This window comes from Enterobacter sp. IF2SW-B1 (assembly GCF_001743375.1).
GTDB classification, from domain to species: Bacteria; Pseudomonadota; Gammaproteobacteria; order Enterobacterales; family Enterobacteriaceae; genus Enterobacter; species Enterobacter bugandensis.
On sequence record NZ_MJAA01000004.1, the window covers coordinates 1 to 115343 of the forward strand.

General features: G+C 56.7%; 106 protein-coding genes, 2 pseudogenes and 1 riboswitch (1 of these 109 running past the window's edge). Of the genes and pseudogenes, 40 read left to right on the forward strand and 68 right to left on the reverse strand.

Annotated features, from left to right (window positions below; all coding sequences use genetic code 11):
• From A6013_RS09985 to A6013_RS10095, 23 genes are all read right to left on the reverse strand, one after another.
• Positions 1 to 767 (reverse strand): type VI secretion system Vgr family protein (locus A6013_RS09985; protein WP_139128223.1); only part of this gene is annotated, 767 nt, incomplete at its 3' end.
• A 64-nt stretch (positions 768 to 831) separates the two neighbouring features.
• The gene (locus A6013_RS09990; protein WP_223824753.1) at positions 832 to 1242 is read right to left on the reverse strand and encodes a hypothetical protein; all 411 of its coding nucleotides are present in this window, start codon (positions 1240 to 1242) and stop codon (positions 832 to 834) included.
• Between the two features lie 279 nt (positions 1243 to 1521).
• Positions 1522 to 2943 carry a serine/threonine-protein kinase gene (locus tag A6013_RS09995; protein ID WP_069732998.1) on the reverse strand — a complete coding sequence of 474 codons (1422 nt, stop codon included), beginning with the start codon at positions 2941 to 2943 and terminating at the stop codon, positions 1522 to 1524.
• Between the two features lie 24 nt (positions 2944 to 2967).
• Positions 2968 to 5583 carry a type VI secretion system ATPase TssH gene (gene tssH, locus A6013_RS10000; protein ID WP_069732999.1) on the reverse strand — a complete coding sequence of 872 codons (2616 nt, stop codon included), beginning with the start codon at positions 5581 to 5583 and terminating at the stop codon, positions 2968 to 2970.
• A 35-nt stretch (positions 5584 to 5618) separates the two neighbouring features.
• The gene (gene tssG, locus A6013_RS10005; RefSeq protein ID WP_069733000.1) at positions 5619 to 6662 is read right to left on the reverse strand and encodes a type VI secretion system baseplate subunit TssG; all 1044 of its coding nucleotides are present in this window, start codon (positions 6660 to 6662) and stop codon (positions 5619 to 5621) included.
• Positions 6659 to 8530, reverse strand: a complete 1872-nt coding sequence (tssF, locus tag A6013_RS10010) for a type VI secretion system baseplate subunit TssF (protein WP_045260272.1) — start codon at positions 8528 to 8530, stop codon at positions 6659 to 6661. The genes tssG and tssF overlap by 4 nt, the downstream gene beginning before the upstream one ends.
• Before the next feature lie 2 nt (positions 8531 to 8532).
• Entirely contained in the window at positions 8533 to 9096 is a 564-nt protein-coding gene (gene tssE, locus A6013_RS10015; protein ID WP_028013485.1) for a type VI secretion system baseplate subunit TssE, read from the reverse strand.
• A complete protein-coding gene (locus A6013_RS10020) occupies positions 9089 to 9901 on the reverse strand; it encodes a type VI secretion system accessory protein TagJ (protein WP_069733001.1) in 813 nt (270 codons plus the stop codon). Before A6013_RS10020 ends, tssE begins: the two co-directional genes overlap by 8 nt.
• A 9-nt stretch (positions 9902 to 9910) precedes the next feature.
• Positions 9911 to 10909, reverse strand: a complete 999-nt coding sequence (locus tag A6013_RS10025) for a hypothetical protein (RefSeq protein ID WP_063437358.1) — start codon at positions 10907 to 10909, stop codon at positions 9911 to 9913.
• Positions 10910 to 10925: 16 nt separating this feature from the next.
• On the reverse strand, positions 10926 to 11723 hold the full coding sequence (locus tag A6013_RS10030; protein WP_023336024.1) for a PP2C family serine/threonine-protein phosphatase: 798 nt from the start codon (positions 11721 to 11723) through the stop codon (positions 10926 to 10928).
• Positions 11720 to 13480, reverse strand: a complete 1761-nt coding sequence (tagH, locus tag A6013_RS10035; RefSeq protein ID WP_069733002.1) for a type VI secretion system-associated FHA domain protein TagH — start codon at positions 13478 to 13480, stop codon at positions 11720 to 11722. Before tagH ends, A6013_RS10030 begins: the two co-directional genes overlap by 4 nt.
• Positions 13481 to 13566: 86 nt before the next feature.
• A complete protein-coding gene (locus tag A6013_RS10040; RefSeq protein ID WP_048960690.1) occupies positions 13567 to 13920 on the reverse strand; it encodes a T6SS amidase immunity protein Tai4 family protein in 354 nt (117 codons plus the stop codon).
• Positions 13917 to 14408, reverse strand: a complete 492-nt coding sequence (locus A6013_RS10045; RefSeq protein ID WP_069733003.1) for a type VI secretion system amidase effector protein Tae4 — start codon at positions 14406 to 14408, stop codon at positions 13917 to 13919. The genes A6013_RS10040 and A6013_RS10045 overlap by 4 nt, the downstream gene beginning before the upstream one ends.
• Positions 14409 to 14466: 58 nt before the next feature.
• On the reverse strand, positions 14467 to 14949 hold the full coding sequence (locus tag A6013_RS10050; RefSeq protein WP_008502640.1) for a type VI secretion system tube protein Hcp: 483 nt from the start codon (positions 14947 to 14949) through the stop codon (positions 14467 to 14469).
• Positions 14950 to 15174: 225 nt separating this feature from the next.
• Positions 15175 to 16674, reverse strand: a complete 1500-nt coding sequence (gene tssC / locus A6013_RS10055) for a type VI secretion system contractile sheath large subunit (RefSeq protein WP_006810956.1) — start codon at positions 16672 to 16674, stop codon at positions 15175 to 15177.
• 3 nt (positions 16675 to 16677) lie between these two features.
• Positions 16678 to 17202: a type VI secretion system contractile sheath small subunit gene (gene tssB, locus A6013_RS10060; RefSeq protein WP_008502644.1), complete on the reverse strand. Its 525-nt coding sequence runs from the start codon at positions 17200 to 17202 to the stop codon at positions 16678 to 16680.
• Between the two features lie 75 nt (positions 17203 to 17277).
• Positions 17278 to 18294: a type VI secretion system protein TssA gene (gene tssA / locus A6013_RS10065; protein WP_048956570.1), complete on the reverse strand. Its 1017-nt coding sequence runs from the start codon at positions 18292 to 18294 to the stop codon at positions 17278 to 17280.
• 11 nt (positions 18295 to 18305) lie between these two features.
• Positions 18306 to 19022 (reverse strand): type VI secretion system-associated protein TagF, encoded by a 717-nt coding sequence (tagF, locus tag A6013_RS10070; protein ID WP_028013492.1) that lies wholly within the window; start codon positions 19020 to 19022, stop codon positions 18306 to 18308.
• Positions 19023 to 19038: 16 nt separating this feature from the next.
• Positions 19039 to 22659 carry a type VI secretion system membrane subunit TssM gene (tssM, locus tag A6013_RS10075; protein WP_045260278.1) on the reverse strand — a complete coding sequence of 1207 codons (3621 nt, stop codon included), beginning with the start codon at positions 22657 to 22659 and terminating at the stop codon, positions 19039 to 19041.
• A gap of 2 nt (positions 22660 to 22661) precedes the next feature.
• Positions 22662 to 23900: a DotU family type VI secretion system protein gene (locus tag A6013_RS10080; protein ID WP_069733004.1), complete on the reverse strand. Its 1239-nt coding sequence runs from the start codon at positions 23898 to 23900 to the stop codon at positions 22662 to 22664.
• 17 nt (positions 23901 to 23917) lie between these two features.
• Positions 23918 to 25261, reverse strand: a complete 1344-nt coding sequence (tssK, locus tag A6013_RS10085; RefSeq protein WP_041909533.1) for a type VI secretion system baseplate subunit TssK — start codon at positions 25259 to 25261, stop codon at positions 23918 to 23920.
• A 28-nt stretch (positions 25262 to 25289) separates the two neighbouring features.
• Positions 25290 to 25793, reverse strand: coding sequence for a type VI secretion system lipoprotein TssJ (tssJ, locus tag A6013_RS10090; protein ID WP_028013495.1), 504 nt, complete (start codon positions 25791 to 25793; stop codon positions 25290 to 25292).
• Between the two features lie 23 nt (positions 25794 to 25816).
• On the reverse strand, positions 25817 to 26311 hold the full coding sequence (locus tag A6013_RS10095) for a hypothetical protein (protein WP_028013496.1): 495 nt from the start codon (positions 26309 to 26311) through the stop codon (positions 25817 to 25819).
• Positions 26312 to 27289: 978 nt separating this feature from the next.
• Here A6013_RS10095 and A6013_RS10100 point away from each other — a divergent pair.
• Together A6013_RS10100 and A6013_RS10105 are read left to right on the forward strand one after the other, a co-directional pair.
• The gene (locus tag A6013_RS10100; protein WP_069733005.1) at positions 27290 to 29578 is read left to right on the forward strand and encodes an FdhF/YdeP family oxidoreductase; all 2289 of its coding nucleotides are present in this window, start codon (positions 27290 to 27292) and stop codon (positions 29576 to 29578) included.
• A gap of 23 nt (positions 29579 to 29601) precedes the next feature.
• Positions 29602 to 30498, forward strand: a complete 897-nt coding sequence (locus tag A6013_RS10105) for a LysR family transcriptional regulator (protein ID WP_063437361.1) — start codon at positions 29602 to 29604, stop codon at positions 30496 to 30498.
• Here the strand turns inward: A6013_RS10105 and A6013_RS10110 are convergent.
• Entirely contained in the window at positions 30477 to 31235 is a 759-nt protein-coding gene (locus tag A6013_RS10110) for a phosphate/phosphite/phosphonate ABC transporter substrate-binding protein (RefSeq protein WP_069733006.1), read from the reverse strand. The two genes, A6013_RS10105 and A6013_RS10110, sit on opposite strands and share 22 nt — an antisense overlap.
• Complete coding sequence (locus A6013_RS10115) at positions 31228 to 32199, reverse strand: fatty acid desaturase (RefSeq protein WP_069733007.1); 972 nt, start codon at positions 32197 to 32199, stop codon at positions 31228 to 31230. The genes A6013_RS10110 and A6013_RS10115 overlap by 8 nt, the downstream gene beginning before the upstream one ends.
• A 148-nt stretch (positions 32200 to 32347) precedes the next feature.
• Here A6013_RS10115 and A6013_RS10120 point away from each other — a divergent pair, with 148 nt between their 5' ends.
• On the forward strand, positions 32348 to 33328 hold the full coding sequence (locus A6013_RS10120; RefSeq protein WP_028013500.1) for a GlxA family transcriptional regulator: 981 nt from the start codon (positions 32348 to 32350) through the stop codon (positions 33326 to 33328).
• 78 nt (positions 33329 to 33406) lie between these two features.
• On the forward strand, positions 33407 to 34417 hold the full coding sequence (gene gap / locus A6013_RS10125; protein ID WP_049138809.1) for a type I glyceraldehyde-3-phosphate dehydrogenase: 1011 nt from the start codon (positions 33407 to 33409) through the stop codon (positions 34415 to 34417).
• A 40-nt stretch (positions 34418 to 34457) separates the two neighbouring features.
• Here gap and A6013_RS10130 read toward each other — a convergent pair whose 3' ends face one another.
• Positions 34458 to 35645, reverse strand: coding sequence for an MFS transporter (locus A6013_RS10130; RefSeq protein WP_048958993.1), 1188 nt, complete (start codon positions 35643 to 35645; stop codon positions 34458 to 34460).
• A 115-nt stretch (positions 35646 to 35760) separates the two neighbouring features.
• Here A6013_RS10130 and A6013_RS10135 point away from each other — a divergent pair, with 115 nt between their 5' ends.
• A complete protein-coding gene (locus A6013_RS10135) occupies positions 35761 to 36717 on the forward strand; it encodes an AraC family transcriptional regulator (protein ID WP_069733008.1) in 957 nt (318 codons plus the stop codon).
• 14 nt (positions 36718 to 36731) lie between these two features.
• On the opposite strand, the pseudogene A6013_RS10140 reads toward A6013_RS10135, so the two are convergent.
• Positions 36732 to 37409: pseudogene (locus A6013_RS10140) on the reverse strand (carbohydrate porin).
• 281 nt (positions 37410 to 37690) lie between these two features.
• On the opposite strand from A6013_RS10140, the gene A6013_RS10145 reads away from it, so the two are divergent.
• Entirely contained in the window at positions 37691 to 39376 is a 1686-nt protein-coding gene (locus tag A6013_RS10145) for an alpha,alpha-trehalase (protein WP_069733009.1), read from the forward strand.
• A gap of 60 nt (positions 39377 to 39436) precedes the next feature.
• Here the strand turns inward: A6013_RS10145 and A6013_RS10150 are convergent, their stop codons facing one another.
• Entirely contained in the window at positions 39437 to 41539 is a 2103-nt protein-coding gene (locus A6013_RS10150; protein ID WP_069733010.1) for a TonB-dependent siderophore receptor, read from the reverse strand.
• A 112-nt stretch (positions 41540 to 41651) separates the two neighbouring features.
• Positions 41652 to 41906, reverse strand: a complete 255-nt coding sequence (locus A6013_RS10155) for a GlsB/YeaQ/YmgE family stress response membrane protein (RefSeq protein ID WP_028013508.1) — start codon at positions 41904 to 41906, stop codon at positions 41652 to 41654.
• Positions 41907 to 42113: 207 nt separating this feature from the next.
• Here A6013_RS10155 and A6013_RS10160 point away from each other — a divergent pair, with 207 nt between their 5' ends.
• Complete coding sequence (locus A6013_RS10160; RefSeq protein ID WP_069733011.1) at positions 42114 to 42845, forward strand: flagellar brake protein; 732 nt, start codon at positions 42114 to 42116, stop codon at positions 42843 to 42845.
• Positions 42846 to 42881: 36 nt separating this feature from the next.
• Here the strand turns inward: A6013_RS10160 and emtA are convergent, their stop codons facing one another.
• Positions 42882 to 43493, reverse strand: a complete 612-nt coding sequence (gene emtA, locus A6013_RS10165; RefSeq protein ID WP_028013510.1) for a membrane-bound lytic murein transglycosylase EmtA — start codon at positions 43491 to 43493, stop codon at positions 42882 to 42884.
• A gap of 106 nt (positions 43494 to 43599) precedes the next feature.
• Between emtA and ldcA the strand changes: the two genes are divergently transcribed.
• Together ldcA and A6013_RS10175 are read left to right on the forward strand one after the other, a co-directional pair.
• Complete coding sequence (gene ldcA, locus A6013_RS10170) at positions 43600 to 44514, forward strand: muramoyltetrapeptide carboxypeptidase (protein ID WP_028013511.1); 915 nt, start codon at positions 43600 to 43602, stop codon at positions 44512 to 44514.
• An 88-nt stretch (positions 44515 to 44602) separates the two neighbouring features.
• Positions 44603 to 46336, forward strand: coding sequence for a potassium/proton antiporter (locus tag A6013_RS10175; protein ID WP_041909504.1), 1734 nt, complete (start codon positions 44603 to 44605; stop codon positions 46334 to 46336).
• A 46-nt stretch (positions 46337 to 46382) separates the two neighbouring features.
• On the opposite strand, the gene dadX is transcribed toward A6013_RS10175, so the two are convergent.
• Together dadX and A6013_RS10185 are read right to left on the reverse strand one after the other, a co-directional pair.
• On the reverse strand, positions 46383 to 47453 hold the full coding sequence (gene dadX, locus A6013_RS10180) for a catabolic alanine racemase DadX (RefSeq protein WP_028013513.1): 1071 nt from the start codon (positions 47451 to 47453) through the stop codon (positions 46383 to 46385).
• A gap of 9 nt (positions 47454 to 47462) precedes the next feature.
• A complete protein-coding gene (locus tag A6013_RS10185; protein ID WP_069733012.1) occupies positions 47463 to 48761 on the reverse strand; it encodes a D-amino acid dehydrogenase in 1299 nt (432 codons plus the stop codon).
• Between the two features lie 321 nt (positions 48762 to 49082).
• Here A6013_RS10185 and A6013_RS10195 point away from each other — a divergent pair, with 321 nt between their 5' ends.
• Positions 49083 to 50615, forward strand: a complete 1533-nt coding sequence (locus tag A6013_RS10195) for a SpoVR family protein (protein ID WP_023293929.1) — start codon at positions 49083 to 49085, stop codon at positions 50613 to 50615.
• A gap of 45 nt (positions 50616 to 50660) precedes the next feature.
• On the opposite strand, the gene fadR is transcribed toward A6013_RS10195, so the two are convergent.
• A complete protein-coding gene (gene fadR, locus A6013_RS10200) occupies positions 50661 to 51380 on the reverse strand; it encodes a fatty acid metabolism transcriptional regulator FadR (RefSeq protein ID WP_028013515.1) in 720 nt (239 codons plus the stop codon).
• A 201-nt stretch (positions 51381 to 51581) separates the two neighbouring features.
• On the opposite strand from fadR, the gene nhaB reads away from it, so the two are divergent.
• The gene (gene nhaB / locus A6013_RS10205) at positions 51582 to 53120 is read left to right on the forward strand and encodes a sodium/proton antiporter NhaB (RefSeq protein ID WP_028013516.1); all 1539 of its coding nucleotides are present in this window, start codon (positions 51582 to 51584) and stop codon (positions 53118 to 53120) included.
• A gap of 46 nt (positions 53121 to 53166) precedes the next feature.
• A complete protein-coding gene (dsbB, locus tag A6013_RS10210; RefSeq protein WP_028013517.1) occupies positions 53167 to 53697 on the forward strand; it encodes a disulfide bond formation protein DsbB in 531 nt (176 codons plus the stop codon).
• A gap of 33 nt (positions 53698 to 53730) precedes the next feature.
• Here the strand turns inward: dsbB and A6013_RS10215 are convergent, their stop codons facing one another.
• The 3 genes from A6013_RS10215 to A6013_RS10225 all read right to left on the reverse strand — a co-directional run bounded on the left by A6013_RS10215 (position 53731) and on the right by A6013_RS10225 (position 55247).
• The gene (locus A6013_RS10215) at positions 53731 to 54171 is read right to left on the reverse strand and encodes a YcgN family cysteine cluster protein (protein WP_028013518.1); all 441 of its coding nucleotides are present in this window, start codon (positions 54169 to 54171) and stop codon (positions 53731 to 53733) included.
• A 93-nt stretch (positions 54172 to 54264) separates the two neighbouring features.
• The gene (locus A6013_RS10220; protein ID WP_069733013.1) at positions 54265 to 54924 is read right to left on the reverse strand and encodes a fumarylacetoacetate hydrolase family protein; all 660 of its coding nucleotides are present in this window, start codon (positions 54922 to 54924) and stop codon (positions 54265 to 54267) included.
• 47 nt (positions 54925 to 54971) lie between these two features.
• A complete protein-coding gene (locus A6013_RS10225) occupies positions 54972 to 55247 on the reverse strand; it encodes a YcgL domain-containing protein (protein ID WP_041909499.1) in 276 nt (91 codons plus the stop codon).
• Positions 55248 to 55370: 123 nt separating this feature from the next.
• Here A6013_RS10225 and minC point away from each other — a divergent pair, with 123 nt between their 5' ends.
• The 3 genes from minC to minE are packed head-to-tail and all read left to right on the forward strand — an operon-like array spanning position 55371 to position 57187.
• Entirely contained in the window at positions 55371 to 56078 is a 708-nt protein-coding gene (gene minC, locus A6013_RS10230) for a septum site-determining protein MinC (RefSeq protein WP_028013521.1), read from the forward strand.
• Positions 56079 to 56101: 23 nt separating this feature from the next.
• A complete protein-coding gene (gene minD / locus A6013_RS10235) occupies positions 56102 to 56914 on the forward strand; it encodes a septum site-determining protein MinD (RefSeq protein WP_028013522.1) in 813 nt (270 codons plus the stop codon).
• Between the two features lie 3 nt (positions 56915 to 56917).
• Positions 56918 to 57187, forward strand: coding sequence for a cell division topological specificity factor MinE (gene minE, locus A6013_RS10240; RefSeq protein WP_010432714.1), 270 nt, complete (start codon positions 56918 to 56920; stop codon positions 57185 to 57187).
• Positions 57188 to 57261: 74 nt separating this feature from the next.
• Here minE and rnd read toward each other — a convergent pair whose 3' ends face one another.
• From rnd to A6013_RS10265, 5 genes are all read right to left on the reverse strand, one after another.
• A complete protein-coding gene (gene rnd / locus A6013_RS10245) occupies positions 57262 to 58389 on the reverse strand; it encodes a ribonuclease D (RefSeq protein ID WP_028013523.1) in 1128 nt (375 codons plus the stop codon).
• A gap of 71 nt (positions 58390 to 58460) precedes the next feature.
• On the reverse strand, positions 58461 to 60146 hold the full coding sequence (gene fadD / locus A6013_RS10250) for a long-chain-fatty-acid--CoA ligase FadD (RefSeq protein ID WP_072252102.1): 1686 nt from the start codon (positions 60144 to 60146) through the stop codon (positions 58461 to 58463).
• Positions 60147 to 60349: 203 nt separating this feature from the next.
• Positions 60350 to 60931: a Slp family lipoprotein gene (locus tag A6013_RS10255; protein WP_041909497.1), complete on the reverse strand. Its 582-nt coding sequence runs from the start codon at positions 60929 to 60931 to the stop codon at positions 60350 to 60352.
• A 37-nt stretch (positions 60932 to 60968) separates the two neighbouring features.
• Entirely contained in the window at positions 60969 to 61664 is a 696-nt protein-coding gene (tsaB, locus tag A6013_RS10260) for a tRNA (adenosine(37)-N6)-threonylcarbamoyltransferase complex dimerization subunit type 1 TsaB (protein WP_028013526.1), read from the reverse strand.
• 66 nt (positions 61665 to 61730) lie between these two features.
• Positions 61731 to 63641, reverse strand: a complete 1911-nt coding sequence (locus tag A6013_RS10265) for an ATP-dependent DNA helicase (protein ID WP_045630788.1) — start codon at positions 63639 to 63641, stop codon at positions 61731 to 61733.
• Positions 63642 to 63774: 133 nt separating this feature from the next.
• Between A6013_RS10265 and A6013_RS10270 the strand changes: the two genes are divergently transcribed.
• Positions 63775 to 64119 (forward strand): RidA family protein, encoded by a 345-nt coding sequence (locus A6013_RS10270; protein ID WP_069733014.1) that lies wholly within the window; start codon positions 63775 to 63777, stop codon positions 64117 to 64119.
• 6 nt (positions 64120 to 64125) lie between these two features.
• Here the strand turns inward: A6013_RS10270 and A6013_RS10275 are convergent, their stop codons facing one another.
• Entirely contained in the window at positions 64126 to 64308 is a 183-nt protein-coding gene (locus A6013_RS10275) for a YoaH family protein (protein ID WP_008500497.1), read from the reverse strand.
• A 61-nt stretch (positions 64309 to 64369) separates the two neighbouring features.
• Between A6013_RS10275 and pabB the strand changes: the two genes are divergently transcribed.
• From pabB to sdaA, 3 genes are all read left to right on the forward strand, one after another.
• Positions 64370 to 65698 carry an aminodeoxychorismate synthase component 1 gene (pabB, locus tag A6013_RS10280; protein ID WP_069733015.1) on the forward strand — a complete coding sequence of 443 codons (1329 nt, stop codon included), beginning with the start codon at positions 64370 to 64372 and terminating at the stop codon, positions 65696 to 65698.
• Between the two features lie 2 nt (positions 65699 to 65700).
• Positions 65701 to 66279, forward strand: coding sequence for a CoA pyrophosphatase (locus A6013_RS10285; RefSeq protein WP_028013530.1), 579 nt, complete (start codon positions 65701 to 65703; stop codon positions 66277 to 66279).
• Positions 66280 to 66463: 184 nt separating this feature from the next.
• Positions 66464 to 67828 carry an L-serine ammonia-lyase gene (gene sdaA / locus A6013_RS10290; RefSeq protein ID WP_028013531.1) on the forward strand — a complete coding sequence of 455 codons (1365 nt, stop codon included), beginning with the start codon at positions 66464 to 66466 and terminating at the stop codon, positions 67826 to 67828.
• 241 nt (positions 67829 to 68069) lie between these two features.
• Here the strand turns inward: sdaA and yoaE are convergent, their stop codons facing one another.
• Both yoaE and A6013_RS27880 read right to left on the reverse strand, forming a co-directional pair.
• Complete coding sequence (gene yoaE / locus A6013_RS10295; RefSeq protein ID WP_028013532.1) at positions 68070 to 69629, reverse strand: CNNM family cation transport protein YoaE; 1560 nt, start codon at positions 69627 to 69629, stop codon at positions 68070 to 68072.
• Positions 69617 to 69826: a hypothetical protein gene (locus A6013_RS27880; RefSeq protein ID WP_370738829.1), complete on the reverse strand. Its 210-nt coding sequence runs from the start codon at positions 69824 to 69826 to the stop codon at positions 69617 to 69619. Before A6013_RS27880 ends, yoaE begins: the two co-directional genes overlap by 13 nt.
• A 265-nt stretch (positions 69827 to 70091) precedes the next feature.
• On the opposite strand from A6013_RS27880, the gene manX reads away from it, so the two are divergent.
• The 5 genes from manX to mntP all read left to right on the forward strand — a co-directional run bounded on the left by manX (position 70092) and on the right by mntP (position 74251).
• Entirely contained in the window at positions 70092 to 71060 is a 969-nt protein-coding gene (gene manX / locus A6013_RS10300; protein WP_028013533.1) for a PTS mannose transporter subunit IIAB, read from the forward strand.
• A gap of 47 nt (positions 71061 to 71107) precedes the next feature.
• A complete protein-coding gene (gene manY / locus A6013_RS10305; protein WP_003859914.1) occupies positions 71108 to 71908 on the forward strand; it encodes a PTS mannose transporter subunit IIC in 801 nt (266 codons plus the stop codon).
• Between the two features lie 12 nt (positions 71909 to 71920).
• Positions 71921 to 72772, forward strand: a complete 852-nt coding sequence (locus A6013_RS10310; RefSeq protein WP_006810994.1) for a PTS mannose transporter subunit IID — start codon at positions 71921 to 71923, stop codon at positions 72770 to 72772.
• Positions 72773 to 72826: 54 nt separating this feature from the next.
• Positions 72827 to 73285 carry a DUF986 family protein gene (locus A6013_RS10315; RefSeq protein ID WP_047367801.1) on the forward strand — a complete coding sequence of 153 codons (459 nt, stop codon included), beginning with the start codon at positions 72827 to 72829 and terminating at the stop codon, positions 73283 to 73285.
• Positions 73286 to 73483: 198 nt separating this feature from the next.
• Positions 73484 to 73674: riboswitch (yybP-ykoY riboswitch) on the forward strand.
• Between the two features lie 10 nt (positions 73675 to 73684).
• Positions 73685 to 74251: a manganese efflux pump MntP gene (mntP, locus tag A6013_RS10320; RefSeq protein WP_041911997.1), complete on the forward strand. Its 567-nt coding sequence runs from the start codon at positions 73685 to 73687 to the stop codon at positions 74249 to 74251.
• On the opposite strand, the gene rlmA is transcribed toward mntP, so the two are convergent.
• The 7 genes and pseudogenes from rlmA to mgrB form a co-directional block, all read right to left on the reverse strand.
• On the reverse strand, positions 74248 to 75063 hold the full coding sequence (gene rlmA, locus A6013_RS10325; RefSeq protein ID WP_069733016.1) for a 23S rRNA (guanine(745)-N(1))-methyltransferase: 816 nt from the start codon (positions 75061 to 75063) through the stop codon (positions 74248 to 74250). The genes mntP and rlmA overlap by 4 nt on opposite strands.
• Before the next feature lie 67 nt (positions 75064 to 75130).
• Positions 75131 to 76849, reverse strand: a complete 1719-nt coding sequence (gene ftsI, locus A6013_RS10330) for a peptidoglycan glycosyltransferase FtsI (protein WP_028013537.1) — start codon at positions 76847 to 76849, stop codon at positions 75131 to 75133.
• Positions 76850 to 77067: 218 nt separating this feature from the next.
• Complete coding sequence (gene cspE / locus A6013_RS10335; protein ID WP_001062678.1) at positions 77068 to 77277, reverse strand: transcription antiterminator/RNA stability regulator CspE; 210 nt, start codon at positions 77275 to 77277, stop codon at positions 77068 to 77070.
• A 13-nt stretch (positions 77278 to 77290) separates the two neighbouring features.
• Positions 77291 to 77435: pseudogene (locus tag A6013_RS10340) on the reverse strand (DUF2627 domain-containing protein).
• Positions 77436 to 77959: 524 nt separating this feature from the next.
• A complete protein-coding gene (locus A6013_RS10345) occupies positions 77960 to 78949 on the reverse strand; it encodes an MBL fold metallo-hydrolase (protein ID WP_083264133.1) in 990 nt (329 codons plus the stop codon).
• Positions 78950 to 78975: 26 nt separating this feature from the next.
• Complete coding sequence (locus A6013_RS10350) at positions 78976 to 79266, reverse strand: YebO family protein (RefSeq protein WP_069733018.1); 291 nt, start codon at positions 79264 to 79266, stop codon at positions 78976 to 78978.
• A 74-nt stretch (positions 79267 to 79340) separates the two neighbouring features.
• Positions 79341 to 79484: a PhoP/PhoQ regulator MgrB gene (gene mgrB, locus A6013_RS10355; RefSeq protein WP_006175995.1), complete on the reverse strand. Its 144-nt coding sequence runs from the start codon at positions 79482 to 79484 to the stop codon at positions 79341 to 79343.
• 159 nt (positions 79485 to 79643) lie between these two features.
• Here mgrB and A6013_RS10360 point away from each other — a divergent pair, with 159 nt between their 5' ends.
• Positions 79644 to 79883: a YobH family protein gene (locus A6013_RS10360; protein WP_069733019.1), complete on the forward strand. Its 240-nt coding sequence runs from the start codon at positions 79644 to 79646 to the stop codon at positions 79881 to 79883.
• A 65-nt stretch (positions 79884 to 79948) separates the two neighbouring features.
• Here the strand turns inward: A6013_RS10360 and kdgR are convergent, their stop codons facing one another.
• Positions 79949 to 80740 carry a DNA-binding transcriptional regulator KdgR gene (kdgR, locus tag A6013_RS10365; protein ID WP_045260302.1) on the reverse strand — a complete coding sequence of 264 codons (792 nt, stop codon included), beginning with the start codon at positions 80738 to 80740 and terminating at the stop codon, positions 79949 to 79951.
• A 178-nt stretch (positions 80741 to 80918) separates the two neighbouring features.
• Here kdgR and A6013_RS10370 point away from each other — a divergent pair, with 178 nt between their 5' ends.
• Complete coding sequence (locus tag A6013_RS10370; RefSeq protein WP_069733020.1) at positions 80919 to 82292, forward strand: MFS transporter; 1374 nt, start codon at positions 80919 to 80921, stop codon at positions 82290 to 82292.
• Positions 82293 to 82342: 50 nt separating this feature from the next.
• Here A6013_RS10370 and htpX read toward each other — a convergent pair whose 3' ends face one another.
• The 4 genes from htpX to A6013_RS10390 form a co-directional block, all read right to left on the reverse strand.
• Entirely contained in the window at positions 82343 to 83224 is an 882-nt protein-coding gene (htpX, locus tag A6013_RS10375) for a protease HtpX (RefSeq protein WP_010432647.1), read from the reverse strand.
• Positions 83225 to 83417: 193 nt separating this feature from the next.
• The gene (prc, locus tag A6013_RS10380; RefSeq protein WP_028013542.1) at positions 83418 to 85466 is read right to left on the reverse strand and encodes a carboxy terminal-processing peptidase; all 2049 of its coding nucleotides are present in this window, start codon (positions 85464 to 85466) and stop codon (positions 83418 to 83420) included.
• 19 nt (positions 85467 to 85485) lie between these two features.
• A complete protein-coding gene (gene proQ / locus A6013_RS10385; RefSeq protein WP_028013543.1) occupies positions 85486 to 86172 on the reverse strand; it encodes an RNA chaperone ProQ in 687 nt (228 codons plus the stop codon).
• Between the two features lie 96 nt (positions 86173 to 86268).
• Positions 86269 to 86766, reverse strand: coding sequence for a GAF domain-containing protein (locus A6013_RS10390; RefSeq protein ID WP_008500476.1), 498 nt, complete (start codon positions 86764 to 86766; stop codon positions 86269 to 86271).
• Positions 86767 to 86898: 132 nt separating this feature from the next.
• Between A6013_RS10390 and yebS the strand changes: the two genes are divergently transcribed.
• The 4 genes from yebS (at position 86899) to A6013_RS10410 (ending at position 92649) form a co-directional block, all read left to right on the forward strand.
• The gene (yebS, locus tag A6013_RS10395) at positions 86899 to 88182 is read left to right on the forward strand and encodes a membrane integrity lipid transport subunit YebS (RefSeq protein WP_041909475.1); all 1284 of its coding nucleotides are present in this window, start codon (positions 86899 to 86901) and stop codon (positions 88180 to 88182) included.
• The gene (locus A6013_RS10400) at positions 88151 to 90784 is read left to right on the forward strand and encodes a PqiB family protein (protein ID WP_069733021.1); all 2634 of its coding nucleotides are present in this window, start codon (positions 88151 to 88153) and stop codon (positions 90782 to 90784) included. The genes yebS and A6013_RS10400 overlap by 32 nt, the downstream gene beginning before the upstream one ends.
• 71 nt (positions 90785 to 90855) lie before the next feature.
• Entirely contained in the window at positions 90856 to 92304 is a 1449-nt protein-coding gene (rsmF, locus tag A6013_RS10405; RefSeq protein ID WP_217629447.1) for a 16S rRNA (cytosine(1407)-C(5))-methyltransferase RsmF, read from the forward strand.
• A gap of 105 nt (positions 92305 to 92409) precedes the next feature.
• A complete protein-coding gene (locus tag A6013_RS10410) occupies positions 92410 to 92649 on the forward strand; it encodes a YebV family protein (RefSeq protein ID WP_008500472.1) in 240 nt (79 codons plus the stop codon).
• A 34-nt stretch (positions 92650 to 92683) separates the two neighbouring features.
• Here A6013_RS10410 and pphA read toward each other — a convergent pair whose 3' ends face one another.
• The gene (pphA, locus tag A6013_RS10415; protein ID WP_041909471.1) at positions 92684 to 93328 is read right to left on the reverse strand and encodes a protein-serine/threonine phosphatase; all 645 of its coding nucleotides are present in this window, start codon (positions 93326 to 93328) and stop codon (positions 92684 to 92686) included.
• Positions 93329 to 93496: 168 nt separating this feature from the next.
• Between pphA and A6013_RS10420 the strand changes: the two genes are divergently transcribed.
• Positions 93497 to 94438 (forward strand): VirK/YbjX family protein, encoded by a 942-nt coding sequence (locus A6013_RS10420; RefSeq protein WP_063437378.1) that lies wholly within the window; start codon positions 93497 to 93499, stop codon positions 94436 to 94438.
• 172 nt (positions 94439 to 94610) lie between these two features.
• Positions 94611 to 95486 (forward strand): benzoate transporter, encoded by an 876-nt coding sequence (locus A6013_RS10425; protein ID WP_069733023.1) that lies wholly within the window; start codon positions 94611 to 94613, stop codon positions 95484 to 95486.
• A 441-nt stretch (positions 95487 to 95927) separates the two neighbouring features.
• Here the strand turns inward: A6013_RS10425 and A6013_RS10430 are convergent, their stop codons facing one another.
• Genes A6013_RS10430 through yobA form a run of 3 tightly spaced genes read right to left on the reverse strand, consistent with a single transcriptional unit; the run spans position 95928 to position 97525 of the window.
• Positions 95928 to 96266 (reverse strand): YebY family protein, encoded by a 339-nt coding sequence (locus A6013_RS10430; protein WP_028013604.1) that lies wholly within the window; start codon positions 96264 to 96266, stop codon positions 95928 to 95930.
• Positions 96267 to 96282: 16 nt separating this feature from the next.
• Complete coding sequence (gene copD / locus A6013_RS10435; protein WP_069733024.1) at positions 96283 to 97152, reverse strand: copper homeostasis membrane protein CopD; 870 nt, start codon at positions 97150 to 97152, stop codon at positions 96283 to 96285.
• Between the two features lies 1 nt (position 97153).
• Positions 97154 to 97525 (reverse strand): CopC domain-containing protein YobA, encoded by a 372-nt coding sequence (gene yobA, locus A6013_RS10440; protein ID WP_069733025.1) that lies wholly within the window; start codon positions 97523 to 97525, stop codon positions 97154 to 97156.
• Between the two features lie 136 nt (positions 97526 to 97661).
• Between yobA and A6013_RS10445 the strand changes: the two genes are divergently transcribed.
• From A6013_RS10445 to exoX, 3 genes are all read left to right on the forward strand, one after another.
• The gene (locus tag A6013_RS10445) at positions 97662 to 97892 is read left to right on the forward strand and encodes a DNA polymerase III subunit theta (protein WP_008500465.1); all 231 of its coding nucleotides are present in this window, start codon (positions 97662 to 97664) and stop codon (positions 97890 to 97892) included.
• A gap of 110 nt (positions 97893 to 98002) precedes the next feature.
• Positions 98003 to 98653 (forward strand): nitrilase-related carbon-nitrogen hydrolase, encoded by a 651-nt coding sequence (locus A6013_RS10450; protein WP_049138839.1) that lies wholly within the window; start codon positions 98003 to 98005, stop codon positions 98651 to 98653.
• A gap of 24 nt (positions 98654 to 98677) precedes the next feature.
• Complete coding sequence (gene exoX, locus A6013_RS10455) at positions 98678 to 99340, forward strand: exodeoxyribonuclease X (protein ID WP_025756911.1); 663 nt, start codon at positions 98678 to 98680, stop codon at positions 99338 to 99340.
• Here the strand turns inward: exoX and ptrB are convergent.
• Complete coding sequence (gene ptrB / locus A6013_RS10460) at positions 99337 to 101397, reverse strand: oligopeptidase B (RefSeq protein ID WP_045260313.1); 2061 nt, start codon at positions 101395 to 101397, stop codon at positions 99337 to 99339. The two genes, exoX and ptrB, sit on opposite strands and share 4 nt — an antisense overlap.
• Before the next feature lie 85 nt (positions 101398 to 101482).
• Positions 101483 to 102133: a tellurite resistance TerB family protein gene (locus tag A6013_RS10465; RefSeq protein ID WP_049138841.1), complete on the reverse strand. Its 651-nt coding sequence runs from the start codon at positions 102131 to 102133 to the stop codon at positions 101483 to 101485.
• Positions 102134 to 102303: 170 nt separating this feature from the next.
• Here A6013_RS10465 and purT point away from each other — a divergent pair, with 170 nt between their 5' ends.
• Positions 102304 to 103482: a formate-dependent phosphoribosylglycinamide formyltransferase gene (purT, locus tag A6013_RS10470; RefSeq protein WP_069733026.1), complete on the forward strand. Its 1179-nt coding sequence runs from the start codon at positions 102304 to 102306 to the stop codon at positions 103480 to 103482.
• Between the two features lie 42 nt (positions 103483 to 103524).
• On the opposite strand, the gene kdgA is transcribed toward purT, so the two are convergent.
• The 3 genes from kdgA to zwf form a co-directional block, all read right to left on the reverse strand.
• On the reverse strand, positions 103525 to 104166 hold the full coding sequence (kdgA, locus tag A6013_RS10475) for a bifunctional 4-hydroxy-2-oxoglutarate aldolase/2-dehydro-3-deoxy-phosphogluconate aldolase (protein WP_014884307.1): 642 nt from the start codon (positions 104164 to 104166) through the stop codon (positions 103525 to 103527).
• 39 nt (positions 104167 to 104205) lie between these two features.
• Positions 104206 to 106017 carry a phosphogluconate dehydratase gene (edd, locus tag A6013_RS10480; RefSeq protein WP_069733027.1) on the reverse strand — a complete coding sequence of 604 codons (1812 nt, stop codon included), beginning with the start codon at positions 106015 to 106017 and terminating at the stop codon, positions 104206 to 104208.
• Between the two features lie 234 nt (positions 106018 to 106251).
• A complete protein-coding gene (zwf, locus tag A6013_RS10485) occupies positions 106252 to 107727 on the reverse strand; it encodes a glucose-6-phosphate dehydrogenase (RefSeq protein WP_028013613.1) in 1476 nt (491 codons plus the stop codon).
• 358 nt (positions 107728 to 108085) lie between these two features.
• Here zwf and A6013_RS10495 point away from each other — a divergent pair, with 358 nt between their 5' ends.
• Both A6013_RS10495 and pyk read left to right on the forward strand, forming a co-directional pair.
• Positions 108086 to 108955: a MurR/RpiR family transcriptional regulator gene (locus A6013_RS10495; RefSeq protein ID WP_028013615.1), complete on the forward strand. Its 870-nt coding sequence runs from the start codon at positions 108086 to 108088 to the stop codon at positions 108953 to 108955.
• A 139-nt stretch (positions 108956 to 109094) separates the two neighbouring features.
• Positions 109095 to 110537, forward strand: coding sequence for a pyruvate kinase (pyk, locus tag A6013_RS10500; protein ID WP_028013616.1), 1443 nt, complete (start codon positions 109095 to 109097; stop codon positions 110535 to 110537).
• A 48-nt stretch (positions 110538 to 110585) separates the two neighbouring features.
• Here the strand turns inward: pyk and lpxM are convergent, their stop codons facing one another.
• The 3 genes from lpxM to znuA form a co-directional block, all read right to left on the reverse strand.
• Positions 110586 to 111557, reverse strand: a complete 972-nt coding sequence (gene lpxM, locus A6013_RS10505; RefSeq protein ID WP_028013618.1) for a lauroyl-Kdo(2)-lipid IV(A) myristoyltransferase — start codon at positions 111555 to 111557, stop codon at positions 110586 to 110588.
• Positions 111558 to 111676: 119 nt separating this feature from the next.
• Positions 111677 to 112996 (reverse strand): murein DD-endopeptidase MepM, encoded by a 1320-nt coding sequence (gene mepM / locus A6013_RS10510; protein WP_028013619.1) that lies wholly within the window; start codon positions 112994 to 112996, stop codon positions 111677 to 111679.
• A 15-nt stretch (positions 112997 to 113011) separates the two neighbouring features.
• Positions 113012 to 113956, reverse strand: a complete 945-nt coding sequence (gene znuA / locus A6013_RS10515; protein ID WP_069733103.1) for a zinc ABC transporter substrate-binding protein ZnuA — start codon at positions 113954 to 113956, stop codon at positions 113012 to 113014.
• 77 nt (positions 113957 to 114033) lie between these two features.
• Here znuA and znuC point away from each other — a divergent pair, with 77 nt between their 5' ends.
• Together znuC and znuB are read left to right on the forward strand one after the other, a co-directional pair.
• Positions 114034 to 114789 (forward strand): zinc ABC transporter ATP-binding protein ZnuC, encoded by a 756-nt coding sequence (znuC, locus tag A6013_RS10520; protein WP_028013621.1) that lies wholly within the window; start codon positions 114034 to 114036, stop codon positions 114787 to 114789.
• Positions 114786 to 115343, forward strand: the 5' portion of a protein-coding gene (gene znuB, locus A6013_RS10525; protein ID WP_069733028.1) for a zinc ABC transporter permease subunit ZnuB. Its footprint extends 228 nt past the window's final position; the window shows 558 of its 786 coding nt (coding positions 1-558); its start codon is at positions 114786 to 114788; its stop codon lies beyond the right edge, outside the window. Before znuC ends, znuB begins: the two co-directional genes overlap by 4 nt.

Sequence of the window (115343 nt, forward strand, 5' to 3'; positions counted from 1 at the left end):
TACACGTCGATGCTGCCCGGCTTCGGCGACGCCGGGTTCTGCTGGGCCTGGAACAGCCACGCGTTCGGCTTGCGGAAGTCATAGTCGTCGAGGCTGTAAATCCCCGGCGTCACGCTGTCCTCCAGCGCCCACTGGCTGATGCCCTCTTCATCCGTACTGCCGCCGGACGGCGTCTGGTGGTAAGGAATGACCTCGTAGCCGCTGAACGGCTGATGCTGCGTGGCGGCGTCGGTGAGCACCAGGGTGTGCTTGTCCGCCCCATGGCGGAAGTGATACGCAATCCCCTCCAGCTCCATCAGGCGGCTGATGAAGTCCAGGCTCGACTCCTGATACTGCACGCAGTAGTCCCAGACCCGGTAGCTGCCGGTGAGCTTATCCTCAACGTTAACCTGATGTTCGCCCAGTAAGGTTTTGACAATCTGCGGCACCGTCTGCCCCTGGAAAATACGCAGGTTGCGGTCGCGCTTCATCGGCCACAGGTCCGGCTCCACCGTCAGCTGGTACACCGCATAGCGGGTGCCCGTCAGCTCAACGGCGCTCACCGCCACGCGGGTAATCTTGCCGTTAATATAGCGGGACGTCAGCAGGCTCTGCGTCGGGATGGTCACCGTGACCGGCTGGCCCAGCAGCTTACTGCGGTCAATGCGCGCGTCCGTGCCGAGTACGGTCAGCGTCAGCGCGAACGACTCGGACATCGCCTCGCGGCCCGTCAGTTTCCAGAACAGAAGCCCCTCCACCGGGAGCTGAACGGTAATTCGGTTGAGCATAATCTTTATTCCATTTAGCTTATGCGATGCAAAAAAGCGGGTCGCATCTCTGATAAAGCATCATTCAAGAAAGGGGCTTTTCCCGCTCGTTCATCCAAAAAACAAGAGAGTAGATTTTCAGTGACTCTGATGTGACAAATAACCCTACATTCAACCAGACGTTTGAAATTCCAAACACGCTTACTAAAAGAGGGAAAAATGAGACTGAACATCTGAATGAAATCAAACGAAATAATTCCTGAGCAAGAGCAAATTTGACTGCGCCGTTCTTTCGTTTGAAGAATAACCAGGCCGAAGCAAACAAAGAGAGTAGTAAAAGTAAGTCAAGCACAAAAAAAAGCATGACCAAAATGCTGAAACCATCACCTGCAAAATAATTCAACGAAGCACTAAATGCTTTTGCGTCAGAAAGAAATGGGATTCTGTTGTGGCGTACTGAATTCGCGCAATAAATTAAAATTGCGAGAAGATCCATACTTCCCCAGAAATACCCTGATTTACTCTTTAAATGAGCGACATTTTGTATATACACGTAATTAACACTGACAAAAATGGAATTCCGCATCTTCGCTTCAGCTAACTCTCCGGGGTCGGAGACAAAAGGGCCTGTCGTTTTTCACTGACGGTGGTCAATTAAGACCACCGCTACTAAGCCAACTGAGCTTTCAATCCTAAAGCGATTTTGTACATAAAGAGGAGAGACGCTCTTCGAACACCTTTGGAATAAGTCTCTGGCCTTGAAGATCGTGCATTACTAAGGATTCACCAGCCAGGTGCCCGGCTTGCTGATATCCAGCGTCTGGCTGCGCGTTCTCCCGTTGCCCTGCAGTTCAATCTTCGCCTCTCCGGCTGGCAGCTTGAGCGAGGCATAGCCGTTGGTCGCCGGACGCAGCGCTTTTGGTTCGCCGTTCACTTTCAGCGTTTCACCGTCCTGGATACGGATATAAACCAGCGCGACCGGGCTGGCGTCGGCAGGTGGTGGCGTCTGTTGCGCCGTCGCTGGCTCGCTCACCGTCGCCGTTTCTGGCTTCACCTCTGGCGCGTTCGCGGCAGTTTCTGTCGGACGCGTCTCTGACGGAGCCTGGGCAGCCTGCTCAGGCGCATCATTCCCACCGCTGAACAGCATCGCCCCGGCGACAACGCCCACCAGCACGCCCGCGGCAACCATGCCCGGGATCTTATAGCGACGCCAGTCGAGCACCGAAGCTGGCTTCTCTTCCTCAACCGGAACCAGCATGGTGCCGGTCTTTTTGGCGGTGAGCACGTCGTTGATCCCGGCGACCGGCATCTCAATCAGCGCCGCGAATTCGTCGATAGACTGCGGACGGTCCTCCATGTGCAGCGCCAGCGCGCGGTCGATGGCCTGCAGCAGCGGGATGGAGTAGCCCTGCGGCATGATTTCCACCAGCGGCTTACAGGTGTCCTGGATGGAGCGCACCACGCTGACCGGCGGCGGAGAACCCACAATCAGGGTACGCAGCACCGCGCCGAGGGCGTAAATATCCGTCCACGGCCCCTGCTCGCTCTCGTTGTCGTCGGTGTACTGCTCAATCGGCGCAAAGCCGGGGCGCAGCATGGTTTCCGTTTCGTCGGAAAGGTTACCGATGGTGCGGCGCGCGGAGCCGAAATCGAGCAGCACCGGCAGGCCGTTATCCTGGATCTGAATATTATCCAGAGAGATATCACGGTGCAGATAGCCTTCGTCGTGGATGGTCTTGATCGCGCCGAACAGCATCGGCAGCGTGCGGCGGATCCAGGCCTCGTTGATCAGCTCCGGTTTTTCTTCGCGCAGGCGTGAAAGCGTGGTGCCGCTATAAAACAGCGTCCCCATGTAAGCCGTGTCGTTTTGCACCCAGAAACGCAGGACGTGCAGCAGGTTCGGGTGGTTAAAACGCGCCAGCAGACGCGCTTCCTGAATAAAGCTGTTCAGGCCCGCGGAAAATGCTTTGCCAAAGCGCTCGCTGCGCAGCACCAGGGTCATGTCGTCGCCGCGCACGGCGAGCGAGGAAGGCATAAATTCTTTGATAGCGATAGTGCGTTCGAGCTGGTGATCCCACGCGCGATAGACAATGCCAAAACCGCCGCCGCCGATCACCTCTTTGATTTCAAACTCGTTGAAGCGGTACCCGACCGGGAGCGCGTTTGGGACAGTCCGATTGTTATCATTATCCGTCATCTTTTACAGTTCTCTTGATGATTATTACGCGGCAAACTGACAGTGAAACTCGCCCTGCTCGCAGGTGACATGCAGGCGTCGGAACTGCTCGTCGCTGCGGCTGGCGGTAAGTAAGATCTGGCTCATCTGAGGCAGCAGGGTGTTAGTCAGAATAGCATCCACCATGCGGCCCCCGGACTCCACCTCGGTGCAGCGCTGAACAATCTGTTCCACCACGCTGTCGTCAAACTCAGAAATAATGCTGTGATTCTCTTCCAGACGACGCTGAATGCGCTTGAGCTGCAGGCGCACAATCTGCCCGAGCATCTCGTCGCTGAGCGGGTAGTACGGCACCACCAGCAGGCGGCCCAGCAGCGCCGGCGGGAATACTTCCAGCAGCGGCTGGCGCAGCGCGCCACTTAACGCGTCAGGCTCCGGCATCAGCTCCGGATCGGCGCACATGGCGCTTATCAGCTCGGTACCCACGTTGGACGTCAGAATGATAATGGTGTTACGGAAATCAATGTGGCGCCCCTCGCCGTCCTCCATCCAGCCTTTGTCGAAGACCTGGAAGAAGATCTCATGGACGTCCGGGTGCGCTTTTTCAATTTCGTCCAGCAGCACCACGCTGTAAGGGCGACGGCGCACGGCCTCGGTTAACACGCCGCCTTCACCATACCCTACGTATCCCGGAGGCGCACCTTTTAAGGTGGAAACGGTGTGCGCTTCCTGGAACTCGCTCATGTTGATGGTGATGACGTTCTGCTCGCCGCCGTACAGAGATTCCGCCAGCGCCAGCGCGGTTTCGGTTTTCCCGACGCCGGACGGGCCGCACAGCATAAAGACGCCCACCGGTTTGTTCGGATCGTCGAGCTTCGCCCGCGAGGTTTTCACGCGGCGGGCAATGAGATCCAGCCCGTGACGCTGGCCGATAACGCGCTGGTTCAGCGTATCGGCAAGGTTCAGCACCGCGTCGATCTCGTTTTTCACCATCCGGCCCAGCGGGATCCCGGTCCAGTCAGAGACGACTGCGGCGACCACGTTTTCATCTACCGCCGCAAACAGCAGCGGCTCGTCACCCTGTAAGGCGTTCAGCGCCTGCTGCTGCTCCGCCAGCTGGCTGCGCAGCTCGGCGGTCTCTTCCTCGCCCGCCGCAAACAGCGCGGCGCGCAGGCGGATAATCTCCTGCACCAGGCCGCGCTCTTCTTCCCAGCGCCGGGACAGGGCTTCGCGTTTTGTTTCATACGCGTCGCGCTCTGTGATTAATGCCGTTACGCGGTCGGCCTCACCGGCGCCGACGCGCGCTTCGCGTTCAGCAATTTCAATTTCCACGTCCAGCGCGGCAAGATGGCGCAGGCAGTCTTCCAGCTGCGCAGGGGGCGCGCTCTGGCTGACGGCCACGCGGGCGCAGGCGGTGTCGAGCAGCGCAACGGCTTTGTCCGGCAGCTGACGCGCCGGGATATAGCGATGGGACAGCTTCACCGCCGCGCTGACCGCTTCGTCGAGCAGCAGGACCTGGTGGTGCGTCTCCAGCGGCGCCACGGTGCTGCGCAGCATCAGAATGGCTTTCGCTTCGTCCGGCTCGTGAACCTGTACGGTCTGGAAACGACGGGTCAGCGCCGGGTCTTTCTCAATGTACTTTTTGTATTCCGCCCAGGTTGTGGCACCGATGGTGCGTAGCTGACCGCGCGCCAGGGCCGGCTTCAGCAGGTTCGCCGCATCGCCGGTTCCCTGCTGGCCGCCTGCACCAATCAGAGTGTGGATCTCATCGATAAACAGAATAATCGGCGTGGCGCTGGACTGGACTTCATTAATGAGCGCCTGCAGACGGGCTTCAAACTCACCTTTCATGCCCGCGCCTGCCTGCAGCATGCCGATATCCAGCAGCCACAGCTGAATATTTTGCAGCGGCTCCGGCACGTCGCCGTCGGCGATACGCAGCGCCAGCCCTTCAACGACTGCGGTTTTGCCGACCCCGGCCTCCCCGGTCAGCAGCGGGTTGTTCTGGCGGCGGCGCATCAGGATATCCACCATCTGGCGGATCTCCTCGTCGCGCCCGACAACCGGGTCAATCTTCCCGTCGCGGGCGCGGGCGGTCAGGTCCTGGCCGTACTGGGCCAGCGTACCCTGAGCCGCCGGGACCGCACCCGCCGGTGCATCGACGGCGGCAGCGGCCTGCTGCGTCTCTTTACTGTTGCCACAGATGGCGTCGAACTGCTCGATCAGCACTTCGACGTTAAGGCGGGTGAACTGCGCCGAGATGCTTTTCAGCACGTTGGCCAGATTCCAGGTCTTGAGGATGCCAATCAGCAAATGGCCGCCGCGAATGCGGCTGACGCCAAACTTCAGCGAGCCGAAGACCCAGGCGCGCTCCACGGCGCTGTCGATATGTTCGGAGAGATCGGAAACGGAACTTGCGCCGCGCGGCAGAGCGTCCAGCGCCGCCACGATATCGCGCGTTAGCTGCTGTTCGTCGAGGGCAAAATGGCGGATGACCTGCTGCAGATCGCCATCCTGCTGCTGCATCAGCTGATGCAGCCAGTGCACCAGCTCAACGTAGGGGTTGCCGCGCAGCTTGCAGAAGGCAGTCGCGCTTTCCAGAGAGGTAAATAACAGCGTATCCAGTTTGCCGAAAAGCACGGCACGGCTAATTTCTGACATGTTCGGTTCCGTTGATAACAATGCGTTAGAAAAATTTATCGCTCTGCGCGATACACCAGATCGCCACGCGGGACAGGCTGCGGCTGATGCCCCAGCCAGGTGTTAAAGCCTAATCGCCCATCGCTGCCGAGCGTGGTGCCCTGCACCGCGTCTTCACGCAGGATCACCCGTGTTTCCCATTCAAACTCAATTCCCGCGTACTGGCGCACCCAGTCGCGCAGCTCGGTGACCCACGCTTCGCCCGGCAGAAAGCGGTTGTACTCCTCCGCGCTCAGCGGGCCAATCTCGATACGAAACTTATGCTGCACGTCGCGGACGGCGACGCCGAGAAAAGCGGATTCCCCCATGCGCGGCATGCGGCGTCCTGCTCCCAGCTGCGCCTGCTCGCGGGTGGAGAGCGGCATCCACTGCGGCACGTTGCTCACCAGCTTAACCGGCGCTTTAAAATAGCTGCGCAGGATCTTCTCCAGCCCTTCTGGATCCCGCCCGTGGCGGGTCAGGTGCCCGGCGTGGGCAAAGCGGGCATGGGCGCTCAGGCTGCCCTTGTTCATCTGACCCGGCTGTCCCATGCCGATCAGCGACGCCAGGTAGCCCTCAAAGCGCTTATTGTCGGCGCGATCGAGGGAAACGGCAGGCTGCGCATCCGCCCAGGCGCGGTAAAACAGCAGCGCCAGACGATGATGGAACAGATCGGCAAACGCGCTGAGGCTGGTGTCCTGGTGATGATGAATCCGCTCGCGGGCGTACTCGGTCATATGCACCGGCAGCGGGCCGTTCGGGCCAAACAGGCCAAAGCTGAGGATCGACACCTCATGCAGCCCGCTTTCCTCACGCTGTCGCACCTGGGCCAGCGTCGACGGCGCAAAGCTCATTGAGGGCTGCTGGCCAATGCGCAGCGGCTCAAATTTCGGCAGCGGCGCGCGGCCCAGCGGGTAGCGCTCGCCGCCCTGGGCATCAATGCGCCTTAACAGCTGAAACAGATCGTAGCGCCAGGGCGTCTCGCGGACCCCGTGCCAGAACGTATCCGGCAGCTTCGTCAGGCGATGCACGCGCAGCGGTGCGGTGGCAGCGTCACTCATACCAGCGCCCTTTTACCCATGCGCGGCGCCCAGTAGCCTATCTCGCCGCGCTGCTGACTCTTCAGGGTGAACTCGGTGAAGCTGTTGATGGAGACCAGACGGGCAAAAAGGCGCTCCATCACGCTGCCGAAAAGCCACGGGCTGGCGCCGGAAAAGGCTCGCTCGTCCACCGTCAGGGTGATGCCAATTCCGCGGGCGAAAACGACCGGGCCGGGTTCAGGCACGCGGCGGTGTACCGGCTCCAGCACGCAGTGGCGAACCCCCTCCACCTGACGCGCAACCGGCGTTTCGGCCAGGTTGGCGTACAGACCTAACAGCTGGCGCAGCGCCGCTGCCCCCTCTTCATTTTCGCTGTCCATCAGGCTGAGGTAGTTCATCTGCAGCTGGCTGATGAGCCGCCAGGTGCTGAACCCTTCCGCCAGCGCCGGACGCGGCGGCGTCGGGCCTTTGCGCAGGGTTAACCCCTTCACCGGCATGGAGTCGGCCATAATGAACTGCCCGAGCTCCTGCTGGAGCATCAGCGGCAGGTCGCGGCTGGTACAGAGCACCTCGGCAGAGATGTAGCGCAGGTTTTCCTGCCACGGGGCATGCTGTTCATCCACCAGCGAGACAAAGACCTCCGAGCCGATATAGCCGGTACGGGTGCCGTAACGCAGGGCGTGTTCGGAGAGCACGCGCTGTTCCCGGCGCAGGGAAAAATAGGCCCCGTAGTTGCCCGCGTCGCCGCTCCAGGTACTCCAGAATGGACGAAACGTCTGGTCGTCGCGCTGGCCGTCGGCGCTGCCAAAAATTTTATTTACCGCATAAATTTCGTAGTCCAGCGGACGGATGTTATCGACCACCAGATGGTATTCATGCTGGCCTTCATTCAGCTTCTGCCGGGCCGCCACTTTCGGGAACAGGTTGATGACCGGCGTGCAGTGCAGCGCCAGATGGCTGGCGTCGACCACGCGCTCCAGCTGTTCATCCGACTTATCCAGCAGAATGAAGATATCGAAGGCTTTTTCGTTTTCGCAGCGCTGGATAAGCGTGCTCAGACCGCTCAGGCTGATAAAGCGGAAGCGGGCCGGAAACGCAAAATACTCCTGCAGCAGACGGTAGCCGTCAAAGTTGCGCAGATCGTCCGGGAGGAGCGCCTGGTCCGGCGCAAAGCCCTCCTGACGCAGCGCATCCGTTGCCAGCAGCTGTCGCTGCGGCTGCGGGCTGACCGTCTGGCAGACGATCCCGGCGTGGTGCTCCATCACCAGCTCCAGCAGCTTCAGCGCCTCAATGTCCGGGCCGCTAAGGAAAAACTCCAGCCGGTCAAAATTCAGGTGCCCAAGGTTTTGCGGGCCGTCGCAGGCAATGCGGATCCGCAAGGCGCTGTTGATCCCCCGCTGGCTTAAGCCGAGCTGCGCCAGCGGCAGGTCAGCGGGCACGCCGCCGAGCTCCACTTTGTCGATTTTCAGCGGCAGCAGATTGACCTCGTGCGCGGTGGTATAGCTGCAGGTTACGCCGGTTTTTTTCAGCGCCAGGCTGTCCATCATGGTGCCGCGAGGCACAATAAAGCCGTTGCTCAGATCGCCGCGGCTGCTGTCGGGCTCAATTTCCGCAATCGCCATGGAAGGGGTGGGCGCGAGGTAGTTCGGCGCGATCATCTCCAGCAGACGCTGGGAGAAGCGCGGAAACTCCGCATCCATTTTCATCTGCACGCGGGAGGTCAGAAACGCAAACCCTTCCATCAGGCGTTCGGTGTACGGGTCCGCCACTTCGATGCCGCGCATGCCCAACCGCCCGGCGACCTTCGGATAGCGTTCGGCAAACTCGGCCCCCATTTCGCGCAGGTAGGCCAGCTCACGGTTGTAATATTCGAGCAGTTTACTTTCCATGATTACCCCGCATCTTTCAGTTCAAAATGGCCGTTTTCCAGATCGACATCGGTGCGAAACAGAAACTCCAGCGGGTACGGCACACACCATAAGCGCCCTTTAATCTCGATGGAGAGCACGTTGTGCAGATCCAGCGAGGAGGTATCCGACACGCAGCGGACCTGCAGCCCCTGCGGCAAAATGCGCGGTTCAAAATTGATGATGGCCTCGGTGAGCTTGCGCTGAATGTCGTGCCATTCGATATCCGACATTCTCTTCCCGGCCAGCGGCGCGACGCCGAAGTTAACCACCGAGCGGCTCACGTGCGGTAGCGCGCTTAAATCGCCGGAGGCATCGTGGTTGATGGTGTTAAACAGCCACTGCAGATCCCGCAATACGTTACGACGCAGCGCTGCGTGGGTGATCAGGTTGCTGTTGGCCGGCTCGCGTTTTTTTTCCGGGTCGTTATCGGTGAGGCGATCGAGCAGCGAAGGCTGCATTTTGTCGCGCGCCCCCACCTTCTCCTGCCTGCTGCGGGCTTGCCAGCCGCTGCGCAGCAGATCGCCTTCGCCAGCGGGATTACTCATCGGCTCCATCCGTCGCAAACGACACGAGGCTTAACGACAGCAACGGGCTTTCGCTTTGCTCGCTGAGCCAGGCTTTCTGGCCCATCCCTTCGTACAGGGTGCCGTCCTCGTCGAGCGGCTGCCACTCGGTAGTGCGGCCCAGTTTGATCGCATCCGACGCATCGGCAGCAAACGGGTAACGCGCCGGGATCTGACATACCTGCTCCGTACCGTCGGTCAGGCGCACCAGCGCGTGACGCCAGACCAGATCGGTCACGCTGGCAGGCGCCTGGAAACGAATCTCGGCGATAGCGTTAAACGGCAGCCAGAAATAGCGGCCGTTCACGATGGTTTCGCACACCGGGCCGAGACGGGCATCGCCGTCCATCAGCCAGTCAAACGCCTGAACCTCATCATTTTCGAGGGTGAAGTGACCGGGAGTGGCCTGCGCCTGGTCAAGCGCTTCAAGGCGCAGCGACCGGGCACGCTCGCCCTCCTCGCGGAGCGCCGCGGCCAGGGTGGTCAGCCACGGCCACTGAGTTTCAGGCATAGCCGGACGCGCCTGCCCCGCCATCACCTGTGCGCGCTGCAGCTCGCCCTGAATGGACTGCTCCAGCAGCGTGACGGTGGGTTTCGCCTGCGGCTTCAGCGCCAGCCAGCTTTTCAGCTGGGTCAGCGCGCGCGTCCCGTTGCCGCTGAGGATTAAAAACTGCACGAACGCGGCGCGGAGGTCTGCATCTGCCGGACGGGCTTTGATCTCCGCTTCAAGACGCGCCAGCGCGTCGTTGAGCGTTTCACCCGCCAGGTGTTGATAGAGCGTATTCATAGCCATTCCTTAATTCGCCGCGCGCCAGGCGCCTACTGCCGGATCGCGCAGCTGAGGACGCAGGGTATCAATCAGAACGATATTCAGCGGGGTGCCTGGGGCAACCCAGGCGCTCCAGGTTTTCTTTACCGCCGCAATACGCGCCTGCAGTTTTGCATCGTCGCTGGCGGTCTCGCGGGAAATTTCTACCGCTACCGTGCCGTTGCTCTTCCAGCTGTTCAGGGTGCTGTCGTAAGGCAGGATCATCCAGCTCTGATCGCTGTCTGGCGTGCTGAATACCATGCGCTCTTTATTGACGGAGGTGATCAGCGCGTTTTCCGGATCGGCGCTCTGATTCAGCCCCATCACCGGGAAGCCGTGAATGTACGTCACCGCCATCTCTTTCTGCCCGCCGTTGCGGGACTGAGAGATAACGGTGTGACCGCTCAGCCAGCTGCCGTTACCGCAGCGGGTAGTATCAGAATCCGGAATAAAGAGCGCCGGAGCGGACGCGCCGCCCTCCCAGAAGGTGCGCAGGTGGCAGCCATCCTGCAGGGTAAACTCCTGCCACGGCGTGCGGTCGGCGGCAACGGTGCGGGAAGCCACATTCTGATCGGGTGGCAGTAACGCGCCGCTGGCTGGGGTTGCGGTGACGGTCTCGGCAGGCGCGGCCTGCTGCTGTTTCACCACCAGCGCCCAGTCCTGCGCTTTAGCTGCCGTGCCCTGCGCCAGCGTCGTCCCCTCGGGATCGTTGAGCGTCCAGCTGAGTTTATTCACTTTGCTGCACTGGTGTTCCAGCAGCGAGCCAAGACGCGGCACAAAGTTTTCCAGCACGGAGACGTCTTTCTTGCCGTTCGCCACAATGCGCAGCGCCACCTCAGGCTTACACCAGCTTTGCGGGGTGTTGTCTTTGATGTTGTCGATCCAGATATCCAGCTTCTGCGCAGGAGACTGCACGATGCGGAAATTTTCAGCCTGCGCGGTGGAGGTCGCCGCCAGAAGTGCCAAACCCGATAGCCAAAGTTTCATATCGTTCCTTGTGTGTCTAATCAGTTCCGCAGGGAAGAAATTGTGCTGCATCAGAGAGGGTGTGCAGCAAAGTGGTGTCCTGAGGGTTGCCCATCCATACCGCCAGGGCGGTATAGTTATCCTGCGCATTCCCCTCCTGCTCGCCATTCTTTTGAATGATTTGGTTCATTAAGGTCAGCCACTCCTGCGGCGTATTGACCATGTGCAGCGACTGCTTCATTTGCTCTTCGCTGACGCCGTGCCAGAACCCGTCCGTGCAGAGTAAAAAGGCATCGCCGTCTTCAACCTGCACCACGTCGCTGTAGCTCGCTTCCGGTCCGCCGTTTTCAATTCCCAGCGCCAGATAAAGCAGGTTGCTGTTGAGATCGTCCGTCTGATGCCCGGCATCCTTCATCTGCTGCACCAGACTGTGGTCCGTGGTGACGTGCCACAGCCACCCCCGGCGAAACAGGTAGAGGCGGCTGTCGCCGGCATGCGCCCAGTACGCCAGCCCGTAGTCCCGGTCAATGAACAGGCTGACCAGCGTCGTGCCCATCCGGCGATAGTCCTGAACGGCCTGCTGTTCGCTCAGAATGGTGCGATTCGCCGTCTGCACGTAGTCGCGGATATGCTGTGCGTTGAGGTGCTTGTCGCCATCGAAGCGGGAGATAATGCTGTTACGGGCCAGTTCCGCGGCGACTTCACCACCGGGCAGACCCGCAATGCCGTCGCAGACGACAAAGCAGGCTGAGCGTTCCCCTATGGTTTCTCCCGTCTGATCCTGGTTGCTGGCGCGCGTCCCCTGGCGGGAGAGAGAAGCGGTTGCGATATTCATTTGTCTTCCGATCCGCTCTGTGAGTCTTTGTACTGATTCACCTCCATGTCATACGCATGAAGGAAGGCTTCGCCGAACAGGGTGTGGAAGTCATCCTCAATCTCGCCCGCCGTCTCGCCATAGCTACGAACAAAATAGTCCCACAGGGCGGCTTTGCGGCTGCCCGGCAGCGCCAGACGCGAGGTCATGCCGTTCTGCTTCGCCTGCTCCTCCAGCTGTTCCGGGTTAAAGGACTGCAGCATCGCGGCGATGATGGCGCGGATACCGGAGATCATCCCCAGCTGGTGCGCCTGCAGGTCGATCAGCGCGTCGCGCACCGATTTGGTCGGCGGCATAAAGCCCGGCATCGGGGTGCCGAACATCTGAATTAAGACGGTTTTCCCGGTCGGCAACAGCTTGAACGGGTTGTTGGCATCGTCCAGCACCATGGTCATATCGGCTTTTACGCCGCGTTTCAGGATGGAGCGCGACGAGAGCAGCGCCACGGTGCCCTGCGAGAACATGCCGAGAATCTGCCCCAACTGACGCATATTTTCCCGGTCAAACTGCGGAACAGGCTGCATTTCGCTCAGGCCCATACCTTCAAGCAACGCCTGCAGCAGCTCGCCCTGCAGCACTTCACCCTTCTCGCCATTATTCGGGCTGGCGGTTGGGGATGCCGCGTTATTGACCGGGTCGATGCGCAGGCGCCCCTTCGGTGCCTGAGCGCTGCTGCGCGCAACGGCCTGCGGCGTAGGCATGGTGAAGCCTGCGTAATCCGGCCGCGCCGGCTCTTCTTCACGTGGCGTTTCCTGCGGCTCTGGGGCGAACAGCGGAGAATCGGCAAGCACGTCCTCTTCCTGCTCCGGTTCAGGCGTTGATGCTGGCTTTTCGTCTGCAATATCATCCGGGTGGGTTAACGGTGCTCCGCCCATCAGCCCGAGCGGGTCATCATTGCGCGCGGCTGGCGCGCTGGCCTTTCCACCGAACAGCGCCAGCGGGTCAAGCTCGTCCGCCGCGTCTTCTTTAGGGGCGGGTTGCCCCTCAACCGGCGGCACCAGCGTGGAAGGCGTCACGTCGTCAAAAATGCTCTCTTTTTTGAACAGCGCTTCGTCGCTGAACAGGGTGTCCGGGTCGACGTTCTTGCGCTCAAGCGTTGGATCGCTGTCGTTGAACATCGCCAACGGATCTTCGGCGTTACGCTCCGGCGCGGCGGGCTGGGAGAAGGGATCCTGTGAGGCCGCAGGCTGCGGTTTTGCGCGGTTGCTGGAGATGCTGTCGGAGATGGAGAACTCCTGCATCAGGCTGTCCCAGATTTCGGAAGGCACGGCGGTCGGTTCCGCCTTCCCGCGTGGCGCGGGGTTAGCAGGCTTCGCTTGCGCTGCGGGCGCAGCGGGTGCGGCTGTCGGACGTGACTGCTGCTGCATGCTGGCCGCCATGCGGCTCACCGGCTGCGTGTCGTGGATCAGTTCAGTCACTTCAATACGGTAGTCATCAATACCGAGAATGTCGCCATCCTGCAGTTCAACCTGACGTCCGCGCTCCAGCGGAATATCGTTTAATACCACGCGGGTGACGCTGCCACGGTTGGTGACACGGCATTCGCCCTGAGCGTCAACGTGGACAATGGCCTGCAGACGCGAGATGGTGCGGTCATTGTCCGGCAATACAAGATTGTTATCCGTACCGCGCCCAATGGTGCCGCCCGGGGCGTAAAAATCACAGCTGCTTTGCGGCGGCTGATGACCGGGTTTCGTAGAAATAATCGTGAATCGCATGGCGTATTCCTGCTGGTATGATTAGCGCTCAAACGCTGCCGCTCTCGGGGCGAGAACGGCGGCGTTTGGGGCCGCTTCCACTGCTTCTATTTTGCGGTTTTGAGCGGACGAATCGCGTCGCTGTTGGCGATTAAGCTGCACTTTAAAACCTGATATTGGCCCGGTTCAGTACCGCCTATCTTCTCTTTCAGAGAAGAAACAATGATCTGGTCAGCTTTTTCAAAATTTTCAGCAGGGAGATTGCTTGCTTCCAGCCAGGCGGCCGCGCTGGCCTCTGCATCATCTTTCAGACTTTTACTGTCCGCGATCTTACTGATGCAACGGTTTTGCACCCAATTTTCAAAGATTTGTTGCTGAGAAAAAGCGCTGACGGCAGGCAGATTTTGGGCATAAACAGCAGAGGCATTGATAGCCAATACCAGCAGTAATAAACGTTTCATTTCAGGCTCCAGAAGGTGGCGTTGGTCGGAATAAACGAACCATTACCCGGTGAGCCGAGGAAATGGCAATCATCAGAGCAAATATTTCCATTCCAGAGTGTGACATGACCGGTTGCGTCGCTCCAGCCGTGCCCGGTAAAAATGATAATGCCTTGCTTGCCTGCAAATTGCGCAGGCGTTGGGGAAGAGACCGACATATCTGCATTGCCCAGTACCGTGGGTAGAAATGCAATCATATCTTTAACGCGGAACATATAGCGCTTTTTGTCGTTCCCGGTCACTGTCGCATATTTACTGTTAGAAGGAATCGGAATGCCACAGTAATTTAAAACGTAACTCATACGAATTGGGCAGGCATTTTTAAAAATACCGGCGTCGATATTATGCTGAACTTTTCCACCCAATAATGTGCCAACCTGTTCTACATTTACGTTCACTTCTCTGAATCTGTTCCAGGCGGCACCAAAAGCAGGACGCATATGAGACATCTCGTTTCTCCTTGATAAGAAGCTCAGGGTAAAGTGAGCCCTTTCGGGCCCACTATTATTATGCTTCTTTGTTTTCTTTGATATTCCAGCCAGCGCTGCTTTCAGCACCTTTACCACCCGACGTGGTCTGCTCCCAGTACTGCTGTTTCACTTTCGCAGCCTGGAATGCATAGGTCACACCCACGGTGTCGCCGTTGTCTGCACCGGTGTACTGAACGGAAGTCACCAGCACATCTTCCAGCGTAATGCGGGAGTATTCCACCTGCTGACCGCCCGCTTTACAGACGGACAGCTCAACCTTAGTCAGGTGTTTACCGCTGGCGCAGTGTTTCAGGATAGCGGTGGTGGATTTGTCGATCAGCGCGTTAACGTGCAGGTCGTTAAAGTTAACTTTACCGGCACCGCCGCCACCGCCAACGCTCATATTACCTGGCTGGGAAGCGCCCCAGGAGAAGGAGGTAATATCAGTCCAGCCGGTGTGGTTAGAATCTTTAGATTCGCCCGTAACACCCTCGACCTTCAGAAACATATCAATAGCCATAATATCTACTCTTCGTGGATGAACAATATTGCTTTCGAAAAAGCACTTATATGGCAAACAGGAAAGCATGGGGCTGAATAAAACCGTCCATATTTTACCTCTGCCTCATATCAAATGACCCGTGTCATTTGACAGTCTTACATTCCTCCGAAATAACGGAATGAATGTGAAGTCATTATTACCGTTCCAGCCGTCTTTCTTGCCGGCCCGTGCAAGATGTTGCTCTTACGCGTCTTTCGTCTTCAGCGACGGCAGCTTAGATACCAGACGCAGGGAAACGGTCAGACCTTCCAGCTGGTAGTGCGGGCGCAGGAAGAACTTCGCGGCGTAGTAGCCCGGGTTGTCTTCGATTTCCTGCACCTGCACTTCCGCAGCCGCCAGCGGTTTACGGGACTTGGTTTCCTGGGAGGAGTTAGCCGGGTCACCGTCGACGTAGTTCATCACCCAGTCGTTCAGCCAGCGCTCCATCTCTTCGCGCTCGCGGAAGGAGCCGATTTTGTCGCGCACGATGCACTTCAGGTAGTGGGCAAAGCGGCAGCAGGCGAACAGGTACGGCAGACGAGACGCCAGGCGCGCGTTGGCGGTGGCATCCGGATCGTGATACTCGGCCGGTTTTTGCAGAGACTGCGCGCCGATGAAGGCGGCAAAGTCGGAGTTTTTACGGTGAACCAGCGGCATAAAGCCGTTTTTCGCCAGCTCGGCTTCGCGACGATCGCTGATGGCGATCTCGGTCGGGCACTTCATGTCCACGCCGCCGTCATCGCTCGGGAAGGTGTGGCACGGCAGGTTTTCCACCGCCCCGCCGGACTCCACGCCGCGAATCGAGGTGCACCAGCCGTACTCTTTGAAGGAACGGTTGATGTTGGCGGCCATCGCATAGGCCGCGTTCGCCCACGAGTAGCTGTTGTGGTTTGCACCGTCGGTCTGCTCTTCAAAATCGAAGCTGTCCACCGGGTTGGTGCGAATGCCGTACGGCAGACGCGACAGGAAGCGCGGCATCACCAGCCCCAGATAGCGGGCGTCTTCGGATTCACGCAGTGAACGCCAGGCGGCGTATTCGGTGTTCTGGAAGATCTTGGTCAGATCGCGCGGGTTAGCCAGCTCCTGCCAGGACTCCATCTGCATCACGCCCGGCGCGGTACCGGTAATGAACGGACAGTGCGCCGCAGAGCCAATGCGCGCCATTTCCCCCAGCAACTCAACGTCCTGCGGGCTGTGGTCGAAGTAATAGTCGCCGACGATGCAGCCAAACGGCTCGCCGCCGAACTGACCGTACTCCTGCTCGTAGATTTTTTTGAAGATCGGGCTCTGGTCCCAGCCCACGCCCTTGTAGCGCTTCAGGGTGCGGCCCAGCTCCTGCTTGGAGATACTCATAAAGCGGATCTTCAGCATCTCGTCAGTTTCGGTATTGTTGACCAGGTAGCTCAGGCCGCGCCAGGCGCTCTCCAGCTTCTGAAACTCTTCGTGGTGAATGATCTGGTTCACCTGCTGCGAGAGCTGCTCGTCGATACCGGCAATCAGGTTCTGAATGGTGCGGTAGGTGTCGTTCGAGAAGGTAACGGTATTTTCCAGCGCCTGCTGCGCCAGAGTCTTGACCGCACTCTCCACGGCGGAACGCGCCTGATCGGTTTTCGGGCGGAACTCTTTGTTCAGCAGCGCGCTGAACTCATCCTGGCTGAACGCCTGACCCGCCTGCTGATCGTGTTGTTGAGTCTGGTTGCTCATTGATTATTCCTCGCTACCTTTCGCACTTTCGTCATTTTTCGGCAACTGGCTCAGGGATTTGAGCAGCGTCGGATCCTGAAGGATTTTTGCGATCAGCTCTTCCGCACCGTTTTTGCCGTCCATGTAGGTCAGCAGGTTAGAGAGCTGCGTGCGCGCCTCCAGCAGCTTGTTCAGCGGCTCAACCTTGCGGGCCACCGCGTCCGGCAGGAAGTCGTCCATGCTGTCGAAGGTCAGATCGACGTTGAGCTTACCTTCGCCGGTCAGGGTGTTATCTACCTGGAACGCCACGCGCGGCTTCAGCGCCTTCATGCGTTCATCGAAGTTATCGATGTCGATTTCCAGGAATTTACGCTCGTCGACGGCTGGCAGGTTTTCCACCGGCTTGCCAACCAGATCGGCCATAACGCCCATCACAAACGGCAGCTGAATTTTGCGTTCTGCACCGTAGATCTCTACGTCGTATTCGATCTGCACGCGGGGAGCACGGTTGCGTGCGATGAATTTCTGTCCACTGTTACTCATTGCCATGATGTTCTCCATCAAAGATGCGCGGTGAAGGTGAAACGGCAGACTCCATGCCTGTCGTCATAATGCCAGGACGCGTCATTCGCGGCGTCCAAAGATGTTTTCCAGTTGGTTAACGCCGTCTGGCGCCAGGTCGCGAATAATGTCCATAAAGTTAAGTTCTGACAGCCGCTGCACCCGTTCAATCATCAGCGGCGCGGGGTGGCTCGGTTCGTACTGCGCGAAATACTGCTTCGCTTTTTCCAGCATTAGCTGCGCGTCGGCGCGGCTGGTAACCTGCACGCTGCGCCAGTCGGTGACCGGCTGAACGGGCTGCGCTGCCGCAGGCTGCGGCTCAGCGTGCTGTTCAGCCTGCGCTTCACGGTTCGGCAGCAGCTTGCTGATGTCGGTCACCTGACAGGCGCTGGCGACCAGCCCCACGGTTTTCAGCAGCTGTTCCATTTCCGGTACGCCGCTTTCACCGAGATGCCCGGTGAGCAACTCGCGGATGGCCAGCAGCCGTTCGTTAATCACAATGACCGCTGCGGTCCCCGGCTGGTCGCCGCGCGCCAGTTCGTCAATCAGCCTCGGGCGACCGCCGGGATAGTCCGGACACTCGGTTTTACTGCCGTCCAGCAGCGCCTGGGCGTCACGCAGCGAAATTTCATCGCCGTTTGAACGCAGCAGCGAGGCGTTACGTACCGCGACGGTGAGCTCGGATTTATCGCTCAGCCCTGCCAGAGCGTTAATGCGATAGAACGGGTCGGTTTCGCCATACTCTTCCAACAGCGGATAGAGCGGCTCCCAGTAGCGCGCGATAGCCTCCTGCACCAGCAACAGCCCGTCCGCGTAGCCCGCAAGACCGCGACGGCGGGTCCAGGCGTGGGTTAACGCCAGCATCACGCGAAGATCTTTGGTGCGGCTCAGCAGGCTGGTAGCGAATTTTTCTACCGTGTTCCAGTCCGCAGGCTCTGCAGGGATGATGGTGTCGCCAAACTGCTGTTCCGCTTTGCCCTGACTGGCCTGGTTCATTGCCTGGAAGTCAGCGTCATATTCCAGATTGTCGCCACAGGGCTTGTCGGGACTTATTGGCGCGAGAAATTCTTCGATATTCATGAGATCCCTGCTTATTCAAACATAGGCGGATAGAGACCGTGACGCCCCGGGCGGGCGCCCCCTGCCGGGTCGAACAGCAGGGTAAAAAGCTGGCCGGTGAAGTTGCCGCTGTGAACGTGGGTGTATAGCGGGTAACCGTCGCAGCGGTTGGTCCACCAGTAGCTGGTCTGACGCAGCGGGTCAAAGCACTCTGCCGCCTGCGGCCAGCCCAGCGTGCTTTGGCCGTCCTCGTCGTAACCAATGACGTCGAGGATGTCAGAGCGCTTCTGCGGCTCGACGGGCTGCGGCGCCGGAATGGACATCAGCATCTCATCCAGCTGCGAGGCGGAAAAGCTGTTACGCACCGCGTGCAGCCCCAGACGACCAATTTGCTGATACCAGCTCTCCGCCTGGCTGAGCAGGCTGGTCGACCACTCTGACGGGGCGAAGCTCAGCTGAATGCAGACCGGGTACTGTCGGCCAACGCTGTCGCGGCCGGGCAGCAGGCAGCCCATCTGGATCATCTGGCTGCCCAGCATCGGCGGGACGACGAAATTCCAGACCGGAGCTTTGGTGAACTGGCGCTCGCCGCTGCGCTGCTCTTCCTGCTGCCAGGCCAGCAGGCCAACCTGAAACCAGTGCGACCACTGGCGCTGTAAGGTGTCAGGAAAGCGACGCTGCAGGAAATCTCCGGCGCTGGGTAATTTGCCATACCAGCTGTAGCGGTTCATCGCAGGGGTATTCGTCATACGGCTGTCCTTGCGGTTATGGGCATGAAAAACGGGGAAGCTGGAACGGGTTGCGGATGCTGTTCGGCGCAAACTCCAGCGTGACCTGATGTCCGTCGACGTTGAAGGTGGCCTGACGGCTCAGGCTACCCGCGCCCGGGCTGGTGCTCGCTTTGTCAAAAAAGCGGTTTAGCGCCCAGGAGCCGTTGGTCACAAGCGTCGCGGTGCTGCCGTTAGCCAGACCCAGCTGCATACGGACCTGGTTGGTGCCGCCCGGCCCCGGCCAGTTCATGATCTGCACCGCCTGCGGACCGTGGCTGTAACGCAGCAGCTGGCCGTCGACATCCAGCGTCAGGTTCAGAATGGTGTTATCCATTCGCACGGTGCGAACCGTCACCTTGAAGGACGGCGTGGTTGCGCCGTTAGCAAAGAAGGCGTCGCGAATCGACTGGGCCTGCTGGAACGGTCTCAGCAGCCCTTCGCTGCCCGGCAGGGTTTTACCGTCGATACCCGGCATAAAGCGCCAGTTTGCCTGCGTCGTATCCACTTTGCTGGTCAGGTTGTCGCGAAAGAAGGTATCCATCAGCCCGGTGCCCGGCGCGAACATGCGGGCGAGATCGTCCGGGGTGACCTCAGTGCTGGCGCTGCGCACCAGCGGGTAGCGACCGGCTATTGCCTGACGGCAGAAACCGCCGACTTCAACGTTGATCCGCTTACGCACGTTTTCCAGATCGCGGCGCTGGGTATCGCTGCTGGCCCCCACCGCCATGTTGCTGAACATGGTTTGCAATCCGCCCGGCAGTCGACCGGCGCTGGCCTGCAGACGGCTGATCGCCTCGCCGCCCGGCGCCGGCATACCGCTGTTGGCGGCGTCCTGCACGGCGGTCAGGTAACGATAAAGCTCGTCCACCTGCTTAAGAAAATCATCAAAGACGATGGTCTTGCCACCCTTTTCCAGCGGCTGGGCCAGCTCAATCATCGGCGCGTAGTGGTCCGTCACCAGCTGCTCCGGCGCCTGAGTAATCGCGGCGGCCTGCGTCGGAGCATTGTCATTATTGCTGAACAGCGCTTCCAGCGTGCGGGTGGCGCGGTTGCTCTGCGCCTGCGCTTTATCGGCATCTTCCGGTGCCGGGGTATCCCGGGAGAGCGTCAGCACCTGGCTCAGGTTCTGCACCAGACGGCGCAGGGGCGAGTTTGCGCCAGAGAGCAGGCGCGCAGTGTTGATGCGCTGGGAGAGATCGGCGCTGTTGTTAAGCTGGATGTCGGCGAGAAAGCGATCCCAGTTCGCGATAAAGTCGCGCATGTAGAGCTGGCGTACGGCGTTATCGATCTGCTGTTTATCTTCCTGCGCGGTCGCGGCGCCCAGCACCCAGGCGTCGTCTTCATGCAGGGCGGTCGTTACGCTGTCAATCTGGCTGTTAAAGCTTTTCCAGTAACCGTCCGGCGTATAAAGACCCGGCACCCCTTCGCTCACCGGCTTACCGCTTTTGCGGGAAAACACCAGCTCGCTCTGTGGCCCGCCCAGGTCGGAAAGGGAGACCGGTTTGAGGTTGTCGTCATGTTCCAGCAGGCGCTTCAGGCGACCGTAGACGCGGGTTGAAAGCGGCTGCTGGTTGATCAGCGCTCTTTCACGCGCCACCAGGGATTCGTCCTGCGCGTACGGCGAGGCCTGAATTTTCGGCTCCAGCAGCTGGGTGAGATGCCATTCGAGCTGCTGCAGCTGCGCCTTCGTGACGTTTTGCGGCAGGTTGCGCTGCAGATTGAGCATCACCCAGGAGTGCAGGAATTTGCCGTCGTAGTGCTTCGGCTGATAGAGCATCTGATAGGCTTTCAGCGCCTCATAGCTGTACTCCACGTCGCTGCCGTTATCGTTGCGCAGCCAGGTGGTGATGTGCATAGCAACGGCGGGCAACAGCAGCTGATCCAGCGCCTTCTGGTACAGGGACTGCGAAGCATCGCTGACGTCATCCCCACGGTAAAGCCCCATGCGGCGGGAGACTGGCGGATCGTTGACATCAAACGCGTCGCTTTTCGGCAGGTCCACCAGGCCATTCAGCAACGGCAGCAGATCGAACAGGTCACGCTGCGGCTGGTTCTGCAACGCTTTGCTCTGCTGGTCCAGCAGCGGCACCTTCGCATCCACCTCTTCCAGATAGGCCTTGTTTTTAGCATAGCTGGTGAGCCACAGCCCGCCGAGGATCGCCAGCAGGGCCAGCAGCGCCACGTAGCCGGACCAGATCACCGCCCGGTTGCGCAGTTCCCACCAGCGGTTTTCCCCGGCGATCCCGGCTTCCTGGAAAATAACGTTTTGCAGCAGGTTCTTGATGAAGAAACTCTGGCCCTTCGCGCCCGGGATTGGGGCTTCTTTACTGACCGAATCCCAGTTATCGCGCTCTGCCCCTTCCGGCAGGGAGAGCGCGCGGTTCAGTTCGCCCATTACGCGGTCAAACGGCATGCCTTCCTGCGTCCCGCTGGCGAAGTAGATCCCGCGCGGGGAGAACTCAGTTTCGAAGTTGGAGCGCGCAAAGACCGTGCTCAGGTAGTCCGCCAGCAGCGGACGCAGCGCGGCGAACTCCTGCGGGAAGAGATACGCTTCGGCGCGGGTTTTCGCGTCATGCTCTTTGAGCATGGTTTCCGGCAGCCCGGCATCAAGACGCTGCTGCAGCAGAGAAAATTCCTGCTGGAAGTTGCCCATCAGGTCGTAATCGGCGTGTTTGGTCTGCTCCCACGGCAGCGTGAAGCCCCAGATCTGGTCGCGCTGCGCTTTATCGTAGTCGGCAAACCAGGCGCGGAAGCCTTTGAGAAGGTCGGCCTTGGTCACCATCACGTACACCGGGAAGCGGATACCCAGCTGTTCATGCAGCTCGGACAGACGCTGGCGCAGATTTACCGCCTGCTGGCGGGACGCCTCGGCAGACTGGGTCAGCAGGTCCGAAATGCTGATCGTGACGATGACGCCGTTGATCGGCTGGCGGCGACGGTACTTGCGCAGTAGTCCCATGAACTGCAGCCACTCACCGGCATCCTGCGCCTGCTCGCTCTCCTGGGTGGTATAGCGACCCGCGGTGTCCAGCAGCACGGCCTCGTTGGTGAACCACCAGTCGCAGTTGCGCGTGCCGCCAATACCGCGCAGCGCGGTCTTACCGAAACGGTCGGCCAGCGGGAACTGCAGCCCGGAGTTCACCAGCGCCGTAGTTTTACCGGAGCCCGGCGCGCCAATAATGACGTACCACGGCAGTTGATAGAGATATTGCGTGCTGAAGCGCTGGGTCCACTGAGCGCCCTGGCCCGCTTTGCTGAAGTGCGCTTTTTTAAGCATCTGCGCGGCTTCATCAAAACGGCTGGCGAGGATCTGCTCCTCACTGTTCAGGCGCTGCTGCGGATCCGCCGCCTCCGGGCTGGTGGTGTTCTCGTTGAGCTTGTCCATCAGCTTGCGGTTCAGCCAGGCGTTATAAAGGCGCGGCAGAATATGGCCCTGCGCCCACAGCAGGTAGACCACGGCGATACTGATGATGCGGTTCTGTTCGGATTCGAGCGGTCGGGTGTCCACGATGGACAACAGCGGGCCAATCATCCAGATCACCGCCGCCAGCGCCGTTACGCCGAGGAAGCTCCACAGAATGCGGTTGGTCAGAATGGAAAGAAGTGTAGTCAGCATCCTTAGTTTCCTTGCGGCAATCCGTTCAGCTCGGCCTGGGTGTTTTCAGGCGACACCAGCAGAGTAATTTCCACACGGCGGTTACGGGCGCGGTTTTCCGGCGTCGTGTTCGGCGCCACCGGGTTAATCTCGCCCCGCCCTTCCGCCTTCACGCGGCCAGGCTGAGAGAGGCTTCCCTGCAGCATTTTCTGTACGGAGCGCGCGCGTTCCAGTGAGAGCTCGTAGTTAGAGGCAAAGCGCGCGCTGCGGATCGGCACGTTATCGCTGTAGCCCACCACCAGAATTTTGCCGCTGACGTTGTTCATCGCCTGCGCAATGCGGTTGATGACCGATTCATAGCGGTCGCGCACGACGGTCGAGGCGGAGGCAAACAGCCCATCGCCCTTCAGGATAACGACGCTGCGATCTGCCTGGTCTTTTACCGCCACCAGGCCCGCCTCAATTTCAGGCTTCAGGAAGCCGCGCAGGTTAAGCACCGCGGGCAGCTGACGCGCCGGCTGCTGGATGGTGGTTTCCGGCAGTTGGGACTGATAAATCTTCGCCAGCACCGGGTTGGTGTTGTCGCCAAGGCGCCAGTTAAGCACGATATAAAACAGGCAGGCGATAAACCCGGCCAGCGCCACGCAGGCCCACAGGGGAACCATCGGCCGCCAGAGCTTGCGCAGCACCGGGCGATCTTCCGGATGAGGAGAAAGCGGCGGCGGATAGCTGCCGCGCACGCCGCGGATCATTTGCCACAGCCGCTGCTTGATGGTTTCAAGCTGGGTGCGGCCATTGTCCAGCACCCGATAGCGCCCCTCGAAGCCGAGCAGCAGGCAGTAGTTGATCATCTCCAGCAGCAGGATATGCTCGCGCGGGTTCTGCGACAGGCGCGCCAGCAGCTGGAAGAACTTTTCGCCGCCCCAGGTTTCGTTATGGAACGTCACCAGCAGGCCATTGCTGGACCAGACGCCGCTGCTGCCCCAGGGAGTCAGCGCGGCGGCCTCGTCCAGCGCCGTGCACAGGCAGTAGCGCGCCCCGACGATCACTTCGTAGGGCAGCCCCGCCTGCTGGCAGCGGACTTCAAAACGGCGAATCTCATCGATCAGGCGCTGGCGTAACGCCACCTGATCGTCATGTGATACCGAATGACGGATCTGCGGAATCGCGTTGAGCAGCGGATTGGCGGCCGCCACCAGCTGATTGTTGCTACTGGCTCCGGTAAACGCGGCATCACTGCCGCTATCCTGTCGTTCCTGCATATTAAGCGCTCGCTTTATTATTCTGTCGGGCTACGGATGGCCCAAAACTCCATATCCAGCCCCGGGAACTCCCCTGCAAGGTGCAGGGCGAATGCGCCGGACTTATCCATCTCGTGCCACAGCTCGCTGCCCTTCTCCAGCTCGAAGTAGCTGTAGCCGGCATGCCACGGGATCTGCGGCGGCGCGACCGGCATGGCGCGCAGCATAATGCCCGGCAGCTGCAGCTGAACCAGATCGCGAATTTTCGAGACCGGGGCAATTTTCATCTGCGCCGGGAAGTGGGTTTGCAGGTGTTCGCCCGGCACGTTGGCTTTCACCGCCAGCACGAAGCCGAATTCGCGCACCATGCTGGTTTCAGGAACGGTGGCGATGTTCAGGCCATGCGAGCGCTCGTTAAGCGGCAGCTGAATGGCGTGGTCTTCCATCACCAGCGACAGCCCCTGGCGCAGCATCAGCATCAGCTTGCTGAAGCAGTTCGCCAGATCGTCGTGATCGTAGATCGGCAGCACGCTCTCGGTGGTGCGCTGCGACGTCCAGGTCGTGAGCTCGGTGGCAAACGGCAGCCAGCTGCGCCAGAGCGTTTCCGGGTGCAGCAGCGGCAGCGTTTTTAAATGTGAAACCTCGCCCAGATGACGGTTCACGAGCGAAAGCAGCGTAAATTCAATCAGTTCAGAGGTGTTAAAGCGGCCAGGCTGACGCAGGCGGCCGCCAATCTGCTGGCTGCGCTGCACCAGCAAACCGTGCAGATCGTTGATCATGCTGTAGATCTGCGGGCTGTTATTGGCGTTCAGCATCGGCGGGATGTAGCTGTTATCCAGCCGCACGTGGTTGTCGTTGCGTTTTTCAGTCACAAACGCCACGCCGATGGATGTCCATTCTGCCGTGAGGTCTTTTTCCAGCATCAGCGTCAGGCGCAGGCGGCCAAACTGGACGGTGGCATCCCCCACCGACATGGCGTTATCGTCCTCCACCTCCTGCTCAAACGCGACGAAGCGGGCCAGCGAGGCGGGCTCTTCGCTGAAAATCACCTCTTCCCGCTCGCCACGACGAACCGGCAGCGCGAGCACCACCTTTTCGTTGGTGAGATTGTCAGGAATTTTTAGCGGCGCGGGACCATTGCGTCCGTTGCGGACCTGGAAAAAGGTGCCGTCCGGCAGTAACCCGCTGCAGTAGCTCAGGGCAATACAGCCCTGGCGAAGCATCGCTTCGTCCAGTTCTACGTCGAGAAAGCCCCAGAGATAGGAACGCTGCAGCGCACCCCACTCACGAACATGGTTGAGCAGATAACTTTCAGTCCGCTGAAAATGGTGTGGACGCAGGAACATGCCTTCGGTCCAGACGACCTTTTCTGCTTTGGTCATGATGATGTGTTTCCTGTTGTGAAGCGCGTTACTGGCTGATGACCCGAATGCCGTTTACGTCGAGAAAAACGTTGGCCTGGAGTTCATCCGCGGACCATTTCCAGAACTGGTAGATATGATTTTCGCCTGGCACAGGCAGCGGGAGTGAAACGCGCCATTTTTTACCGTCCAGCTTCTGATATTCCGCCATCACGCCGATATAACGCGCCTCAGGATCGCTCTGACCACTGAGGGTTTTGGACAGCTGTCCCGGCATCAGGAAGAAAACGTCGCTGTTCAGCAGATTCGCGCCAAGCGTTGCTGACGCGTTGTTCTGCAGGGAATAGAAGTCGCTGGACATGAAATCCGCATCGGATTTCAACAACAGCACCCGGACTTTAAGTGGCGCAGAATCATTGATTTGTGGATGAGCCTGAAACTGCAGATTGTAGCGGGAAGGATCGCTGTGTGAAGACGACGTACAACCACTGACAAGGGCGAAAATCGCCGCGTAAAAGACTAACCACAGCCGATGAAACTTTTTATTATTCATAAAAATACGCCCACGAAAGCCGTTTAGTTCAGGATCCAGGTACCGTTAGCGCTGTCTTTGCAGGCTTTGCTGTTGCCATCCACATCGACGCAGGTCGCTTTTTTACGCACCTTAGGACGAATGGCCTGTTTGCGGACGGTGGCTTCGTACTGGTCGGCTTTGATAACGGCGCGCATCGGGACGTAGCCAATCAGCTGGTCGTTCCCCTCATCGGCGAGCGCCATCCAGTAGTGTTCAACCTGCCCCAGCACTACATAGGTTTTTCCGGTTTCCAGCGTACGGATAACCTTTCCGCCAAAATCAGGACGGCTCATCAGGGAGGCCGGGTACATGGCACGATAAGGCTCGTTGAGCTGGGTGAATTCCGTTGGCGGCACCACGGCGTGACGGTGGGTCAGGGTGACACCGTTGACCTGGCTGGTCACGATCGTGTCGTCGGTGATTGCCGGTTTCTGTGGCGCTTTACAGCCCGCCACCGCCATTACAAACAGAAGTGAAAACAGTACGCGCATTTTCATATGCTTTTCCGTAGCGATATTTTGATGATGGAGATAAGGGGATGAAATTTGACTTAGGTGCTATTGTTAAAATAGTCAGGATAATTTCGGGGTGTTACTAATTTAAAGGCATAGCTACCGCACGAGCCCTTCAGAATAAGGCCCAGCGTCTTCCTGACATATTTTGACAAACGGTAAACAAGTTTACATGAGCTTTGCTTCAATTCAATATTTACCGCAGCGTAAGTGGTGGTAATTGAAGCAGCCAAAACATTATAGGATTAATCTGATAAAAAAACCCGGCATGGCCTGGATCTACTTATTTCAACACCTTATAATGATATAACACACTGTTATTAAAGCATAAAATTCAAAAGAGAACGGATTTCACTAACGCAATAATGCTATTATCGCCACTACCATAATTAGTAGAAATGTCGTTTTGGTGATATCAGAAGAAGATATCGACGATGAATTATTTGTTGCACTAACAGGGTATGTTTAATATTGCCGCATCACCTGACGACACCATCACTATTTAACTTATTGACTGCGCCTTTAATTTCACGACTCAAAATAACTTATATTTCATGTTGTGATAATAACCCTGTAAGTGATTATACATTTCCGTTAATCATTAAGCCTGAGTAAACCTTCTCGTCACTATTTCGAATACCGACGTGGCTACAACGCCTGTCATCCGCCATGTTTCCACTTTTGAGCGGCCGTCTCTTTCATTCGAAATTTTACCTGCGCTACATGCTTTCTCTCTCGATGCTATCTATCCTGCCTACCGGATGATAGATACAATTTATTATTAAAATGATAAAATTTCGTTATAATTTCTTTAAATAGTTGCATGCCAACATTTTTAACTCATTGTTATAAAGATAATTACAGGCAAGAGCCGTAACTCAACCGCGTGGATTTCCATCTCCGCCAGTCATTGCTTTTGCTTATTACCCAGCCGTTGCGCGACCAAACACGTCAGGAGTCAGTATGAACATGAAAAGACGCTCAGTTCCCGGTATCAGACACTACGATGGTCCTGCCGGCGGCTGGGGCGCGTTGAAGGCGACGGCCATTGCGGTACGTACCCAAATGGATACCCTGGACGCTCCCGCGACGCTGCTGCGTACCAACCAGCCGGACGGTTTTGACTGCCCCGGCTGCGCGTGGCCCGATAAAGAGCACAAGTCGACATTCCAGTTCTGCGAGAACGGCGCGAAAGCGGTAACCTGGGAAGCGACCAGTAAGCGCGTGACGCCCGATTTTCTGGCGAAAAACAGCGTCTCCTCGCTGCTGGCTAAATCGGACTTTGAGCTGGAAGGTTACGGTCGTCTGACGCATCCCCTGCGCTATGATCGGGCCAGCGATACCTTCCGGCCCGTCGACTGGGACGAGGCGTTTCAACGCATCGGGGAAATATTGCGCGGGCTCGAACCGGACCAGGTCGAGTTCTATACTTCCGGGCGCGCCTCCAACGAAGCGGCGTATCTGTTCCAGCTGTTCGCCCGCGAGTACGGCACCAATAATTTCCCGGACTGCTCGAATATGTGTCACGAGGCCACCAGCGTCGGCTTGCCGCGCTCCATCGGAATTGGGAAAGGCACTGTCTCGCTGGACGATTTCGACAAGACTGAGCTGGTGATCTCCATCGGTCACAACCCCGGCACCAACCATCCGCGAATGATGGGTACCCTGCACGAGCTGGCGCGTCGCAATGTGCCGATTATCGTTTTCAACCCGCTGCGCGAACGCGCCCTCGAACGTTTTGCCGACCCGCAAAGCGTGATTGAAATGGCAACCTATGGCTCTACGGACATCGCCTCGACCTACTTCCAGGTGAAGGCCGGGGGCGATGCCGCCGCGCTGAAAGGCATTGCTAAACACCTTCTGGAGATGGAGGCCGAACGCGGTGACGTGCTCGACCGCGCGTTTATTGCAGAACACACCCGGGGTATTGAAGATTTTGCCGCCGATATCGCGCAGACCCGCTGGGACGACATTGAGCGCGAGTCGGGGCTCAGCCAGGCGGCGCTCAAAAAGGTGGCCGAGGCCTATGCCAAATCAAACGCCACCATCATTACTTACGGAATGGGGATTACCCAGCACAATAAAGGCACGGCGAACGTCCGCCTGATTGCTGACCTGCTGCTTTTGCGCGGGAATATCGGCAAGCCCGGCGCGGGGATCTGCCCCCTGCGCGGCCACTCAAACGTTCAGGGAAACCGGACCGTCGGGATTAGCGAGAAGCCTGCCCCGGCCTTCCTGAACCGCCTGAAAGAGGTGTTTGGCTTTGAGCCCCCTTCACGTCACGGACACGATGCGGTGCAGGCGACGCGGGCCATGATCGACGGTCACGCAAAAGCGCTCATTTGCCTCGGAGGTAACTTTGCCGTCGCGATGCCCGACCACGAGAACGGTTTCCCGGCGATGGGTAACCTGGATCTGAGCGTGCACGTCGGGACCAAGCTGAACCGTACCCATCTGCTGGTGGGCAAAGAGACCTTTATTTTCCCGTGTCTCGGCCGCACGGAGCTGGATATGCAGGCCACCGGCCGTCAGTCCATCACCGTCGAAGACTCCATGTCGATGGTGCATGCTTCCTCCGGCAAGCTGAAACCCGCCTCGCCGTTGCTCCGTTCGGAGCCTGCCATCGTCGCTGGCCTCGCAAAGGCTACCCTGCCGGAAACACGCGTGGACTGGCTGACGCTGGTCGAGGATTACGACCGCATCCGCGATTTGATCGAGCAGACCATTCCGGGCTTTGAGAACTACAATGCGCGGATCCGTGTTCCCGGCGGCTTCCGCATGCCGCTGCCGCCGACACAGCGTATCTGGCCGACCGCAACGGGCAAAGCGATGTTCTCGGTTTTCGACGGCGTACAGGAAAACGCCAGCGGTGAAGGCGAGCATGTGCTGCGCCTGATCACGCTGCGCAGCCACGATCAGTACAACACCACCATTTACGCCCTGGACGATCGCTACCGTGGCGTATTTGGCCGCCGCGACGTGCTGTTTATGAACGAAGAAGATATGGCGCAGTCAGGGCTGGAACACGGCGATCGCGTGGATATCGAAACCGCCCTCCCCGGCAGCGCGCAGCGGCTGGAAGATATTACGGTGGTGGCGTACAACATCGCCCCGGGCTCCGTCGGCGCGTATTACCCGGAGGCCAACGTGCTGGTGCCGCTCGATTATCTCGATAAGGACAGCGGTACGCCGTCGTATAAATCGGTTCCGGTTCGCATTACCCTGCGCTCGAAAGAGATCCGCATGCTGTAAGGCTTTACGCGCAGAGAAGAGTGATGGACATAAAACAGTTAAAATATTTACTCGCGCTCGACGAGACCCGCCACTTTGGTAAAGCGGCATTGCGGTGCAACATCACCCAGCCGACCCTCTCCATGCGCATCCGCAGCCTGGAAGAGGAGCTGGGGCTGGTGCTGATCGTGCGCGGGCAGCGTTTTGAAGGGTTTACGCCGGAGGGAGAGCGCATCCTCGCATGGGCGCGCGCGCTTCTTGCCGCGCACGACGGATTGCAGGCGGAAGCCGCGCTGTGTAAAGGCCAGGTGGTGGGAGAATTACGTCTGGGGATGGTGCCGCTGGCGAGCGTGGATCCGATGATCTTTATCCGCCTGCTTACGCAAAAGTACCCGGAGCTGACCTACAGCCTCTATTCTATGTCTTCGGCGCAGATTGCCGACGGCGTCAGCCGCAATCAGCTTGAGCTGGGGATTTGCTACCTGAACAGCATCGACACCAGCCTGTTTGACATTATTCAGCTTCCTAAAACGAAGATGGGGCTGCTCCACGACACCCGTCATTTCCAGCTTACCCCGGAGACGCTGACCTGGCACGACCTGACGGATTTTCCGCTGGGGTTCCTGACCAAAGGGATGCACTACCGGGCGCATATGGAGGCCAGCTTTAAAGCTGCTGGCATCGAACCGACGGCCGTTTTTGAGAGCGACTCCACGTTCCAGATCATTCAGGCGGTTCAGAGCGGCGTATGCTGCGCCGTGATGCCGCTGAATAACGGGCTGGAAGCCCTGAACAGCACTTTCAGGATTGTCCCCATCGCCGACGCGAACATTGAGGCTCCCATCGGCCTGATTATGCGCAGGCAGAAACCCGTCTCTTCGCTGGCGCTGCGCTGTTTTACCGACGCGCAGGCGATTTATCACGCGGGCAAGGAGGCGTAAGCCTGGCGCGACACCACGCTAAAACCGCCGATCAGCACCGCGGCGCAGACCTTCCGGTATTCCGGCGCACTCACCAGCTCGCGCAGCGCATCGCGAATGGCGCTGAGCGTTTCGGGGGACGTGCGTCGCGACGTGATTAATGGCAGCCCTGGCGTCAGCGGCGTTCGATCGAACGCCGCCAGCCCCGCAAGCCGTTCCGGCTCATGACGCTCCAGCAGCGCCCAGGTCACGCAGTCTATGGCGGCGATATCGCTCTTCCCGCGCTGCACATCAATCAGCGACTGACGGTGGCTGCCGCTGAAGGACGTTTGTGAGAAAAATGGCCCGTCAACAATCAGGGGTGCCACCTTTTTTCGCAGCGCGTTATAGCCGGACTGCGAGTCTTCCGAATTACAAACCGCCCGACGTCCGCGAAAATCCGCCAGCGTGAGATGCCTTTCCTCCGCGCGCGCTACCAGAAAACTGCGGTACTGGCTCCCTTCGCAGCCCGCGGCGGTGTAGTGAAAACAGCCCACCACCTGTACCTCCGGGAGCTGCGTCACCAGCGGGTAGCCGCATGTCTGGCTGAGGATAAGCTCAGGCTGCTGCCAGTGGGCCAGCAGGTCAGATTCCGGCCAGCCGGGAGCACCACCGACGGGCACGCCACGCGCGGCCAGCAGATGCTGCACCGCCAGCCAGAGCGCGCGGGTATCGCCGCGATCCACGGCGTACATGGGAAACGCCAGCAGGTTACTCATACCTCTCCTCCTGTTGTTTTCCGGGATGGACGGTGACCTCCACTGGCCGGGTCCAGAACTGGCGTAGCCATTCACCGTAGCCCCGGACCACAAAGCCGTGGTTACGCTGCCGGTACGCCTCCCGGTTTTGCCGATAGATCGTCGGCAACCCGTACCAGGGAACGCCCGGTAAATCGTGGTGAATAGAATGGTAGTTGAGATTCAAAAACAGCACCCGCCAGACTAGCCCGGCCTCGTTAATGACCGAGCGCGCGAGCGGATCGTCCGCCGCCCGATGTTCGTAGAACGAGCGGACCTTGGTCAGCGCCAGCGCCGGATAGCTTACCGCCAGCACAAACCAGACGGGCGAAAAGCCGTGATGCACCATCCACGCGAAAAGTGCCGCCAGCAGCAGAGCGTGAACCAGCCACATCGCCATCGCCCGCAGGTGAAAATCACGAAACGCCGCCCCGGCGCTGCCCAGCGTCTGGACGATATCCAGCAGCGGCGCCAGCAGAAGCCGCCCGGCAAAGGTATTCCGGGCCCGGATCAGGCGCTTCTGCCACGGGGAAAAGCGCGCCCAGCTCGCCTCGGTGAAATAGTACGACTCCGGGTCATCCGCCGGAAAGGTCAGGCTATCGTGACGGTGATGGGCCAGATGGGAATCCCGGTACAGGCCATACGGATACCAGACCGCCAGCGGGAGCGTGCCAAACAGCTGGTTAAGCCGGGCAAAACGGGTGGGATGCCCGTGGATCAGCTCGTGCTGCAGGGACATGTACCAGGCGGTAAACCAGATAAGCAGCAGCGTGGCGGGAAGCAGGCCGAGCGTTTGCCAGAATGTTAGGGTGGAAAACCAGCCGGTATAGATAATGACGATCAGCAGCCACGTAGGGAGTTCACTTCGCCACAGAACCCCAGATGCAAGTCGGTGGATGTGATTGCGCTGCTGCGGATGTAAATAGAGGGAGCTTCGTTTACTCATTCCTTCAGATGCCGTTTCGCCAGAGACAATGCTCTGACGATCGGGGATAACGCCTGAAATGACAAAGAACTTAAATCGCTTTGCTTTGCCGGAAACGCAGGGTCACGCCCGGCTTGACTTATTCTGTGGTAAAGGTACTTTTCAGGACATGAAGAAAATATTAATTATCGTACCTGACGGCGGCATGCTGTTTGAGGCCGCCGGTATCGCCGACATTCTGATGCAGGCCAACCGGCTGCATCCGGAAGGGCTTACCCAGCCCCGCTACCGTATCATCATTGCCACCACGCAGCCCCACCAGGTGATCCACGGCCAGTCTGGCCTGAACCTGCTGGCGGACTATCGTCTGCCGGAGTTGGATCCGCGCGAACCGCTGGACACCATTATCATCACCGGACGCGGGATCAACGAGCAGGAGAGCACGGCGGTGGTGGACTGGCTGCACCTCGCTGCCCCGCACGCCCGGCGGGTCGCCTCCATTTGCGGGGGCGCGATGCTGCTTGCCCAGACCGGCTTGCTGGACGGCCGCCGCGCAACCACCCACTGGCGGCTGCTGGAGACGATGCAAGCCCAGTACCCGGCTATCCATGTCGAAGGCGGCCCGCTGTATATTCAGGATGGCCCCATCTGGACCTCCGGCGGCGTGAGTTCCGGGTTCGATCTGACCCTGGCGCTGGTGGAAGACGACTACGGATTTACCCTCGCCCGCGACGTGGCGCAGGATATGGTGATGTATCTGCGTCGCCCCGGCGGACAGCTGCAGTTCAGCCGCTATAGCCTGCAGCAGCCTGGCGCATCGGGGCCTATCAGCGAACTGCAAACCTGGATCCTGCAGAACCTCACCGCCGACCTGTGCGTGGAAAATTTGGCCGAAAAGGTGGCGATGAGCCCGCGCAATTTCACCCGGGTTTTTACCCGCGACGCGGGCGTCTCGCCTGCCCGTTACGTGATGGAAGCGCGCCTGGCCGCCGCCCGACAGCTGCTTGAGCAGACCCATGATCCCCTTGAGCGGGTTGCCGAGCAAAGCGGGTTTGGCACCAGCATTAACCTGCGCCGCGTATTTGAGAAACAGCTCCACCTCACGCCGGGCGAGTACCGCCAGCGCTTCCACTGCCGCAAGATGGCGTAATCTGATCCTTTTTTGTCGTTTACGCCAACCGGCCCTGCGCCTACAGTGACTCCAGACAACAGAGATAAGGAGTGCACCATGGTTAAGGTCGGTATTAACGGTTTCGGCCGTATCGGACGTAATTTCCTGCGCGCGGCGCTGGGTAACCCGGATCTTCAGATTGTGGCCATTAACGATCTGACGGACAGTAAAACCCTCGCCCACCTGCTGAAACATGATTCCCTTCTGGGCAAACTGCCCGCGCCCGTTGAAGCGGCTGACGGCGCGCTGCAGGTGGACGGTCAGCGGATTGTGGTGTTTAGCGAACGCGACCCGGCAAATATTCCGTGGCGCGATGTTGGTGTTGACGTGGTAATTGAGGCCACCGGCTTCTTTACCGATCGGGAAAAAGCGGCGGTGCACGTCACGCAGGGTGGCGCAAAGCGCGTCATCATCTCCGCGCCCGGCAAAAATGACGATCTGACGGTTGTGATGGGAGTGAACCACGATCGCTACGACCCGGCTCAGCACGTGGTCGTCAGTAACGGGAGCTGTACCACTAACGGTCTGGCGCCGGCGGCTCAGGTGCTGCATCAGCAGTTCGGGATCGAGCATGGTCTGATGAACACGACGCACGCCTACACCAACAGCCAGGCGCTGCACGACCAGCCGGAAAAAGATCTGCGCGGCGCGCGCGCGGCGGCGCTGTCGATTGTGCCTTACTCCAGCGGCGCGGCGAAAGCGCTGGGCAAAGTGATCCCCTCCCTGGACGGCAAGCTGACCGGGTACTCCCTGCGCGTGCCGGTGCCGGTGGTGTCGATTGTGGATTTAACGGTAACGCTCAGCCGTAGCGTAACCGCCGAAGAGGTGAATGAGGCGTTCCGCAACGCGGCCGCCAGCGGGCCTCTGAAAGGGATCCTGGGCTATAGCGATGAACCGCTGGTCTCCAGCGACTACCAGGGCGACCCGCGCTCCTCCATTATCGACGGGCTTTCCACGCTGGTAATTGGCGGGAACATGGTGAAGATCCTGGCGTGGTATGACAACGAGTGGGGCTTCTCTAACCGCCTGGTGGATCTGGCGGTGCTCATGGATAAGAAAGGGCTGTAAGCCTGGAGCCGGGTGGCGCGAACGCTCACCCGGCAAAAAATCATTCCGCTTTCACTTTCACGCCCATCAACACAATCACCATCGCCGTCACCAGCAGGAACCCGCTTCCGGCGAATACGCCGCTGGCACCGTTAAGGTCAAATACCGCCCCGCCCCCGGCCGCACCGGCGCTTATCGCCAGCTGGATTGAGGCCACCAGCAGCCCCCCTGCACTTTCGGCTTCATCCGGAACGGTGGTGGCAAGCCAGGTTGACCAGCCCACCGGAACCAGGCCAAACGCAAAGCCCCACAGCGCCACCAGGAACCCGTCCAGCATTGCCAGATGGCCAAACGCCACCATCGTCAGCGCCAGTATGCCCATGGCGAACGGCACCAGCGCCAGCGTCAGGCGCAGATTACGTGCCAGCAGATGTCCGGCAACGGAAGTACCGACAAAGTTCGCCAGCCCAAAGCCCAGCAGGATCAGTGAAATGGTCTCAACGTTCGCCTGCCCCACCGTTTCCAGGAATGGGCGCAGGTAGGTAAAGAAGGCGAAATGGCCGCTGAAGATCAGAATAGTGGCCAGCATGCCGCCGATCATGCCCGGTCGACGCAGCACGCGGAACAGCGTGCTGAGGCTACCGCTGCTCTCGGGCTTCATGGACGGCAGCACCCAGATCTGCCACAGCAGCGCCAGTACGCTCGGCAGTATGCAGAGCACAAAGACGTTGCGCCAGCCGATCAGGCTACCCAGATAGCTCCCCAGCGGGGCAGCAACCACGGTGGCAATCGACACGCTGGAGAAGATCACCGCCAGCGCCTTCGGCACTTTATCCGTCGGAACCAGGCGCATCGTGGTGGCCGTCGACATCGCCCAGAAGCCACCGATGGCGACCCCTAACAGCAGGCGCCCCATCAGCAGGACGTGCAGCGTAGGCGCAAAGGCCACCAGCAGGCTGGAGATGATTTGCAGCACGGAGAAAAACATCAGTACCCAGCGACGGTCGATACTTTTGGTCGCCGGCGTAATCAGAAGCCCGGTGACCAGCGCCACCAGCGCGGTGGCGGTGACGGCCTGCCCGGCCATGCCCTCGCTGACGCCCAGACTCGCGGCCATCGGCGTCAGCAAACTGGCTGGCAGGAACTCAGCCGTTATCAACCCAAACACGCCCAGCCCCAGTGAATAGACGGCCCGCCAGGCGGGTCTGGCAGGCGCCACGGCCTCTCTCACCACGACACATGAATTCATCTGTTGTTCTCCCGTTATAAAAATGTGACAACTGTCGCAAAAGCATAGAGGGTTCACCGTGGACGATCTATGACATATAATCTCCACTTATTGATTATTCGTCCGGAGTTGCGCCATGACCGTTCAGTCCCCCGATTTGATCAGCGAACTCTTACGCGGCATGCGCCTGTCGGGCGTGAAATACCGACGGATTGAAGCCAGCGCGCCGTTTGGCGTGGCGTTCCACCAGGCGCCCGGTAAGGCGCAGTTCCATTTTGTGAGCCACGGTAGCGCCCTGCTGCGTATGGAGAGCGGTGCGACCTTCGAACTGAGCGGCGGCGACGCGCTGTTTATTCCTGGCGGGAATGCCCACGCCCTGCTCTCTGACGCGCAGGCAGCCATTACCCCGGTGAACGCTTTTCCGAGCGAACCTATCTGCGGCTCGGTGTGCGCAATTACCTGCGAGCCCTGTCCGGAGAGCGAGAACACCATCATCTTTAGCGGGTGTATGGATTTTGAGCTCGGCGGGATGCAGCCGCTGATCAAAGCAATGCCGGAAGTGATGATGGTCAGCCGGCTGATGTCCACCTGGCCGGAAATTCATCCGCTACTGGCGGCGATGGAGCGAGAATCCATGACCCGTCAGGCCGGGTTCGCCGGGATCCTTGCCCGGCTGGCTGATGTGGTGGCGGCGTTAATTGTGCGCGGCTGGGTTGAGGGCGGCTGCGGTAAAGCCACCGGCTGGGTGCAGGTTTTACGCGACCCGCGCCTGAGCCGGGCCATTTACGCCATGCACCAGCAGCCTAGCCTGAACTGGAGCGTGGCGGATCTGGCGAAAGAAGCGGGCACCTCACGCTCCGTGTTTGCCGAACGGTTTCTGGCCGCGACGGGGACGACCCCGGCAAAGTATCTCAGCGAACTGAGAATGCGGCTGGCGATTCAGTACATTCGTCACGAAAATCAGCCGATTGAAACGGTCGCCCTGCGGCTGGGTTACGGATCGCTGGCGGCGTTTAGCCGGGCCTTTAAGCGCATCATTGGCCATGCGCCGGGCACGCTGCGGGAAGCCGGCCAGGCCCCGGAAGAGGTCTGACCGGCAGGCTGGCATCAGAAAGAGTATTTAAAGCGCACGCGGCCACCGTAGCGATCGTCGTTTTTCTTATCGCCCGCTTTCGGGGAAGCGTTGACCCAGGACGCATACGCGCCCAGATAGATATTGAAGTTTTTCATCTTCAGTACGTTCGGGATCAGATCGTATGGATGGTATGAATATCGTACTCGCCCTTCGCGTCCAGGTAAGCGGTGTTGAGGTTGATGACCACGCCGTTCTCCGGATCGGTTTTAAGCCCGTCCCAGGTCATAGTAAACCCGTAGCCGTCGCTGTAGAGATCGTCCGACTTTAATTTCCCCGTCGTTCACAGAACCGAAGAAGAATACCGCATCATCGAGATACATTTTCCCGCCGAGAGGCTGAACGGAAAATCCGGCAAAATTGCCGTTATCCCTTTTTCGATAACCATCAAAACCTCATAAATTATGCCCGTTAATATCCCAGCGTTCTTTATATCCCGGCGCCCGGTCGCTATTAGTGCTTTGCTTAATGGAGGTCAGACTGCCTGTTTTACTGGCGGCATCTATATTAAACTCCACGTCACCATAAAATTTAATATCACCAAACCCTGAAAGCGTCAGCTTTGGCGGTTCGGCTTTGCTCACCGGCTCTTCGGACTGCACAACAACGGCGGGTGCCGCCTGCTGCTGTCTAAGCGCCGGAATAAAATGCACTTATCAGTATTACCGTTTTTTTTAATTTCATAAAATCCATCCTGATTATAAAAGTGAATACGCAAATAGGGAGCATCGCTATTTCGACTACATAGCCTTTTGGGTTCTATTATGTTTTTTGTTTCACAACAAATCCTTCCGGACAGGGCGTGCGAAGCGGTAAATTGTCTGGTTCTGCGCAAAATGGGATATTCAACACGCGAAGCGGGCAATATTCGTCTAAGGTTTTCAGGTGATTGATAACAGCGGTCACGCTGTTCAGGAATACAGGAGACGAACCGATGATAAGACCTCGTACTTTACGCCCTGCTCTTTTGCACCTCGCGCTGGGAGGCGCGCTGCTCGGTGTAGCAACGATGGGTTATGCTGAAGAACAGCCAGCCTACCAGAAAAATTCACCCGATATTTTGCTTGGCCCTCTGTTTAACGACGTGCAGAGTGCCAAACTGTTTCCCGATCAGAAAACCTTTGCCGATGCCGTTCCCAAAAGCGACCCGCTGATGATTCTGGCGGATTACCGGATGCAGCACACCCAGACAAGCTTTGACCTGCGCCACTTTGTGGAGATGAACTTCACGCTGCCTGCGGAAGGTGAAAAATATGTGCCGCCTGCGGGACAAAGCTTACGTGAGCACATTGACGACCTCTGGCCTGTGCTGACGCGCACCACGGATAAAGCCAGTAACAAATGGGATTCCCTGCTGCCGTTACCGAAACCTTACGTTGTGCCCGGCGGGCGCTTCCGCGAGGTCTACTACTGGGATAGCTATTTCACCATGCTGGGCCTGGCGGAGAGCGGCCACTGGGACAAAATCAGCGATATGGTGGATAACTTTGCGTATGAGATTGATACCTTCGGCCATATCCCCAACGGCAACCGCAGCTATTACCTGAGCCGCTCCCAGCCGCCGTTCTTCTCACTGATGGTTGAGCTGCTGGCGACGCATGACAAAGACGCGCTGAAAAAATACCGTCCACAAATGGAAAAAGAGTACACCTACTGGATGGAGGGTGTAGAAAGCCTTCAGCCTGGGCAGGCTAACCAGCGCGTGGTGAAGCTCGATGACGGTTCCGTACTCAACCGCTACTGGGACGATCGCGATACCCCGCGCCCGGAGTCCTGGCTTGACGATATCACCACGGCGAAGAGCAACCCTAACCGGCCTGCGACGGAAATCTACCGCGATTTGCGCTCCGCAGCGGCCTCGGGCTGGGACTTTAGCTCCCGCTGGATGGACGACCCGAAAAAGCTCGGCACCATCCGCACCACCAGCATTGTGCCCGTCGATCTGAACGCCCTGATGTTTAAAATGGAAAAACTGCTCGCGCGAGCAGGCCAGGAGGCGGGCGACAGTGCGGCGGCGAGTAAATACGAGGCATTAGCAACCGCGCGTCAAAAAGCCATTGAGCGCCACCTGTGGAACGATAAAGAGGGCTGGTACGCCGATTACGACCTCAAGAGTAAGAAGGTGCGCAACCAGCTCACGGCGGCGGCCCTCTTCCCGCTCTACGTGAAGGCGGCGGCACAGGATCGCGCCGATAAAGTGGCCGCGGCCACCTCCGCACGCCTGTTGAAGCCGGGCGGTATTACCACCACCACCATCAACAGCGGCCAGCAGTGGGATGCGCCAAACGGCTGGGCACCGCTGCAGTGGGTGGCAACGGAAGGGTTGCAGAACTATGGGCAGGATAAGGTTGCAATGGACGTGACCTGGCGCTTCCTGAAGAACGTTCAGCACACTTATGACCGCGAGAAGAAGCTGGTGGAGAAATATGATGTCTCTTCTACCGGTACCGGCGGTGGCGGCGGTGAATATCCGCTCCAGGATGGGTTCGGCTGGAGTAACGGCGTGACGCTGAAAATGCTGGATCTGGTTTGTCCGAAAGAGAAACCGTGCGACAGCGTGCCGGAAAATCAGCCTGCGGCGAACGATGAGGCTGCGCCGGTGAAAGCTTCGGCGCAGTAAGGGAGTATTGCCGGGTGATGGCTACGCCTTACCCGGCCTTCATTTTGAACTCACAGGGATTTAGAAGCTGTAACTCGCCCCTAGCTGATACGTCCTGTCACGCCCAATCCAGCAGTTAGTCGCATCGTAGCAGGTCAGCGTCTCTTTATTGGTGATGTTCTGCATACTTGCCTTAAGCGTCAGCCCCGCCAGCGAAGGCAGAATTTCGCCCATCCGGTACGACGCCGCCAGATCGTACTGCGTGGTGCCCCCCAGCTTACCCGCATCGTTAGACGGTGAAATCTCCATCGGCCCGGTATAGCGCGCCCCGGCCCCCAGCATCAGCCCCTTCAGCGGCGTGCTCTCGAAGGTGTAGTCCCCCCACAGGTTGAACGCATTTTCCGGCACCTGAGTGGGACGCTTGCCCTGGTATTTATCATCTTCGGTATTAATTACGTGGGTGTAGGCATAGTTGGCAATCAGCGTCAGGTTGTCCGTCGGGCGGCTGATGGCGGAGAGCTCCGCGCCTTTGGATTCCACTTCACCAGTCTGACGGTAGTTCAGGAAGCCCGGGTCGGAGGTGACGACGTTTTTCTGCCGGATGTTAAACACCGAGGCGGTAAACGTCGTGGCGTACTCTGCCAGCAGATATTTTACCCCGCCTTCAACCTGCTTGCTGGTGGTTGGCTTGACGTCTTTCGCCGTGAGCGTCCCCTGCGGCGAGACCGGTGCAAAACCTTCTGAATAGCTGATAAAAGGCGAAATACCGTTATCGAAGGCGTAAAGTGCCCCCAGGCGTTTGGTAACGCGATCCTGCGATACCCAGGCCTTATCGCCGTTTTGCAGGTAATCGGTGGTGACGGAGCGGTAATCGTCGTAGCGCAGGCTGCCCAACAGACTTAAGCCGCCAAATTCCACCTGATCCTGCAGGTAGTACCCGTTCTGCTGGTAGCTGAGGCGGTTTTTCTGGGCGGTGTAAAGCCCCAGCGCGCTTTCGTGGATTTGCGAATAGTCCGGATTACGCATATCCATGCCCGGCGTAGTCGACGCGTAGCGGTAGTGGAAATGGGAGTTCAGCCTCTGATAGTCAAACCCGGCCAGCAGATGGTGTTTCCAGTCGCCCAGCGCAACGGTTTTAGTCACCTGGTTGTCGATGTTGAAGCTCTTAAGATCTTCATCGGTGGTATAGGCAAAGCGGTTAAGCTGATAGACCTCACTTCCCGTTCCCGTCGCGTAGACGCTGTTCTGGTGGGTATCGACGTCGAAATAGCGCGCTTTCTGATTAAAGCCCCAGCCGCTGTCGAACTCATGCTCAAAGCTGTAGCCCAGCATCCACTGCCGCTGCTTAAACCCGCTCCACTCATCTCCGGCGTAATCCCGGCGATCGGCATATTTGGACCGCAGATAAGCGAGCGGCAGCGGGTTAGACGGCGTCAGGCTCGGGGAGTTTTGCGCCAGCGCATCCAGGGTGAGACGGGTTTTACTGTCGGGTTGCCATGTAACGGACGGGGCGACCAGATAATTTTCATAGCGGCTGGTGTGCGGCTGATCGTTATTCTCCGTCGCCTTACCCAGCAGGCGGTAATTCCAGTCGCTGTCGGCAATTTGTCCGGTCGAATCGAGGTAGCCTTCTTTCAGATTACGGTTCCCGGTGTTAAAACCGACCTCGGTTCGGGCTTCCCGCTGCGGCTTTTTGCTTTGAATATTTACCAGCCCGCCCGGCGAACCGCCGCCGTAAAGCACCGATGAAGGCCCTTTCAGGATATCGACGCTCTCTATTAACAGCGGATCGATGCGCGCCTTGGTGTTGCCGGTGACGTTATAGGGTAGCTGCAGTCCGTTGTAAAACTCCTGATCAACGGTAAAGCCACGAATTTTGTATTCGCTCATATAGGAGGTATTCCCCCGCACCTCGGTTGAGACGCCTGGGGCATAGCGCAGGATTTCATTCACGGAGTTCGCGTGACGCTTTTCGATCTCCGGCGCAGAGAGCGTGTTGATAACCTGCGGCGTTTTACTTTCGGCAACGGCCGATTTGGTGGCGCTGTTGGTCCAGGCCGGCAGCGCGCTGCCCTGCTCTGAGCCCGTGACGACAATGGTTGATTCTTCGGCGAAAGCCTGGACCTGCAATGCCAGCGTGACGGCACCCGCCAGGGTGCATAACGTAAAACGTGAGGAGTTCATAATGTCGTCTTGTTATTACATGCAATACGGAACGACAATTATTATCATTTAGATTAGCAAATCAATATAGCGGCAAAAAAAACGGCCCTCCGCAGAGAGCCGTTCTGTCATTTTATGCTCGTCGCAGTAATCTGAATATGCCCAGCACGACAATGGCTCCCACGACAGCGACCAGGAAACTGTGCATGTCGAAACCACTGATGTCACCACCAAAACCAAACATCGTCGCCAGCCAGCCACCTACAACCGCACCAACGACCCCGAGTACGCAGGTCAAAATAAAGCCGCCGCCATCGTTTCCCGGCATGATCAGTTTTGCGATAGCGCCGGCAATAAGGCCAAAGATAATCCAGGCGATGATACCCATAGCAATGCCCTCTTGCAGATTAAACGCATGTGCAGAAAACCTTCTGCACAGCTAACTTAAGTATAGGTCATCACCGGAAAACCAGTTTCGTCTCACCGACTTATCCTGCGGACAACGGTAAAAAAATCTCACCGGTTTGTATTAAGTTTGAGGGTGGATTGCCGATAACGCTAAGACAGTCTGTCATCAATCAAGGAGCCATCCGGCGTGAGTCATTACAGTGAGCAGTTCCTCAAGCAAAATCCGCTGGCTGTATTAGGGGTATTACGCGACCTGCAAAAAGGCGAAGTGCCGCTGCGCATCAGCTGGTCGAATAATCAGTTTATCAGCAAGATCCTTGACGTCTCGCAGGAGAGGCTGGTTATTGACCTGGGCAGCCTGGAGTATGAAAACCGCGCGGCGCTGAAAGCAGAGAATATCGTGGTCATGGCCGAAACCCATGGGGCCAAAGTGGAATTTGTCCTGCCGCGACTGGAATTGAGCGAATACCAGGGACTTCCGGCTTTTGTTACCCCCCTTCCTGGCAACCTCTGGTTTGTCCAGCGCCGTGAATATTTCCGCATCAGCGCCCCCCTTCATCCTGCCTATTTTTGTAAGGCTAAAATGCCGGACAAAAAAGAGATCCGCTTCCGTCTCTTTGACCTGTCGCTGGGCGGAATGGGCGCGCTGATGGATACCCCGAAGCCGGAGGGTCTGGTAGAAGGCATGCGGTTCACGCAAATAGAACTGGATATGGCGGGCTGGGGCCGCTTTTATTTCGATGCACAGCTGATTGCCATCAGCGAGCGCACGTTGGTGGACAGCAAAAATGAAACGATTACCACGCCGCGTCTGAGCTTCCGTTTTCTGAACGTCGGGCCCGGCGCGGAGCGCGAGCTGCAGCGCATTATCTATTCGCTGGAACGGGAAGCACGGGAACGTGCGAATAAGGTTCTGTAGGAAAAGTCGGGCAGCGAGCGCCGCCCGTTTGCGGCATTACATGGCATCCATCGCTTTCTGTACTTTCCAGATATAGCGAGGCGCCTGCGGTGCCGGATGATTTTTCGCCACATGCTCGACGAACTCATCTTTGTCCATGTCGTTGATCTCCTCAATCGCCTCTTTGCGGTCAGAGGAGAAGGTTCTGAGCAGCGCCCCGGCGCCGTTCACGTACGAGACCACCAGCGCGTATTGCATCACTTCCGGATCCTCAATGCCCTTCAGCACGCCGTGTTCCAGAATGCTCAGGTAAGCGGTCCCCATAGAAATGTTGCGTTCCGGGTTCTTCAGCTCGCTGGTCGACGGCTGGCCGCTCCAGCCCATATAGCGGTAGACCTCTCTCCCCGCCGTAGAGGCTTTCAGCTGCATCAGCCCCACCGCGTTGGATTTGCTGACAAGCGTGGGATTGCCGCCGGACTCCACCGCAATAATGGCGGTGATCAGCCGCGGGCTGACGCCCCACGCCTTCCCGGCTTTTTCACTGATCGGCATCCACTGCATGGCCCGTTTCACCGGCACTTCCGGATTCCAGGGCGGGTTTTGATAATCATGTTTTGAACTACAGCCAGCCAGCAAAACAATCAAAAAAGCAAACCATCTCAATTTCACGTCATCTATCCTTATAGCCGGTCATCGCGGTGCGCCGCCCTTGAAGCAGGCGGCGTATACGCGGCATGATATAGACAATTAGTTTCTCATTCAGCAAGGAATTGCCATGTCTCAGTTTCATCTCATCGCACCGTCGGGCTACTGTATTAACCAGGACGCGGCGCAGCGGGGCGTTCAGCGCTTACTGGAATCCGGCCATCAGGTAGAAAATCAGACAATTATCCCCCGCCGCCAGCAACGTTTTGCCGGAACAGAAGCGCAGAGGCTAAATGATATCAATAGCCTGGTGAACCTGAAGGGCGAAAACCGAATAGTCCTTGCGGTGCGCGGCGGCTATGGTGCGAGCAGGCTGCTTGAGAGCATTGACTGGCAGGGCCTGGCACAGCGCCAGCAGCAGGATCCGCTGCTGATATGCGGCCACAGCGATTTCACCGCCATCCAGCTTGGTCTTCTGGCGCTGCATAACGTCATCACGTTTAGCGGCCCGATGCTGGCCGGTAACTTCGGCGCGCCGGAACTGGACGCGTTCACCGTGGAGCATTTCTGGCGCGCGCTGCGCAATCCCACCTACAGCGTGGAATGGCAAGGCAATGGACCGCACTGGGAATGTGAGGGCCAGCTCTGGGGCGGTAACCTGGCGATGCTGGTCTCGCTCATCGGCACGCCGTGGATGCCGCAAATCAAGGACGGCATTCTGGTGCTGGAGGATATTAACGAACATCCGTTCCGCGTAGAGCGCATGTTATTGCAGCTTTATCATGCCGGTATTCTCGATCGCCAGTCCGCGATCGTGCTGGGCAGCTTCAGCGGCTCTGCCCCGAATGACTATGATGCGGGCTACTCCCTGGAAACGATGGTCGATTTCATCCGCTCGCGGCTGGATATTCCGGTTATCACCGGGCTGGATTTCGGCCATGAGCAGCAGACCGTTACCCTTGCGCTGGGCGCGCAGGCGACGCTTACACATGATGTTTCGGGCAGTCGGTTAACGATCGGTGGTCATCCGGTCATAAAAGCATAAAAAACCCCCTTAATAAAACGCTGTTGCCGTTGTTAATATGTTAGGGTTTTAGTAACAGCGTTAACATTGAGGTGGGAGAAAGAGAACATTGGATGCCGCAGCGATAATCAGCCTTTTCATTTTGGGTTCTGTACTTGTAACCAGCAGTATTTTATTAAGTTCATTTTCATCGCGTCTTGGCATACCCATTCTTGTTATTTTCCTGGCCATCGGCATGCTGGCCGGCGTTGACGGCATCGGCGGTATCCCCTTTGATAACTATCCCTTCGCCTACATGGTGAGTAACCTCGCGCTGGCGGTGATCCTGCTCGACGGCGGGATGCGCACTCAGGCGAGTTCCTTCCGCGTAGCCCTGGGGCCTGCGCTGTCGCTGGCGACCGTCGGCGTGTTGATCACCTCCGGCCTCACCGGGATGATGGCCGCATGGCTTTTCAATCTCAATCTCATGGAAGGCTTGCTGATTGGCGCAATCGTTGGCTCTACCGATGCGGCTGCGGTCTTTTCCCTGCTTGGGGGTAAAGGGCTTAACGAACGCGTTGGCTCAACGCTTGAGATTGAATCTGGCAGTAACGATCCGATGGCGGTGTTCCTGACCATCACGCTGATAGAGATGATCCAGCAGCACGAGACGGGCCTGAGCTGGATGTTTGCCCTGCATATTCTGCAGCAGTTCGGGCTGGGGATTGTCATCGGCCTGGCGGGGGGATACCTGTTACAGCAGACGATCAACCGCATTTCTCTGCCCTCGGGACTTTACCCTCTGCTGGCGCTGAGCGGCGGCATTCTCATTTTTGCCGTCACCACCGCGCTGGACGGCAGCGGTATTCTCGCCGTCTACCTCTGCGGGTTCCTGATGGGCAACCGCCCTATTCGCAACCGTCATGCTATTTTGCAGAACTTTGACGGCCTGGCGTGGCTGGCGCAAATCGGCATGTTCCTGGTGCTGGGCCTGCTGGTGACCCCGTCGGACCTGCTGCCGATCGCCGTTCCGGCGCTGCTGCTGTCGGCGTGGATGATCTTCTTCGCCCGTCCGCTCTCCGTATTTGCAGGCCTGCTGCCGTTTCGCGGCTTTAACCTGCGCGAGCGCGTCTTTATCAGCTGGGTCGGCCTGCGCGGCGCGGTGCCGATTATCCTTGCGGTGTTCCCGATGATGGCCGGTCTCGACAACGCGCGGCTGTTCTTCAACGTGGCGTTCTTCGTGGTGCTGATTTCCCTGCTGTTCCAGGGCACGTCGCTCGGGTGGGCGGCTAAAAAGGCCAAAGTGGTGGTGCCGCCCGTAGGCTGGCCGGTCTCCCGCGTGGGGCTGGATATTCACCCGGAAAACCCGTGGGAGCAGTTCGTCTATCAGCTGAGCGCCGATAAATGGTGCGTGGGGGCCTCGCTGCGCGATTTGCACATGCCGACTGAAACGCGCATTGCCGCCCTGTTCCGCGATAATGTCCTGCTGCACCCGACCGGCAGCACCCGCCTGCGCGAAGGAGATATTCTGTGCGTCATTGGCCGCGAGCGCGACCTGCCCGCGCTGGGCAAGCTGTTCAGCCAGTCGCCTCCCGTGGCGCTGGACCAGCGTTTCTTCGGCGATTTTATTCTGGAAGCCAGCGCCAAGTTTGCGGATGTGGCGCTCATTTATGGCCTGGATGAAGGTGCAGAAGACGGTGATAACCCGCAAACGCTGGGCGAAATCATTCAGCAGCGGCTTGGCGCTGCGCCGGTTGTGGGTGACCAGGTGGAGTTTGCCGGGATGATCTGGACGGTGGCAGAAAAAGAAGATAACGCGGTGCGGAAGGTCGGTTTGAGGCCGATGGAAGAGGACGCGGAGTAGTTTTTTTGCCGGGTGGCGGCTTCGCGTCACCCGGCAAAGATACAAGTTACACCGTCACAACCGGCACTCTTGGTGCCAGGGCACACATCAGTTCATACCCTACCGTTCCCGCCGCGGCCGCCACGTCATCAATTTTGATTTCGTTGCCCCACAGCTCGACCGGTGAACCGATGCCCGCCTGCGGGCATGGCGTCAGGTCAACGGCCAGCATATCCATTGAGACGGTCCCCACCGTGCCCGTGCGCACCCCATCCACCCAAACCGGCGTGCCGGTCGGCGCGATACGCGGATAGCCGTCGGCATAACCGCCCGCGACGATGCCAATCCGCTGCTCGCCCTTCGCCCGGAAGCGGCTGCCGTAGCCTACCGTGTCGCCCGCCTTCAGCGTCTGCACGCCGATGATCTCGCTGCGCAGGGTCATGACCGGCCTCAGGCCGCTGTTGGCAATATCCTGCCACTGGCCTGAGGGTGATGCACCGTACAGAACGATCCCCGGACGCACCCAGTTATAGTGGGCTTCAGGATGCCAAAGCGTCGCCGCCGAGTTCGACAGGGAGCGCGGACAATCGAGCCCTTCAGCCGCCTGCTCAATGCGGACCATAGCATCAGCAATGCCGTCCGGTTTTTCCGCATCGGCAAAGTGCGCCATCAGCGTCATTTCGCCGACGTTTTTCAGGCCACGCAGCTGCTGCCAGACCGTATGCACCCGCTCAGGCTGGAAGCCCAGGCGGTTCATGCCGCTGTTCACCTTGAGATAAATATCCAGCGGAGCGTGGAGCTTCGCATCCTGAATGGCTTTAATCTGCCAGTTGCTGTGAACGCTGGTGGTCAGGCGATACTTATCCAGCAGCGGCAGATCGTCCGCGTGGAAGAACCCCTCCAGCAGCAGAATAGGCCCTTTCCAGCCGCGCTCGCGCAGCAGGATGGCCTCTTCCAGATTGAGTAACGCAAAACCGTCGGTCGCGCCGAGCGCGCTCCATATACGGTCAATACCGTGGCCGTAGGCGTTTGCCTTGACGACTGACCAGACGCGCGAACCAGGTGCTGCCCGGCGAACAATTTGCAGGTTTTCCTTCAGGGCCTGCAGATCCAGCTGAGCCAGAACAGGACGGGACATGACTACTCCTTAATTATGCGCGCCGTGCAGGTGCTGAGGACGCGATGGCGTAAATCCTGATTGATAGCGCGCAGCACTTAAATCGTCAAACGGAATTGCCGGCGTGCGCCCGGAAATCAGGTCGCTCAGCAGCTGGCCCGAGCCGCAGGCCATCGTCCAGCCGAGCGTGCCGTGTCCGGTATTGGTCCACAGGTTTTTGTATGGCGTGCGGCCCACGATTGGCGTGCCGTCCGGGGTCATCGGACGCAGGCCGGTCCAGAACCTCGCCTGTTCCACAAACCCGCCGCGCGGGAAGAGATCGCCCACCACCATCTCCAGCGTTTCACGACGCGGCTGCAGCAGCTCGGTGTTGAAGCCGACAATCTCCGCCATGCCGCCGACGCGAATACGGTTATCGAAGCGGGTAATGGCGATTTTGTAGGTTTCATCCAGGATGGTTGACACGGGCGCCCCGCTCTCCTCTTTCACCGGGATAGTCAATGAGTAGCCCTTGAGCGGGTAGACCGGAATATCGAGGATGCCTTTCAGCATGGCGGTGGAGTAGGAACCAAACGCCATCACGTAGGCATCCGCCTTTATCACCTCGTCGCCGCACTTCACGCCGTAAATTTTTTCGCCTTCCGACAGCAGCTTGTCGACGGAGGTATTAAAGCGGAATTTCACCCCAGCCTGCTCGCACATGTGCGCCAGACGCTGGGTAAAGAGCTGACAGTCGCCGGTTTCGTCATTCGGCAGACGCAGACCGCCGGTCAGCTTGTGGGCCACTTCGGCCAGCGCGGGTTCCACCTGCCCCAGCTGGCTGGCTTCCAGCAGCTGATACGGTACACCGGCATCTTCCAGCACGGCGATATCGCGGGTGGCGTTTTCATACTGTTGCTCGGTGCGGAACAGCTGCAGCGTGCCGCCCTGACGGCCTTCGTACTCAATCCCCGTCGACGCGCGCAGGGCTTTGAGGCAGTCACGGCTGTATTCCGCCAGACGCACCATGCGGCCTTTATTTTCCATATAGTGCCGGGTGTCGCAGTTGCGCAGCATCTGCCACATCCACTTCAGCTGGAACTGCGTGCCGTCAAGGCTGATGGCCAGCGGCGCGTGGCGCTGGAACATCCATTTGATTGCCTTCAGCGGCACGCCGGGCGCCGCCCACGGGGCCGCATAGCCAGGAGAGATTTGACCGGCATTTGCCGCACTGGTTTCAAGCGCCGGGCCGGATTCACGATCGATAACGGTAACCTCATGTCCCGCCTGACTTAAATACCAGGCGCTGGTTACGCCAACGACACCACTTCCCAGTATGACAACACGCATAGCCACTCCATTATGAGCAAAAGAACAATCATCTAATTACAGATTGATAACCTAGTTGAAAATATTATTCAACATACGACTTTTTTATGGTGACTTACCTCACACATCCCCCAGCATCAGGGGACAGGGGTAATTTGGGATCTCCTGCTGAGCTTTATTTTTAACCAGCATAAAATTCTGATGAGTGCGCTTTTTTTGCCGTATCAAAAACGGGAAATCGCAAAGAAAAAATTTCTGCGCCAGCACGCTTTTTAACACGTTGATCTATGCTTGAAAGGAGGCTCTCCAGACAGAGAGAGCACCCACAACGAGGGCGCGCTAATGGCTACTATTGATTCCCTGAACAAGGACAACACACGTCTGAGCGATGGACCCGACTGGACCTTCGAGCTGCTGGATGTCTACCTCGCCGAAATCGACCGGGTGGCAAAACTGTATCGCCTGGATACCTATCCCCATCAGATTGAGGTGATTACCTCCGAACAGATGATGGACGCTTACTCCAGCGTCGGGATGCCGATCAACTATCCGCACTGGTCGTTTGGTAAAAAATTCATTGAAACGGAGCGGCTGTACAAGCACGGCCAGCAGGGGCTGGCGTATGAGATCGTCATTAACTCCAACCCGTGTATCGCCTATCTGATGGAAGAGAACACCATTACCATGCAGGCGCTGGTGATGGCGCACGCCTGCTACGGCCATAACTCCTTCTTTAAAAATAACTATCTGTTCCGCAGCTGGACGGACGCCAGCTCCATCGTCGATTACCTGATCTTCGCGCGTAAATACATTACCGACTGCGAAGAGCGCTACGGCGTGGACGAGGTAGAGAAGCTGCTCGACTCCTGCCACGCGCTGATGAACTACGGCGTGGACCGCTATAAACGCCCGCAGAAAATCTCTCTGCAGGAGGAGAAAGCCCGGCAGAAAAGCCGCGAGGAGTATCTGCAGAGCCAGGTGAACATGCTGTGGCGCACCCTGCCGAAGCGTGAGGAGGAAAAAACGATTGCCGAAGCGCGTCGTTACCCGTCCGAGCCGCAGGAAAACCTGCTCTATTTTATGGAGAAGAACGCCCCGCTGCTGGAGCCGTGGCAGCGCGAGATTTTGCGTATCGTGCGTAAGGTGAGCCAGTATTTCTATCCGCAGAAACAGACCCAGGTGATGAACGAAGGCTGGGCAACATTCTGGCACTACACCATTCTCAACCATCTGTATGACGAGGGGAAAGTCACCGAGCGGTTCATGATGGAATTCCTCCACAGCCATACTAACGTGGTGTTCCAGCCGCCCTACAACAGCCCGTGGTACAGTGGGATTAACCCGTATGCGCTGGGCTTTGCGATGTTCCAGGATATTAAGCGCATCTGCCAGTCGCCAACGGAAGAGGACAAGTACTGGTTCCCGGATATCGCCGGTTCTGACTGGCTGGAAACGCTGCATTTTGCGATGCGCGACTTTAAGGATGAGAGCTTTATCAGCCAGTTCATGTCGCCGAAGATCATGCGCGATTTCCGATTCTTCACCGTGCTGGACGATGACCGCAACAACTATCTGGAGATCTCCGCGATCCACAACGAGGAAGGATACCGGGAGATACGCTCCCGTCTCTCCTCCCAGTACAACCTGAGCAACCTTGAACCCAATATTCAGGTGTGGAACGTGGACCTGCGCGGCGACCGCTCCCTGACGCTGCGCTATATCCCGCACAACCGCGCGCCGCTGGATAAAGGACGTAAAGAGGTGCTGAAGCACGTGCACCGCCTGTGGGGCTTTGACGTGCAGCTGGAGCAGCAGAATGAGGACGGCAGCGTGGAGCTGCTGGAACGCTGCCCGGCGCGGTTGAATACGCTGTAGCGCCACCGGGCGAAAAAAAACCTCTCGATTGAGAGGTTTTTTATTTCAGCGGCTCTGAATCGCCAAATCGCCCGGCAGCGTTTTCTGCATACGGTGCCAGATTTCACCGGAGTCGTGGCCGTAGCGGCGTACGGTTTCATAAACCTGATCGTGCAGGCCTTCGGTGCAGAGCTTGCTCAGCTTATGGTAGAAGCCCAGCGCCAGACTGCGGGCTTCAGGGTTAGCGAAGTAGTGACGGCCAATGCGGGTATAGAGCCCTTTCATACCGTTGAGGATCAGGCCGTAAACCGGGTTGCCGGAGGCAAACGCCAGGCCGCGAAACACGTTGTAATCGAGGGTGGCAAAGGCGTCGGCGTGATCTTCAACTTCATTCGCGCTGGCCAGCACCGCAAGCGCATCTTCAGGATGCTGACGGAAAGCGGTACGAATAAAAATAGTCGCGATGTTGGTGCGCACGGAGAGCAGATTATCAATCAGCTGCGGCACGCTTTCGTGGTCGAGGCGCGCCAGCGTTTCAAGAATGTTCAGCCCCGAGGTTTCCCAGAAGTTGTTTACCTTTGTTGGCTTGCCGTGCTGGATCGTCAACCATCCATCACGCGCCAGTCGCTGAAGCACTTCACGCAGCGTGGTGCGAGTGACGCCAATCAGTTCAGAGAGTTCGCGTTCAGCCGGAAGAATGGACCCCGCAGGGAAACGATTATTCCAGATGCTTTCAATGATGTACTCTTCCGCGAAACCCGCCGGGCTCTGCGCCTTAATGACCATAGTGAGATTTCCATTACACAGCTTTTTGCAAATTGGACTCATCATACCAGAGGCGTGCAACGGCAGGTAGCGCGGCAAAGTGAGAAAAGAGGGATCGCCGTTTCATTTTTGTGAAATTTACAATGCGGTCTTATCCGCCTCCGGGCCGCGATTTTTGCGTATACTGATGTTTTGTATTACTTAACGGGAAGGACGTCTGTTGTGGAAATTTCTTTTGGGCGCGCGCTGTGGCGCAATTTTTTAGGCCATTCTCCTGACTGGTACAAACTGATACTGCTGGTTTTCCTGGTCGTTAATCCCATCATTTTTAGCGTGGATCCGTTTATCGCCGGGTGGCTGCTGGTGGCAGAATTTATCTTCACCCTGGCCATGGCGCTGAAGTGTTATCCCCTGCTGCCCGGCGGTTTGCTGGCGTTTGAAGCCGTTGTCATCGGCATGACGTCCGCAGAGCATGTAAAAGCAGAGCTGGCCTCCAATCTGGAAGTGCTCCTGCTGCTCATTTTTATGGTGGCCGGTATCTACTTTATGAAACAGCTGCTGCTGTTTATCTTTACCCGCCTGCTGCTGAGCATTACGTCAAAAACGATCCTCTCGCTGGCGTTTTGCCTTGCCGCCGCCTTTCTGTCGGCCTTCCTGGATGCGCTCACCGTTGTCGCGGTGGTGATCAGCGTCGCCGTCGGATTTTACGGCATTTATCACCGCGTGGCCTCCTCTCGCCCAAGTGAGGATTTACAGGACGATAGCCACGTCGAGGCGCATAACCGCGACGTTCTGGAACAGTTCCGCGCGTTTCTGCGCAGCCTGATGATGCACGCAGGGGTCGGTACGGCGTTGGGCGGCGTGATGACCATGGTGGGCGAGCCGCAAAACCTGATCATCGCGAAAGCGGCTGAATGGCATTTTGGCGAGTTTTTCCTGCGCATGGCCCCCGTCAGCGTGCCTGTGCTGGTCTGCGGGTTAGCGACCTGCATTCTGGTCGAAAAATTCAGGCTGTTCGGCTACGGCGCACAGCTGCCTGAACCGGTCCGCAAAGAACTGCATAAATTTGACGAGCAGAGCCGCAAACAGCGTACGCGCCAGGAGACGCTGCGTCTGATTGCGCAGGGGATCATCGGCATCTGGCTTATCGCCGCGCTGGCGTTGCATCTTGCCGAGGTCGGGTTGATTGGCCTCTCCGTCATTATTCTTGCCACCACCTTTAGCGGGGTTACGGACGAACATGCTATTGGTAAAGCCTTTACCGAAGCCCTGCCGTTTACCGCGCTGCTGGCGGTCTTTTTTGCGGTCGTGGCGGTGATTATTGACCAACACCTTTTCGCACCGATTATCGCGTTTGTGCTTCAGGCCTCGCCGGACTCGCAGCTTACGCTGTTCTATCTCTTTAACGGTCTGTTGTCCTCTATTTCCGATAACGTCTTTGTCGGGACGGTGTATATCAATGAGGCCAAAGCGGCGATGGAGCAAGGGATCGTCAGTACCGGGCAGTTCGACCTGCTGGCGGTGGCCATCAACACCGGAACAAACCTGCCCTCCGTTGCAACACCGAACGGCCAGGCGGCATTTCTCTTCCTGCTGACCTCGGCGCTGGCGCCACTCATACGGCTTTCTTATGGACGAATGGTCTGGATGGCGCTGCCGTACACGCTGGTGCTCACCGTTGTTGGTTTGCTGTGCATCAAAATTACTCTCGTTCCCTGTACGCAATGGCTGCTACAAGCGGGTATACTTGCGGCGCATTAAAATTCGTTTACACTGCGCTTTCTAAGCATGTTCCAGGGAAATGATTATGTTGAGATTTTTAAACCAGTGCTCCCGCGGTCGCGGAGCGTGGTTGTTGATGGCCCTGACCGCCTTTGCGCTGGAAATGGTTGCGCTGTGGTTCCAGCACGTGATGGGACTCAAGCCCTGCGTGCTGTGCATCTACGAGCGCTGTGCGCTGTTCGGCATTATGGGTGCAGGCCTGGTGGGCGCAATTGCCCCAAAAACGCCGTTGCGCTACGTCGGTATTGCCATCTGGCTGTACAGCGCCTGGAAAGGGATTGAGCTTTCCTGGCAGCACACCATGATGCAGCTGCATCCGTCACCGTTTATGACCTGTGATTTCGCCGCCCGCTTCCCGAGCTGGCTGCCGCTGGATAAGTGGCTTCCGCAGGTGTTTGTCGCATCCGGTGACTGCTCCGTACGTCAGTGGGAATTCCTGACGCTGGAGATGCCGCAGTGGCTGGTGGGGATTTTTGTGGCCTACTTCGTCGTGGCGCTGCTGGTGCTGATCGCTCAGCCGTTCAAACCGAAGAAACGCGATTTGTTTGGAAGGTAAAAGCAAAAACCCGCCCCGGCGGGTTTTTTATTATCACCGATTAGGGTGATTCATGATGTGATCTTCCCAGTCCCGTACCTCGGACTCCTTCACCGCAATGTGGCGTACCGAGATACGCTCGCCGTGCATCGCCGCTTTTGAACCGGTCAGCAGAGGATGCCAGGCCGGTAGATCTTTCCCTTCCGCCAGCAGGCGATACGCGCAGGTGTGCGGCAGCCACTCAAAAGTCGGCAGATTTTCACGGGTGAGCTTGATGCAGTCCGGCTCGAACTCGAAGCGGCGTTCGTAGTTGCGGCACTGGCAGGTTTTAATGTTCAGCTGCCTGCAGGCGACGTTGGTGAAATAGATCTCATCGGAGTCTTCATCCATCAGCTTGTGCAGGCAGCACTGCCCACAGCCGTCGCACAACGATTCCCACTCCGCGTCGGTCATTTGGTCAAGAGTTTTGCTTTGCCAGAAAGGAATGTCGTTCATCAGGATGTCCACACGTCAAAAGAAAGCGCACCTTATAACGAGTCTGGCACGTGGTTGCAAGTTTTGCCGCCCTTTGCAGGCGGCAAGATGCGGTTACAGCACGCGGGTTTTTAGCGACAGGCCGTTAAAACCGACCTCAAGCTCATCGCCGCTGGCGAGCGGGCCCACGCCTTCCGGCGTGCCGGTGAGGATCACATCGCCCGGCTTCAGGGTGAAGAAACGGCTCATGTAGGCGATCAGCGGCACGATCTTGTGGATCATATCTGCCGTGGTGCCCTGCTGGCGGATCTCGCCGTTAACCTTCAGGCTGAGCGGAGTGTCCTGCGGATCGTTGGTAAATTCATTCACCGGAACAAACCCTGAAATCGGACATGAGTTATCAAAGCCTTTGGCTTTTTCCCACGGCTGCCCTGCCTTCTTCATTTTGCCCTGCACGTCGCGCAGGGTCAGATCCAGCGCCACGCCGTAGCCGGCAATCGCTTTCTCGACATGCTCTTCGGAAGCCTGGCGCAGCGTGGCGCCGATCAGCACGGCAAGCTCTACTTCGTGATGTACCGACCCCAGCCCCTGCGGCAGCGCCAGCGGCTGGCGGATGTCGCATAGCGCCGTCTCGGGCTTAATAAACAGGACCGGCTCTTCTGGGGTTGCGCTGCCCATCTCCTGAATATGCTTCGCATAGTTGCTGCCCACGCAGACCACTTTGCTGACGGGATAATCCAGTAATGCACCTTGCCAGTTATGATGTTGATACATGCTCGACCCCTAATCGGTTGATGTGTTATGCCCGAAAACAGCTGAGGCTATTTTTTCCCGGACGCCTCGAGGTGCTGTTTTAATAAATTCTCAGGCGGCGGTGGAAGCTGTAAATAATAGCCCTGCTCGGCTAATGCCGTTTTCACTTTTTCCAGATCGGCATTCACCAGTTTCTTACGGCCGTCCAGCGGCAGCAGCATCGCCAGCTGTGGTCGGCCAAAGTTCTTCATTAATTCTTCCGGCACGCGTGAAAAATCGTCTTTCTTTTCGACATAAAGATAGGTCTGGTCACGGCTTGTACTTCTGTAGATCACACAAAACATGTTTTTACTCTGAATTAATGGGTGGTTGCTTGCCTCAATATACTCCTGACTATAACATGCCTGATACTCTTCGGAATATCGCAGCGAATGGTTGCGGTTAATAGCAAATTGAGTAAGGCCAGGATGTCAAACACGCCCATCGAGCTTAAAGGCAGTAGCTTCACCTTATCAGTGGTTCATTTGCATGATGCAAAACCCGAGGTTATTCGTCAGGCGTTAGAAGACAAAATCGCCCAGGCTCCCGCCTTTCTGAAGCACGCCCCCGTCGTCATCAACGTCAGCGGTCTTGAGGCGCCGGTTAACTGGACACGTCTCCAGCAGGCGGTCTCCTCTACCGGGCTGCGTATTGTCGGCATCAGCGGCTGCAAAGATCCCGAGTTGAAAGCGGAAATCGACCGTGCGGGGCTGCCTCTTCTTAATGAAGGCAAAGAAAAAACCCCACGTGCAGCACCCGCTGCCGTACAAACGCCCCCTCCTGCGGCGCAAAACGTTACCGCTCTCACAAAAACGCGAATGATTGATGTGCCGGTTCGTTCCGGTCAGCGCATTTATGCGCCAAACTGTGATCTAATTGTTACAAGCCACGTCAGCGCTGGCGCAGAGCTTATTGCAGATGGCAATATTCACGTTTACGGTATGATGCGTGGACGTGCGCTCGCGGGCGCAAGTGGCGATCGGGACGCGCAAATATTTTGTACTCACCTGACGGCGGAACTGGTGTCCATCGCAGGTGAATATTGGCTGAGCGACAAGATCCCAGCCGAATTTTATGGCAAAGCGGCTCGCCTGCTTCTTGCAGACGACGCGTTGACCGTTCAACCGTTGAATTAATCCCTTTTTAACAAGGAATTTCTATGGCACGCATTATTGTTGTTACTTCGGGTAAAGGAGGCGTTGGCAAGACCACCTCCAGCGCGGCCATCGCTACTGGTTTGGCCCAGAAGGGAAAGAAAACCGTCGTTATCGACTTCGATATCGGTCTGCGTAACCTCGACCTCATCATGGGATGTGAGCGTCGCGTCGTATATGACTTCGTGAACGTCATTCAGGGCGATGCCACGCTGAACCAGGCGCTGATTAAAGACAAGCGCACCGAGAACCTCTTCATTCTTCCGGCTTCTCAGACGCGTGATAAAGATGCCCTGACCCGTGAAGGCGTGGAAAAGGTGCTCGACGAGCTGAAAAAAATGGAGTTCGACTTCATCGTCTGTGACTCCCCTGCCGGCATTGAAACCGGTGCCCTGATGGCGCTCTACTTTGCTGATGAAGCGATCATCACCACCAACCCGGAAGTCTCCTCCGTGCGTGACTCCGACCGTATTCTCGGTATTCTGGCCTCCAAATCCCGCCGTGCGGAAAATGGCCAGGATCCGATCAAAGAGCACCTGCTGCTGACCCGCTATAACCCGGGTCGCGTAAACAAAGGTGACATGCTGAGCATGGAAGACGTGCTGGAGATCCTGCGCATTAAACTGGTTGGCGTTATCCCGGAAGACCAGTCCGTATTACGCGCCTCTAACCAGGGCGAGCCCGTGATCCTTGATACAACGGCAGATGCAGGTAAAGCTTACGCCGATACCGTTGACCGTCTGCTGGGAGAAGAACGTCCTTTCCGCTTCATTGAAGAAGAGAAGAAAGGTTTCCTCAAACGCCTGTTCGGAGGATAAGTTATGGCATTACTGGACTTTTTTCTCTCGCGGAAAAAAAGCACCGCCAACATCGCAAAAGAACGCCTGCAAATTATCGTTGCGGAGCGTCGTCGTAGCGACGCCGAGCCTCACTACCTGCCGCAGCTGCGCAAGGACATCCTGGAAGTGATCTGTAAGTATGTGCAGATTGACCCGGAGATGGTCACCGTACAGCTGGAGCAAAAAGACGGGGATATTTCGATTCTGGAGCTGAACGTAACGCTTCCGGAAGCGGAAGAGTCGCGTCCGTAGGTTCCTGGTGTCGTAGCCCCGGTAAGCGCAGTGCCACCGGGGAGAATATGCCGGGTATATCGCCCGGCATATTTTTATCGCGGATAACCTTCCAGCAAGGTATTCAGGCGATCGGCCATCAATACCCCGCGCCAGCCAGCCATCAGTTCCGGCACGCCATTCTGCGGTTTCAGCTTCCAGTGCCAGTTCAGCAGCTGGTTAATCTGTCTGCGTGACGCCAGCAGTTCAGCGCTCAGCTTGCTTTCCGTTGCGACATCCTGCACCAGCGCTTTGATATCCTTAAATGCTTTACGATAGCCCGGCATATCCATGAGATTCAGCAGCGTCTCAGGCAGTGCGTCCTCCGGCAGCGCCTGCGCTTTGGCGACCAGCGCCAGCAGGGTTTTACCATGGAAACGGATCTCGCTGCCGGAAAGGCCAATGCTGTCCAGCTCGCCCAGGCTGCCCGGCATATAGCGCGCGACCGCCCAGAGATGCTCTTCACGCACCACAAAATTCACGGCCAAATCGCGCTCACGCGCTTTACGCAAACGCCAGTCCGCTAACAGCTGCAGGCAGGCCAGCTGACGCGTGCGAAGCTGCCAGGCGTTGGTGATATCACGCCAGGCCTCTTTCGGGTCGACCACTTCCTGGCGACGCTGCTGCGTCATACGGCACTCGTCCAGCGCGGCAGACAGCCAGCCGGAGGCTTCCGCCTCTTTCATCAGCTGTCCGGCAATCGGCAGCAGGTAAAACACGTCTGCCGCCGCATATTCCAGCTGACGCTCGGTAAGCGGACGGGCCAGCCAGTCGGTACGGGATTCACTTTTATCCAGCGTCAGGCCCGTGTACTCCTCCACCATGGCGGCAAAGCCCCACGACAGCGGACGACCGCTGAACGCCGCGAGGATCTGCGTATCAATCAGCGGCTGAGGCATGATGCCAAAGGTGTTAAGAAAGACTTCCAGATCTTCACTGCCCGCGTGCAGATATTTCGTTACCGCAGTATCCAGCAGCAGGTCACGCATCGGCGCCCAGTCGGTAATGCCGAGCGGGTCGATCAGCGAGACGTGCTTACCGTCGTACATCTGTATCAAACCCAGCTGTGGATAATAGGTGCGAGTACGGACAAACTCGGTATCCAGAGCGATGGCAGGAAAGTCGCGCGTCACTTCGCACAGCGAAGCCAGCTCGTCGTTGGTCGTGATCATCTGGTAATTCAAATCGGATTCTCTTTTGTTTGCGCCCATAAAAAACGCCGGCTTAACCGGCGTCTGGGCGATTAACGTGAAGCTCAGGCCTTATTGTCTACTTTGGCACGGGCTTCGTCACGTAATTCTCGTCGTAATATCTTCCCGACGTTGGATTTCGGCAGCTCATCGCGGAATTCCACCAGCTTCGGCACCTTATAGCCCGTCAGCTGACGCCGACAAAACGTTATCAGCGCTTCCTCGGTAAGAGAAGGATCTTTCTTGACCACAAATATCTTCACCGCTTCACCGCTGCTGCCGGAAGGAACGCCCACCGCCGCCACTTCCAGCACGCCGCTGTGCTGCATCACCACGTCTTCGATTTCGTTCGGATAGACGTTGAAGCCGGAGACCAGGATCATATCTTTTTTGCGATCGACGATGCGCAGGAAGCCTTCGTCATCCATCACCGCAATATCGCCGGTGTGAAGCCAGCCGTCTTTAATGATTTCGTCGGTCGCATCAGGGCGCTGCCAGTAACCCAGCATTACCTGCGGCCCTCTGACGCACAGTTCGCCCGGCTCGCCGTGAGGCACTTCGTTATCCTCATCATCCACCAGCTTTGCTTCCGTCGACGGGACCGGCAGGCCGATGCTGCCGCTGTGGTAGTCGATATCGTGCGGGTTGACGCTCACCAGCGGGGCACACTCCGTCAGGCCATAGCCTTCCAGCAGATATTGCCCGGTTAGCTTCACCCAGCGCTCGGCCACCGCCTGCTGAACCGGCATGCCGCCGCCCGCGGAGAGATGCAGCGTGGAGAAATCAAGCTGCTGGAACTCTTTGTTGTTGAGCAGTGCGTTAAACAGGGTGTTCACCCCGGTCATGGCGGTAAACGGGTATTTTGCCAGCTCTTTCACCAGACCCGGGATATCGCGCGGGTTGGTGATCAATACGTTTTGCCCGCCCAGCTCGATAAACAACAGGCAGTTCATGGTCAGCGCAAAGATGTGATACAGCGGCAGCGCGGTGATTACCAGCTCTTTACCCGGATGCAGCAGCGGCCCGTAGGTGGCATTAACCTGCTCAAGGTTCGCCAGCATGTTGCGGTGGGTCAGCATCGCCCCTTTGGCCACGCCGGTGGTGCCGCCTGTGTATTGCAGGAAGGCCAGGTCTTCGGAGACGACTTCAGGCTTGACGTACTGCATGCGATAGCCCGCATGCAGCGCGCGGCGGAAAGAGATAGCATCCGGCAGATGGTATTTTGGTACCAGACGTTTGACGTATTTAACGACAAAGTTAACCAGCGTCCCTTTGGCGGTGGAAAGCTGATCGCCCATGCGCGTCAGGATGACGTGCTTCACCTGGGTTTTGTCGACCACTTTTTCCAGGGTATGGGCAAAGTTAGAAACAATGACAATCGCCACCGCCCCGCTGTCGTTCAGCTGATGTTCCAGCTCACGCGGCGTGTAAAGCGGGTTAACGTTGACCACAATCATCCCGGCACGCAGGATGCCAAACAGCGCCACCGGGTATTGCAGCAGGTTCGGCATCATCAGCGCGACGCGATCCCCTTTTTGCAGCCCAAGTCCTTCCTGCAGATAAGCCGCAAACGCCCGGCTACGCTCCTCAAGCTTACGGAACGTCATCACCTCGCCCATATTCACAAACGCGGGCTGGTCTGCGTAACGTCTTACCGAGTGCTCAAATAATTCCACCAGGGATTGATAACGGTCAGGATTGATCTCCGCAGGCACATCTGCGGGATAACGGTTAAGCCAAACCTTTTGCAATGCATCACCTCTGAAATGAGTGTTCGTCGTCATCACAGCCCCGATAATAAACAGTTTGTTAACATTATATTAACTCAGCGTACCAGTTTATTAATTGTTCAGATTGCAGGTTGCGAAGCGCGTCACTCTTTTTTTTCGTTTTATCCGTAAAAAAACAGAGACAGCGGCTGAGCCGCTGTCTCTTTCTTAATAATAACAGTAAGTTACTCAGTTACGATCGTTTGCACCTGTGCAGGGCCCGGGTTATACCAGCCCCATCCCGGATAACCGTAACGATAAGGATGTGGACCCCACATCCACGGGTCGATTGGCTGAGGCGGCATCACCACCTGCTGGGCGATACGCCAGCGCTTATAGCCGTTCACCTGCATGGTCATAAATTTATACGGCGTGTTGCCGATTTTGCCCTGCACCGAACCGGTAATCGGCCCGACAACGGTTACCAGCTGTCCGCGAAAATCGACCGGGTCGAGGAAACCACTAACGTCGGCATAGATACGCCCGCGAGAGGCTTCACCGAGTACGGGACGCGCGCCGCTGTCGAGCGGTACCGTGGCTATTTCCAGACGGGTTTTCCCCTGCTGGTTCTGAACGTCGATCACTTTCCCACCGAAGCGGGCTTCCTGGCCGACGTAAAGCTCGGGCGCATTCATTACCCGAACCAGATCCTGCTGTGGCGTCGGGCTGCTGCCCTTGATCGCATCAGGTACGGTTACGCAACCGCTCAGTGCTATGGCAACCGCGCCTGCCATAAAAAGGCGTACTACTTTAGTCTGAACCGCCATGATGCGACTCCTTTTTCTCAGTTCCTGTTACTGAGATTCATTCGCGGCCCGGAAGTTTCTTCCACGCGACGGTGTTTCGCAAATAAACCGGCTCCGCATGCTCAACGGCAACGGTTTTTCCTGCTGCAAGCAGTTGACGGGCAATCGGGAGCATATCTTCTGCCGCAGGCAGGAGCATGTTGCCGTCCACCAGCGTCACGCCGGTGCCTCTCGCCATCTCTGGCCACGCCGGCCAGCCCGTGCCGACCGTCGCCCACTCGCCGGACAGCTGCTTCAGGCGTTCAGTAACGGCTTCAGGCTTAAGCACTGCTTCCGTCTCTTCGCCGTGCCAGACGCCGTTTTCATCGCGGGTATATTCCGCCCAGTAAACTTCACCCATGCGAGCGTCAATAGCGGCGAGCACGCGGGTCGCGCCCGTCATGCGCCAGGCTCCCTCGGCCATCGTCGCGAGCGTAGAGACGCCGATCATCGGCAGGTCAGCGCCCAGCGCCAGCCCCTGCGCGATGCCAATCCCAATGCGCACGCCCGTAAAGCTGCCGGGGCCGCGGCCAAAGGCCAGCGCGTCGAGGTCGGTTAAGGTGGTGTTGCCCTGGGTTAAAATGGCTTTTACCAGGGGCAGAATACGCTGGGTGTGTTCCCGTGGGCACTCTTCGAAATGAGCAGAAACAGCACCGTCGTTCAACAGAGCAACAGAGCAAGCCTCTGTCGCGGTATCAATAGCCAGAATTCGCATCAGTCGTCGCGCTCTCGCAAGGGTCAGTCACAAAATGGCGCGCATCTTAGCACACTCCGGAGCGAATTACTCCGCCGTTGGGTTTGCCAGGAAACGCACCGCGCGTTTAATGTCCCGCGTACGCGGGGCGGGCGGCAGGCTGGCGAGGAACGTTGCGCCGTAAGGACGCATCACCAGGCGGTTATCGCAGATCACCAGCACGCCGCGGTCGGTGACGTCACGGATCAGTCGCCCTACCCCCTGCTTAAGCGTGATGACCGCGTCCGGTAGTTGAACGTCGTCGAACGGATCGCCGCCGCGCAGGCGGCAGTCTTCCATCCGCGCCTTGAGCAGCGGATCGTCCGGCGACGTGAACGGCAGCTTATCGATGATCACCAGCGAGAGCGTGTCGCCGCGCACGTCCACTCCTTCCCAGAAGCTGCTGGTTGCCACCAGCAGGGCGTTACCGGCGCTGACAAACTGCTGGAGCAGCTGGCCTTTACTGGTTTCCCCCTGTAGCAGCACCGGGAGGGTCATGGTGGCGCGAAACTGCTCGGCGAGATCGCGCATCATGGCGTGTGAGGTGCAGAGCATAAAGCAGCGCCCGTTGTTGGCCTCAATCATCGGCTTGAGCATCGCCGCGAGATGCCGCGCCGCGCCCGGCTGGTTCGGCAGCGGGAGATTGCGTGGCACGCAGAGCAGCGCCTGCTTTTCGTAATCAAACGGGCTGGGCAGCAGCAGTGATTCCGCCTGCTCAATACCGAGGCGCTCGGTGAAGTGATGCAGATCGTCATTTACAGACAGGGTTGCGGAAGTGAAGATCCAGCTTCCCGGCTTCTGCGCCATCACCTCTTTGAATTTATCGGCCACCGTCAGCGGCGTGAGCGCCAGGGTAAAGTGGCGCGAGGTGCATTCATACCAGTAGCTGTACCCCGGCTGGTTGATCTCTTTTAGCCGTTTGAGCCGCCCGCGATAGAGCGTGGCGCGTTCGAAGGCGGCGTCAAGCAGCGCGGAGCGTCCGAGGGACAGCTTCGCCACGTCGTAGCAGAGCTCAAGTGCATCATCGAGCAGCAGCAGCGCGCGCTGGATATTTTTGTCCGCCAGCAATTCGCGCAGGTTGCCGCGATAGCCCGGCTCGCCAAGCTGTAAGCGGAAATCCTGCGCGCTTTGCGCCAGACGGTCGGCACACTTCTGCAGCTGCTGGGTATCTTTGAGTTCGGTCCGGTAGGCAATGGTAAAATCTTTCGCCAGATCCTGTAGCTGGCGGCTGGAGAGCGACTGGCCGAAATACTGGCTGGCGATATCCGGTAACTGATGGGCTTCATCGAAGATCATCACGTCCGCCTCCGGGATCAGCTCGCCGAAACCGCTGTCCTTAACCACCATGTCCGCGAGGAACAGGTGGTGGTTCACCACCACCACGTCTGCGTCCATCGCGGTTTTGCGCGCTTTCACTACAAAACAGTCTTTATACAGCGGGCAGTCGCTGCCGAGGCAGTTGTCGTTGGTGCTGGTCACCAGCGGCCAGGCCGGGGAGTCTTCCGGCACGCTCGCGCAGGTGCTGATATCGCCCTCTTCGGTCTGGTTCGCCCAGGCGCGCAGGATAATGACGTCGCTCAGGGTTTGAACCGGCAGATCGCCGCCGGCCAGCGCCTGCTGTTCGAGTCGCTCCAGGCAGAGATAGTTGGAGCGCCCCTTCAGCAGGGCCAGACGGCCTTTATATTTCAGCGCTTTCGCAACCGTGGGCAAGTCGCGGCTGTAGAGCTGATCCTGCAGCGCTTTCGATCCGGTGGAAATTATCACCTTCTTTTTCGCCCGCAGCGCCGGCGCAAGGTAAGCATAGGTCTTACCCGTGCCGGTTCCGGCTTCAACCACCAGCGGCTGGGCCTTATCAATGGCGCGGGCAACGGCGTGCGCCATCTGTCGCTGAGGCTCACGGGGCTTGAAGCCGGGGATCGCCTGCGCTAATTGACCTTCAGGGGAAAAATCGTCTGCCACGTTGCTCTCTCACTGTATTTTTGCACAGGGATTATGTCAGCCCATCTTCTCCTGTGCCACCCCAAATAGTGACGACGGCAGAACAATATGGCAGTCTTGCCGCCTGACGACGAAAAATAACGAGGAAACGTTTATGACAATTGTGCGCATTGATGCCGAAGCCCGCTGGTCTGATGTGGTGATCCATAACCAGACGCTGTATTACACCGGTGTACCGTCAAATCTGGACGCGGATGCGTTCGAACAGACGGCGAATACCCTGGCGCAGATTGATGCCGTGCTGGAAAAACAGGGCAGCGATAAATCCCGCATTCTGGATGCGACCATTTTCCTGGCAAAAAAAGACGATTTCGCGGCGATGAATAAAGCCTGGGATGCGTGGGTGGTGGCAGGTCACGCGCCTGTACGCTGCACCGTACAGGCCACGCTGATGAAACCGGAATACAAGGTTGAGATCAAGATTATCGCGGCTGTTTAAGCCCGATTACTCTTCATCTTCATCCTCAAAACGCGCCACGATTCGCTCGCCGGTATGGGTGGCGCGCAGCTCCTCCGCCACCTGGGAAATCGCCTGTCCGCTGCTCATCCCCTGGGACATCAGTTCCTGAATTCGCTCAACCGCTTTCTGCTGCTGTTCATGGCTCAGAGAAGGTAAACCTGCAAACATCGTCAACTCCTGCTAAATTATTCGCGCTAATTATTTCACGCTGCCCGGTAGTATGCCATACATGAACATGCGCTTCCCCACTGTTGTTACCTTACCCTGGCGCGCTGACGCCGCTGAGTTCTGGTTTGCCCGTCTGAGCCATCTTCCTTTTGCCATGCTGCTGCACTCCGGCCATGCGGATCACCCGTACAGCCGCTTCGATATTCTGGTAGCCGATCCCCTGAAGACGCTGACGACCGACGATCTGTCGACGACGGACGATCCGCTGATGCAGCTTCAGCAGGAAATCAACGCGCTGGGCTTATCCGCTACCCCTAACCTGGACCTGCCCTTCCAGGGCGGCGCGCTGGGCCTGTTTGGCTACGATTTGGGTCGCCGCTTCGAGATGCTGCCCGAGCATGCGCAGGCGGATATTGCCCTGCCGGACATGGCCGTGGGGCTGTATGACTGGGCGTTGATTGTGGACCACCAGAAAAAAAGGGTCTCCCTGCTGAGCCATGATGACGTGCAGGCGCGTCTGGCCTGGCTTGAGGCACAACAGCCTGCTCCAGCTGAAGCGTTCACCCTGACCTCCGGCTGGCGCTCGAACATGACCGCGCCGGAATACGCGGAAAAATTCTCCCGCGTGCAGGCCTATCTGCAAAGCGGCGACTGCTATCAGGTTAACCTTGCCCAGCGTTTCCAGGCAGCATACCAGGGGGACGAATGGCAGGCGTTTACCCGTCTCAATGCCAGCAACAGGGCTCCGTTCAGCGCGTTCGTACGTCTGAAACAGGGGGCCATCCTCAGCCTGTCGCCGGAGCGTTTTATCCATCTGGCGGAAGGGACGATTCAGACCCGCCCGATTAAAGGCACGCTGCCGCGCCTTGCCGATCCGGACGCCGATCGCCAGCAGGCGGAGAAACTCGCCGGGTCACCGAAGGATCGCGCCGAAAACCTGATGATTGTCGACCTGATGCGTAACGATATTGGCCGGGTCGCCGAACCAGGCAGCGTGCGCGTGCCGGAGCTGTTCGTCGTCGAACCTTTCCCGGCAGTGCATCATCTGGTCAGCACCATCACCGCGCGTCTGCCCGCCTCTCGCACCGCCTGCGATCTGCTCCGGGCCGCGTTCCCGGGCGGCTCCATCACCGGTGCGCCAAAAATTCGCGCCATGGAAATCATCGACGAACTGGAACCGCACCGCCGCAACGCCTGGTGCGGCAGCATCGGCTATATCAGCCTGTGCGGCACCATGGATACCAGCATTACCATTCGCACGCTGACGGCCTGCGACGGCAATCTGTACTGTTCTGCGGGCGGCGGCATTGTGGCGGACAGCCAGGCCGAGGCGGAATATCAGGAAACCTTTGATAAGGTGAACCGCATCCTGAAGCAACTGGAGAACTAACGGTGGAGAAAGAGAACCTGACGCTGGATGATTTTCTGTCGCGCTTTCAGCTGCTACGGCCGCAGGTCAACCGCGCCACGCTGAATCAGCGTCAGGCGGCGGTGCTGATCCCGGTGGTGCGCCGGGAACAGCCGGGCCTGCTGCTTACGCAGCGTTCGCCGCATATGCGCAAACACGCCGGTCAGGTGGCCTTCCCGGGAGGCGCGGTGGACAGCACCGATGCGTCGCTGATTGCCGCCGCGCTGAGGGAAGCGCAGGAGGAGGTGGCGATCCCGCCTGACGCGGTAGAAGTCATCGGCGTGCTGCCGCCCGTCGACAGCGTGACCGGCTTTCAGGTCACGCCGGTCGTCGGCATTATCCCCCCCAATCTTCAGTATCATGCCAGCGTCGACGAAGTCTCTGCGGTGTTTGAGATGCCGCTTGAAGAGGCGCTCCGGCTAAGCCGCTATCATCCGCTGGATATCCATCGCCGGGGGCATGACCATAGGGTCTGGTTGTCCTGGTATCAGCATTATTTTGTCTGGGGCATGACGGCGGGCATCATTCGTGAACTGGCGCTACAAATCGGCCTGAAGCCTTGACTATACTTTACATTCCAGCCTTTTTTGCAGGTTTGCGATCCGCGTCGCGCTATTAGCAAAACCCATCGTTAACCATTAGTTTAATTCATGTGAATAGTTAAGCCGAGGTTGGTGTTCCCTCTTACACTATGCGCAGTTATAACATCGTTACTGGAACCCCGGTAACCCTGTCAGGAGTGTGAAAGTGATTAGTATATTCGACATGTTCAAAGTGGGGATTGGTCCGTCTTCTTCCCACACTGTAGGGCCGATGAAGGCCGGTAAACAGTTCGTCGATGATCTGGTCGAAAAAGGATTACTGGAAAGCGTTACCCGTGTCGCCGTAGACGTTTACGGTTCACTGTCATTAACGGGTAAAGGCCACCACACCGATATCGCCATTATTATGGGTCTGGCGGGCAATATGCCGGACACTGTTGATATTGATGCCATCCCGGCATTCATCCGCGACGTGGAAGCGCGCGGTCGCCTGCTGCTGGCTAACGGTCAGCACGAAGTGGATTTTCCGCAGGATGACGGCATGCGTTTTCGCAGCGACAACCTGCCGCTGCATGAAAACGGCATGACTATCCACGCCTGGAGCGGCGAAAAAGAGATCTACAGCAAAACCTACTACTCCATCGGCGGTGGCTTCATCGTTGACGAAGAGCATTTCGGTAAAGAGAGCGCGGGCGACGTGAACGTGCCCTATCCGTTCAAATCGGCCACCGAGATGCTGGGCTACTGCAAAGAGACCGGCTTATCGCTGTCCGGCATGGTGATGCAGAACGAGCTGGCGCTGCACAGCAAAAAAGAGATCGAAGACTATTTTGCCAACGTGTGGCAAACCATGCGCGCCTGTATCGATCGCGGGATGAACACCGAAGGCGTACTGCCAGGGCCACTGCGCGTGCCGCGTCGTGCCTCTGCCCTGCGCCGTATGCTGGTGACCACGGACAAATTCTCTAACGACCCGATGAACGTAGTTGACTGGGTGAACATGTTTGCTCTGGCGGTGAACGAAGAGAACGCCGCAGGGGGGCGCGTCGTGACTGCGCCAACCAACGGTGCGTGCGGGATCGTTCCGGCGGTGCTGGCCTACTACGATCACTTTATCGAGCCTGTGACGCCGGATATTTATATCCGTTATTTCCTCGCGGCAGGCGCTATCGGCGCGCTGTACAAGATGAACGCGTCCATTTCAGGCGCTGAAGTGGGCTGTCAGGGTGAAGTAGGCGTGGCCTGCTCCATGGCGGCGGCCGGTCTGGCCGAGCTGCTGGGCGCAAGCCCTGAACAGGTTTGCGTGGCGGCTGAAATTGGCATGGAGCATAACCTCGGTCTGACCTGTGACCCGGTCGCAGGCCAGGTGCAGGTGCCGTGCATTGAGCGTAACGCGATTGCCTCCGTCAAAGCGATTAACGCCTCGCGCATGGCGATGCGCCGTACCAGCGAACCACGCGTGTCGCTGGATAAGGTTATCGAAACCATGTACGAAACCGGCAAAGACATGAACGCGAAGTACCGTGAAACGTCGCGCGGCGGTCTGGCCATTAAGGTGCAGTGCGACTAATCCTCTCTTTCGCCCATCCGCAACGGATGGGCGAATTTCTCCCTTCATTCTCGTCTCCTTCTTCTTTCCCCACTACACTTTTACGGTCGCGGCTGCTCGCGCTCGGCCTGGCATCAGGCAGCGGCTAAATAGCGAACGGGTTGAGAGAGAAGCAGGCGCGGTAGTAACGCCACAATGGCTGGCGGGAAAATCTTCCCCGCCAGAAAGATCGTAACGGGCACATCGTACCCGTTAAGCAGACTTATTCGTCTTCGTCGTGTGCAGACTGTTCTTTAACAATGCGGACCAGATCGACGCGGTAGTCGTTAGCTTCAACGATAGTGATGTGCAATGGAGGAAGCTCGATCACATCCCCGACGCGGGGGATCTGACCGTTTACGGCGATAACCAGCCCCGCCACGGTTGCGATGTCTTCTTCATCGTTAACCACGTTTTCCAGCCCCAGCGTATGCGAGAGCGCGTGCAGGTCGGTCGCACCTTTGACCAGCCAGCCTTCGCCGTCGGCCACAATCTCAGGCGTTTCGTCTTCATCCGGGAATTCACCGGCAATCGCTTCAAGCACGTCCAGCGGCGTCACCAGCCCCTGTACCACACCAAACTCGTTGGTGACGATAACAAAGCTACCGCGCGCGCGACGCAATACGCCCAGCAGGTTGATCGGATCCAGCGTTTCCGGTACGACAATCGCTGGCGACGAAGCTGCAATGGCCTCCACGTTGACGCCCTCTTCCAGCGCCACCAGCATCTCTTTCGCCCGAACCACGCCGATGATTTCATCCAGTTCACCGCGACACACCGGGAACAGGCTGTGCGGAGATGAGAGCAATTGCTGACGAATTTCATCAACGCTCAGGTTCGCATCGACCCAGCTAATTTCCCCGCGCGGCGTCATGATGCCGCGCAGCGAGCGGGAGGCCAGGGAGAGCACGCCGTTAATCATGTAGCGTTCTTCTTCCACAAACGCCCCTTCCGGAACCGGCACCGGGTTACGGTTTTCAGGGTCAGACTGGACGTTCACCTGACGGCGTCCGCCCATCAGACGCAGAATGGCGTCCGCTGTACGGGCGCGCAGCGGCTGATTTGACTGCTGCTTAATAAAGTTACGGCGCGCAATCTGGTTGAACAGTTCGATCAGGATCGAGAAGCCAATCGCGGCGTACAGGTAGCCTTTAGGAATATGGAAGCCGAAACCTTCCGCCACCAGGCTCAAACCAATCATCAGCAGGAAGCTCAGACAGAGCACGACCACCGTCGGATGCTGGTTGACGAAGCGCGTCAGCGGTTTCGAGGCCAGCAGCATCACCGCCATCGCAATCACGACAGCCGCCATCATCACCGGCAGGTGGTTCACCATACCGACCGCGGTAATCACCGCATCCAGCGAGAAGACTGCATCCAGCACCACAATTTGCAGCACTACGACCCAGAAGCTGGCGTAACCCTTACCGTGACCATCATCATGCTGCCGGTTCTCCAGCCGTTCATGCAGCTCTGTTGTCGCTTTGAAGAGCAGGAATATCCCCCCGATTAGCATGATCAAATCACGGCCGGAGAAGGTGTAATCCATGACGGAGAACAGCGGTTTGGTCAGCGTGACCATCCACGAGATCACGGAGAGCAGCCCCAGTCGCATGACCAGCGCCAGCGAGAGTCCAATCAGACGCGCTTTATCACGCTGTTTTGGCGGCAGCTTGTCCGCAAGGATGGCGATAAACACAAGGTTATCAATACCGAGAACGATCTCCAGTACGACCAGCGTGAGCAGTCCCACCCAGATTGACGGGTCCATTAAGAATTCCATGACAAGCTCCTGCTAAAGGAATGACAAAACGGTGCCCCACTCAACGTGGGCAAAAAAGAGGCAGACAGAGTTGATACGTGGCGTGGTTCGCCGGTGAAAAAGGCGCGGAATGGCCTGGTAGATGACTGACGTCGGTGACGGTCCATATAGTGGGCTGTAGCCCTATACTCCTGAACAAGTAAACGGAGGCTAAACATATCAGAGAGACTGTGTTTTTAGCAAAGATTTACGTTCCTTTGCAAAGTTCTGTAACACAGCGGCTATACGCTACAGATAATTCTGTAACGCGTGGCTAAATTACGGATCTTCATCACATAAATTATTTTTTCACTATCTAAAATAATTCGCGGAAGTCTTAGTTTTTTGAACTCTAACCCTTATCTGAATCGATTCGGTTCGCCAATACGATTCTCAGTACGTCTGCCCGGCAGGCGTATTAATGATAATAAAAGGAGGTAGCAAGTGACCATTGCTATTGTCATAGGCACACATGGTTGGGCTGCTGAGCAGCTACTCAAAACGGCAGAGATGCTGTTGGGCGAGCAGGAAAACGTCGGCTGGATCGATTTCGTTCCCGGTGAAAATGCCGAGACGCTGATTGAGAAGTACAACGCTCAACTCGCGAAGCTGGATACCAGCAAAGGCGTGCTATTTCTCGTCGATACATGGGGCGGCAGTCCGTTTAATGCTGCCAGCCGCATTGTCGTCGATAAAGAGCATTATGAAGTCGTCGCCGGGGTAAACATTCCCATGCTGGTGGAAACCTTTATGGCGCGCGACGACAACCCAGGCTTCGATGAGCTGGTCGCGCTGGCCGTTGAAACCGGCCGCGAAGGGGTGAAAGCCCTGAAGGCTCAGCCGGTTGAAAAACCCGCCCCTGCCCCGGCTGCGGCGGCACCGAAAGCAGCGGCACCGGCAAAACCGATGGGACCGAACGATTACATGGTTATCGGCCTGGCGCGTATTGATGACCGTCTGATTCACGGACAGGTTGCGACTCGCTGGACCAAAGAGACCAACGTACAGCGTATCATCGTGGTCAGTGACGAAGTGGCCGCCGACACTGTCCGTAAAACCCTTCTGACTCAGGTTGCACCACCGGGCGTTACCGCGCACGTGGTGGATGTCGCCAAGATGATCCGCGTTTACAACAACCCGAAATATGCGGGTGAACGCGTGATGCTCCTGTTTACTAACCCGACAGACGTCGAGCGCATTGTTGAAGGCGGCGTGAAAATCACCTCCGTGAACATCGGCGGTATGGCTTTCCGTCAGGGCAAAACGCAGGTCAACAACGCGATTTCAGTTGATGCGAAAGATATCGAGGCGTTCAACAAGCTGAATGCTCGCGGTATTGAGCTGGAAGCCCGTAAGGTTTCCACTGACCAGAAACTGAAAATGATGGATTTGATCGGTAAAGTTGGGAAATAAGCCCGCGCCGGTTTTTCACATAAAGCTTATGTTATAGGAGAAGTACAATGGAGATTACCACTCTTCAGATTGTGCTGGTGTTCATCGTCGCGTGTATTGCGGGTATGGAATCCGTACTTGATGAATTTCAGTTCCACCGCCCTCTGGTGGCCTGTACGTTGATCGGTGCCGTTCTGGGTGATATGAAAACCGGTATCATCATCGGTGGTACGCTGGAAATGATCGCCCTGGGCTGGATGAACATCGGTGCCGCCGTTGCGCCTGATGCCGCACTGGCCTCAATCATCTCAACCGTTCTGGTTATTGCCGGTCATCAGAGTATTGGTGCAGGTATTGCCCTTGCCATTCCTCTGGCCGCAGCAGGCCAGGTGCTGACCATCATCGTTCGTACCATCACCGTGGCCTTCCAGCACGCGGCGGATAAGGCGGCCGAGAACGGCAACCTCACGGCACTCTCCTGGATCCACGTGTCGTCCCTGTTCCTGCAGGCGATGCGTATCGCAATCCCGGCGGTTATCGTTGCGATCTCTGTCGGCACCAGTGAAGTTCAGGGCATGCTGAACGCGATTCCTGAAGTGGTCACCAGCGGTCTGAACATCGCGGGCGGTATGATCGTCGTGGTAGGTTACGCGATGGTCATCAACATGATGCGCGCGGGCTACCTGATGCCGTTCTTCTACCTCGGCTTCGTCACCGCAGCATTCACCAACTTCAACCTGGTTGCGCTGGGCGTGATTGGTGCCGTGATGGCGATTCTCTACATCCAGCTCAGCCCGAAATACAACCGTGTTGCGGGTGCCCCAGCGCAGGCTGCTGGTAACAACGATCTCGATAACGAACTGGACTAACAGGTGAGCGAAATGGTTGATATGACAAAAACTACCACCGAGAAAAAACTCACTCCGGGTGATATTCGTGGCGTGTTCATCCGTTCTAACCTGTTTCAGGGTTCATGGAACTTCGAACGTATGCAGGCGCTGGGCTTCTGCTTCTCTATGGTGCCGGCGATAAAACGCCTCTACCCTGAGAACAACGAAGCACGCCGTCAGGCAATTAAGCGTCACCTGGAATTCTTCAACACCCATCCTTACGTCGCGGCTCCGGTTCTGGGCGTGACGCTGGCGATGGAAGAGCAGCGTGCGAACGGCGCGGAGATTGACGATGGTGCCATCAACGGTATCAAAGTCGGTCTGATGGGTCCGCTGGCCGGCGTGGGCGACCCTATCTTCTGGGGTACTGTTCGTCCGGTCTTCGCGGCGCTGGGTGCCGGGATCGCGATGAGCGGCAGCCTGCTCGGTCCTCTGTTGTTCTTTATCCTGTTCAACGCGGTACGTCTTCTGACCCGTTACTACGGCGTGGCCTATGGCTACCGTAAGGGCGTGGACATCGTTAAGGATATGGGCGGCGGCTTCCTGCAGAAACTGACCGAGGGGGCCTCTATTCTCGGCCTGTTTGTCATGGGGGCGCTGGTTAACAAGTGGACGCACGTGAACATCCCGCTGGTGGTTTCGACCATCACCGGTCAGGATGGTCAAACCCGCGTCACCACCGTGCAGACGATTCTGGACCAGCTGATGCCTGGCCTGGTGCCGCTGCTGTTGACCTTCGCCTGTATGTGGCTGCTGCGTAAGAAAGTGAACCCGCTGTGGATCATCGTTGGCTTCTTCGTCATCGGTATCGCGGGCTACGCTGTCGGCCTGCTGGGCCTGTAAAACATTGCGTTATCGACCGGGGGCTTGCCCCCGGTCTTTTTATCTGGAGGATGAATGACTGTTACGGACATCGTACTGGTGTTGTTTATTGTTGCCCTTCTGGCTTACGCGATCTATGACGAGTTCATTATGCCTCGCCGTAACGGCGAGACACTGCTGACCCTTCCCCTCTTACGCCGTGGACGCATTGATGCATTTATCTTCGCCGGCCTGGTGGTCATTCTGATTTACAATAACGTGACCAGCCACGGTGCAATATTAACCACATGGTTATTATGTGCGCTGGCATTAATGGCGATTTACCTGTTCTGGATCCGCTCGCCGAAACTCATTTTTAAAAAACAGGGATTCTTCTTTGCCAACGTATGGATAGAATATAACCGCATTAAAGAGATGAATTTATCCGAAGACGGCGTGTTAGTGATGCAATTAGAACAGCGCCGCCTGCTCATTCGGGTCAAAAATATTGATGACCTTGAGAAAATCTACACATTACTCGTTAAAACTCAATAATTTAACATTATAACCTCGGCTATATATTGTGATATTCTTTCGCAAAGAATATAGCCGTTGCTATATCTTCTCGCCTCTTTGACTTATATTTATTAACGATATTTTCACGCATAAACCTAAATGAAAATCGTTATCAAAGACGCAGATAAATTAAGCCTTGCTCGTTGTTGTTTTATATTCTCAAAATATGTTAAGGTTGCGCCCGTCGTTGGGGAGTAGCCGATTTCCTGCACGCAGGAAATGTACGCGTCAACATACTCGTTGAAAAACGTGGCGCGTACGGATCGCTTTCAGCACGCTTACCGTGCAAAAGAGTTCAGGCGAGACCATAGATACATCAACTGCTGTTTACTGGGGGCAGTGATGTGTCATATGGATATCCCCGGTCTGGACGCTCTTATGAACATCTCCGCTACGATCCTTCTCGCTTTTGGCATGTCTATGGATGCATTTGCCGCCTCCATCGGCAAAGGCGCCACGCTCCACAAACCTAAATTCACAGAAGCTCTGCGCACCGGTCTGATCTTTGGTGCCATCGAAACGCTGACGCCGCTCATCGGCTGGGGGTTGGGCATGCTCGCCAGCCAGTTCGTGCTGGAGTGGAACCACTGGATTGCGTTCGTCCTGTTGGTGTTTCTCGGAGGCCGAATGATGATTGAAGGTTTTCGCGGGAATGATGATGAAGATGAAGCACCGCTGCACCGCCACGGTTTCTGGCTGCTGGTCACCACGGCAATTGCCACCAGCCTGGACGCCATGGCCGTCGGGGTGGGTCTGGCATTCCTGCAGGTCAATATTATCGCCACCGCGCTGGCCATTGGCTGTGCAACGCTGATTATGTCCACGCTGGGCATGATGGTCGGGCGGTTTATCGGCCCGCTGCTGGGTAAACGCGCCGAGATCTTAGGCGGTATCGTGCTGATCGGCATTGGTGCCCAGATCCTCTGGGCACACTTCGCGCCTTAAGCGTCGCGCTGCCAGACGTGGATACTGAAATCTGTCTGGCAGCCAAACGTCGTCCGAGCCGCTAACGCATCCCATACTTCCGGCTTTGCCCGCCACGCGAATGGCGTCATCTGCAGCAGGGCTACCGCTTCTTCCCCGTTCAAATTCATTTCATACGCCACTGAATGCTCCTGCTTCAGCGTAAAGCCTTTCAGCTGTTCAGAGTGTGGGGCATGCAGACGCACCTCGTCGTAAATGAGTCCCTTCAGCTCCATCAGGTGACGCGGGCCCGGCGTGACGGTTATCACCCAGCCTCCGGGCTTCACGACGCGCGCCAGCTCATCTGCTTTACACGGCGCGTAGATGCGGATAATGGCATCCATACTGGCATTATCAAACGGCAGCCGGTGGCTGGATGCCACGCAAAACGTAACGCCAGCGTAACGTTTAGCCGCCGCGCGGATCGCCACTTTCGACACGTCGAGACCGAATGTCACGGCCCCCTTCTCCCGCACCACATCCGCAAACCGTGCGGTGTAGTACCCTTCCCCACAGCCTATATCAAGCATGGCGGACGCCGAATCAGGCAGTAAGTCACCCAGCATCTGCGCCACCGTCTCCCGCAGCGGCAGATAGTGCCCGGCATCGAGAAACGCCCTGCGCGCCTGCATCATCTCTGCGCTATCGCCCGGATCGCGGGAGCGCTTGTGCTGCACCGGAAGAAGATTCACATACCCTTCTTTCGCCATATCAAACTGATGTCCCTGCGGACAGGCATAACTTTTATCTGAGCGCGTCAGTGACGCGTGGCAAAGGGGACAGCTGAAGGACATGGAAACTCCGGGAGATAAACCAAAGGGCGAAGTGTACCGCTATTCGCCCTGCTATAAAACGGCTGGATTACCGCATGACGATAAGGTGGTCTGAACCGGCCGGCAGGCCATCGGGTTTGATATTCTCCAGGCGCAGCACGTTGCCCATGATTTCGCTGAAGACCGGCGCGGAAACCGCCCCGCCATAGTAGGCCCCGTTTTGAGGATCGTTAATCACCACCACCAGGGCGAAACGCGGGTCGCTGGCAGGCGCAACGCCTGCGGTATAGGCAACGTATTTATCGACATATTTGCCGCTATCATCAATTTTCTTCGCCGTCCCGGTCTTAACCGCCACGCGATAATCGCGAACGGCGGCCTTAACGCCCCCGCCGCCGGGCAGCGCGACGCTTTCCATCATGTGCTCCACTTCATGCGCGATCTCCTCCGGCATGACGCGGTGGCCGATAACCGGGGGATCGATGCGGGTGATGGAGAGTGGACGCTCAAGCCCGAAGCCGCCAATCGTCGCATAGACGTGGGCCAGCTGGAGCGGTGTGACCATCAGGCCGTAGCCAAAGGCAAAAGTCGCGCGGTCTAGCTGACTCCAGTATTTACGCTGTGGCAACAGCCCGGCGCTTTCGCCCGTTAAGCCAAGCCCCGTGTTGGTGCCAAACCCAAAGTTTCGATAGGTATCAATAAGATGCTGGACAGGCATCGCCAGCGAGAGCCGGGATACGCCGGTGTCGCTCGATTTTTGCAGGATCCCGGTCATGGTCAGCTCAGGATAATAACCCACGTCGCGGATACGATGCCCGTCAAGGGTATACGGGTGGGTATCAATGACGCTGTCCGGCTGGACCAGCCCCTGCTGCAGAGCCGTCATCAACACCAGCGGCTTAACGGTCGAACCGGGCTCGAACGTATCGCTGATTGCCCGGTTGCGAAAATCGTTTATCGTCGCGCCTTCACGGTTATTGGGATTGAAATCCGGATAGCTCGCCATGGCGAGTATTTCCCCGGTGGGGATATTAATGAGCACCGACGCCCCTGACTCGGCCTTATTCCAGGCGACGGCATTGTCCAGCGCGTCTTCGGTAATGGTTTGCAGCCGCTCGTCAATACTCAACTGGATGTTATGTGCCGGCGTGGGCGCCACTTCCGTCAGGTTTTCAACCACGCGCCCGTAGCGATCCTCCCGGACCTGTCGGACACCCGCTTTACCGGTCAGCTGAGTGTTGAAGCTTTTCTCCACCCCTTCAATGCCCTGCCCGTCAATATTGGTGAAGCCAATCAGGTTCGCCGCCACGTGGCCTGCCGGGTAAAAGCGGCGGGATTCATCGCGCAAATTAATGCCGGGTAAATTGAGCTTATCAATCCACTTCGCCTGAGCAGGATCGACCTGACGCGCCAGGTAGATGAAGCGTCCCTGGGGGTTGGCGTTAATCCGTGATGAAAGGGTGCTCAACGAGAGGTGCAGCGCGCTCGCCAGCGCCTGCCAGCGTTCATCAAACCCAACGCCCCCTTTTGCCAGCACCGTTTTTGGATCGGCCCATACGGCCCGGACGGGCACGCTGACCGCCAGCGGTCGGCCTTCACGATCCATAATCATCCCACGCGGCGCATCAATCGCCAGCTGACGAAGGGATCGCATATCTTCCTGCTTCACCAGATTGTCAGGTTTGATGATTTGTAGCCAGGCAACGCGGCCAAGTAAAAAGGCCAGACTGCAGAAAATAGCGAAACAGAGCAGCGCGAAACGCGCCGGCGTGAAATTGCCAGCGGTTAATATCAATTTTTTCTTCACCTGAACCCCAGGGCTGTTAAACAACGCTCTGATTTAACGAGAAAAGATGCGCTTAGGGAGGCGAAACTGTGATACTAACCTCGCAGCTTTGCAACAAGTTGCTAACAAGACCGTAGATAGTAATATTTTGAAAGATAGGGAATAAAAAAGCCCCGCATGATGCGAGGCTTTATGTCTGAGAGTGAAGCGCTATGCGCCCCCAGTCAGCAGCGGTTCGATCAGATAGCAGTTACGTTAACTGCAGCTGGGCCTTTCTGGCCGTCCTGAATTTCGAACTCAACGTTCTGGCCTTCGGCCAGAGTTTTGAAGCCGTTACCCTGGATTGCAGAGAAGTGTACGAACACGTCTTTGCTGCCATCAGCAGGAGTAATGAAACCAAAACCTTTAGACTCGTTGAACCACTTAACTTGACCTTTAATCTTTGCCATTTTGCAAAATTCCTTAGAGTGTTTTCTTAGCCCGCAGGCATTAACTGAGATAAAACTGAGACATTACTGCATGAGGCACTAATATAAGGTTCGGCAGAGAAGCGGTATTCAACGACAACGTGTTTACTCAGGACTTCTTTACTGAAAATGCCACACATAAACAGAACTGTACCTCGTTTGACCCAAAACGTGTTATCACACACTATGTTTAATATGGCAAGCCATTTTTAAACATGTCTCGATCCGCCGCACAAATTCGAACACTGTCTGTAAGGAATTGCACAATTATGCGCTTCTCAAACAGACGGCTATACTCCCTTACACAGACTCAACGCTGCTTGCACAACCGCTGTAATCTAAGACTTTTTTAACATAGCTCAATCATTACAATGCGTCCAGCAGTCGGGAAAAGAAATCTTTGGCGTTGATTGAGTTAGAACAAATTGTGAAAACTTATGCTTAAATCATTGTAACGTGACCGTATTGTTTCAGCCAAAAACGATGTTAATAATCCGCACCCTTCTGTATTAAAATCCATCAGGTAATTAGCCGTGTTATGCACCAAAATAATGAAATTTTTATGACTCTGCATCAAAAAAAGGCAAGCAAAACGTTTCGATAAAATAAAAATTTTCCTGACGACGAATACATACACAATATACGCAACAATTTATCGCTTCGTTTATAAGGGTAAATACTCGCCAACTTTCAGTATCCTGAAAGTATTATTAACTGGTGCTACATTATCCAGCGCATCAGTTAATTCTTTTATGGGGTCATCCAGCGCTTCATCCGCCAGCTCAAACACGCCCCAGTGAACAGGGAACGCCAGCGGGCAACCTAACTGTTGCCACAGCGCAACGGCAGACTGGGGATCCATATGGTGTACGGCCATGAACCATCGTGGAGCATAGGCGCCAACGGGCAATGCTGCAGCATCAATTTTCCCCAAACGTTCCGGTATCAACAGCAGCTCAGGCGAATAGCCGGTATCACCACTAAACCAGAACCGGTGATGCCGCCCTTCAAAGACCCAGCCGCACCACAATGAGCGATTGCGGTTCCAGAGCGTGCGCATACTCCAGTGCTGCGCCGGTACGGCGGATAATGTTATCCCCTGCCAGGTAAAACTCTGCCACCAGTCGAGCTCAACCACCTGTTTTGCGCCCCGGCGGCGAAACCAGCCGCCCAGGCCTAAAGGAACAAACACACTGACGTCGGGAAAGCGTTTGAGAATGTGGCGAACAGTGAGTTCATCAAGATGATCGTAATGGTTATGCGAGATAACGACCGCGTCAAGCTGGTGCAGTTGATCGACAGAGAGTACCGGAGGCGTTCTACGCTGCGGCCCTAAGAAAGGAAGTGGAGAAGCGCGCCTTGAAAAAACGGGATCGGTAAGAAGGATATTGCCGTCCAGCTGCAGCAGTATGCTCGCATGTCCGAGCCACCACGCCCCATCCTGCTGCGGCTGCTGAAGATCGGCCGGTTGCCACCACCGCCGGATAAAGTCATCGTAGCCGAGCGCGGGCGGCTTCGGTAAACCAGCTGCTTTGCGTTCTTTGCGCCAGCGGTCAAGGTCGCCAGGCTGGTGTCCTGCAGAAGTGGTATTACGAAAACCGTTTGGGGTGTGATGTTTCAGGGAGGGGTCATACCAGGGATTTTTCCAGACCACTGCCACCTCCTCCCGGAATAATACGATTAACGCTCAGCCACCAGGCGGATAAAATCGTCTTGATCGTTGTTCTCGTCAGCGACCGATTCTTTTTGTGCTTCTTTCTCTTCCGGCTCGTTAGCCTCGCACAGACGACGCAACAGTGCATTCTGCCGTTTTTGCTGCTCAAGCAGCGCTTCCAGCAGTTCGATCTGCTCATTGGTACGTGAACTGGCACGGTTTACGAAAAACCAAATGACCAGCCCCACCAGCAGAACAACCAAAGAGATCGTCAGGGATGCCATATTTAGCAGCCCTGAATTCAGTAACTCACCCATTTCACCACCTCAATAAAAACGTCTATTTTACCACTGGCGCGAAGGAAGGAAATCACCTGAAGAAAAAATGCGTGCTACCACGGAATAAACTTATTGATTGCGCAAACGCCGCTAAAAAACTGTACATCCTGATCGCACATCACGTTGATAGTCTGCGTCCACAACACCACGCACGCTATCAGCACGATAATCAGAATCACCCAGCGTATTTTTTTCACTCCACACTCCGTTTACAGACCTGATATGACCAGGTTATCACGGTTATCTTAAACAAGGACTAACTGTAGCGCCATCAGGCTCTTTTCAGAATCCTGCACTTGTTTCATTACGTAAACCGGTTAGGCTAGCATCATGATAACAATGATAAAGAGGTAATAATGCGCTTAATTATTCGTACAATTGTTGCACTGGTGATACTCTGGATTGGCCTTCTTTTAACGGGTTATGGCGTGCTGGTGGGAAGCACCGAAAACGCCGCAGGGTTAGGCATTCAATGTAAGTATTTAACAGCACAGGGAGTCAGCACGGCGCAGTATCTCCATTCGGATAGCGGGATCATTGGGTTAACCAACTGCCCGGTACTGCGTAAGACCTCCGTCGTGATTGATAATGGCTGAGCCACAGCGTTAACGACGAATAAAAAACGCCGCAAAGATGCGGCGTTTTTTTATGCTAACCGGGGTTAGAACGGATAGTCGTGGTAACCCATCTGTTCAGAAATCTTACGCGCGGCGGTATGCAGAATAGCCACGTACTCGTGCAGGCGCTCTTCCGAGAAGCGAAGCGTTGGGAAAGAGATGCTCAACCCCGCGATCACGACGCCAAAACGGTCAAACACCGGAACGCCAATACAGCGCAGCCCTTCTTCCTGTTCTTCGTTATCTTCGCCGTACCCTTGCTCACGCACCTTATCGAGCACCTTTAATAATTCATCGGTGTTAGTAATGGTGCGTTCAGTGCTGCGTTTGTACTCCACGCCATCGAGGATCTGTTTAACTTCTTCACGATCGCGCCACGCCAGCAGAACCTTACCAATTGCCGTGCTGTAAAGCGGGTTGCGACGACCAATGCGCGAATACATACGCAGGTTATACATGGAGTCAATTTTATGGATGTAAACAATACTGTCTTCATCCAGCGCGCCCAGGTGGATAGTCTCTTTGGTCAGGCGGGAGATCTCGCGCATCTGAATATCCGCGCTACGGATCAGATCCACGTTTTGCAATGCCCGGGCACCCAGTTCAAACAGTTTCAGCGTCAGAGAATATTTTTCAGATTCGCCTTCCTGTGCAACGTAACCCAGTGATTTCATGGTTTGCAAAAAGCGGTAAACGGTGCTTTTCGACATCATCACGCGCTGTGACAACTCTGTGATACCAATTTCACGCTCTTCCCCGAGCGCCTGTAAGATGCCAAACACCTTCAGCACGGAAGAAACTGAATCTGGCTGTTTATCCAAATCCGCAATTGCCATTTACCACCTCATAGAGAGTGTTTTATAAAAATCAGAACCGGTTTTTATTATAAATTCCCGTCATGTTACCTGCAATCAATCCGCGTTTACTTCGTTACAAATCTGCGACATAAAACGGTGTTAACGATGTTAAAATAGTTACCCTGAGAATAATTTCACTCTGAGCTATTTATCCCCGATGGAAAAGAACCTTTCCGATGGCCTGCCTTTGCCCCAGCGGTATGGCGCTATCGCTACGATTATTATTGGTATCTCAATGGCCGTTCTTGACGGCGCGATTGCGAACGTTGCCCTTCCCACCATTGCCACCGATCTGCATGCTTCCCCGGCCAGTTCGATATGGATTGTTAACGCCTATCAGATTGCGATTGTGGTTTCCCTGCTCTCCTTTTCTTTTCTGGGCGATATGTTCGGCTACCGTCGGGTATATCAGTGCGGGCTGGTGGTATTTACCTTTACATCACTGCTGTGCGCCCTTTCGGACTCTCTGCATACGCTGACGCTGGCGCGCATCGCGCAAGGTTTTGGCGGCGCGGCACTGATGAGCGTCAATACGGCGCTAATCCGCTTAATCTATCCGCACCGCCATCTGGGCCGCGGCATGGGGATAAATTCGTTTATTGTCGCGGTCTCTTCTGCCGCCGGGCCAACGATTGCAGCGGCCATTCTTTCTTTCGCCTCGTGGCAGTGGCTGTTCGCCATAAACGTGCCGCTGGGTATCGTGGCCATCTTCTTTGCCCTGCGATTTCTCCCCGCTAACGGCCCGAAAAGCACCATGCCGCGCTTTGACGTAGCAAGCGCGGTGATGAATGCGCTCACCTTTGGTCTGCTGATTACCGCCCTGAGCGGTTTTGCGCAGGGTCAATCCCTGATGCTAACCGCCCTGGAGCTTGTTGCCCTGCTGGTGACGGGCTTCTTCTTTGTTCGCCGCCAGCTTTCCCTGCCGGTGCCCTTACTGCCGGTCGATCTGCTGCGTATTCCCCTCTTTTCGCTTTCCATCTGCACCTCCGTCTGCTCATTCTGCGCCCAGATGCTGGCTCTTGTTTCTCTGCCCTTCTTCCTGCAAAGCGTGATAGGACGTTCCGAAGTGGAGACCGGGCTGCTGTTAACCCCCTGGCCGCTGGCGACGATGGTGATGGCACCGCTGGCAGGTTATTTAATAGAACGTGTACATGCCGGTTTGTTGGGCGCGGTGGGGCTGGCCGTGATGGCAACAGGTCTTTTCGCGCTGGCGCTGCTTCCATCATCGCCAGGGGATCTGGACATCATCTGGCGCATGATTCTGTGCGGAGCCGGGTTTGGCCTGTTTCAGTCCCCCAACAACCACACCATTATTACCTCTGCGCCGCGCCACCGCAGCGGAGGGGCCAGCGGCATGTTGGGGACCGCGCGTCTGCTGGGGCAAAGCACCGGTGCGGCGCTGGTTGCCCTGATGTTTAACCTTGCCGGGCAAAACGGCAACCACGTTGCGCTTCTCACCGCAGGTGCGCTTGCCACCCTTGCAGCCATCGTCAGCGGGTTGCGCGTGACCCAACCCGGCGTTCAGGCATAAAAAAAGCCGGGCGGAGTCTTCTCCTGCCCGGCTTATTTAAGCACTTAGCGTTACTTCAGGTATTCCCCACTGCGCAGCGCTTCAATACGTTTATCCAGCGGCGGGTGAGACATAAACAGCTCGCTCAGCGACTTTGATTTGCCGTTGATGCAGAAGGCCATCATGCTGTTCGCTTCTTGCGGCTCGTAGCTGGTTTTCAGACGCTGCAGGGCGGCAATCATCTTCTCACGCCCTACCAGCTTCGCTGAACCGGCATCCGCATGGAACTCACGGTGACGGGAGAACCACATGGTGATAATGCTCGCCAGAATACCGAACACCAGTTCCAGCACCATCGATACGGCGAAGTAGATCAGCGGATTACCGTTGCTCTCTTCACCTTCATCACGGTTGCCGCCCATGAAGCCAGCCGCAATCTGCGCCAGGATACGGGAGATGAAGATAACGAAGGTGTTCACCACGCCCTGAATCAGGGTCATGGTCACCATGTCACCGTTGGCGATATGGCTGATTTCGTGCGCGATAACCGCTTCGGCTTCGTCACGGCTCATGTTCTGCAACAACCCGGTGCTCACGGCAACCAGCGACGCATCACGACGGGCACCCGTAGCAAACGCGTTAATATCCGGGGCATGGTAAATAGCAACCTGCGGCATCGCAATGCCTGCCTGCTTAGACTGCTGTGCCACCGTATTCATCAGCCACTGTTCCATGTCGTTACGCGGCTGTTCAATCACTTCACCGCCTACGGATTTCAGCGCCATCCACTTTGACATCAGCAGGGAAATGAAAGAGCCACCAAAACCAAACAGCAGCGCCATAATCAACAGACCCTGAACGCTGCTCGACTGAATTCCCGTCAGGCTTAGCACTAGCCCGAAAACCACCATCACCGCCAGGTTGGTGAGCAGGAAGAGCGCGATTCGCATCATAATTTTCTTTTAACCTCAGTTTAACAAAACGCACTATGCGATTACCCACATCGTATGGGTATTACGGCTATTTTCAAGCATCCGGTGGGCGTAAGTCACCAGAAAGACACAACTTTACACAATTGGAAATCAGCCTGACGGAAGGATGCAGAACAAAAAGAAACAGGCACAATTTCTTGTGCCTGTTGGGAGATTATTTTGCCGGAGCGGGCTGTACGGCAGGCTTCTCTTTTTCCAGATTCGCCAGGTCGAGCGCGATATGCACCGTCTCGTCCAGGTACGGATCCGGCTCCTGGTAATCTTTTGGCAGATCGTCCAGTTTCTTGAGCAGAGGCTTACCTTCTCGCTTGAAGCGATCGTTGATACGCGCCAGACGCGTTGCGTCGTCCTCGTTGTTCTCTTTTTCACGCTGAGCGTAGTTCAGAGAAACAATATTCCGCTTATCTTTCAGGGCATTGAAACGCGCAATGTCCTTCATGATGTACTGGAATTCCGGGTCTTTCGCGATGCGTTCATTATGCGCTTTCAGCAACTCAGGGCCAAACTGCGTCATATCACCCGCCTTCACGAATGTCGCAGCATTGATGCTGTCCCACGGCAACGCGTTATCTTCAAACTTCTCGCCGGTTTCGGTCTCTTCCGTGCCGGTCGGCATCATGATATCCGGCGTTACGCCTTTACGCTGCGTACTGCCGCCGTTAACGCGGTAGAACTTCTGAATGGTGTACTGAACGGAGCCCAGCGCAGGCCATTCCGGACGCAGCATCTGATCATAAATACGGTTCAGCGAGCGATACTGCTGAACAGTGCCTTTGCCGAAGGTGGGCTCACCCACGATTAGCGCGCGGCCATAGTCCTGCATTGCAGCGGCAAAGATTTCAGATGCGGACGCGCTGAAGCGGTCAACCAGGACCACCAGCGGGCCTTTGTAATAGACCACACCGTCATTGTCCGCATCTTCACGAACTTTACCGTTGTTATCACGCACCTGTACAACCGGGCCAGACGGGATAAACAGGCCTGAGAGCGACACCGCTTCGGTCAGCGCACCGCCACCGTTCGTGCGCAGGTCGATAATGACGCTGCTCACGTTCTGCTTCTCAAGTTTCTGCAGCTGAACTTTTACATCGTCGGTCAGCCCCACGTAGAAGCCAGGGATATCCAGGACACCCACCTTCTCTTTACCCACGGTTTTCACCGACATTTTCACCGCGCGGTCTTCCAGACGGATACGCTCGCGGGTAAGGGTCACGATACGGGTTTTGGTGCCTTTACCGGCAGGCAGAATTTCCAGACGAACTTTGCTGCCTTTCGGACCTTTGATCAGCGCAACCACATCGTCCAGACGCCAGCCAATGACATCAACCATGCTCTGACCGGTTTGTCCTACCCCCACAATGCGATCGCCTACGCTTATCGCTTTGCTTTTGGATGCCGGGCCGCCCGCGACCATGGAGTTGATCACCGTGTAGTCATCATCCATTTGCAGTACCGCGCCAATACCTTCCAGAGACAGGCTCATCTCAGTATTGAACTGTTCGGTATTGCGTGGAGAGAGATAGTTGGTGTGCGGATCGATTTCGTGCGCAAAGGCGGTCATCGCCAGCGAGAAAACATCTTCACTGTTGGTCTGCGCCAGACGGCGAATGGCAAATTTGTAACGACGCGTCAGCGTGTCGCGGATCTCTTTTTCATCTTTGCCGGTCAGCTTGAGGCTTAGCTCATCGTATTTGACCTTTCCATCCCACAGCGCGTTCAGCTCGGCTTCGTCTTTCGGCCAGGGCGCTTTGCTGCGATCGAGATTAAAGGTGTCGTTGCCGGTGAAGTCCATTGGACGTTCCAGCACTTTCAGCGCGTACTGATAGCGTTCAAAGCGGCGCTTTTGCGACAGGTTGTAGAGATCGTAGAACAGATCCAGCTTGCCTGACCGCAGCTCATCACCCACCTCGGATTTGCGCTTAGCGAACTGCTCGACATCGCTGGCGAGCAAAACGTTATGGCTGTAATCCAGCAAGTTCAGATAGCGGTCAAAGATTTTGGCCGAAAAGGCCTGATCGAGATCGAACTGACGATAGTGCGAGCGGGTAAAGCGAGAGGTTACACGCTCGCTTACCGTCGCGTGCTGCGTCTCTTCCTTGAGTACCGGAATTTGATCAACACGCGTGATATCGTCCACAGCGAAAGCGTGACCTGTTATGGCAAACAGGCCCGCCAGCGCGGTGAGCTTAAAAAAAGTGTTCATGCCAGGCTTGGCCTCCGTTTCAGAACAACAAGTGTTCTGCGCGTACAATCATTGACATACCAGAAGTCAGCTGTACACGAACGCCATCTTTGGTGATTTCCAGTACGGTGGCGTCCATTGCGTTGTTGCCCGCTTTTACCTTCAGAGCCTGACCCACGCTCAGGGCGTTAATGTCAGAAACCGGAGTATGGCGCTGCTCTTCACGAGGCGCACGAGGGGCTTTCGCTGCTGGTTTGTCTGCACGCGGTTTGCGATCGTTATTGTCGTGACGACGCGGCGCAGGACGTGGTTTACGCTCACGACGAGGCGCTTCTTCCTGGCCGTTTGCCGCTGCGGCTTCGCGTTTTTTCGCCTGCTGTTCTGCACGTTGTGCCTGAACGCGTGCTTTGGCTTCTTCCAGCTGCTTGCGCGCGTGTTCTACGTGCTGCTCGTCCAGCTCGCCACAAGGGTTGCCGTCGAGATCCACGCGGGTCGCGCCCGGTTTGATACCGTACAGGTAACGCCAGCTCGAAGTATAAAGACGTAAGGCAGAACGCAGCTGAGTTTTGCTGAGGTTCATTTCCCCTTCAACACGCGCTACCAGATCCTGAAAAATACCGACTTTCAGGGGACGTGCTTCACCTTCCGCGCTGAAGCACTGCGGGAAACGCTCGGCCAGAAATGCGATAACTTCTTTACTGCTATTCAACTTAGGTTGATTTTCCATGAAATTTCCTGATTACAACGGACGTTGCCAACAAGCGCAGGCATGAACAGGCGTCATTATAATGACGCTATCAGTAAATGCTACGTTATCCGTTGATTATCCTGCGACGCTCGCAAAGAATTTTTGATAATCGGTTGCAGCGAGGACGTTTTCCAGATTCGCCACCAGCTCGCGCAGCCCCTGTTCGTCCTCGGTTGTAAAGCGACTGAAGACCGTACTGTCGATATCCAGAACGCCAATAATCTGATTTTTTACCACCAGCGGCAGAACGATCTCTGAATTGCTGGCAGCATCACAGGCGATATGCCCGTCAAACGCATGAACATCTTCCACGCGCTGAACCTGATTCTCGGCCACCGCGGTACCGCATACGCCGCGCCCTACCGGAATACGCACGCAGGCCAGTTTGCCCTGAAACGGACCCAGCACCAGCGTTTCACCTTCCAGGAGATAAAAGCCAGCCCAGTTCACATCGGATAGCCGTTCGAACAGCAATGCGCTAGTATTTGCCAGAGTGGCTAAGAAGCTGGTTTCACCTGCCATCAATGCCTTAAAATCGCGGTTCAGATCCGCGTAGAATTCTGTTTTGTTCATTATTCAATCACTTAGTTGTCTTACAAAATTACCGCATAGCCTATTAAAATAAGCAATAAATGCGCTCATGCTCAAGATGAATCCGTTCATGAGTTAATATAACGTTCAACAATACTTATTTGCGCGCAGCTGATGGCCTTAAAAACAACCAAAATTACGCCGACAAAAAAGATAACTGTCCATACGGTAAGCGACGCTTTGCCTCGTGCACATTATCAGCGTTGCCCCCAGTGCGATACGCTTTTTATGTTGCCGAAGATGAAATCGCACCAAAGCGCCTTTTGTCCCCGCTGCGACGCTAAAATTCGTGACGGCCGCGACTGGTCGTTAACCCGCCTTGCCGCTATGGCCGTTACCATGCTGCTGCTGATGCCTTTCGCCTGGACCGAACCGCTTCTGAAGCTTTACCTGCTTGGTGTGCGCATTGACGCTAACGTGCTGCAGGGTATCTGGCAGATGACGAGCCAGGGCGATCCTCTCACCGCCGCCATGGTACTGTTCTGCGTGGTCGGCGCGCCGCTGGTGCTGGTTGCAGCCATTGCCTACCTGTGGTTTGGTAACATCCTGGGAATGAACCTGCGTCCGGTATTGCTGATGCTGGAAAAGCTTAAAGAGTGGGTCATGCTGGATATCTATCTGGTGGGCGTGGGCGTGGCATCAATCAAGGTGCAGGACTATGCCTTTCTGCAGCCGGGCGTCGGGCTTTTTGCCTTTATCTGCCTGGTATTGCTCAGCATCCTGACACTGATCCACCTGAACGTTGAGCAGCTTTGGGAGCGTTTTTACCCGCAGCGCCCTGCCACCCGCCCGGATGAAAACCTCCGCGTCTGTCTGGGATGCCATTACACCGGGTTGCCCGACAAGCGTGGACGCTGCCCGCGCTGCCACATACCGTTGAGGTTACGACGCAACAACAGCCTGCAAAAATGCTGGGCGGCGCTGATTGCCTCCCTGGTGTTTCTGTTCCCAGCCAATATGCTGCCGATATCCATTATTTACGTGAACGGTGGCCGTCAGGAGGATACTATCCTCTCCGGTATTATCTCTCTTGCACACAGTAACGTTGGGGTGGCGGCCATCGTCTTTATTGCCAGTATCCTGGTTCCCTTTACCAAAGTGGTGGTGATGTTTACCCTGCTCGTCAGCATTCACTTTAAGTGTGAACAAGGTTTACGTACCCGTATTCTGCTTCTGCGATTCGTCACCTGGATTGGCCGCTGGTCAATGCTGGATCTGTTTGTGATTTCGCTGATGATGTCGCTGATCAATCGCGACCAGCTTCTTGCTTTTACTATGGGACCCGCGGCTTTTTATTTCGGCTCTGCGGTGATATTGACTATTCTTGCTGTGGAATGGCTGGATAGCCGCTTACTTTGGGATGCACATGAGTCAGGAAACCCCCGCTTCGCCGACTGAAGCGAGAATTAAAACTAAACGCCGCATTTCGCCATTCTGGTTGCTGCCCGTCATCGCCCTGATGATTGCAGGCTGGCTTATCTGGACGAGCTATGAAGATCGCGGCAGTACCGTCACCATTGATTTTCAGACCGCCGACGGCATCGTCGCCGGACGAACCCCCGTTCGTTTTCAGGGGGTCGAAGTCGGTACGGTTCAGGACATCTCCCTTGGAAAAGGGCTTAACAAGATTCAGGTGCGGGTCAGTATTAAATCTGACATGCAGGATGCTCTTCGCAGCGAAACGCAGTTCTGGCTGGTGACGCCGAAAGCCTCCCTGGCCGGCGTATCCGGGCTGGATGCGCTGGTTGGCGGCAACTACATCGGCATGATGCCGGGCAAAGGTGAACCGCAGGATCACTTTGTCGCGCTGGATACGCAGCCGAAATACCGCCTCAATAACGGCGATCTGATGATCCATCTTCAGGCACCGGATTTAGGCTCGCTGAACAGCGGCTCGCTGGTCTACTTCCGCAAGATTCCGGTTGGCCGTGTGTATGATTACAGCATCAACCCAAATAAACAGGGCGTCACCATTGATGTGCTGATCGAGCGTCGCTTCACCAATCTGGTGAAAAAAGGCAGCCGCTTCTGGAATGTCTCCGGCGTCGATGCCGACCTCAGTCTGAGCGGTGCAAAAGTGAAGCTTGAGAGTCTGGCCGCCCTGGTGAACGGCGCCATTGCCTTTGACTCCCCGGAAAACTCAAGCCCAGCCACCGCGGATGACACCTTCGGATTGTACGCCGACCTGGCGCACAGCCAGCGTGGCGTGATCGTTAAGCTCGTTCTGCCTGATGCCAAAGGGCTGAAAGCGGGGTCAACGCCGCTGATGTACCAGGGACTGCAGGTCGGCCAGCTCACCAAAATGACGCTCAATCCGGGCGGCTCGGTCACAGGCGAAATGACGGTCGATCCGAGCGTGGTCGATCTCCTGCGCGAGAAAACGCGCATCGAGATGCGCAGCCCTAAACTCTCTCTGAACGATGCCAGCCTCAGCACGCTGCTGACCGGCAATACCTTTGAGCTGATCCCGGGTGAAGGACAGCCCAGCAATAGCTTTGTGATTGCCCCCGCGGATAAAGCACTGCTGCAAAAACCAGGCGTCGTGACGGTTACGCTCAATGCGCCTGAAAGTTACGGCATTGAGGCCGGTCAGCCGCTGATTCTGCACGGCGTACAGGTGGGTCAGGTGCTGGAGCGAACGCTCTCCGAAAATGGCGTGAGCTTCTCGGTAGCTATCGATCCGCAATACAGCAACCTCGTCCATGGCGACAGTAAGTTCGTGGTGAACAGCCGCGTCGACGTGAAGGTGGGTCTGGACGGCGTGGAGTTCCTCGGCGCCAGCGCCAGCGAATGGGTTAACGGCGGTATTCGCATTTTGCCGGGCAATAAAGGCGCCGTTCGCGACAGCTACCCGCTGTACGCCAACCTGGACAAAGCGATTGAAAACAGCCTGAGCGATATGCCAACCACGACCCTGACCTTAAGCGCCGAGACGCTGCCTGACGTTCAGGCGGGCTCCGTGGTGCTCTACCGCAAATTTGAGGTTGGGGAGGTGATCGCCGTTCGCCCGCGTGCGGACGCGTTTGATATCGAATTGCATATCAAGCCCGAGTACCGCAAGCTGCTGACCCCAAACAGCGTCTTCTGGGCCGAGGGCGGCGCGAAGGTGCAGCTTAACGGCAACGGACTGACCGTGCAGGCCTCCCCGCTCTCGCGTGCGCTGCGCGGGGCGATCAGCTTTGATAACCTCAGCGGCGCGGGCGCGAACCTGCGTAAAGGCGATAAGCGAATTCTCTTCCCATCCGAAACCGCCGCGCGTGCCGTGGGTGGGCAGATTACCCTGCATGCGTTCGATGCCGGCAAGCTGGCGGAAGGCATGCCAATTCGCTACCTGGGCATTGATATCGGGCAGATCCAGAAGCTGACGCTCATCACCTCGCGCAACGAGGTGCAGGCCACCGCCGTGCTTTATCCGGAATATGTGCAGACCTTCGCCCGCTCGGGTTCCCGCTTCTCGGTGGTAACCCCGCAGATTTCGGCCGCGGGCGTTGAGCATCTCGACACCATTCTGCAGCCTTACATCAACGTCGAGCCCGGTCAGGGCAAAGCCCGTCGTGATTTCGAGCTGCAGGAAGCCACCATTACCGACTCGCGCTACCTTGGCGGCCTGAGCATTGTAGTGGAAGTGCCGGAAGCGGGCTCGCTTGGCATCGGTACGCCGGTGCTGTTCCGCGGCATTGAGGTGGGTACGGTTACGGGCCTCACGCTCGGCACACTCTCCGACCGCGTGATGGTGGCGCTACGCATCAGCGAGCGTTACCAGCATCTGGTGCGTAATAACTCGGTGTTCTGGCTGGCATCCGGCTATTCGCTGGACTTCGGCCTGACGGGTGGCGTGGTGAAAACCGGTACCTTCAACCAGTTCATCCGCGGCGGTATTGCCTTTGCCACCCCGCCGGGAACGCCGCTGGCGCCGAAAGCGCAGCCGGGTAAACACTTCCTGCTGCTGGAAAGCGAACCGAAAGAGTGGCGCGAATGGGGAACGGCCCTGCCGCGTTAATCTGACAGGCTCCGGTGTCAACGCACCGGAGCCTTTATGTTACACTGCGCACCTGAACTTTTCCCTGTGGTGTGCTCGTGGCTCAAAACTCCGTATTTCTTCCCGAACAATTCCTGGCGCAGATGCGCGAGGCGCTTCCCTCTCATCTGTCGCTGGACGATTTTATCGCCGCCTGTCAGCGTCCGTTACGCCGCAGCATTCGCGTCAACACCCTGAAAATCAGCGTCGAGGATTTTCTGACGCTGGTTTCTCCGTACGGCTGGCAGCTTACGCCGGTTCCGTGGTGTGAAGAGGGATTCTGGATCGACCGCGATGACGAAGACGCGGTGCCGCTGGGAAGTACCGCAGAACATCTGAGCGGTCTGTTTTATATTCAGGAAGCGAGCTCGATGCTACCGGTTGCCGCCCTGTTCGCCGACGGCAACGCGCCTGAACGCGTGATGGATGTCGCCGCCGCGCCCGGTTCGAAAACCACGCAGATTGCCGCGCGCATGGGCAACCGCGGAGCGGTACTCGCCAACGAATTTTCCGCCAGCCGCGTGAAGGTGTTGCATGCCAATATCAGCCGCTGCGGTATTCATAATGTCGCTCTTACGCACTTCGACGGTCGCGTCTTTGGCGCCGCACTGCCGGAAATGTTTGATGCCATCCTGCTGGATGCCCCCTGCTCCGGTGAAGGGGTAGTGCGTAAAGATCCCGATGCGTTAAAGAACTGGTCCGTGGAGAGCAATCTTGAGATCGCCGCCACGCAGCGCGAGCTGATCGACAGCGCGTTCCACGCCCTGCGCCCCGGCGGCACGCTGGTCTATTCAACGTGTACCTTGAACCGCGATGAAAACGAAGACGTCTGCCTGTGGCTGAAAGCGCAATATCCGGATGCGGTCGAGTTCCTGCCGCTTAACGATCTGTTTTCCTCGGCACAGGAGGCGGTCACGCCGGAAGGTTTCCTCCACGTGTTCCCGCAGATTTACGACTGCGAAGGGTTCTTTGTGGCGCGTCTGCGTAAAACGCAGGCGGTTGCTCCCCTGCCCGCACCCAAATTCAAGGTCGGCAATTTCCCGTTTGCCCCCCTCAAAGGGCGCGATGCAGCACAGCTTGTCGCCGCCGCCGAAAAGGTTGGCCTGGTCTGGGATGAGAGCATGCAACTCTGGGTGCGTGATAAAGAGGTATGGTTGTTCCCGGCAGAGATCGCACCGCTCATCGGAAAGGTCCGTTTTTCCCGAATCGGGATCCGCCTGGCGGAAGTGCATAATAAAGGATATCGCTGGCAGCATGAGGCCGTCATCGCGCTTGCCGGACACGAGAATACCTTTGCTCTGACGCATCAGGAAGCCGAAGAGTGGTACCGTGGCCGCGATGTTTATCCTGACAGCTCGCCTTCCGCAGATGAAGTGATAGTGATCTATCAGGGATTCCCGCTGGGGCTGGCCAAAAAGGTTGGTTCAAGGCTTAAAAACAGCTATCCACGCGAACTGGTCCGGGATGGCCGACTGTTTACCGGTAACGATCGCACCGCCTGAAAAAAGCGCATTTTTTTACTGGCGATTTTGCTCTCCTTGTCTACGATCAAAAATGGATGCCCATACTGGTCATACCAGATTTTGACAACCGACCCGGAGAGCACTATGACGAAAACCAGCGTGCGTATTGGCGCTTTTGAGATCGACGACGCAGAACTGCGCGGCGAAGCACAAGGCGATCGAACGTTAAGTATTCCCTGCAAATCCGACCCGGATTTGTGCATGCAGCTCGATGCATGGGATGCAGACACCAGCGTCCCGGCAATACTTGATGGCGAACATTCTGTCCTTTACCGTGAGCATTACGATAGTAAAACCGATGCCTGGGTCATGCGTCTTGCCTGACCTAAAGAGAACCCGCCCGAAGGCGGGTTATTTATTACTGCAGCTGCGCCAGCGTAAAGTAACCGTCAAATACGGCCCCCGTATCAATGTAGTGCAGATTGTCAAAATCATACCTTCTGTCGACGGGCGTATGTCCGAACCAGAAGTGATCCGCCCCGCTAATTCCCTGCCCTTTGCCCACCATAAACCCCATCAGGCGGTCGCGATCCCATAACACGCGCTGGGCGCTTACCGGTTTTTCCCAGCGGTATTCCTCCGCCGGGTAATCAGCATGAGCAATAACGTTCAACCCGTTCGCGCAGGTAATTTCGATAATATGCGGTAACGCACGACATGCGTTAAGTAACGAGCGCGCCCGCTGCTGCTCTTCATGCTCAAGCCGCGAAAACCACATTCCGCCATTCATTGTCCAGAGCGCAAAATCATTATTATCCAGGCTATCTATTGCCATTTGCTCATGATTGCCCCGCACTGCTCGAAACCATTTCTCATTGATGAGCTGCAATGATTTAACGCTGTCCGGACCACGATCGATCAGATCGCCAACGGAAATAAGTAAATCCTCATAAGGATTGAAATGACGGCGTTTCAGTTCCTCCATGAGCCTCTGGTAACAGCCGTGTATGTCGCTGACAACCCATACGTGACGCCACTCTCCACCTTCTATTCGCTGATACATAAGGCCTCCCTTTAACAGTATAGCCGCCGTCAAAAGCGCAAGGAGATCAGCGCAGCCCTTACAAAGTAAAACAAACGGTAAACCAAAGAGAAATAAAGATCCGCGCGCTCTTAATCCCTTTTTACTGGCTCCTTAGAATAAGGGGAGATAAAAACGAGAGGTCTTCACGTGTCTAATACACAGCTACATAACGATGTTTTCTATCCGCATCGCACGAATATTATTTCCGAGCTGGTGAACGGTAAACGCGTCCCGGGGCCAATCTGGCGGAAACGCGACTACAGACTGAAGTTCCTTTTACGTTCCCTGCTCTTTTGGTCTTCCACCCACCGTATGCTGGAAGCCCTCTCTGGCCGTGACGATTTCGACAAACTGCTGACATCGCAAATTACGTTGCCCAGCAAGACCCATCGGCAGTACCTGATGCGCGGCTTAACGGCTAACGATCGCGCCGACGCTATCGTTAACCATTACTACTGGATCGATCGCCTGAAGGAGAGCCGTCTTGCCCAGGCTATGACCGGCGCGCAGGAACAACCTATTGCGCAGTTCCACGTCAAAGACGGCGTGACCTACACGGTTAATGCGTCCTCAGCTGGCAAAGCCGAGCGTGAAGGTGAGAGTACGCTCTGGCTGCGCGACAACGAGGATACGCTTCTTGCCAGCCTGACCTTTAGCGTCGCCCGCAGCAATGGCCAGCCCGTTGTGGTCATTGGCGGACTTCAGGGCCCCCGTCGCTGCGTGTCACGAGATGCCATTAAACTGGCAACTCGCGCCTGCCATGGCCTGTTTCCCAAGCGCGTGCTGATGGAGGTACTTTTCCAGCTGGCAGCGCAGTCATCTGTTCGGGCCATTTTTGCCGTCAGCGATGAGGGACACGTTTTCCGCGCGCTGCGCTATCGCCTCAGCAAAGGCCGTCATTTCCACGCCAGCTATGACGAATTCTGGGATTCTTTGGGTGGAAAAAAACTTTCCGCCTTCTGCTGGCAGCTGCCGCTGCAGATGGAGCGCAAATCCCTCGACGAGATAGCCAGTAAAAAACGCGCTGAATACCGTCGTCGCTTTGAACTGCTTGATGAAATTGAGGCGTCTATTAAGTCCCATTTCTAATCGCGACAAGCGTTTTCGCTCTCAGCACAGAGAATGCACTCGGTTTGAGAAAGGAATGATAAAGCAGAGCACTCTTGCATATGCCAGGGGTGCTCAGTTAGCATTGCGCGAAATGAAAATAGCGAATGCGTTGGAAAAGCGCAGTGTAGACGCAAATTTAAGGACTTTGATGATGATTTACGACTGCTTCTTGTATTACGATGAAGATATGCTTCTTGATATCAGGCTGAATACGCTAGCAGGCGTTGTTGATCGCTTCGTTATTGTTGAGTCAACGCATACCTTTACCGGCAAAAAGCGGCAGCTTCACTTTGACATAAATAAATACGGTCCTTTTAAAGATAAAATTATTTATGTTGTGCATGATGAAACACCTCTCATGAAAGCCTCTGACGGCGGCGATCAGCATCAGGACGGTCTGGTGGTGGATGCATGGGCGAATGAAGCCGCGCAGAGAAATGCCATCATGCAGGGCCTCAAAAGTGCTAAAGATGATGATTTGATTTTAATTTCCGATGTGGACGAGATTTTTTCACCACAGGTTATCGGCTCTATCAACGCGAATAAACTCTGCACAACGCTTTATCAAAAATTTTATAATTATCAGTTTAATCTGCAGGTTTTTAATACAGATAACACCCCAAGAAAATGTAAACTGCCGAGAGCCACAAAATATAAAAACCTCGTTCATTTTTTTGGCGGCGAGCCTGAGTCGTTCAGAAATCTTAAACGCACCAGAAGCGTCAAAAACTGGTCCTGGCTTAAATGGAACTGGTTCAAACTTAACAATCGCATCATTGAAAATAGTGGCTGGCATTTCTCATGGGTTATGACCCCTGAACGCATATCAGAAAAAATGTCCACCATCTCCCACACGGAATACGATCTGCCTGAGTTCAATAACCCGGAACATATCATGAAGGTGATAAAAAACGCCGAAGATATCTGGGGACGAGACAGGAAGTTAATCAGGCAAGAGTTGTCGGCAGACAGTTTCCCCGAGTATATCGTTAACAACAAAGATAAATTCAGGGAATTCATTATTTAACTATCAGGCCGGGCCTTTACTTCACCGACGAAGATTCCACAGCGATCGCCAGGCCACAATTTTTTAACAAAGATGCCAAAAAACCCTGGACGTACGCGGTCCTGAGTATGTTATGGTTTAGTCAGGATAGGGAACTGTCCATCTATTCTCGGGGTTTTCGGTCCATAACCGAAGAAACCTTTTGAGAAACATAGGGATAAAAAGAGACCGAATACGATTCCTGTATTCGGTCCAGGGAAATGGCTCTTGGGAGAGAGCCGTGCGCTAAAAGTTGGCATTAATGCAGGCTAAGTCGCCTTGCCTTTTAAGAATAGATGACGACGCCAGGTTTTCCAGTCCACAGCAAAAGTGGCCTGAAAAAAAGCGTCAGAGCATCATTAAAAGTGAAAAACCGCAGTGCTTTGGCGAGCATCTGCGGTTTTTTTATTGGAAACCTGAACGTCAGCAGAGCTTGTCAGCGCGCTCGATAAACGGTGCCAGGCTCATCTTCTGCCCCGGGTTGGCCGGGTCATCAATCTGAATCACACTGACTGGCTGACCGCTGCTCTTGCCGCTGGCGACCTGCTGCTCAGCGGTATCGTTGAGCGGGTACTGGACCAGCGTGCTCGGGTTGATCGCATACAGCGCATGGCCCGGGCGGCAGGTCAGCATCACCTCTTCGCGATTAAAGGCCCATTTGTCTTTGCCCACTTCAAAGCGGCTTACGGTGATTACCTGCGGTGCCGCCAGAGCGCTTCCCGCGCAGGCCAGCAGTAAGAGAGAAAGTACTGTCTTTTTCATTTAATAGTTAACCTTGTCAGAAGGGTTCCCAGGTAGCAAACAGACTGACCGTTGCCAGAACCAGCGCGCCCAGCACCACCTCTGCCTGTGTCATCCTGATAAACATCTGTTGTGCGCGCCCGGAATCCGGACGGAACCGTGGCACCAGAAAATACCGATTTGCCAGCGCAATTGCCACCATCAACGCCACGAGAGCACATTTGAACAACAAAAACTGCACGTAGCCAGCCTGCCAGGGAATATGGATGCCCAGAATCAACAGCGCATTCACTACGCCGGTGAGCAGCACGCCTGCGACGGCATAATGCCCCACGCGCGAGAAACGCATCATGGTATTGATGGCCGCGTTCTGCCAGCGTCCTTTCGCCAGACGCATGCAAAACAGCAGCGGCAGCAATCCACCCACCCAGGTTGCGGCACACAGCAGGTGAACAGCATGATTGAGTCGCTGTATCGCCCCCATCGGGCCGTCGCTCATCGCCGCGTGCCCTACCCCTGCCAGCAGGATAAGCTGGCCCATGGCGAGCAGCAGCAGGCGCGATCCTTTCAGCGGCGCGAGCCACGCGACGACAACGGTGATGGCAGCGAGGATAATTTGCCACAACCAGACGCCACCAAACCGCGTTCCCAGCACGCTGTACCAGATTTGCGGGTTAAACACATCGCCCCAGCCGTTGCCCATTAAGCCGCCCTGAAGCATAAACATCAGGATCGCAGCGGCCAGGCTGACGATGGACGCCACTCTCTGCTGGAGCTGGAAACGCCGGGCCATCAGGCGGTGCAGCCCGGAAGGCGCAAACCAGACGCTGTAAAGCGCGTTGCCAAAAACGAGCATTAACGCCGCAAAATGGATAAAGCGCAATCCTACGTATAACAGTCCCAGCATGCTATTTCACGCTGAAGCGATAGCTGCCTTTGGTTTTATGGCCGTCGACGGAAACCACGTGCCAGTCCACCCGGTAAGCCCCCGGCGCCAGCGTCTGTTCCAGCGGAACGGTCAGCTGTGCTTTGTTCTTTTCGTCTCGCGTGGCGGTACCGGTTTTGATCACCTGCTTTTGCGCATCCGTCACCACGACGCCGCTAAATCCGGGCTCGATACCTTCGGAGAAATTCAGCGTCAGCACCTGCGGTGACGCCACCTGGCTGTCCGCTGCCGGGCTCTGCTGCTTAAGATGCGCATGCGCCAGCACGGAGGGTGAGATTACCGTTGAGGCCAAAAAAACCAGTGCGCATACCGCGCGGGAAGCGGATAAACCCATCACAATCATTCCTTTTTGTTATGTCTGTATGCTAAAGAATAACGCTGTATAATAAACGAGTCGAGGATCATCCCGCTCTGCTTGTCATCGTCGCGCAATCGCGGTAACGTTGCCGCCGCAAAATAAGGAGAAGGTAATGAAGATCAATCTGGCCGCCCTTCCTCAGGACGAGATGGATAAAGTGAATGTCGATCTCGCTGCCGCTGGCGTCGCCTTTAAAGAGCGTTACAACATGCCCGTCGTGGCTGAAGTGGTGGAGCGAGAACAGCCCGCCCATCTTCGTGACTGGTTTCGCGAAAGGTTAATTGCCCACCGTCTCGCCTCGGTCAACCTCTCCCGCTTGCCGTACGAGCCGAAAGTTAAATAAGCTTAACGACTCGTTACACTTCCTTACGCGGAATCTGGCAGGATAAGAAAACCCTGATTAAATTAGGTGTACTCTTTAATCCCTGCGACTCTGTGTATAAGGAAGTCACGATGTCACATTGGAATATTGCGGCAGCCCAGTATGGCGGGCAGCATCACAGCGTAGATGACCATATTGCGCACCATCTCCACTTTATTGCCGAAGCAGCACATCATCAGTGCGATTTGCTGGTTTTCCCGGAACTCTCATTAACCGGCCCGGGCGCGACGGCATTACCGCTTCCGCCCGAAGACGATCGACTACAGCCGTTGCTTGATGCCGCGCATTTTTACCGCATTACCCTCATTGCAGGGCTTCCCGTTGAACGAAACGGTCAACGCCAGAAAGGCCTTGCGCTGTTTATCCCCTCCCGCGATCGTATTCTGCGTTACCCTCAGGGGAGCGGCGCCAGCCTGGTGCCGGGTGATAAACAACTCACGATTATCGATGGGCAAAGCGATTCACCGAATCTTGATCCGCAGGCAACACTCTTCACCAGCTGCCAGTCGGTGAGGGATTACCGCTGGCGACAGTCCATCAATACCCTGCAGCGCTTTGCACACAGGTATGCCATCGCGGTGTTAATGGCAAATGCCGGCGCGGGCAGCGCGTTATGGGATGAAAAAGGCCAGCTGATCGTTCGGGCAGATAAGGGTGAGCTCCTGTTGACCGGCACGCGCAACGGACAGGGTTGGCAAGGCGATATCATTCCTTTAGGCTAAGCGTTTTAAGCTCAGGAGATTTTCATGCTGCGCGTCATTGATACCGAAACTTGCGATCTTCAGGGCGGAATTGTGGAAGTGGCCTCGGTCGACGTGGTTGATGGAAAAATCGTCAACCCGATGAGCCATCTGGTGCGTCCCGATCGTCCTATTAGCCCACAGGCCATGGCTATCCATCGCATTACAGAATCAATGGTGGCGGATAAACCCTGGATAGAAGACGTTATCCCGCACTACTACGGCAGCCCATGGTACGTTGCCCACAACGCCAGCTTTGACCGTCGGGTACTCCCCGAAATGCCCGGGGAGTGGATTTGTACCATGAAGCTGGCGCGTCGCCTCTGGCCAGGGATCAAGTACAGCAATATGGCGCTGTATAAATCCCGCAAGCTCAGCGTCAGAACCCCTGAAGGGCTGCACCATCACCGCGCCCTGTATGACTGCTATATCACCGCTGCGCTGCTTATAGATATTATGAACACATCGGGCTGGACGCCGGATGATATGGCAACGATCACCGGACGCCCTGCGCTGCTGACGACGTTCACCTTCGGCAAATACCGCGGGAGAGCGGTATCGGATATTGCGGATAAAGATCCGGGCTATCTGCGCTGGCTGTATAACAACCTCGACAAAATGAGCCCGGAGCTGCGCTTAACCCTGAAACACTATCTGGGTGAAGCTTAACGCTGCACACGGCCTGGCAACGTATCCTGCGCCAGGCCTATCAAAAAGGCATACTCCAGGGCCACCCCTTCGTAGGATTTGAATCGACCCGATTTCCCCCCGTGCCCGGAGTCCATATCGGTACAGAGCAGCAGCAGGTTGTCATCGGTTTTCAGCTCCCGCAGCTTTGCTACCCATTTTGCCGGTTCCCAGTATTGCACCTGTGAATCGTGCAAACCGGTCGTCACCAGCATGTGCGGGTACGCTTTCGCTTCCACGTTGTCATACGGGCTGTACTCTTTCATATAGCGATAATAAGTTTCATCCTGCGGGTTGCCCCACTCCTCAAACTCCCCGGTCGTCAAAGGGATGGACTCATCGAGCATAGTGGTAACCACATCGACAAACGGGACCTGCGCAACAATGCCCTTAAAGCGATCGGGCCGCTGATTGATGACCGCCCCCATCAGCATCCCCCCCGCGCTGCCGCCCATGCCGAAGCAAAGCTGAGGATCGCCATAGCCTTGCTCAATCAGCGCATCGCAGACGTCGAGATAGTCGTTGAAGGTGTTTTTCTTTTTCAGGAATTTCCCGTCTTCATACCAGTGCTGCCCCAGCTCGCCGCCGCCGCGAATATGGGCAATGGCGAAAACAAAGCCGCGGTCGAGCAGGCTTAATCTACTGCTGCTGAAGTCGGCATCCATGCTGGAGCCGTAGGAGCCGTAGCCGTAGACCAGGATCGGATTTTTACCCTTCTGGAAATGCGCCTTGTGATAAACAAGCGAAACCGGCACCTCCACGCCATCGCGCGCGGTGACCCACAGGTGTTCGCTGCGGTAATTGTCGGAATCAAAGCCCTTCACTTCGGTTTGCTTAAGTACCTGGCGCTGTCCGGTATCCATATCCAGCTCAAAGAGCGTATCCGGCGTAGTCATCGACGAGTAGCCGTAGCGCAGCCGGGACGATTCAGGTTCCGGGTTAAAGCCGATCCACGTGACGTAGGCCGGATCGTCGAACGCAATCCCTATCACCTCACGCGTTTTACGGTTGATCTGCCGGATACTGGTCAGCCCCCGCTGGCGCTCCTCCACCACCAGCCAGTCGGTAAACAGCGTGAACCCTTCCAGCATCACCTGATCCCGCGCGGGAATGAGCACCTCCCACTTGCGCTCGTCGCGCACCTTGGTTTTGTACAGACCAAAGTTCTTGCCTTCACGATTCGAACGCAGATAAAAGCTGTGCTGGAAGTGATCCAGGCTGTACTCGTGGTCCTTGCGGCGCGGCAGGAAACAGAGCGGCTGGGCGTCAGGCAGTTCGGCATCCAGGAGCAGCACTTCCGAGGTGGTGGCGCTGGCGAGGAAGATAATCACATAGTGGCGCGAGGAGGTTTTATGCAGGCTGACATAAAACGTTTCGTCTTTCTCTTCATAGACCAGCTCGTCATCGGCTGAGTCCGTGCCTACGGTATGGCGCCACACCTGATAAGGCAGCAGCGTGGAGGCGTGCTTTTTAACGTAGTAGACCGTCTCGGAATCGTTCGCCCAGACAAAATCCGGGGAGACGTTTTCCAGCATTTCCGGATACCAGTTGCCGGTTTCCAGATTGCGAAAACGCAGGCCGTACTGGCGCCTGGAGAGATAATCCTCCGCCAGCGCCATGATGGTGTTGTCCGGGGAGATGGACATACCGCCCAGGGTATAAAACTCGCTGTGGGCGGCACGCTGGTTCGCATCCAGCAGAATGTCCCATTCATCCCACTCGGCGCTTAATACCGACTGTCGTTGATAGATGGGATACTCGTTGCCCGGCTCATAGATATGGCGATAGCGATAGCCGTTTTTGGTCCAGGGCGCGGAGATGTCGCGCTGGGGAATACGCTGCACCATTTCGTTCAGCAGCTGGTCCTGCAGCGCCTGCTGGCTGGCCATGACCCTGCGGCCATAGTCGTTTTCCTCGTGCAGGTAGTCGAGCACCTCTGGCCGGGAACGCGAATCGTCCCGCAGCCAGTAGTAGTTGTCTATGCGCGTATCGCCATGCGTGACGATCGCATAAGGAGTACGTCGGGCTTTCGGTGGCATGTCATCATTCTTTTAAGTTTTACACCCTATAAGGTTGGCAAAACCCGCGCATGATGCAAGCGAAACATGACCCCGGGGGCGCGAGTTAGCCCTGTAGCGCCTGTTTTTGTTCCCCGATATCTTTTTCTATCCCCTCGCGCACATCCTGAGGGATCTTCAGCGCGTCGCCGAGGGCGTTAAGGTAGCTACGCTCCATAAAGTGATCTATATCTATGGCGGCACAGCTGAGAAAATAGAGTTCCAGCGCCTCTTCCTCATTTTTCACGCTCAGTGCCAGACGCTGCGGATCGAGCGGCTGTTCAATGGCCTGCGCCACCAGCGTTCTGCCCTGTTCTTCAACACCCGCCTCGCGCAGCTGCTGTTCGATAGCCGCTCTCTCTTTATCATCAATATGCCCGTCGCTTTTGGCGGCGAAAACCAGCGCCAGGATGAGCCGCTCCGTGCGCAGATCCAGCGGAGAAGTATGCTCCCCATAGTGAGGTTCATCGCGGTGCGCCGCTCGCACCCTGTCCTTATATTTGTTCCACAGCACGGTGCCGGCGATAGCGCCGCCCCCGGCCAGCAGCGCGCCGGTACCGTACTTCGCCAGTAGCTTGCGTGAGGATTTATTGGCAACCAGCAGCCCTGCCAGCCCACCGAGCGCCCCCGGTACCAGCAGTTTGCTAAGCCCCTGTTCGCCGGAACCAGACGTTTTCTGCCCTAACATGGATTGCAGTTGATTTAACCAGCCTGACATGGTTTCCCTCGCTTAACGGTTAACATGTTCTCCAGCGTAAGCGAGCAGGCGTCAGGAAATGTCCATCAAGCCTAAAGAAGCGCAAATTTCTGGTCTGCCCTTTTGCCGTGCGCAAGACAGACGCAAACGTTTTCGTTTATACTGCGCGCATCTTTTTCAGGGGGAATGTTATGACTCGTTTAGGAACCGCGCTGCGACCTGCGGCGACGCGCGTAATGCTGTTGGGATCGGGCGAACTGGGTAAAGAAGTCGCCATTGAGTGTCAGCGTTTAGGGGTGGAGGTGATTGCCGTAGACCGCTACGCCGACGCGCCCGCCATGCACGTCGCCCATCGTTCTTATGTGATTAACATGCTGGACGGTGATGCTCTGCGTACGCTCATTGCACGGGAGAAACCGGATTTTGTCGTGCCGGAAATTGAAGCTATCGCAACCGATACGCTGATCGCCCTTGAGCAGGAAGGCCAGCGCGTGGTGCCCTGCGCCAAAGCGGCAAAGCTGACCATGAACCGTGAAGGCATTCGCCGCCTGGCGGCGGAGGAGCTGGGGCTACCTACTTCAAGCTACCGTTTTGCGGGTGACAAAGCCGCATTCCTGCAGGCCGTTGAAGAGATTGGCTACCCGTGCATCATTAAGCCGGTGATGAGCTCTTCCGGGAAAGGTCAGAGCTTTATTCGCGACAGCAGCGCGCTGGACAGCGCGTGGGATTATGCGCAACAGGGTGGCCGTGCCGGTGCCGGTCGCGTGATCGTCGAAGGCGTGGTGAAGTTTGATTTCGAAATCACTCTGCTCACCGTCAGTGCCGTGGACGGCGTCCATTTCTGCGACCCAATTGGCCACCGCCAGGAAGATGGCGATTATCGTGAATCCTGGCAGCCGCAGCAGATGAGCGACCTGGCGCTGGAGCATGCCCGGGAGATTGCCCGTAAGACCGTTCTGGCCCTGGGCGGTTATGGCCTGTTCGGCGTGGAGCTGTTCGTCTGCGGAGACGAAGTGATCTTCAGCGAAGTCTCCCCTCGCCCGCACGACACCGGTATGGTCACGCTCATTTCGCAGGATCTCTCGGAGTTCGCCCTGCACGTGCGCGCCTTCCTCGGCCTGCCGGTTGGCGGCATCCGCCAGTACGGCCCGGCGGCGTCGGCGGTGATCCTTCCGCAGCTGACCAGCCAGAATGTGACGTTTGATAACGTCGAAGGCGCGGTGGGCGCAGGCCTGCAGGTCCGTCTGTTCGGCAAGCCGGAGATCGACGGTACGCGTCGTCTGGGCGTGGCGTTAGCCACCGGAGATAACGTTGACGAGGCCGTAGCAAGAGCAAAAGCGGCGGCTGCGAACGTTCAGGTAGCAGGATAAAAAAAACGGGCCGAAAGGCCCGTTTTTCATGCTGCATATGGCTTACTGCTTCGCGCCTTCAACCGCTTCACGAGCCAGTTTCGTGATGCGATCCCAGTCGCCCGCTTCCAGCGCATCCGCCGGAACCAGCCATGAGCCGCCGATGCACAGCACGCTTTTCAGCGCCAGGTAGTCGCGGTAGTTAGCCGGGGAGATACCGCCCGTCGGGCAGAAACGTACCTGAGAGAAGGGACCCGCAATCGCCTGCAGCGCTTTGGTGCCGCCGTTCGCTTCCGCCGGGAAGAATTTGAACTCTTTCAGACCGTAGTCCATGCCCAGCATCAGTTCAGAAACGGTGCTGATGCCCGGGATCAAGGGAATGGTGCCTTCGGTCGCGGCCTTCAGCAGCGGCTCGGTCAGGCCCGGGCTGATGGCAAACTGTGCGCCGGCTTCGGTCACTTCCGCCAGCTGCTGCGCGTTGAGAACGGTACCCGCACCGATGATGGCGTCCGGCACTTCTTTAGCGATGGCGCGGATGGCATCCATCGCGCAGGCGGTACGCAGGGTCACTTCCAGAACGCGAACGCCGCCCGCAACCAGCGCTTTCGCCATTGGCACAGCGTGCTCCAGCTTGTTTACCACGATAACCGGCACGACAGGGCCAGTGGTCAGGATTGCTTCTGCACTTGTTTTCCAGTTTTTCATCAGAGTTCTCTCTCGCCAGATCGTTAAAATCAAGTCGTCTTAAAACGTAATACAGGTTGCGCCCTGCTCCGCACCGGAGAGCTTCTCACGCAGCGCGCTGAACATTTCGCGTCCGGTCCCCACGCGCGATGCGCTCAGGTCAGGAATATGAGGCTGACGTGCCGCCAGCTCCGCGTCATCCACCAGCAGGGTTAACTCGCCAGTCTGGCCGTTCACGCGGATCATGTCGCCGTCGCGCACTTTCGCCAGCAAGCCGCCGTCGTAGGCTTCAGGCGTGACGTGGATGGCGGAAGGCACTTTGCCGGATGCGCCTGACAGGCGGCCATCGGTCACTAACGCAATTTTGAAACGGCGGTCCAATAATACACCAAGTGGTGGCATAAGTTTATGTAATTCTGGCATGCCGTTCGCTTTTGGCCCCTGATGACGCACGACCACCACGCAGTCTTTATCCAGCAGACCGGCGTCGAAGGCAGGCAACACGTCGTGCTGGCTTTCAAACACTACCGCCGGGGCCTCGATAACCTGGTTCTCTTCCGGCACGGCAGAGGTTTTCATCACCGCGCGGCCAAGGTTGCCGCTCAGCACTTTGGTACCGCCGTGGTGGGAGAACGGTTTGTCGATAGTGGCAATCACCTGCGGATCAAGAGACGCGGTCGCCCCGTCGCGCCAGTCCAGTTCGCCGTTGTTCAGCCACGGCTCCTGGGTGTAGCGCTGCAGACCAAATCCGGCTACGGTGTTCACGTCTTCATGCAGCAGACCGCCTTTCAGCAGCTCGCGCATCAGCAGCGGCACGCCGCCCGCGGCCTGGAAGTGGTTGATGTCCGCCGGCCCGTTCGGGTACAGACGCGCCATCAGCGGTACCACGGAGGAGATGTCGGAGAAGTCATCCCAGTTAATCAGGATACCCGCCGCGCGCGCCATGGCCACCAGGTGCATGGTGTGGTTAGTTGAACCGCCGGTCGCCAGCAGGGCGACGATACCGTTGACGATCACTTTTTCGTCGACCATTTTGCCCATCGGCATCCATTCATTGCCGTTTCCTGTCAGGCGCGACACCTGACGGGCCGCGGCCTCGGTCAGCGCCTGGCGCAGCGGCGCGTCCGGCTGGATGAAGGACGAGCCCGGAAGCTGCATCCCCATAAACTCCACCACCATCTGGTTGGTGTTGGCCGTGCCGTAGAACGTACAGGTGCCCGGCGCATGGTAGGACGCGGCTTCGGCTTCCAGCAGCGCCTGACGATCGGCTTTGCCTTCCGCATACAGCTGGCGGATACGCACTTTTTCTTTATTCGGCAGACCGCTGGCCATCGGGCCGGACGGCACGAAAATCGCAGGCAGATGACCAAACGACAGCGCCGCCATCACCAGTCCCGGGACGATTTTGTCGCACACGCCGAGATACAGCGCGCCATCAAACATGTTGTGTGACAGGCCCACAGCCGCAGACATCGCAATCACTTCGCGGCTCAGCAGCGACAGCTCCATACCATCCTGCCCCTGCGTCACGCCGTCGCACATGGCCGGGACGCCCCCAGCCACCTGCCCGACCGCGTTCACGCTGTGCAGCGCTTTACGAATGATGTTGGGATAGACCTCATACGGCTGGTGCGCGGAGAGCATATCGTTATAGGACGTGATAATAGCGATATTGTTACGCAACATGCTTTTCAGGGAGGCTTTGTCATCGGGCTGGCAGGCGGCGAAGCCGTGGGCCAGGTTACCGCAGGCCAGCTGGGAGCGGTGAACGGTGTTGCTTTTCGCCTGTTCAATGCGGGCGAGGTAGGCCGAACGGGTCTCTTTCGAGCGCTCGATAATGCGTTGTGTTACGCGTAACAATACAGGATTCATAAAAGCTCCTTTAATTTATCTGTCCGGGCTCGGGAGTTTACAAAGTCGCTGGCGGTTGTTAACAACGCTGAAACGCTTGCTGTCCGGAGCTCAGGGGCAAAATCACTTCCGGCAGTGTAATAAAAAAAGCCCCGCGGGTGAATCCACGCGGAGCTTAAAAGTATAAAAATTGTGCCACTAGCTGTGTTAGATCATGTTACCGGTAAAATAACACTTTCGGGCTAGTGGATTATCCTACTCAAACTCGTTCCAGGAGCGGCCATCGCGGGTGATCATCGCCACCGACGCCACAGGCCCCCAGGTCCCCGCCTGATACGGTTTTGGCGCATCCTGATCGGCAGCCCAGGCTTCGGTGATGGAATCGACCCATTTCCACGCCTCTTCCACTTCGTCGCGACGCACGAACAGCGCCTGGATACCGCGCATGGTTTCCAGCAGCAGACGCTCATAAGCATCCGCAAGGTGCGTCTGGTTGAAGGTTTCGGAGTAGCTCAGATCCAGCTTGGTGGTCTGCAGGTTGTGCTTATGATCCAGGCCCGGCACTTTGTTGAGGATCTGGATATCCACCCCTTCGTCCGGCTGCAGACGAATGGTCAGCTTGTTCTGCGGCAGCTCCTGCCAGGACTCTTTGAACAGGTTCAGTTCCGGGTTCTTAAAGTAGACAACCACTTCGGAACACTTCGTCGGCAGACGCTTACCGGTACGCAGGTAGAACGGCACGCCCGCCCAGCGCCAGTCGTCGATATCCACGCGGATGGCCACAAACGTCTCGGTGTTGCTGGACTTGTTCGCGCCCTCTTCTTCCAGGTAGCCTGGCACTTTTTTACCTTGCGCAAACCCGGCAGTGTACTGGCCGCGAACGGTTTTCTCGCGCACGTTGGAGCGGTCGATGCGGCGCAGCGACTTCAGCACTTTCACTTTGGCATCGCGGATGCTGTCAGCCGTCAGGTCAGACGGCGGAGACATGGCAATCATGCACAGAATTTGCAGCAGGTGGTTCTGGATCATGTCGCGCATCTGGCCGGCCTGGTCAAAATAACCCCAGCGACCTTCAATCCCCACCTCTTCCGCCACGGTAATTTCCACGTGGTCAATGGTACGGTTGTCCCAGTTATTCACAAACAGGGAGTTAGCGAAACGCAGCGCCAGCAGGTTCAGTACCGTCTCTTTACCGAGATAGTGGTCGATACGGTAGACCTGGCACTCTTCAAAGAACTCGCCCACCTGGTCGTTAATTTCACGCGAGGTAGCCAGCGACGTTCCCAGCGGCTTTTCCATCACCACGCGCGCCGGCTTGGCGTTCAGTTTGGCTTCGCCCAAACCTTTGCAGATGGCACCAAAGGTGCTTGGCGGCATGGCAAAATAGTTAATGGTGACACGGTTTTTCTGATCCAGCATGGCACCCAGACGGGAAAACGCGCTAACGTCATTAACGTCCAGGTTGCAGAAATCGAGACGACCGCTGAGGGTATCCCACAAACTTTCATCAATTTTTTCCTTCATGAAAGTTTCGAGCGCCTCGCGGACAACTTTGGTATAAGCGTCCTTGTCCCAGTCGGCGCGCCCAACACCCAGGATACGCGTATCCGGATGAATTTGGCCCGCTTTCTCCAGTTGATACAGGGAAGGCAGCAATTTTCGGCGTGCAAGATCGCCTTTCGCGCCGAAAATGACCAGGTCACATGCCTGGGCTGTTTGCGTTACCGCCATGTCATTCTCCTCAGTTGGATCACCTGGTGCTTCTGCCAGGTATCGTTGTAATTTTATTACAATGCACTGTACTGCTTTTACGTCATTCCCGAAACCATTAGCGCTTATCGTCTCGTGCGATACGGCGATTTTTCGCCATTCAGCCGATTATGGCGACGTAATGACGCAACAGCCGTCGATAATTTGCGCAACAGGGTCATAGCAAAACCCGACATCGATCAAGTAATGAAAAAAAACAACAACATTATCTTGTCGACTGTTACCCTTTAGGGAAGCCACAGGGGTAATATCGGCTAATCGAATCAAGATTTCATCAATGAGTGAAATCGTTTCCACCCCCATGAGCGCCTTGTTAACAATGAACATGCTTGAAAAAATCCAGTATCAACTGGAACACCTTAGCAAATCCGAGCGAAAAGTGGCTGAAGTCATTCTGGCCGCGCCCGCTCAGGCGATTCATTCAAGCATCGCCGCTCTGGCTCAGGAAGCGGGCGTCAGTGAACCGACGGTCAACCGCTTCTGCCGCAGCCTGGAAACGCGCGGCTTTCCTGATTTTAAACTGCATCTGGCACAAAGTCTGGCAAACGGCACCCCCTATGTTAATCGTAATGTGGATGAAGACGACAGCGTAGATGCCTATACGGCAAAAATATTTGAGTCGGCCATGGCCACGCTCGATCACGTTCGTCAAAGTCTGGATATGAGTTCAGTAAACCGCGCGGTGGATTTACTCACCCAGGCCAAACGCATTGCATTCTTCGGTCTTGGCTCGTCAGCCGCCGTGGCGCACGACGCCATGAATAAATTCTTCCGCTTTAACGTGCCGGTTATTTATTCCGATGACATTGTGCTGCAACGCATGAGCTGTATGAATTGCAGTGAGGATGACGTCGTGGTACTGATTTCGCACACTGGCCGCACCAAAAGCCAGGTTGAGCTGGCGCAGCTGGCCCGTGAAAACGATGCCATGGTAATCGCCCTCACCACCGCCGGCACGCCGCTGGCGCGGGAGGCGACTCTCGCCATTACCCTGGACGTGCCTGAGGATACCGACATGTATATGCCAATGGTGTCCCGTCTGGCGCAACTCACGGTAATCGACGTGCTGGCGACCGGATTTACCTTACGCCGGGGCGCAAAATTCCGAGATAACTTGAAGCGAGTCAAGGAAGCGCTGAAGGAATCGCGTTTTGATAAAGAATTGCTTATAAAGAGCGATGTTCCCTGAAAGTAGATAACGAAGACGTAACCCATAATTAGATGTAACGATTTTCGGCATTCGGCCCCCTCTTTGCTGCCTTGCGGTAGATGAAGGTCGATTCAATGTTCACGCAACACCAAAGTTGTTTCAGTCAACGGAGTATTACATGTCCAGAAGGCTTCGCAGAACCAAGATCGTCACCACCTTAGGCCCGGCCACCGATCGCGATAATAACCTCGAAAAGATTATCGCCGCTGGCGCCAACGTGGTGCGTATGAACTTCTCTCACGGTACGCCAGAAGACCATAAATTGCGTGCCGATAAAGTGCGTGAGATCGCCGCTAAGCTGGGCCGCCACGTCGCTATCCTCGGCGACCTGCAGGGTCCAAAAATTCGTGTATCAACCTTTAAAGAAGGTAAAGTTTTCCTCAATATCGGCGACAAATTCCTGCTGGATGCCAACCTCGGCAAAGGCGAAGGCGATAAAGAGAAAGTCGGGATCGACTATAAAGGCCTGCCGGCTGATGTGGTACCTGGCGATATCCTGCTGCTCGACGACGGTCGCGTCCAGCTGAAGGTGCTGGAAGTTCAGGGGATGAAAGTGTTCACTGAAGTCACCGTCGGCGGCCCGCTCTCCAACAATAAAGGCATCAACAAACTGGGCGGCGGCCTCTCTGCGGAAGCCCTGACCGACAAAGACAAAGCGGATATCGTAACGGCGGCCCAGATCGGCGTTGACTACCTGGCGGTCTCCTTCCCACGCTGTGGCGAAGATCTGAACTATGCGCGCCGCCTGGCCCGTGACGCAGGCTGTGATGCCAAAATTGTCGCTAAGGTTGAACGCGCGGAAGCCGTGTGCGATCAGGATGCGATGGACGATGTGATCCTCGCCTCTGACGTGGTAATGGTTGCCCGTGGCGATCTGGGCGTGGAAATCGGCGACCCTGAACTTGTCGGTATCCAGAAAGCGCTGATTCGTCGCGCACGTCAGCTGAACCGCGCGGTGATCACCGCCACCCAGATGATGGAATCCATGATCACTAACCCAATGCCAACCCGTGCGGAAGTCATGGACGTCGCTAACGCCGTGCTGGACGGTACCGATGCAGTGATGTTGTCAGCGGAAACTGCGGCGGGCCAGTATCCGGCAGAAACGGTGGCCGCAATGGCGCGCGTCTGCCTGGGCGCGGAGAAGATCCCAAGCATTAACGTCTCCAAGCACCGCCTGGATATCCAGTTCGACAATGTGGAAGAAGCGATTGCGATGTCCGCCATGTATGCGGCCAACCATCTGAAAGGCGTTACGGCGATCATCACCATGACCGAATCTGGCCGCACCGCGCTGATGACCTCTCGCATCAGCTCCGGCCTGCCGATTTTCGCTATGTCACGCCACGAGCGTACGCTGAACCTGACGGCGCTGTACCGCGGTGTTACCCCGGTACACTTCGACAGCACCAATGACGGCGTAGCCGCGGCGCACGATGCCGTAAATCTGCTGCGCGATAAAGGTTACCTGGTGTCTGGTGATATCGTCATCGTGACGCAGGGTGACGTGATGAGCACCATCGGCTCAACCAACACCACGCGCGTACTGACCGTAGAGTAAGATCCGATCCCCTCTCCCCTAAGGGGAGAGGGGCAAGGTGAAGGTCTTCTATTTCCTCGGGTAAAGCTCTTTACGCTTATAGGGCTCCGTCTCTCCCGGCTTCCGCGTTTTCAGCAGCTTCAGTATCCACGTGTACTGTTCGGTATGCGGCCCCACCAGCAGCTCCACCTCTTCGTTCATGCGGCGCGCGATGGTGCGATCGTCCGCGGTCAGCAGGTCGTCCATCGGCGGACGGACTTCAATGCTCAGACGATGCGTTTTACCGTCGTAAACCGGAAAGAGCGGGATCACGCGGGCGCGGCAGACCTTCATCAGGCGCCCAATCGCGGGGAGCGTGGCTTTGTAGGTCGCAAAGAAGTCGACAAACTCGCTGTGCTCGGGTCCGTGGTCCTGGTCCGGCAGATAGTAGCCCCAGTACCCCTGACGTACCGACTGAATAAACGGCTTGATGCCGTCGTTACGCGCATGCAAACGTCCGCCAAAACGACGACGTACCGTATTCCAGACAAAATCGTAGATTTTATTGCCCTGGTTATGGAACATCGCCGCCATTTTCTGCCCCTGGGAAGCCATCAGCATTGCCGGGATATCCACGCCCCAGCCGTGCGGCACGAGGAAAATGACCTTCTCATCATTGCGACGCATTTCGTCGATGATTTCCAGCCCTTTCCAGTCAACGCGGTCGATGATTTTTTCCGGTCCTTTCAGCGCCAGCTCCGCCATCATCGCCATGGCCTGCGGTGCGGTGGTATACATCGCGTCGATGATGGCCTCGCGCTCGGCATCGCTTTTTTCAGGAAAACAGTAATAGAGGTTGATCTGCGCACGACGACGCGCGCTTTTACCTAAGCGTCCGGCCAGACGGCCAATTTTTCCCAGTACGGGATCGCGCAGCGCGGCAGGCAGCATAGCGATGCCCGCAAAGGTGTAAACCCCCAGCCAGGCGCCCCAGTTGCGCGGGTGTCGAAAGGATTTTTCAAACTCAGGAATGTATTCAATATTATTTTTTTTTGTTTCCATGCTGGTTCCAGGGTCTGGTGACGCAAAAAATTATTCAGATAGTGTAGCGAGGCAGTCGCCCACGCACAAAAGAAAAAGCCGGCGCATGCTGACACCGGCTTTTTTCAAAAACAGAGAGCTTAGTTTAAGCTCAGCTGCGGTATCACCTCTCTCGCCTGCGCCAGGTAATCGGAACGATCTTTACCTGTCAGGCCTTCGGTGCGCGGCAGTTTGGCCGTCAGTGGGTTCACGGCCTGCTGGTTGATCCACACTTCATAGTGCAGATGCGGGCCAGTAGAGCGTCCGGTGTTGCCGGAGAGCGCGATACGGTCGCCGCGTTTCACTTTCTGCCCCGGTTTGACCAGCAGCTTACGCAGGTGCATATAGCGGGTGGTATAGGTACGACCGTGACGGATAGCCACGTAATAGCCCGCTGCACCGCTGCGTTTTGCCATCACCACTTCGCCATCACCAACGGACAGCACCGGCGTGCCCTGCGGCATCGCGAAGTCTACCCCGCGGTGAGGCGCAACGCGCCCGGTAACCGGGTTCAGACGACGCGGGTTAAAGTTAGAGGATACGCGGAACTGTTTCGCCGTCGGGAAACGCAGGAAGCCTTTCGCAAGGCCTGTACCGCTGCGGTCATAGAACTTGCCGTCTTCAGCGCGAATGGCGTAGTAATCTTTTCCCTCGGAGCGCAGACGCACCCCCAGCAGCTGGCTCTGCTCGCGCTTGCCGTCCAGCATTTCGCGGGACATCAGGACGGAAAACTCATCGCCTTTCTTCAGCTTACGGAAATCCATCTGCCACTGCATGGCTTTGATCACCGCGCTGATTTCACCGCTGGTCAGGCCCGCATCACGGGCGCTGGAAACAAAGCTTCCGCCCACGGTACCTTTCATCACGCTGTTAACCCAGTCGCCTTTCTGCATTTCACTGGTCATTTTGAAACCGTTTGCAGTGCGGTCATAGGTGCGGGTTTCGCGGCGGGACATTTCCCAAGTCAAACGCTGAAGATCGCCATCCGCCGTTAATGTCCAGGAGAGCTGTTGCCCGATTTTCAGGTTACGCAGGTCTTTATCCGCAGCGGCCAGCTGGCTGATATTGCCCATGTCGATACCGTACTGGTTGAGCACACTGCTCAGCGTGTCACCGGTAGAGACAACGTATTCGTGGATCCCCGCTTCGTTCTCGGTTTTATCGTCCAGTTCATCCTGAGGGATAGCTTCATCTTCCTGAGCGGCCTGGTCGATAGGCTCGCTGGCTTCAGGCAGCAAAGAGCGGATCTCGCTCTTTTCAAGCTCAATGGTTTTAATGATAGGGGCAGAACTCGGGTGGTAAACATAGGGCCGCCAGACGGCGACCGCTAAGGTGAGAACTGTAAGCGACCCCAGCATAACGCGGTGGGGTCGAGGCAGATTGTTAAATGCCAGGGCGACAGAGCGGGCTATCTGTTGCACGTATTCACTTCCTCGTTAATCTCCTTTCAGGCAGCTCGCATACTGGTTCGCCAGTTGGCTGAGGAACTGCGAATAGCTCGCTTTGCTCAACTGGATATTCGTACCTAGCGGGTCAAGGGTTCCCATGCGCACGGATGTTCCCCTGGCCACGGCTTCTACGACCGCTGGCCTGAACTGTGGCTCAGCAAAAACGCATGTCGCTTTCTGCTCAACCAACTGTGTTCTGATTTCATGTAAACGCTGCGCACCAGGTTGAATTTCAGGGTTGACGGTAAAGTGCCCAAGCGGGGTCAGGCCGTAGTGTTTTTCGTAGTAGCCGTAGGCGTCATGAAAAACGAAATACCCTTTTCCTTTCAACGGTGCGAGCTCATTACCTACCTGCTTATCGGTTGCGGCTAATTGTGCCTCAAAATCCTTCAGGTTGGCGTCTAGTTTGGCTCGACTTTGCGGCATAAGTTCCACTAATTTGTCATGGATTGCAACCGCTGAAAGCCGCGCTATCTCTGGGGATAGCCAGAGATGCATGTTGTACTCGCCGTGATGGTGATCTCCATCACCTTTTTCACCCTCTGCAGCGTGATGGTCATGTTCGTCACCGTCATCATCCGCCCCTTTCATGAGCAACGGTTTCACGCCGGAAAGCCCGGCAATCGCGACCTGTTTTTCATTAGCAATCTGTTTGGCGGATTTCTGCATGAATGCTTCCATCTCCGGACCAATCCAGACAACTAAGTCTGCGTTTTGTAAGCGTTTTACATCAGACGGGCGCAGAGAATAGTCATGCTCTGAGGCCCCGTCAGGGAGCAGAACCTGGGTTTCCGTTACCCCATCGGCAATGGCCGACGCGATGAATCCAAGCGGTTTAAGCGAAGCAACAACGGCAGCGTTAACATCTTGTGCGGTTGTTCCCCAAAGGGCAGCGGATAATGCTGCGAAAAGAAGCGTATTTTTATGTAACATAATGCGACTAATCATCGTAGTGAATGCGTGGGATGTGATATTATAACATTCGTTGACTTCTTCAAGCTTAAATTGACATGACGACTCTGGTTTCTCTCGACAATATTTCGGTCTCCTTTGGCCAGCGCCGCGTCCTCTCTGACGTATCGCTGGATCTCAAGCCCGGAAAAATTCTGACGCTGCTCGGCCCCAATGGCGCAGGTAAATCCACTCTGGTGCGCGTGGTGCTGGGTCTGGTTACACCGGATGAAGGTGTAATCACGCGCGAGGAAAAATTGCGGATCGGCTATGTGCCGCAAAAATTACATCTGGACGCCACCCTGCCGCTGACGGTAAATCGTTTTCTGCGTCTGCGTCCCGGCACGCGAAAAGCCGATATTCTCCCGGCACTGAAGCGCGTGCAGGCGGGCCACCTTATCGACGCGCCATTGCAGAAGCTGTCCGGCGGTGAGACGCAGCGCGTTTTGCTGGCCCGTGCGCTGCTGAGCAGCCCGCAGCTGCTGGTGCTGGATGAGCCAACCCAGGGCGTGGACGTCAATGGTCAGGTCGCGCTTTATGATTTGATCGACCAGCTGCGCCGCGAACTGAACTGCGCCGTGCTGATGGTCTCCCATGACCTGCATCTGGTGATGGCGAAAACCGACGAAGTGCTGTGTCTCAACCATCACATTTGCTGTTCCGGCACGCCTGAAGTGGTCTCAATGCACCCGGAATTTATCTCCATGTTCGGCCCTCGCGGCGCTGAACAGCTTGGCATTTATCGCCATCATCATAATCACCGCCATGATTTGCAGGGACGAATCGTTCTGCGTCGGGGAAATGGACACTCATGATTGAACTGTTACTGCCCGGCTGGCTGGCCGGGGTTATGCTTGCCTGCGCCGCAGGCCCACTCGGCTCGTTTGTGGTGTGGCGCAGAATGTCTTACTTCGGTGATACCCTGGCGCATGCGTCACTGCTGGGCGTTGCCTTTGGTTTGCTGCTGGATGTGAATCCCTTTTACGCGGTCATTGTGGTCACGCTGCTGCTGGCGGCCGGTCTGGTCTGGCTGGAGAAGCGCCCTCACCTCGCGATTGATACGCTGCTTGGCATCATGGCGCACAGCGCGCTGTCGCTGGGTCTGGTCGTTGTTAGCCTGATGTCAAATATCCGCGTTGACCTGATGGCCTACCTGTTTGGCGATCTGCTGGCCGTGACGCCTGACGATCTCATCGCGATCGCCATTGGCGTGGTGGTGGTTCTGGGTATTCTGCTGTGGCAGTGGCGGAATTTACTGGCAATGACCGTCAGCCCGGATTTAGCCTTCGTCGACGGCGTGAAGCTGCAGCGCGTGAAGCTGCTGCTGATGCTGGTTACGGCGTTAACGATTGGCGTGGCGATGAAGTTT

What these genes read in the sequence shown, in the direction of transcription:
- A6013_RS09990 (WP_223824753.1), bottom strand. Translation starts at nt 1,242, where the DNA reads ATGGATCTTCTCGCAATTTTAATTTATTGCGCGAATTCAGTACGCCAC.
- A6013_RS09995 (WP_069732998.1), bottom strand. Translation starts at nt 2,943, where the DNA reads ATGACGGATAATGATAACAATCGGACTGTCCCAAACGCGCTCCCGGTC.
- tssH (WP_069732999.1), bottom strand. Translation starts at nt 5,583, where the DNA reads ATGTCAGAAATTAGCCGTGCCGTGCTTTTCGGCAAACTGGATACGCTG.
- tssG (WP_069733000.1), bottom strand. Translation starts at nt 6,662, where the DNA reads ATGAGTGACGCTGCCACCGCACCGCTGCGCGTGCATCGCCTGACGAAG.
- tssF (WP_045260272.1), bottom strand. Translation starts at nt 8,530, where the DNA reads ATGGAAAGTAAACTGCTCGAATATTACAACCGTGAGCTGGCCTACCTG.
- tssE (WP_028013485.1), bottom strand. Translation starts at nt 9,096, where the DNA reads ATGAGTAATCCCGCTGGCGAAGGCGATCTGCTGCGCAGCGGCTGGCAA.
- A6013_RS10020 (WP_069733001.1), bottom strand. Translation starts at nt 9,901, where the DNA reads ATGAATACGCTCTATCAACACCTGGCGGGTGAAACGCTCAACGACGCG.
- A6013_RS10025 (WP_063437358.1), bottom strand. Translation starts at nt 10,909, where the DNA reads ATGAAACTTTGGCTATCGGGTTTGGCACTTCTGGCGGCGACCTCCACC.
- A6013_RS10030 (WP_023336024.1), bottom strand. Translation starts at nt 11,723, where the DNA reads ATGAATATCGCAACCGCTTCTCTCTCCCGCCAGGGGACGCGCGCCAGC.
- tagH (WP_069733002.1), bottom strand. Translation starts at nt 13,480, where the DNA reads ATGCGATTCACGATTATTTCTACGAAACCCGGTCATCAGCCGCCGCAA.
- A6013_RS10040 (WP_048960690.1), bottom strand. Translation starts at nt 13,920, where the DNA reads ATGAAACGTTTATTACTGCTGGTATTGGCTATCAATGCCTCTGCTGTT.
- A6013_RS10045 (WP_069733003.1), bottom strand. Translation starts at nt 14,408, where the DNA reads ATGTCTCATATGCGTCCTGCTTTTGGTGCCGCCTGGAACAGATTCAGA.
- A6013_RS10050 (WP_008502640.1), bottom strand. Translation starts at nt 14,949, where the DNA reads ATGGCTATTGATATGTTTCTGAAGGTCGAGGGTGTTACGGGCGAATCT.
- tssC (WP_006810956.1), bottom strand. Translation starts at nt 16,674, where the DNA reads ATGAGCAACCAGACTCAACAACACGATCAGCAGGCGGGTCAGGCGTTC.
- tssB (WP_008502644.1), bottom strand. Translation starts at nt 17,202, where the DNA reads ATGGCAATGAGTAACAGTGGACAGAAATTCATCGCACGCAACCGTGCT.
- tssA (WP_048956570.1), bottom strand. Translation starts at nt 18,294, where the DNA reads ATGAATATCGAAGAATTTCTCGCGCCAATAAGTCCCGACAAGCCCTGT.
- tagF (WP_028013492.1), bottom strand. Translation starts at nt 19,022, where the DNA reads ATGACGAATACCCCTGCGATGAACCGCTACAGCTGGTATGGCAAATTA.
- tssM (WP_045260278.1), bottom strand. Translation starts at nt 22,659, where the DNA reads ATGCTGACTACACTTCTTTCCATTCTGACCAACCGCATTCTGTGGAGC.
- A6013_RS10080 (WP_069733004.1), bottom strand. Translation starts at nt 23,900, where the DNA reads ATGCAGGAACGACAGGATAGCGGCAGTGATGCCGCGTTTACCGGAGCC.
- tssK (WP_041909533.1), bottom strand. Translation starts at nt 25,261, where the DNA reads ATGACCAAAGCAGAAAAGGTCGTCTGGACCGAAGGCATGTTCCTGCGT.
- tssJ (WP_028013495.1), bottom strand. Translation starts at nt 25,793, where the DNA reads ATGAATAATAAAAAGTTTCATCGGCTGTGGTTAGTCTTTTACGCGGCG.
- A6013_RS10095 (WP_028013496.1), bottom strand. Translation starts at nt 26,311, where the DNA reads ATGAAAATGCGCGTACTGTTTTCACTTCTGTTTGTAATGGCGGTGGCG.
- A6013_RS10100 (WP_069733005.1), top strand. Translation starts at nt 27,290, where the DNA reads ATGAACATGAAAAGACGCTCAGTTCCCGGTATCAGACACTACGATGGT.
- A6013_RS10105 (WP_063437361.1), top strand. Translation starts at nt 29,602, where the DNA reads ATGGACATAAAACAGTTAAAATATTTACTCGCGCTCGACGAGACCCGC.
- A6013_RS10110 (WP_069733006.1), bottom strand. Translation starts at nt 31,235, where the DNA reads ATGAGTAACCTGCTGGCGTTTCCCATGTACGCCGTGGATCGCGGCGAT.
- A6013_RS10115 (WP_069733007.1), bottom strand. Translation starts at nt 32,199, where the DNA reads ATGAGTAAACGAAGCTCCCTCTATTTACATCCGCAGCAGCGCAATCAC.
- A6013_RS10120 (WP_028013500.1), top strand. Translation starts at nt 32,348, where the DNA reads ATGAAGAAAATATTAATTATCGTACCTGACGGCGGCATGCTGTTTGAG.
- gap (WP_049138809.1), top strand. Translation starts at nt 33,407, where the DNA reads ATGGTTAAGGTCGGTATTAACGGTTTCGGCCGTATCGGACGTAATTTC.
- A6013_RS10130 (WP_048958993.1), bottom strand. Translation starts at nt 35,645, where the DNA reads ATGAATTCATGTGTCGTGGTGAGAGAGGCCGTGGCGCCTGCCAGACCC.
- A6013_RS10135 (WP_069733008.1), top strand. Translation starts at nt 35,761, where the DNA reads ATGACCGTTCAGTCCCCCGATTTGATCAGCGAACTCTTACGCGGCATG.
- A6013_RS10145 (WP_069733009.1), top strand. Translation starts at nt 37,691, where the DNA reads ATGATAAGACCTCGTACTTTACGCCCTGCTCTTTTGCACCTCGCGCTG.
- A6013_RS10150 (WP_069733010.1), bottom strand. Translation starts at nt 41,539, where the DNA reads ATGAACTCCTCACGTTTTACGTTATGCACCCTGGCGGGTGCCGTCACG.
- A6013_RS10155 (WP_028013508.1), bottom strand. Translation starts at nt 41,906, where the DNA reads ATGGGTATCATCGCCTGGATTATCTTTGGCCTTATTGCCGGCGCTATC.
- ldcA (WP_028013511.1), top strand. Translation starts at nt 43,600, where the DNA reads ATGTCTCAGTTTCATCTCATCGCACCGTCGGGCTACTGTATTAACCAG.
- dadX (WP_028013513.1), bottom strand. Translation starts at nt 47,453, where the DNA reads ATGTCCCGTCCTGTTCTGGCTCAGCTGGATCTGCAGGCCCTGAAGGAA.
- A6013_RS10185 (WP_069733012.1), bottom strand. Translation starts at nt 48,761, where the DNA reads ATGCGTGTTGTCATACTGGGAAGTGGTGTCGTTGGCGTAACCAGCGCC.
- A6013_RS10195 (WP_023293929.1), top strand. Translation starts at nt 49,083, where the DNA reads ATGGCTACTATTGATTCCCTGAACAAGGACAACACACGTCTGAGCGAT.
- fadR (WP_028013515.1), bottom strand. Translation starts at nt 51,380, where the DNA reads ATGGTCATTAAGGCGCAGAGCCCGGCGGGTTTCGCGGAAGAGTACATC.
- dsbB (WP_028013517.1), top strand. Translation starts at nt 53,167, where the DNA reads ATGTTGAGATTTTTAAACCAGTGCTCCCGCGGTCGCGGAGCGTGGTTG.
- A6013_RS10215 (WP_028013518.1), bottom strand. Translation starts at nt 54,171, where the DNA reads ATGAACGACATTCCTTTCTGGCAAAGCAAAACTCTTGACCAAATGACC.
- A6013_RS10220 (WP_069733013.1), bottom strand. Translation starts at nt 54,924, where the DNA reads ATGTATCAACATCATAACTGGCAAGGTGCATTACTGGATTATCCCGTC.
- A6013_RS10225 (WP_041909499.1), bottom strand. Translation starts at nt 55,247, where the DNA reads ATGTTTTGTGTGATCTACAGAAGTACAAGCCGTGACCAGACCTATCTT.
- minC (WP_028013521.1), top strand. Translation starts at nt 55,371, where the DNA reads ATGTCAAACACGCCCATCGAGCTTAAAGGCAGTAGCTTCACCTTATCA.
- minD (WP_028013522.1), top strand. Translation starts at nt 56,102, where the DNA reads ATGGCACGCATTATTGTTGTTACTTCGGGTAAAGGAGGCGTTGGCAAG.
- minE (WP_010432714.1), top strand. Translation starts at nt 56,918, where the DNA reads ATGGCATTACTGGACTTTTTTCTCTCGCGGAAAAAAAGCACCGCCAAC.
- A6013_RS10255 (WP_041909497.1), bottom strand. Translation starts at nt 60,931, where the DNA reads ATGGCGGTTCAGACTAAAGTAGTACGCCTTTTTATGGCAGGCGCGGTT.
- tsaB (WP_028013526.1), bottom strand. Translation starts at nt 61,664, where the DNA reads ATGCGAATTCTGGCTATTGATACCGCGACAGAGGCTTGCTCTGTTGCT.
- A6013_RS10270 (WP_069733014.1), top strand. Translation starts at nt 63,775, where the DNA reads ATGACAATTGTGCGCATTGATGCCGAAGCCCGCTGGTCTGATGTGGTG.
- A6013_RS10275 (WP_008500497.1), bottom strand. Translation starts at nt 64,308, where the DNA reads ATGTTTGCAGGTTTACCTTCTCTGAGCCATGAACAGCAGCAGAAAGCG.
- pabB (WP_069733015.1), top strand. Translation starts at nt 64,370, where the DNA reads ATGAACATGCGCTTCCCCACTGTTGTTACCTTACCCTGGCGCGCTGAC.
- yoaE (WP_028013532.1), bottom strand. Translation starts at nt 69,629, where the DNA reads ATGGAATTCTTAATGGACCCGTCAATCTGGGTGGGACTGCTCACGCTG.
- A6013_RS27880 (WP_370738829.1), bottom strand. Translation starts at nt 69,826, where the DNA reads ATGTTTAGCCTCCGTTTACTTGTTCAGGAGTATAGGGCTACAGCCCAC.
- manY (WP_003859914.1), top strand. Translation starts at nt 71,108, where the DNA reads ATGGAGATTACCACTCTTCAGATTGTGCTGGTGTTCATCGTCGCGTGT.
- A6013_RS10310 (WP_006810994.1), top strand. Translation starts at nt 71,921, where the DNA reads ATGGTTGATATGACAAAAACTACCACCGAGAAAAAACTCACTCCGGGT.
- A6013_RS10315 (WP_047367801.1), top strand. Translation starts at nt 72,827, where the DNA reads ATGACTGTTACGGACATCGTACTGGTGTTGTTTATTGTTGCCCTTCTG.
- mntP (WP_041911997.1), top strand. Translation starts at nt 73,685, where the DNA reads ATGAACATCTCCGCTACGATCCTTCTCGCTTTTGGCATGTCTATGGAT.
- rlmA (WP_069733016.1), bottom strand. Translation starts at nt 75,063, where the DNA reads ATGTCCTTCAGCTGTCCCCTTTGCCACGCGTCACTGACGCGCTCAGAT.
- cspE (WP_001062678.1), bottom strand. Translation starts at nt 77,277, where the DNA reads ATGGCAAAGATTAAAGGTCAAGTTAAGTGGTTCAACGAGTCTAAAGGT.
- A6013_RS10350 (WP_069733018.1), bottom strand. Translation starts at nt 79,266, where the DNA reads ATGGGTGAGTTACTGAATTCAGGGCTGCTAAATATGGCATCCCTGACG.
- A6013_RS10360 (WP_069733019.1), top strand. Translation starts at nt 79,644, where the DNA reads ATGCGCTTAATTATTCGTACAATTGTTGCACTGGTGATACTCTGGATT.
- kdgR (WP_045260302.1), bottom strand. Translation starts at nt 80,740, where the DNA reads ATGGCAATTGCGGATTTGGATAAACAGCCAGATTCAGTTTCTTCCGTG.
- A6013_RS10370 (WP_069733020.1), top strand. Translation starts at nt 80,919, where the DNA reads ATGGAAAAGAACCTTTCCGATGGCCTGCCTTTGCCCCAGCGGTATGGC.
- htpX (WP_010432647.1), bottom strand. Translation starts at nt 83,224, where the DNA reads ATGATGCGAATCGCGCTCTTCCTGCTCACCAACCTGGCGGTGATGGTG.
- prc (WP_028013542.1), bottom strand. Translation starts at nt 85,466, where the DNA reads ATGAACACTTTTTTTAAGCTCACCGCGCTGGCGGGCCTGTTTGCCATA.
- proQ (WP_028013543.1), bottom strand. Translation starts at nt 86,172, where the DNA reads ATGGAAAATCAACCTAAGTTGAATAGCAGTAAAGAAGTTATCGCATTT.
- A6013_RS10390 (WP_008500476.1), bottom strand. Translation starts at nt 86,766, where the DNA reads ATGAACAAAACAGAATTCTACGCGGATCTGAACCGCGATTTTAAGGCA.
- yebS (WP_041909475.1), top strand. Translation starts at nt 86,899, where the DNA reads ATGGCCTTAAAAACAACCAAAATTACGCCGACAAAAAAGATAACTGTC.
- A6013_RS10400 (WP_069733021.1), top strand. Translation starts at nt 88,151, where the DNA reads ATGAGTCAGGAAACCCCCGCTTCGCCGACTGAAGCGAGAATTAAAACT.
- A6013_RS10410 (WP_008500472.1), top strand. Translation starts at nt 92,410, where the DNA reads ATGACGAAAACCAGCGTGCGTATTGGCGCTTTTGAGATCGACGACGCA.
- pphA (WP_041909471.1), bottom strand. Translation starts at nt 93,328, where the DNA reads ATGTATCAGCGAATAGAAGGTGGAGAGTGGCGTCACGTATGGGTTGTC.
- A6013_RS10425 (WP_069733023.1), top strand. Translation starts at nt 94,611, where the DNA reads ATGATTTACGACTGCTTCTTGTATTACGATGAAGATATGCTTCTTGAT.
- A6013_RS10430 (WP_028013604.1), bottom strand. Translation starts at nt 96,266, where the DNA reads ATGAAAAAGACAGTACTTTCTCTCTTACTGCTGGCCTGCGCGGGAAGC.
- copD (WP_069733024.1), bottom strand. Translation starts at nt 97,152, where the DNA reads ATGCTGGGACTGTTATACGTAGGATTGCGCTTTATCCATTTTGCGGCG.
- yobA (WP_069733025.1), bottom strand. Translation starts at nt 97,525, where the DNA reads ATGGGTTTATCCGCTTCCCGCGCGGTATGCGCACTGGTTTTTTTGGCC.
- A6013_RS10445 (WP_008500465.1), top strand. Translation starts at nt 97,662, where the DNA reads ATGAAGATCAATCTGGCCGCCCTTCCTCAGGACGAGATGGATAAAGTG.
- A6013_RS10450 (WP_049138839.1), top strand. Translation starts at nt 98,003, where the DNA reads ATGTCACATTGGAATATTGCGGCAGCCCAGTATGGCGGGCAGCATCAC.
- exoX (WP_025756911.1), top strand. Translation starts at nt 98,678, where the DNA reads ATGCTGCGCGTCATTGATACCGAAACTTGCGATCTTCAGGGCGGAATT.
- ptrB (WP_045260313.1), bottom strand. Translation starts at nt 101,397, where the DNA reads ATGCCACCGAAAGCCCGACGTACTCCTTATGCGATCGTCACGCATGGC.
- A6013_RS10465 (WP_049138841.1), bottom strand. Translation starts at nt 102,133, where the DNA reads ATGTCAGGCTGGTTAAATCAACTGCAATCCATGTTAGGGCAGAAAACG.
- purT (WP_069733026.1), top strand. Translation starts at nt 102,304, where the DNA reads ATGACTCGTTTAGGAACCGCGCTGCGACCTGCGGCGACGCGCGTAATG.
- kdgA (WP_014884307.1), bottom strand. Translation starts at nt 104,166, where the DNA reads ATGAAAAACTGGAAAACAAGTGCAGAAGCAATCCTGACCACTGGCCCT.
- edd (WP_069733027.1), bottom strand. Translation starts at nt 106,017, where the DNA reads ATGAATCCTGTATTGTTACGCGTAACACAACGCATTATCGAGCGCTCG.
- zwf (WP_028013613.1), bottom strand. Translation starts at nt 107,727, where the DNA reads ATGGCGGTAACGCAAACAGCCCAGGCATGTGACCTGGTCATTTTCGGC.
- A6013_RS10495 (WP_028013615.1), top strand. Translation starts at nt 108,086, where the DNA reads ATGAACATGCTTGAAAAAATCCAGTATCAACTGGAACACCTTAGCAAA.
- pyk (WP_028013616.1), top strand. Translation starts at nt 109,095, where the DNA reads ATGTCCAGAAGGCTTCGCAGAACCAAGATCGTCACCACCTTAGGCCCG.
- lpxM (WP_028013618.1), bottom strand. Translation starts at nt 111,557, where the DNA reads ATGGAAACAAAAAAAAATAATATTGAATACATTCCTGAGTTTGAAAAA.
- znuA (WP_069733103.1), bottom strand. Translation starts at nt 113,956, where the DNA reads ATGTTACATAAAAATACGCTTCTTTTCGCAGCATTATCCGCTGCCCTT.
- znuC (WP_028013621.1), top strand. Translation starts at nt 114,034, where the DNA reads ATGACGACTCTGGTTTCTCTCGACAATATTTCGGTCTCCTTTGGCCAG.